The sequence below is a fragment of the Paraglaciecola sp. 25GB23A genome (genome assembly GCF_040012495.1).
Lineage (GTDB): Bacteria > Pseudomonadota > Gammaproteobacteria > Enterobacterales > Alteromonadaceae > Paraglaciecola.
Map to the genome: position 1 here is coordinate 1 of NZ_JBDYKM010000009.1, position 115,343 is coordinate 115,343.

The window sequence follows — 115,343 nt, forward strand, 5'->3', positions numbered from 1 at the left end:
GAGCCCGTATATAAGCAAGCATCTAACTTAGTTTAATTAAAACAACGATTGACAGTATTGAGGGAGTCCATATAAGGACACAGAGTGCACGGAGGTAAAGCTAATTGTTAAGAATAAAAGATAAAACATTTGAACCATAGGGGGCACAGAGAAATAAGAAATTAAGATTAAAAGATAATTTGAACCACAGAGGTCACGGAGGGCACGGAGGGCACGGAGGAAAGATAAAGCAGGAGTTTTGGTAAGATTAAATCAATTTCAGGTAATTGCAGTTAGACAGAATTGCAAATCAGCGAGCTTTTAACAGATTTTGTGTAACTTTGTGGTGAATATATTCGCCGCATAGCCCGGTGGCGAATTATGCTTTTCTGTACTAGATAATCTAGGATTAAATATTAGTTTTAAAAGCAAATGGGTATTAGATCATGGATGAAAACAACTTAACTCAAACCATTATTGGACTCGCGATTAATGTACATAAAGAACTTGGGCCAGGCCTATTGGAATCGAGCTATGAAGCATGCCTAATATACGAACTACTAGAACACGGCATTGCAGCAGAGCAACAATCTGTGCTTCCAATCAATTACAAAGGTAAGCAAATAGACAACGGCTATCGGGTCGATATATTAATACCAACAAAGTTAATTATTGAGCTTAAAGCCGTCGATAAAATATTGCCTATACATATTGCTCAAACCCTCACCTACATGAAATTAAGTAACATACAAACAGGCTTAATTATCAATTTCAATGCATCAAGACTTACCAATGGCATAAAACGATTAAGGCTTTAACACTGAAGGTTAAGAATAAAAGATAAAGCCCTTGAACCACAGAGGTCACTGAGAAATAAGAAGTTAAGATTGAAAGATAATTTGAACCACAGAGGGCACCGGGTGCCGCGCACAGAGGACACAGAGGAAAGAAAAAGCAGGGATTTTGGTTAAGACTTAAGTTATTTCAGTTTATAGGTAATTATAGTTGAACAGAATTCCAAACTAGCATTTGTTGTTTTTTAACATCTGATATTTGTTGCTGTCCTCTGTGAGCGTAGCGCTCTGTGACCTCTGTGGTGAAATGCTTTGGGTTTTGCTTTAGCTTTCAAAAGATAAAGAGTTTGAACCACGGAGGGCACAGTGAAATAAGAAGTTGAGATTAAAAGATAATTTGAACCACAGAGGGCACAGAGGTCACGGAGGAAAGAAAAAGCAGGGATTTTGGTTAAGACTAAAGCGATTGCAGACCAGCATTTATTGTTTTTAACAACTAATGTTTTTTGCTGTCCTCTGTGAGCGTAGCACTCTGTGACCTCTGTGGTTCAATTGCTTTGGCTTTGGTTTTGGTTTTGGTTTTGGCTTTATGTTCGGCCCTAAAGGACCTCCTACACAAGAAACCTCTGTGAGCGGAGCGCTCTGAGAACTCTGTGGTTCAGATGTTTTGGCTTTGGCTTTCAAAACATAAAAAGGCTGAACCACAGAGTACCCATATCAGAAGCTGAATTAGGCGTTTTTCTTAAATCTGCGTGATACTAAGCCTAGTAAACCTAATGCAAAAATAGCTAGGGCAGATGGTTCTGGCACTGGCTGGGCGCCATTAGCATCAACATAACTAATAGAAACAATCACTTCATCATTATCGTTAAAGGCGTTTACCGCATCACTAAAATTGACCCCTATCGACAACATTCCATCGGCTAATAACGACAACAACGACGCACCATCAATTGCTATATCTAAAGAAAAATCACACTCAATACCACCTGTGTTGCCAGGAATATTAGTTACTCCTGCGCCTGAGTTACATCCAAATCTTCCCAAATTTGTAGTTTCAAAGATAACATCAAAGAATTCGTTAGCAGCATCTAAGTCCAGACCACTGAAGCTAGGATTAGTGGCGGTTCCTGAAGCAATTGTTAATACACCGTCAGTGCCATCTGATAAACCTAAGCCGTTGAAATCGAAGATAAAGTTTTGGCCATCGGAAACGAGTATTTGTGTCTGGGTAATAAGTGTGGCGGATGCTGGAAGCACACAGCCCAATGTTAGTGCTAAAGCCACTGAATATTTAGTAAGACTACTTCTGATTGCTTTCATTTTTGTTATTCTCAGTTTAATTTAATTTAACTAAATCTTTTTAATGCGTAAACTATGCCAACAAATTAAAAACTATAATTATCAGATACTTAAAAAATAATGAGCCGAATTAAATTATTTTTTTAGAAAGAACGTAAACAAACCTGACAGTGAGATGGTTAATAGTAAGATAAAAAACTTACCACAGAGGGCACAGTGAAATAAGAAGTTAAGATTAAAAGATAATTTGAACCACAGAGGACACCGGGTGCCGCGCACAGAGGGCACGGAGGAAAGAAAAAGCAGGGATTTTGGTTAAGACTTAAGTGATTGCATATAATCGGTAATTGCAGTTACACAGAATCTGTTACAGGCTCAATTGCAAACCAGCATTTGTTTTTTTTAACATCTGATATTTGTTGCTGTCCTCTGTGAGCGCAGCGCTCTGTGAACTCTGTGGTTCAGATGCTTTGGCTTTGGCTTTGGATTTCAAAAGATAAAGAGTTTGAACCACGGAGGGCACAGTGAAATAAGAAGTTAAGATTAAAAGATAATTTGAACCACAGAGGTCACAGAGGACACGGAGGAAAGAAAAAGCAGGGATTTTGGTTAAGAGTAAAGCGATTGCAGATACACAGAATTGCAAACCAGCACTTGTTGTTTTTTTACATCTAAAATTTGTTGCAGTCCTCTGTGAGCGGAGCGCTCTGTGAACTCTGTGGTTCAGATGCTGTTGCTTTGGCTTTGGCTTTATGTTCGGCCCTAAAGGACCTCCTACAAAAGAAACCTCTGTGAGCGGAGCGCTCTGTGACCTCTGTGGTTCAAATGCTTTAGCTTTGGCATTAGGTGTTGGATTTTTTAAAGCCCACCAAGTGTTTTACTTGGTGGGCTTTTTGGTCGGTGTTGATTTATGACTCTTTGGGGTCTACGCCGTAGTAGCCTTCTTGGTAGTAGTGTTCGCCGTAGTAGCTCATTTTTTGGGGTGAGGCTTGGGTTAGTACTACGCCGGTTATGTTGGCGTTGACTTTGCGTAGGCGGGCTACGGTTTCTTTGGCCATGTTGATTTTGGTGCCTTCGGCTTTAACCGCGATGATGGTGGCATCGGCCAGTTTAGATAGCACGGCAGCGTCGCTCACCGGTAAGGTGGGTGGGCTGTCTATTACTATGTGGGCAAAGCGTTCTTTTAAGCTGTCGAGCAGCTTGGCGAAGCGTTTAGACGACAATAGCTCCATGGGGTTGGGCGGGATCGTACCGCAGGTGATCACGCTTAAGTTGGGTGCGCCTTCTATTTGGCTGACCATGCTGCTGTCTATTTGGGCTCCGGCTAGTATGTCGCTTAAACCTACTTTACCGGTTAAACCTAAATCTTTGGCGATGGCAGGTTTGCGCAAATCAAGCTCAATTAACAAGGTTTTGTCGAGTTGGCTAAAGGCCACGGCTAAGTTGATGGCTAAGGTGGTTTTACCTTCTGAGCCCACGGTAGAGGTAATTAATACGGTTTTGGGTGGGTTATCAATATCGCTGAATAACAAACCGGTACGAATGGTATTAATCGCCTCGGCAAAAGTAGAGCGTTGGTCGGCAATATACTGTTTTTCGGGTGCCACTGACTTTTTGCTGTTTTTCACCAAGGGGGTAATACCTAATGATGGTATTTGCAACTCGCTTTCAATTTGGTCAGGGGTATTAAATACATTGCCCAAAGCCTCACGTAAAAAGGCTAATACCACACCAAAAAACAAACCGGCCATCAAGGCGGCGACAACAATTAAAGCAACTTGCGGTTTAATGGGGAAGATTGGTACGGTGGCACGGTCAATAATACGTACGTTAGAGGCATCGTAATCGCCACTTACATCGGCCTCCATCAAACGACCTAAAAATGATTCGTAAACCCGGCGGTTGTTTTCAACTTCTCGTTCTAGGCGGGTAATTTCGAAACTGCTGCCTTGATAGCTTTGCAATTCGGCTTTGGTTTTATTAGTGAGTTCTTTTACGTTTTCAAGTTGCACTTGGGCCAAGCGGTATTCTTTGGCGATATTCTCGACTATTTTGTCTACTTCGCGGTTTAGATTGCTTTTGGCACCAGCTAGGTCAGAGCGGGCGGCAATGAGTTTGGGGTGTTTTTCGCCATAACGTTCGGCGAGTTCTTCAACCGCTCGGCTTTGGTTCGACTCTTCGCGCACTAAATCACGTATGGTTTGGTTTTGTAATACTGGCCCGAGGGATAAATAGTCGCCCTTACTACGGTCAAGCTTTTGCACTTGGGTATACATTTCTTGCGCTTGCGATAATAAGGTTTGCGCGCGCACTAATTCGTTGTTGAGGTTAGACAATTGGGTATTGGCAATGCGGGCTTGCTGCTCGCTGTCCATTAAGCCTGACTGAGTGCGCACCGCAGCTAACTTATCTTCAGATGCTTGTAAGGTGGCTTTTAAGTCGTCGAGTTGGTCACCCAACCATTTAGCAGTATCTTTTAGGGTACTCAAACGGGCTTCTAGGCCAAATTCAATATAGGCATCGGCCACCGCGTTAATGACTTCCGCGGCTTCTACTGGGTCGTCAGACTGATAAGCAATATTAATAATTTGGCTTTGGGTACCGCCCTCAACACTCAACATGGCTTGAATGCCATAGGCCAACATAATGCGCAGTTGTTCGTCGCTTAGTGGTACAGCATCTTGCTCGGGCTCATCACTGGCAAACCAGCCTTTGACTTGCTTTTTAAGGTCGCTTAATACATTGCTGTCGTCACCTAATAACTTGGCTGCAGCTTGTTCTTGCTTGTAGCGTTCAACAAGTCCAAGTTTATCCACCACGGTTTCAGCTATTTTGCGTGATTGAATAATTTCGTATTGAGTTTCGTAAAACAAAAACACCATGGAATTCATGATGTATTGATCGCTAGCGGTGGCATTAGGCTGAATTGGGTCGGCTTGTATCTTTGCCGTAGCCTGATAAATAGGTGTTGACTTAATCGCGACAAAAAGCCCCAGCACTAAAAACAACAAGGCAACTAATGCGATGCTCCATTTACGGCGTTTTAGTATGCGCCAATATTGGCCTAAGTCGATAGTGTCATCGTCTTGTTGGTTGGCAAGTGAATTACTGAGTTCCGTGTTGGCCATATTGGTCCCTTGTTAAAAAAAGCTTTCTTCAACGGTGATAACATCACCCGGTAAGACTGGAGTATTTAAGTCGACATTAATCACATTATTAGGGTTATTTTCACGCATTAGCCTTATTTTACTGCGCGAGGCTCGCTCGGTAAAACCGCCAGCTAAGGATATAGCCCGTTGTATGGTCATGCCGTCGCGGTAACTGTAGCCACCGGGTTTGTCGACTTCGCCATTCACATAAAACTGGCGGTACTCAACAATAGCCACCGATACATCGGGTTTTTTAAGGTAATCGCCCAGATATAACTTGGTTATTTTAAGTTCGACCTCGTCAATGGTTAAACCCTTAACCACTACCTGCCCAATGAGTGGCATAGAGATGGTGCCATTGGCGGCCACCCGGGTTTTGGCTAGGCTTAAATCAGGCTCGTTAAATACGTTAACGGATATTTCGTCATCAGCCCCTAGGCGGTATTGGTTTAACTCTTGCGCTTGGCTGGCAAACGCCATGCTTAACAAGACTAAACTTAGCACTAACAAAAAGCTGTAGCTTATTACCTTGTACATGCTTTGCTCACTTAATTTATGGTGAAGGTACATGGGCTCTCCTAATTAAAACTAAGCTTAGCAGTAAGATTAATGCTATTGGCCTTGTAATCGGCTGCGTCCTGAGTTGAGTCACGTTTTTCGTAGCTGTAATTGGCCCCCACTTCAACCCAAGTCAACAAGCTATAAGTTATACCCAGCTTACCCCCAGTACGTTTATCTTGACGATTTGAGCTAAAGACCAACTCATCTTTAGCATAAGTAAGCTCTGCTTCTAATTTGGTTAACTGGGTTAAGCTATGTTCAACTCCTGCACCATAGCTGGTGCGCAAAAATCCACCGGCTGTTTCGAGGGACGAATCAATACTTTCACGCCTTGCGGCTAAATTGATAGTGGTGTAAGTATTGGGGGTGAAATCAATGCTGGCTTCATAGGCTAGGCCATTAATGTCACGCAATGTATCAAGGCTATAGTTACGGTCTTGATAACCCACTTTAACTGTACCTTCTAATTGATTAGTAAAAGCCCACTCTATTCCTGCCTGATACACTTTATATTTATTATCTAGGTCTAAAAAGCCCACTTCTGGGTTGTAGTTAAAATCTTGATAAACCAACTCAGCCAATAAACGAGTGCGCGGTGCTATGCGGTAATAAAAGGCGAATGAGGCTAAATCACGTTCATTACTACGAAATTCCTGATTATTGTTATCATAATCGCGTTTATTATGCGCTAAACGCAGTACTAATTGGCCAAAGCTGTCTTGTCTGCCGTAAATTAGCCGCCCTGTCAGACCTTTGTCGGTAAAATGGTTAAATTCATTTAAGTTAACAAAAATCGTATTTAAATCACCAAAATCTTCGTGTTTGTCTTGGTACTGCACATCAAAGCGTGAGGTAAGGCGGTTTGAGTGGTCAAAATCAGCTCGCAGGCGAATATCATGGTCGGTGTAATTAACATCACTAAAGTCAAAATAGTTGGCGTATTCGCCTTTGTAGACTGCTGAAAAACGTTGTTTACCAAGAATGCCGGCAATGGTGAGTTCTGGTGCTACCACCACACTGGTATCGCTATCGGCATTGGCATCTGATTCACGGAGAATGTTGTCTTCGTAACTTAAACGTGAATCAACTACGGCAAAAAAACCGGCTTCTTGGGCCATTATTTGGCTGCTTGCAAAACTTGCCAATAGAGTGAGTGCAATTCTTGTAAGCTTATTATTTTTATTTAATTTTCTCATTTCCATAACCCTTTAAACCAATCCCAAATTCCAAAAGAAAAATCTTTAAATATATTAATGCCTAGTGCTGATTTAATTAAATACAACACTAATAAACCAAGCAAAACTGAAAAGGTAATAAACAACGCCGTAAACAACGCGATGCTAAAAGCAGATACCAACTGCTCTTTGCGTGACAGTTCGCGAAAGTTGCGCCCCATCAAAAATACGTAATAAATGCGTGTGCGCACGAAGGGCAAGGGAAAGGTGCCTCTAAAGTCGATTTTGTGCTTTCCCCATTCCCGTGAACCAATCGCTGACTTTAAGTGCACTAATTGTTTGTCTGTAAAGGTATTAGCCACATCAGTGGGCATACGGTTTAACAGATTTTTAATCGCTATTTCGTCTTTGATATTGGTGTTTTTAGATTCCAACTTATTCACCTTTTTTATCAGTCACTGTTATTTGTTTTAGTTAATTTAAAGACTGATGTATTTCTAGACGTAATTTGTGCGTTTTATAGTACATGACATTTACAGAGTCGAAAACGACTTTAAATTAAAAAAATGACAACTTAGTGATGTTTTTTGTATGAAACGGTGAAAAGTGGATAGATGTGAGTGGATAGCAACAGCAAAAGCAAGAGCGATTTTACCACAGAGGGCACAGAGGACATGGAGGTTAAGAAAAGGGCAACAGCAAGAGCGTTTGAACCACAGAGATCACAGAGGTTTCTGTTGTAGGAGCTGCTTTAGCTGCGAAAGCGATGTATAAGTAGATAGCAAGAGCCAAAGACACAAGCAAAAGCATTTAAACCACAGAGGTCACAGAGGGCACGGAGGTTAAGAAAAGGGCAACTGCAAGAGCCAAAGACACAAGCAAAAGCATTTGAACCACAGAGGTCACAGAGGGCACTGAGGTTAAGAAAAAGCAACGGCAAGAGCAAGAGCGATCTCACCACAGAGCCTGTCGGGAACCGAGCACAGAGGTTTTTGTAGGAGCTGCCGGTGACCGGCTCAGTTCAGCTGCGAAGGCGATGTAAAAGTAGATAGCAAAGATAAATCAACAGCAAAAGCATTTGAACCACAGAGGGCACAGAGGGCACAGAGGGCACGGAGGTTAAGAAAAGGGCAACTGCAAGAGCAAAAGCGATCTCACCACAGAGCTTGGCGGGAACCGAGCACAGAGGTTTCTTTTTTGTAGGAGCTGCTTTAGCTGCGAAGGCGATGGCAATTGTAAATTAGATAGATGCTAGTAAATAGTAGATAGCAAGAGCCAAAGACACAAGCAAAAGCATTTAAACCACAGAGGTCACAGAGGTTAAGAAAAAGCAACGGCAAGAGCAAGAGTGATCTCACCACAGAGCTTGGCGGGAACCGAGCACAGAGGGTTGTTTTGGACCAGACTGATAGGCATTTTCGAGCAAATTTTAGTCATTTTGTGATTCTTCGGGCATAAATCCATGTAATTGCATACACAACCTTTGTGCGTATAATAATTTAGACATTATGAGGAGGGCTCATGCAAACACCAAAAGATAATGTAAAAAAACGTACTAACCTTTCGATTCAATTGCATTTGATCTCGGAAGCAAAAGAGTTGGGCATTAACCTATCAGCGTCTGCAGAACATGGTATAGCACAAGCCATCGCGAGTGAGAAAAAGAGACGCTGGTTACAGGAAAATAACTCAGCACTTTCGAGCTCAAATTTGTACGTAGAAGAAAATGGCTTACCACTTTCCAAATATAGATTATTTTGATGGCTCGATTTTCTGTATATAAAAACAACGACAGTTTGGGGTACTTACTTGACGTGCAGTCAGACATACTCAGCGGATTGAACACAAGAACTGTAGTGCCACTAGAACGCATCGATGATTCACCAAAACCAGCGGCCTATCTTAACCCTATATTTGTAATTGAAAATGAGTCTTACGTAATGTTAACGCAATTTATTGCCGCAATACCTGAGAGCGAACTAAACAAACGCGTTACCAATCTTACAGAGTTTCATTCTGAAATTATGACCGCGCTAGACATGTTAATCACAGGTTTCTAGATCTCACCACAGAGGTCACAGAGGTTTCTTTTTGTAGGAGCTGCTTCAGCTGCGAATGCTATGACGATGACGATGACGATGGCAAAGTAGATAGTTGCTAGTAGATAGCAAGAGCAACGGCAAAGACAAATCAACAGCAAAAGCATTTCACCACAGAGATCACAGAGGGCACGGAGGTTAAGAAAAGGACAAGAGCAAAAGCGATTTCAACATAGAGGGCACCGGGTGCCGCGCACAGAGGTTTCTTTTGTAGGATGTCCCGGTAACCGGTGTTGCCCCAACGGTGTTGCCCCAACGGAGTTGTTTAGGGGTGAATGATAAGTAGATAGAAAAAGCTACAGGAAAAGCGAGCGAATTACTGAGGTTAGCAGTTTTTTGTCAGAATATTTTACATTTGGATTATTTTCATTTTCAATAAAACACTCAAGATATTGATATTTATAGTTAATATAAATTGGCCCAATTAATGCTTAATACAATTTGAATGACAAACAACAACAATACTCTCCTTTCTTTGATGAAAGCAGTACAAGGAAAATATGATGAATATAAAAATGTTGAAAATGGCTTTTGCCGGTGTGGTTTTATCTGTTACTGGTTTTGCTAATGCTGGTGTAATTTCAACACTGTATGGCGCTAATAATGGCGGCAGTTTCGGTGGTGCTGTTTACTTTGACCTAATGGTTGGCAGTCAGGATTTGTCGATTACCGGATTTGATTTAAATACTAATGAGCAAGATGCGTTTAGCGATTTTCAGGTGTGGCTGTTAAATGGTACAACGTCAGAAACAAACCAAACTTCTTCAAGTTGGTTGCAAGCTGCTACTGGCAGCGGAACAGGTGCAGGTCTAAATAATGTGACCATGGTCACTCTTTCCAATAATTTTTCATTAAATTCAAACACACTTTATGGTTTTGCATTAGTTGCTGGTTCGACTTTTGGTCATGATTATACTAATGGGGATGGGAGCAACCAAAACTTCTCGAATACAGACCTTAGCTTAACACTTGGTACTGCAACAAACAGCCCGTTCACCGGTTCGGTTTTTAATCCTCGTATTTGGAACGGTACAATTCGATATGATGTGGTGACGTCTGATGTTCCAGCACCTACTAGTATTGCACTACTTGCTCTTGGCTTAGTTGGTCTTGGTTTATCTCGGAAAAAGAAAACTGCATAAGCATATTTCAACGCAATGTGTAGAGGCCTCGATATATATCGGGGCTTTTTTTTATTACTTTTTCACATAGATACAAATGCTAAAAGATAGAAAATGCAAGAGCAAGAGCAAAGACACAAGCAAAAGCGTTTGAACCACAGAGGTCACCGGGTGCCGCGCACAGAGGGCGCGGAGGTTAAGAAAAGGGCAAGAGCAAGAGCATTTGAACTACAGTGATCACAAAGGGCACGGAGGTTAAGAAAAAGGCAACTGCAAGAGCGATTTCAACATAGATGGCACCGGGGCCGAACACAGAGGTTTCTTTTGTAGGAGGTCCCGGTAACCGGCGTTGCCCCAATGGAGTTGTTTAGGGGCGAATGAAAAGTGAATAGTTGCTAGTAAATAGCAGATAGCAAGGGCAAAGACAACAGCAAAAGCGTTTGAACCACAGAGTTCACCGGGTGCCGCGCACAGAGGGCACTGAGGTTAAGAGTAAGGCTACAGCAAAAGCGAGCAAACCACAGAAAAAGCACTTCACCACAGAGAACCTATCGATGGGCATGTCATCTGTTATTGACCGAGTGGTTCTGTTGCATTATCGGGGTATATTAAAAGGCGCCGTAGAGCATTAATGTGGTCATACGTGTGCCGTTGGCTTGTTCGGCACTATAGGCGCTGCCTGAGTATTCGGTATGATTGAGCTGAAACTGCAAGTTGTCGAGCAGAGAATAGGTGCCTCCTATCATCCAAGCGTCATCTCGGTAATTGTTGATTTGGCCATTCTCACCATGCCGATAGCTCATCAACACGGTCACTTTGCTTGGTATTACTCCCAGTTGCCCAAGTATGGCTGCAGCTTTTCGATCATGTGGATTTTTGTTGAACAAATTTTGCTGTATCGACCCCGCTGGTGTTCCAGCAGATTCTGCATAGCTCAGGTACAATCCCAATGGCATGTCCATAAAGAGCCCTTGCGCCTGTGCGTCAAATGCCCACGCATCGGTATCAACTAACCGTTGTAAAACTGGCTCGGTGGCACTGCCACTCCACGACTGAATGCCTAAGCCGACATCCCATCCGCTAATCTGTGGGGTTGCAGCCAAACGCACATAAGTTGCCGAAAGAGAGCCTGAATTATCGCCAGTTGTGCTTGGCGACCATTTGCTGATGTTGGCAAAGTACTGGTTATTGCTGGCAACAGCAGCGATGCCTTGTGCCTTGGTTGCCGTGCCAACATACTGTTGAGCCGACACAGCACTGCGATCTTCTGCAACACGAGAAAATCGCACTGCCCCTGTATTTAACAGTTCAAATCCATAGGCTGCGCCCTGTGATGAGGTGCTAAACGGAATGCCGCCAATGGCATGGCCACTGACATTGTATATGATTGGCAGCTTGAACCCACTCATTAGAGGATCACCATCATTTAAGTTAAGTTCTATCACAGCGCCAATGTTGTTGCTGATGCGCGTCGCAATGTGCAACAAAAGTTCGTCTGGAAACTGGAATTCGCCATCGTTGGTTTGGCTTGGGCCAGCGCCATTAGATTGCTGATAACGTATCTTGGTTACAATGCCTGCGTTCAGTGAGTCCTTTAAGGATAGTACTGAGTCTTGGCTACCAAATGGAGCTACGCTAATAGCATAACCATTGGCCTTAAACACACGTCCAAACTGATTCAGTGCTGGATAGGTTTGCGCGTGGCAAGCTGCGCAGGGCAAGCCAGTTTGTCGAGCAAACGTGGTCACAGCCAAGGCCTGCATTGAAGTAGTGATCATCAACAAGGCAGTCAATGCAACAAAATACCTAACAATAGTTGGATTCATAGGAGGTTCCTTAGACAAGAACAGGAATGGGGTGCAACAAGGGTTAGGTTTATAATGCATTCTATGTGCCCCAAGAGTCTGTTCGATAGCGCACTTAGCTTGGGATATTATGAACTCACTCCTAAAACTGCATCTGCTCTTCTCACCAAACGGCAGACTGGTAAAGAAAGCAACGGCAACGGCAAAAGAAAGAGCGTTTGATCCACAGAGGGCACAGAGGTTTTATTGTAGGAGGTCCCGGTAACCGGTGTGGCCCCAACGGAGTTGTTTAGGGGCGAAGAATAAGTTGATAGCAGCTAGTAAATAGCAAGAGCAAAGACAACAGCGACAGTAGCTACGATAACGGGTAGTAAGCATTTGTATTACGCCGAAAACGTATATTCATTGCAGCCACCACTCCCTCTTGTTTTTATAGTATCTAGTTGATTTAGTGTAGTTTTTTATACATTTCGGGGAATCAGCGGTTTTGACAGCGCAGATTGGAAAAGAGCTCGTTGAAATAGGTATTTTTACTTATTGCGTAGATGTTAATAAATATTAGTCTTCTAAATCAGTGTTTCCTATCTAGCAAATAGAAGGCATTTTAAAGAGTGCTTTGTCCCACCTGTAAATTTATGAGTTAAAGATCTACAAAGAGTAGCTAAATGCGAGAACTGGGGTGATCCGGCGATAGGTTGGGCGTCAGTTCTTTACGTACATTAATAAAAGGCTGTTATATGCTCAATAATAAAAAATCCCTAACTAAATCAAGTTATAACCTTACTACAATATCAATTTTGACCACGCTTATGCTTGGTTGTGGAGGAAGTAATGATCCTCAAACTCCAGTATCCGAAGAACCTCAACTAGAAGTAAGCGTATCAGAAGCGAGCAAAGTGAGAACCGCTATAGAGGGCTTAAATTTAGTCGGCGACCCCTCGTTAGGTCGCACGTTGCCCGATATAAACTCACCCAAAGCGCAGCTAGGCATGAAGTTATTTTTTACTAAGGGCTTAGGGGGTGATTTTGATTCCGCCTGTGTCACTTGTCATCATCCGGTTCTAGGTGGTGGTGACGATTTATCTTTATCAGTCGGCGTTGATGCCGATACCCCAGATTTACTTGGTCCAGGCCGTCTTCATAATACCAGTGGCACTCATTTTGATGGTGGACCAACTGTGCCTAGAAATGCGCCAAGCACATTCAATCTTGCCATGTGGGACAAGTATTTATTTCATGATGGTCGCGTAGAAAGTTTAGGCGCAACCGCCGGACGCTCAGGCGATGACGGGTTAGGCATAAGAACCCCTGATAGTCCATTTGGCCAAGCAGATCCGAATGCTGGAACAACACTGGCGATTGCTCAGGCAAGGTTTCCGGTGACATCACCAGAAGAAATGAAGAGTTTCACCAATTTTAATGGGCTAAATAACACTCAAGTTCGCAGTAATTTAGAACAACGTATTGGTGATTATGGCAACCCCTTAGGTGGTTTATTACCCCTCAATCGATGGTTAGCTGAATTTCAAATAGGTTTTGATAATGCTCAAGGTTCTGCGGAAGAGCTTGTTACTTTTGCTAACATTACTGACGCGATTGCTGATTACGAAAACTCTCAAGTTTTTGTTAATACGCCTTGGAAAGCCTTTGTTGAAGGTGATGATGAAGCCTTATCACTGGAAGCTAAACGCGGTGCCCAACTGTTTTATAATTCAGTAGAAAAGGGCGGGGCTAATTGTGCTTCGTGTCACAGTGGCGACTTTTTTACTGACGAAGACTTCCACGTTGTTGCTATACCTCAAATAGGCAGAGGTAAAGGTAATGGTCCTTCGGGAAATGATGATTTTGGACGATTTAGAGAAACAGGGTTGGATATTGATAAATATGCCTTTAGGACCCCTACTCTTTTAAATACTGCGGCTACCGGGCCATGGGGCCATGATGGTGCTTATACTTCTTTGATTGAGGTAATTAAGCATCACTTAAATCCGCAGCAAGCAGTAGATAACTACGACTATTCACAAATTGCCCCGAATGTGCAAGCGTTTGATATGTTGAAAAACACTCAACTTGCCCTAGACCAATTAGCCGCGAATAGAACAGCCGGTATTGTTAGCCTTGAAGAGGTATCGTTAAGCGAAACTCAAATTAATGATTTAGCCGAATTTTTAAAGGCTTTGACTGACCCTTGTGTTGAAAATAGAGCATGCCTCGGTAAATGGATCCCCGATGCCAGCGACTCTAACCCTGATACTATGCGAGTTAATGCCATTGATGAGAACGGCAACTTCCTATAATTAGCCTCACAAAGCACAAGCAAAGCAGCTTGTGCTTTTTTATGTAATGTTAAAACGATGTTTTTTGTCGAGCCCCTAAAAAAGCGCAGCTCTCTGCGCTTTTCATAATTCAATTTATTGATCAAGTATCCCACCTCAGCAAAACCGCTTAGATTGCTCATTCCGCACATTAAGCGAGTATTTATCAATTGATGGCTAAATTATCTTGGCGACTGCAGGTAGATAGTTGCTAGTAAATGGCAAGAGCAAAGACAACAGCAACAGCAAAAGCAAAAGCATTTTAACCACAGAGTACACCGGGTGCCGCGCACAGAGGGCATGGAGGTTAAGAATAAGGCTACAGCAAAAGCGATTTCACCACAGAGCCTGACGGGAACCGAACACGGAGGTTTCTGTTGTAGGAGCTGCTTTAGCTGCGAAAAATCAACCTCGTTGATTAACGGGTAATCGATGTCAAATCAACATTTTTTGTTGATTGGTTCGTCCCTAAAGGAACTCCTACAAGGGGCGGCTGGTGACCGGCGCGGCGGTAAGGGATGTTATTAGCTGCGAACTGCGGTGGTAAATCAACCTCGGTGATTAATGGGTAATCGATGTCAAATCAACATTTTTTGTTGATTGGTTCGTCCCTAAAGGAACTCCTACAAGGGGGCGGCTGCGTAACGGATGTTTTTAGCTGCGAAAAATCAACTTGGTTGATAAATGGAAATTGTCGGTGAAATCAACATTTTTTGTTGATTGATCTCTTGTAGGATCTGCTTTAGCTGCGAACAATCGACCTCGTTGATTAACGGGTAATCGATGTCAAATCAACATTTTTTGTTGATATGTTCGTCCCTAAAGGAACTCCTACAAGGGGCGGCTGGTGACCGGCGCGGCCGTAAGGGATGTTATTAGCTGTGAACCGTGGTGGTAAATCAACCTCGGTGATTAATGGGTAATCGATGAGGAATCAACATTTGTGGTTGATATGTTCGTCCCTGAAGGAACTCCTACAAGGGGCTGCTAGGTAACGGATGTTATTAGCTGCGAACAATCAATCTCGGTGATGTATGGACATTGGTTGTGGAATTAACATCTTTTGTTGTTTTGTTCGTCCCTGAACAACTCCGTTGGGGCAACACCGGTTACCGGGAACTCCTACAAGGGTATTTGGTATTTGTAGGGGTTGACGGTTGCTGGGGATTGATACAAAAAATGGGGTGGGAAAGATAGGGCCGACTTGATGTCGGCCCTATTGCTTTACTTGTGACTCGCTGCTGGGAGCTTGGGGCTCGTGGCTGGCTTGTCTATTCTTCGTCTTCGACCAAGGTCATCAGGGAGGTGTTGCCGCCTGATGCGGTGGTGTCGGTGCTGACGCTTTTTTCTGTTACTAGGCGTTGGATTAGGTTGTCGTTATACTCGGCACTGATGACGGGTAGTATGGCGCCTTCTCTTTGGGCTAGCTTTTGCGTGATGAATGCGCTTCTTTCACTTTTACTGTCGATAACTACACCGGCGAGTTTGGGTTCGGCGAGTAGTGACTCTAGTTGGTTCAATTTCGCTACTTGCAATACACCTTCTGGTGAACCGGTGGCGATAAATTGATTGCGAAAGGCGATCGCTTCATCGTAAAACACTTCTGATACCACTGAGATAACCACGTTGCCGGTTGCTAGGGCTGTGACGATGGATAAGGCCCAGTATTCGAAGGTAACGTTTTTATCAGCAAAACAGACCAAAATGCCGCGAGGCTCTAAAAACAGGAGGTTTGATTCGCCCGTTGGCCCTGGCAATACCTTGGGTTTACGTAGGCGTTTTTCGATACTGATTAACTGACTGCGCGCCGTGGACAATGTACGGTTTAAATCTTCTGCTAGCTCTTCGACGATATCTAATCCGGCGAGTTTGGCTAGTAGTTGTCTAACCGCAGAGATACGGGTGTTAAGCACTGTCATGCGCCATTGATTTTCTGCTGCTACCGCATTTTGCATAATAATCTGTGCTTGTTTACGCCCGGCATCATCACTTAACAAGGCTAAATCTTGTTCAGGCTCATAGTCGCTATCGCTTAACTTGGGTGTGGCTTTTTCGATCATTAAGCGGCTAAGGTAGTGTGGACCGCCCGCTTTAGGGCCGGTGCCTGATAGGCCTCGTCCACCAAAGGGTTGCACACCTACAATGGCACCAATCATATTGCGGTTAATATAAACATTACCTGCTCTTGATAAGCGTGCTAGCTCGAGGGCACGTTCTTCAATGCGCGAGTGAACGCCCATGGTTAAACCGAAACCGGTTGAGTTAATTTGCTCAATCACCTGGGGCAACTCTTTTGCCTTAAAGCGAATGATATGCACACAAGGGCCAAACACTTCGCGTTGTAATACATTAATGTTATCGAGCTGATACAAACGCGGTGCAAAAAATGTTGCGTCTGCGGGCACGTTTTCAACTTTGCATTCATACAGCAACTTGGCTTTACCTTGCATGTCTTCAACGTGTTTATTTAGGGTTTTAAGGGCTTTTTGGTCAATAACTGGGCCGATATCAGTAGATAATAATGCCGGATCGCCTATGTGTAATTCGCTTAGGGCGCCAATCAGCATTTCAGTGATATCGTCAGCAACATCTTCTTGCAAGAATAAGATACGTAAGGCTGAACAACGTTGACCCGCGCTTTGGAAGCCAGAGGCAATGACGTCATCAATCACTTGCTCTGGCAAGGCAGTTGAGTCAACAATCATGCAATTTTGACCACCGGTTTCGGCAATTAAGGGCACTTGATCACCACCACGGCTGGCCAGAATTTGCGAAATTAAGGTACCGGTTTGCGTTGAGCCAGTAAACATAACCGCTTTGATTCGCTCATCAGGTAAAAGTACTTCACCTACTTGCGCACCGGGGCTTATAACTAATTGTAGAATATCTTCTGGCATGCCCACTGAGTGCATTAACTCTAAGGTACGCACCGCAATTAAGCTGGTTTGCTCGGCAGGTTTAGCCAATACGGTATTACCCGTTACCAAGGCTGCTGCTACCTGACCTAGGAAGATTGCTAAAGGGAAGTTCCACGGACTGATACACACTACAACACCACGAGATGCTAAACGTTCATCAGTATCAAGTTCTTGAGCTCGTGCGGCATAATAGCGGCAAAAATCCACAGCTTCGCGTACTTCATCGATGCCATCTTGGGTGGTCTTACCGGCTTCTTTAATACAGATACCGATGAGTTCATCCATATGACGCTCAAGAATGTCACTGGTGCGCAATAATAAATTAGCGCGCTCGGTGATGGATGTTTGCGACCAAGAGGCAAAGGCAGTGTGAGCTTTGTCTAACTTAGCCAACATGGCATCTTTGTCGTCGTAGTGATGAAAACCGATGATTTCGCTGGGTTTAGCTGGGTTTCGCACTGCGTGAGCACCAGCAGGTACTTGCTCTTCAGTTAGGCTGACTTTATTAAACCAACGTTCAAGATTATTTTTTAGAGGCTCAACGATATTAATATCATTAATGTCCATGCCTTTAGAGTTGAAACGCTCTGTACCATATAGATTAATCGGTTTAGAAATTTGCTCGTTGTACTTGTGTTTTAGACGTTGGGTTTTTTCAACCGGATCTTCTAACAAGGCTTCAACTGGACGACTTTCATCAACAATAGCGTTAACAAACGATGAGTTTGCGCCGTTTTCTAATAAACGTCTTACCAGGTAGGCCAACAAGTCTTCATGCACCCCAACTGGGGCGTAAACGCGGCACTGGATCTTATCGGTGAGTACGATTTGGTCGTACAATGTGTCGCCCATGCCGTGCAAACATTGAAATTCAAAGCCTTCTTTGTCATTACCCGCTAACTCAATAATAACCGACGCGGTATAAGCATTGTGCGTGGCAAATTGCGGGTAGATAGTATCGCGATAGTCTAATAATCGATTGGCGCAAGCATGATAAGACACATCAGTGGATGACTTACGGGTAAACACCGGAAAATGCGACAAACCGTCTTTTTGTGCATTTTTGATTTCGGTATCCCAATACGCACCTTTTACCAAACGCACCATCATTTTACGGCCCACACGTTGGGTTAAATCGCGTAACCAATCAATCACAAATAACGCACGTTTTTGATAGGCTTGCACGGCTAGACCAAAACCTGTCCAACCCTCAAGGTCGGGATCACTGAATACTATTTCAATAATATCTAAGGAAATATCTAAACGTTCTGATTCTTCGGCATCAACGGTTAAGCCAATGTCATATTTTTTGGCAAGTAAACACAGCTCTTTTAATTTAGCCGGGATTTCTTTGAGTACCCGCTCGCGATGGGTGAATTCGTAACGCGGATGGATAGCTGATAGTTTAACTGATATACCTGGGCTCAAACGCGGCCCACGGCCTGCTCCAGCCTTACCAATCACTTCGATTGCTTTGGCGTAAGAGTCATAATAACGCTGCGCATCTTTACTGGTACGTGCCCCCTCGCCTAGCATGTCGTAGGAATACACGTAGCCATTTTTTTCTTTTTCTTGGGCGCGTTTAACCGCATCTTTGATATTTTCGCCCATAACAAACTGTTTGCCCATGATTTTCATGGCGATGTTCATGGCACGGCGAATAACTGGCTCACCCAAACGGCCGACCAGTTTTTTCAAAGTACCAAAATTTTCTTTTTGTCTATGATCGGCGTAATTGACCATGCTGCCGGTCATCAACAAACCCCAAGATGAGGCATTAACAAATAAAGAATCACTGGCGCCTAAATGAGGCGTCCACTGACCTTTGGATAATTTATCGCGGATCAATTCGTCTTGTGTGTCTTTGTCTGGAACCCGCAGTAAGGCTTCAGCCAAACACATTAATATTACGCCTTCGGCGGTGGACAAGGAATATTCACTTAATAAGGCATCGATACCACCGTGGCCTTCTTGTTCTTTTCTGATACGGGTTACGGTTGTGCGCGCACGCTCCCAGGCACGACTGCGCGCCAACATACTGATTTCAGCATCAGGCAAAATATGGTCGACGGCGAGGTTTTCTTCAATTCGATAAAAGTCTCTGATTTTTTGACGAAGGGGACTTGCGGTAATCAATGTACCGTTAAATAGCATAGCTGACCTCAGAAAATAAGTTTGAAAAAGCGCAGAAGTGCACCTATCCGTAGAATACTGCTAGGTTAACATAAGGCCTATTAGCACACAAAGGGCAGTCGCTGATCCCACGTAAACAGAAGTTGACTGCGGTCTAGCTTAAAGGAGTTGATGCTTGATACCAGCGCTCGCCCAGCCTTATATCAATCTAAAGGGCCAAACGAGCAACAGGTTGAGAACGGTTTTACACTCGGTTATTTGGTGATGCCGTGTGCCACTAGGGTAAAGGCCATTTCTTGTGCACTGTCTTCTAAGCGGCCATAACGCCCACTGTTAGCAAAGTGCCCTGCCCCCATATTAATGCGCATTGCTAATAAGTTTGTATCGGTTTTAGTGGCGCGCATTTTAGCCGTCCACTTGGCTGGCTCCCAATAGGTTACACGAGGGTCGTTGAGTCCACCGGTGACTAACATTGGCGGATATTCGCGCGCCTCTATATTGTCGTACGGCGAGTAAGATTGCAGTAATTCGAACACTGTCTTACTCTCAAGTGGATTGCCCCACTCACTCCATTCTGGTGGTGTTAAGGGCAGTTCGGCATCTAACATGGTGTTTAATACATCAACAAAGGGCACGCCTAAGATTGCCGAGCGCCACAGTTCAGGGGCTTGGATAACGGCAGCGCCAACAAGCTCACCACCGGCACTGCGCCCGCTGATAGAGATATTCCCTTTGCTGGTATAGTTTTGTTGAATTAAAAATTGCGCCACGTCGATAAAATCATTAAAAGTATTAGGGCGTTTTTCGAGTTTTCCATCTAAATACCACTGTTGACCAAGTTCATCTCCGCCTCTGACATGGGCTAATGCAAAAACAAAACCTCTGTCGAGTAAACTCAAACGAGAGCTCGAGAAATAAGGCGACATACCCATGCCGTAGGCACCATAACCATATAAGTACAGCGGTGCTAAGCCATTTTGTTTAGTGCCTTTTTTGTAGACTAGGGTGACCGGAACTTGCAGACCATCGCGCGATGGGGCCATGAGCCGCTTTGTTTCATATTGCGCAGCATCGTAACCTGAAGGAATTTGTTTGACCTTGCGCAACAGCAACGTATTGGTGTTGAGGTCATAGTCATAGACACTGCTTGGGGTAATCATTGAGCCATAATTGATGCGCACAAATGATTGCGCAAATTCTGTACTCGCCCCCAAACTGACTGATGCAACATCTTCAGGCAGGCTGATTAGGTAGGGCTCTCCCTCGTTAGGTAGGATCTGAATAGACTCTAATCCGTTAACATTTTGATTAATCGCAATGAAGTCTTTAAAGGTTTGAAAATCGATAAAATAACGTTGTTCACTGCCGGCATAAACCGTTTGCCAATTGGCATACTGTGGTGCGCTATCGGCGACTTTGGCTAAGCGAAAATTAACGTGCGTATCGTTGGCCAAGATGTAGAAATTGTCATTCGCATGGTCAAACTTAGCGAGCAGACCTTGTTGTTTGTCGACGATAGGAAGTGCCTTACCCCTTAGGTCTGCCATAAGCAAAGCACTTGCTTGTGTCACCTTAGAGTTTTCACTGGTAATGATTAAAAACTTGTCACTGCTGGTCACTTCAAAGCCCAGAGAATATTCATCATCGGCTTCTTGGGCGAGTAAAATATCCTGTTGTTGGCTTTGCCCCAATGTATGCAAATTGACACTGACTGTGCGCCACTTTTCTGGGTCTAGTTTATTGTAAATTAACGAAAGACTGTCTGCGGCGAACACTAATTGCCCATCGGCATCAGAGAGTATGTCGTCTAGATAGGTATTAGTTTGCAAGTCTTTAATTTTTATTTGTGTGCGCTCACTACCATCGATATCCACTGAATAAGCTAGATAGCGATTGTCTGGGCTGATATCCCAGTCGCTTAGATCAAAGTATTCAGATTGCTCTGCCAGTTGCGCTTCATCTAAAAACACCTCTTCTTGTTGGCTATCGAGTTTACGCCTTACCCAAGTTCGGTATTCTTCACCCGCGCGGAAAAACCAACGATATTCATAACCATGATGTTGCCAAGGTACGCTGCTGTCTGAGTCATCTTCTCTCGCTTTAAATTCAGCAAAGAGGGTTTTAACTAGCGTTTCATGGGGCGTCAAAAATTGCTCAAAATAGTCGTTTTCTTGCTCGAGATAGGTCAAGATTTGCGGGTCACTCACCTCGGGATAACTAGCATCTTTGAGCCAATGATAATTGTCTTCTAAGGTTAGGCCGTGATATTGCGCGGTGTATTTTTTTTGTGGTGCTAAGGGTGCGGGGCTATCGAGTTGTTGAAGGCGCGGAAAAACCGTGACTTCTGGTTTGCTACAAGCACTTAAAAACGACAATATAAAAATTCCTGTGATTGACACGAGACACAATTTAATGCGCACGGTGATATCCTTTAAGTTGAAAAAACGACAATACACGCGGTATTTACGGTAAGGTCGTTTGACTGAAATGTTGACTAATAGCACGGAACATTGCCAAGTGCTTGGCGGGCCACTGCTGACTTTTATCAGTATACCTTGAGTTAGCAGAGTTCTTCACGATGACAAGATCATTACTCGGATCAATATAAATAAACTGACCATATATGCCTTGGGCCATAAACTCATCTTCGGCGCCAAGCGGGATCCACCACTGATAACCATAACCATAGGACGAACCTGATTGGGGATTGTTTTCACCTGGCATAAGGTGAGGTGCATCTGGCGTTACCGAATCAATAACCCATTGTTGTGGCACTATTTGTAACAACTGCCCTCGTTGATTTAGCCACTGCCCTTGGTGTAAATACAGCCAAGCAAATTTAGCGTAATCGCGTAAGGTGATATTTAAGCCACCTAGTGCGAGTTCCATACCATTGCCATCAATCATCCAATAAGCTGGATCTTGCATGCCCATGGGTTGCCAAATTTTTTGACCGAGATATTCACTTAAACTCATGCCGGTGGCGCGCACTAAAATCATGCCCAAGACTTGGGTATCAATGCTGACATAGTGATGATAAGTGCCGGGTTCACGTTCGCGCTGAAGAGATGCGGTAAAATTATCTAAGGACGTGCCAAAGGCGATGGCCCGTGAGAATCGATTAATATCAGAATTAAAATCGGCATAATCTTCGTTAAATTTCACACCTGATGACATTTGTAAGACATCTTTAATGCGCACCCCGTCATAACCACTGCCCACTAGCTCTGGCACATAGTCAGTGACCGATTGTTCAATACTTTGGATATGACCTTCAGCAATGGCAATACCAAATAAGGCAGAAACAAAAGACTTGGCGACCGAAAATGAAATATGTTGTTTGTCTTGGCTGTCGTCTAAGAAGTATTGCTCGTAGACTATTTCACCCTCTTTGATCACCATCATGCCGTGGGTGGCACTTTGGGATAAAAAATCTGGGATGGCGATAGTTTCATCGTTAAGGGTAAAGTCATCAGGCAGGGCTTGATAATCAACTGGGAAGTAATAAGCAGTGGTGCTTGCGTCAATTTTGCTGACATCAAACATCTTGTACATGTTTAAAAAATTGTGTGAGATTTTATCAGCGTCATACAGCGTAATCGCTTGGTATAAACGCCAAACATTGTTTTGAAAAACGGCCAACAAAGCCAACAATGTCAGTAAAAAACCTATACCTACCCCTTTATAACTTAAATTTTTTATCATGCACGCCTATATCTTTAGTTTCTGCAAGGTAAGACAACATAATTCAGAGTGCAGAAAAAGGCCAGCAGATAGTTAAGTAGCGAAGGTGATCTGTGTTTTGAGTGGGGGGGAATACAAAAGGTAAATCAACAATATGCGATTAATCAGCATGGTTGATTTTTCGCAGCTGAACTGAGCCGGTAACCGGCGTTGCCACAACGGAGTTGTTTAGGGACGAACCAATCTACCGCAGGTGTTGATTTACCAACAATATCCATTCATTAACAAGGATGATTTTTCGCAGCTAATAACATCCGTTACGGCCGCGCCGGTCACCGGCAGCTCCTACAAATGCAAGAATCGTCCCCTTGTAGGAGTTCCTTTAGGGACGAACCAATTAACCACAGATGTTGGATTTACAACTAATGGCCATTTATCAATGTATGGTTGATTTTTCTAATTAAAAGCTTCGCAGCTAAAGCAGCTCCTACGAGAATAAAATCGTGCTCCCTTGTAGGAGTTCCCGGTAACCGGCGTTGCCCCAACGGAGTTGTTTAGGGACGAAAAAATCAACCACAGGTGTCGAATTTATAACCAATGGCCATTCATTAACAAGGATGATTTTTCGCAGCTGATAACATCCGTTACGGAGCAGCTCCTACAAATGCAAGAATCGTCCCCTTGTAGGAGTTCCTTTAGGGACGAACAAATCTACCGCAGGTGTTGAATTTATAACCAATGGCCATTTATTAATGTATGGTTGATTTTTCTAATTAAAAGCTTCGCAGCTAAAGCAGCTCCTACAAGAGCTTTCCTTGTAGGAGTTCCTTTAGGGACGAAAAAATCAACCACAAATGACAATTTCACAACCAATACAATTCATCAACAAGGATGAATTTTCGCATCTAATAACATCCGTTACGGAGCAGCTCCTACAAGGGTTTCCTCCTAGGGCGGGGGGCTTTGTGTTTTGAACTCTAGTGTTTTTGCCTGTGGCTGGTTTCTCTTGTATACGCAACTTCTACATTTGTTCCTGTAATAATTGCACTTGAATTTGCGAGCCTGCTATTTAGATCTTCAGCGAAAAATTAAAATACCTATAAATATCATGTATTTAATTAATAAAAATCATTTGGCACAAAAAGCGCATTAGTAAATTCGAAATCAATAATGTAACAACGAAAAGGAGTGCACATCATGTTGGGTTGGGCGTTAACTTTCTTAATCATCGCTATTGTTGCCGCAGTTTTTGGATTTGGTGGCATCGCTGGCGCAGCGGCAGGTATCGCGAAAATTATATTTTTCATTTTTATCGTTTTGTTGGTGATTTCATTGATTGCCAGCGCATTACGCGGTAAAGCACCTAGAATGTAAACCACTGATTTTTATCATATAACGGAGAAACACCATGAAAAACTTTAAATATTTAAGCATCTTGACGATCTTACTTGCTTCAATGACTTTGCTAGCCGGTTGCGGCGATGACAAGGCAGAAGAAACGGGCAAAAAAATTGATGAAATGGTCACTGACGCTGGTAATGCTATTGAAGATGCCTGTGAAGATGTGAAAGAAGGTGTAAAAGCTGAAGATACTGATTGTTAATCATCGTCTGTTTAAAGAATGGGGGCTTGGCCCCCTTTTTTTTATGTTCAGGCTTAAAACGTTTCACTGGGTTAACATATTAGGAGTAAAGCGATGAAATTTTCAATGTTGAACATTGTAATAGTCATTACTGTTAGCTTTGTGTTTTCATTCATGAATACTGAAAACCTCGGGTTTTTAGTTCAGTTTTTAGTTGCACTCGGACTGTTTGTGCTTATCGGTTTATTTGCTACTGTAGCCTTAATGAAAAAAACCAAGCTGAAAAAGTAAAATACCTCACTGTGGTTTGTCACCTACTGTAATTGCAAAGCTGGCAGCTACTCTTTTTATGCATTTGCTTTGAGAATAAAAGATGAACAACAGAATCCTGAGCCTGATTGAAACTTTTCGCACCAGCTTTTGGTTTATCCCGTCGACAATGGTGGCAAGTTCTTCGGTATTGGCTAGCTTATTTTTGGCTTATGACCGTTCTTATCAAGACTTCACTCCTGATTTTTTCCAGTTTATTTATCAAGCTTCGCCAGAATCAATTCGCTCTTTGTTGACGACTATCGCGGGATCGATGATAACGGTTACCAGTATCGCCTTTTCAATTACCGTGGTGGCCTTGAGTCTTGCATCATCGCAGTTTGGCCCCCGTTTAATTCGCAATTTTATGTCTGACAAAGGTACTCAGTCTGTATTGGGTGTATTTGTTGCGATTTTTACCTATTGTTTGTTGGTGCTACAGGCCACAACATCGGTAGAGACACACCATTTCATTCCTGGTTTGGCCACCTATTTTGCGCTAATTTTAGCTTTTGCGGGTGTGGGTGTATTAATTTATTTTATTCACCACGTTGCTCATTCTATTCAGGCCGATAATGTAATAGATAAGGTTTATTGCCAACTTAAGTTAGATATTGAGCGTTTATTTCCGACTCAAAAAGCGCAAATTAAGGACGTTGACAATGGGCCTCTTAGTTACAGTGAAACACACTATAGTCAGTCGCTTAAGAGCCAACAAGATGGCTATATACAGGCCATTGATATTAAAAAATTGACTCAGTTAGCCGCCGAGAATGAAATCAAAGTAAAAGTCTTAGTTAAGGCTGGCGATGCAGTTGTAACTGGTTTTACTTTGATGAAATTGGGGGTCGACGATGCGAACCAACGGCCCGACGAAAAAACCTTATTGGCGTGTATTATGGTGGGGGCTAAACGCACCCCTATTCAAGATCCAGAATTTGCCATAAACCAGTTAGTTGAAATTGCAGTAAGAGCCTTATCGCCGGGTATTAATGACCCTTTTACGGCCATCACCTGCACCGATAAACTGTGTGCCATCTTATGTACCTTAACTCAACGTACATTTCCCCCCAGCAAACACAAAGATCAACAGGGCACCGTTAGGGTAAACACCCATGCGTTTCAATTTTCACAATTAGCCCATGCCGCTTTTAATCAGATTAGACAGCATGCCGAAGGCAGCGTCGCGGTGACCATCAGGTTACTCGAAAGCTTGCAACTGATTGCTGACCTTGTTAGCGACCAAGACCAACGGGAATTTGTTGAACAACAGCGCGATATGATTGCACAGGCCTGCGAGCATCAATCATTGTGTAGGCAAGATAAACAAGATATCGAGCAACGATTACAGCAAATTAGTGAGCGTTTGTAGGAGCTGCCGGTGACGGGCGCGGGCGTAACGGATTTTATCAGCTGCGAACAATCAACCTTGTTGATGAATTTGCATTGGTTGTGAAATTATCATTTGTGGTTGATTTTTCGTCCCAGAACCATGCCGGTTACCGGGAACTCCTACAAGGGAGGCTGCACTTGTAGGAGTTCCTTTAGGGACGAAAAAATCAACCACAGGTGTCGAATTTATAACCAATGGCCATTTATTAATGTATGGTTGATTTTTCTAATTAAAAGCTTCGCAGCTAAAGCAGCTCCTACAAGAGCTTTCCTCCCTTGTAGGAGTTCCTTTAGGGACGAACAACTCCGTTGTGGCCATGCCGGTTACCGGGAACTCCTACATGGGGGGCATATTACACAGGATGTTTAACGAACTGGGTTGGATGTGTATTTGCAATTCTTTGGCTTGGGCATTTTCACCGTCTATGACGTAGTGAAGGGGGCTGTCGGCGCGGATTTTTATTTTTCTGGCCTTGGTGTATTCGACATTTTGCGACTTGAAGTCTTGCATTAAGCCGCTTATGGCTAATTCTGTCATGGTGACTAGTTGGTCGTTGGCGCTTTCTTGTTTGGGCATCCACGTGATGTCGAGTAAGCCGTCTTGGTAGTCTGGGTTGCCTCCGCCTTGTGCTAATACGGTGGCAAAAGGGGCGGCGTTGGCGACAATAAAACTGCTTGCGTCGATCGTTATTTCGTCTTTGTCATCAAAGGTAACGTGCAATTGTTGACTCTCATTTAACTGCACCGCGTCCCACAGCGCTTTGACATAGGCTAATTGACCACCTTCATTTTTTTGTGTGCGGTCGGCATTTTTAATCATTTTTTGTTCAAAACCCAGACCTATAACCAATAGCACTAGATTTTCATTACACATAGCGGTATCAATAGTTTGTATTTGGCGTTCGATAATATGTTCACAGGCCGTTTCAATGGGAATGAGTTTGCTTTTAGCGCCAAATAGGACATGGGCTAAGGTATTGGCCGTGCCGAGGGGAATAATTCCCATAGTGCAATCGGTACCAACAATTTGTGCTGCGACTTCTGACAATGTGCCATCACCACCACAAGCAATTATAGTCTTAGCACCCTGTTTTAGCGCTTTTTTGGTTAAACTTGCTGCACTTATTTGCTCGGTAGTTTCAGCAATATGCAGTTGAAAATGAGCAGCTAAACTTTGCTCAATTTGGCTTTTGTATTCTTGCCATTTACCGCCGCCTGAAACAGGATTGGCAATAATCCACACTGGGCGACTTAACTTTAGAATGCCTGCGGCATGATATTTTTTTAGGGCCTTAAGCTGACTAGGATTTAAGGCGGCCGTTTGCCTAATATCATTAATGGCGCTTAACGCTTGCTCGACACTCCAATCTTGATTTTTTGCTAACAAATAGGCTGCCACTACCAGAACAGAACGCCCACGCCCTAGAGCACAGTGCACGGTGACTGCGCGCTGGGCAATAATTTGATTGTGGATCCAATGGATAGCGTGGACAAGTTCATCTTGTTGCGGGCTTTGATGATCGAGCACGGGCACATTGAGATAAGCGAGGTCTTGATTTTGTGCCGACCAATCTAAGCCACCAAATTCGGCGGTAACATCTAATATGGCTTTTACACCCCGACTTTGGAGGTCGAGCACATCATCTGAAAACAATCGACAAGCCAAAAACAGATTCTCTTCGACTTTCTGAATGGCCGGTACTCTATCGTTTTTTCTGGCCCACACATTGTAGAGCTGCACGCCGAATAAAAAGGGAACAAAAATCCATCGAATATACAGTGGGATCGAGCCATTTTGTTTTTTACGAAAAACATTTGGTTTTTGAAAAATATAGGCCGAACTGACCAAGGTCATCGACAACGCAACCCAGCCAAACAATAGTTTAGCGATTAAATAAGGACTTATGATGGCTAACAGCAATGCTAGTAAAGCACCTGCTATATAATATTTGATGATAAACATAATTCCGTCAGCTCTTGGCAAAATTCTACTGTTATTAACCCATAAAAAAGACCTGGCATAAACTGTTAATTAGCTCTATGTCAGGCCAAAGCTTACCAGCAGGGGTAAATCGTTTATTACATTGGCCTTAACTTTAACTAGCTTGCACACGCATTTCATGTTGATAGGCGTCTGCTAGATTGGTATTTTGCTTGGCGCTGAGAACTTTGCGCGCTTGTTGAAAAAACTCACGCTCTTCTTCAGCTAAATGATGCAGCACTTTGTGTTGGAGGTTTTTCATGTGTGCCATCCAGGCAGATGAGCTCATATCAGCTTGTTCTACCTTGTCGATCAATTCGTCGATTTCGTGATGCTCTGCTACGGCGTGGCGCGACGTTTCGATCGTGTCATCAAATTCCATCAAAGGTGCGTAAAAGTGGCGTTCTTCGGCTAATGCGTGATTAGCGAGCTCTGTTTTTAATTCAGCAAAGTAACTAACTCTACTTTGGCTGCTACCAGAGGTCTTTGTTAATATATTCATTAATAGACGTTGTTTTTCATGATCTTGGCGCAGTGCTTCAAAAATTTTCATATTGGCTCCTCAGTATTATTATAAGAATACTTTAGCGAAGACTGTGCCAATACCAAAAAACAGAATTAAGCCATTGTTTTTTATAAGTTAATTTTAGTAAAATTTAATTAACTGGGGGTTTTTAATAGATAGTTTGAGAAAAAGTTACACAGCAATTGAAACAATTACGGCCTAACTTGTGGTGAGATTTAGCGGCTTAAAGCCTTAAAATTTAATCTAACAGCGATTTTAAACTGGCTAAGTTGAGGGGCTTTAATAAGCTTTTGTGGATATTAACGGCAGCAAGTTGGGCAACATCGACTTGGGCTCCGCTGACTAAAACAAGCTCAATGTTAGGTTTTATGATGTGGATTTGTGCAGCAAGACTTAATCCATCAGTATCAGGTAGATTGAGGTCGAGTAATATAATGTCAAATGACGTATTTGATTGCAGGGCGGCCCAACATTCCCGACCGCTAAGGGCCAATTGCACCTTTGCGCCCAAACTTTCTAGCAGCAACTGACTCACTTGAGCAGCATCTGGGTCGTCTTCAACGATTAATATGCTTTGCTGCCGGGGCTTCTTGTGGGGCGGCGCTAGGTTGGTTTGTTTAGGTAAATAAACACTTAAACTTTGATATAAAGCCACTTTATTGATGGGTTTGTGCAGTACCTCAGAAAAACCAATTTCAATCAGAGACTGTTTCACCCCTTTTAATGCTGCTGCCGTTAGGGCGATAACCGGTGATAAAAAATCTGCTTGACGTATTTCTGTAATGGCTTGTCGACCACCCAGTACCGGCATATGAATGTCCATCAAAACTAAATCAAAAGGCGAGGAGTCTGCCAAGGACTGACTACACATTTCCACCGCCTGTAAGCCATTTTCAGCGGTCACCACCTCTAAACCAAAGCTTTGACAAATTTGTTGCACCAACTTGCGAATGTCAGGCGCATCATCCACCACCAGCACTTTACCGGTCAGTGGTACAAACACCTGATCAGCTTGGTTATCATCCATTTTTTTAAAACGTAACTTCGTGCGCGTGATAGCGCTGATATCTCCCGGATCAATGGAAAACTGAAAACGGGTGCCCTTGCCTAATTCTGACTCAACGCTTATTGTGCCGCCCATGCGTTTAACTAGTTCAGTGCAAATGGCGAGGCCTAGACCCGCACCACTTTCTTTGCGTGTGACAATATCTTCGATTTGTTCAAAGGGTTTAAATATGGATGACAGACGTTCGGCGGGTATGCCCATGCCGCTGTCGGCCACTTCAAAATGGAGTAACTCTTTGTTGTGCACAAATTGAGTCCACAACTGGATAGAAACTCGACCATGTTGAGTGAACTTAATTGCGTTATGGCTGAGATTAATCAGTATTTGTCGCAGACGTGTACCGTCGGCATAAATAGTAAGAGGCAAGGGGCTACGGGCCTTGATCTGTAAATTAAGGCCTTTATCGTGGGCGTTTATTTGTAGTAAAAAAAATACATCAGCAATAAAACTATCGAGCTCAATAGCGGCGGAATTTATTTCAAGTTTGTCGGCGGCGATTTTAGATAGGTCGAGCACATCATTCAGCAGGCTCAATAAATGTTTGCCATTACTTAAAATAATATTCAGCTCTGAGCGTGATTGAGCTGACTTATCACTGTTTAACAATAGCTCTGCATAACCCAAAATAGAGGTGAGAGGAGTACGTAATTCGTGACTCAAGTGGGCTAAAAATCGATCTTTTGAGCGGTTTTGGGTTTCCGCTTTTAGTCGCTCTAAGCGTTCTGTTGTGACTTCGTTACGGGCCAATGCATAGCGAATAGCACGGGCAAATCGCGGTGTAGTAATTTCTTCTTTATTTAAATAATCTACCGCTCCGGCGTCTTGTGCCAGCTTATCTAGGCTATCGTCAGTTTGCCCCGTGAGCATGATAATAGGCGTCATACAGCCGAGTAAGGCAGCTTGTTTCAAGACATCAAGACCACTTTGTCCACCCAGTTGGTAATCTAATAGACAAATGTCAAAGTCTTCTGCCATCAATTTTTCAAGGGCACTTTGGGGGTTAGTCACCCAGTGAATTTCAAAATGATAAGAGTCGAGTTGAGTCAAGGACTCACTGGTCAGAATGTAATCATCTTCATCATCTTCAACCAATAACAAGCGGGCTACTTTACTCATGGAATAACCTTAGACGTCATTTTCACTCGTTGTCAGTATTGGGTAGTTCAACAAACTCAACCCAGTAATTGCCTATGGCTCTCATTAGCTCAACCAAACCAGCAAAATCGACCGGTTTGGTAATGAAAGAGGCGGCCCCTAAGCCGTAGCCCTTGACCATATCTTCTTCTTGTTTGGAGGTGGTCAGAATGACTACCGGAATACTGCGTAATTCTGGATCTTGTTTTAATTGTTGCAGCGCCTCAAGTCCATCCATGCGTGGCATATTGAGATCCAGCAAAATAAGACCGGGCCACGGATAGCGCTCTTTATCAGTATACTGACCTTCTCTGCGCAAATATTGCAGCAAGGCGACGCCGTCTTCAACACAGAACATGCGATTAAGGACTTTGCTTTCTTTGAGTGCATCTTGAGTTAGCAAACGATCATCTGCGTCGTCGTCTGCCATTAAAATGGTAATACTGCGAGCTTTGCTAAAGTGCATTACGTTGGTCTCTATCTAAGGTTAATGGACTAAGTTGCTCGGGCAAGCGAATACTAAATTGAGCTCCTAGGCCTTCAGCACTTTGCGCACTTATTTGACCGTGATGACGTTCTACAATGCGACGACATACCGCTAAACCAATGCCGGTACCTTTATATTCATCACGAGAATGCAAACGCTGAAAGGGAGAAAAAATCTTATCTGCATATTCTTGGGCAAAGCCGATTCCGTTATCAGTGATGGTAATCAAGTGCCACTTTTCACTGATATGATGTTGCCCTGCAGTCGCATCAACAAGTTGATAACTAAAGCTAATTTGTACCGCACCACCCGCTTTTTTAAATTTAACGGCATTAGAAATTAAGTTGAGCAACAGTTGATACATTTGACTGGGATCGGCATCAATGATGGGCAGCGTGCACAGCGAAATTTGTGCGTCAGATTCTTTAATGGCAATTTCTAGATCATCAATGATGGTGGCCACTGTGTCATTCAGGTCAACTTTGACAAAGTCTTTACCCCGCGTATTAATACGGGAAAACTCTAATAGGTCGTTGATCAAATCAGACATACGTTCGGCCGCATTGTGCATGCGATTGATGTAGTCGTCGCCCTTTTCATCAAGCCTTTGTGCATAGTTTGAACGCAGACGGTCACCAAATGCACGGATTTTGCGCAGGGGTTCTTGTAAGTCGTGGGAAGCGACAAAGGCAAAGTCTTCTAACTCTCGATTACTGCGTTTAAGTTCTTCAGAGTATAATTTCAACTCAGTGGTGCGGGCCTGAACTTTATCCGCCAATACTTCATTTTGGTATTCGAGTCTTTCGCGGTTTTGCCGCTCAATGCGGATATTAATAATGGCTAAAAAGACCATGCCTACCAACAGTAATGAACTGGTGATGGCAGATATAATAAAGGTTACCCGCGCTTCACTCTGTGCACTGGCAAGATTAGCAAACAAGCTTAAGCTAAAAAGCTCCTCTGCTTTTTGTATGGCTGCGAATTGTTGATCAATGCTTTGATAAATGTTGTGACCGCGGCCGGTCAGCATTCGTTTAAGTGCCTGTTTTTCTTCATCATCGAGAGCTAAATCGACAGTAGCGGTCAAGTCTTGCATTTTTTCACGGGTGAGATTCAACAAGGTATCGATACGCGCCTTTTGCGCTGGCAATTCAGACTTGATACGGGCAACGGTGTCTAGTTGTTCAGACAAGTCATCTAGCGCTTCGGTATAGGGAGCGAGATACTGCACATCTTCAGTTAGCAGGTAACCCCGTTGTCCGGTTTCTGCTGATAAAATCAAAACATGTAAATTATTTAATGCATTAAGTACGTTACCAGCATTCAGTAAACTATTTTGAGTGGCAGATAATTTATTAATGATATTACTGGCTAAAACCGCATTACCGACGATCACACTGAAGGTGATCACTGAAATCAACACCCACGTTATAGTGGTATTTTCTAACCATTTAATCCGTTGCATTGCGCTTACGTTACCTTTTGGCTGACTTAATTACACACAGCTCAGTGTTTATTTTGTTTCAGCTATTTGTTGCAGATGCTGACTGCATACTTGGCAATCTTGAATAATTTTATCCAAGGCTGCTAAGGCTTTTTCTCGCGGCAGATCATTTTCGATAACTAACTTAACTAATTCAGCGTTCATGGATATTTTGTTTAATGGCCCACGCACATCATGAATTAACTGCTTTAAGTCGCTCTCTTGCTCAGCCATCAAACTCACCATAGGCGTGTAAACGGTTATACAAGGTTTTGGTACTAATACCGAGCATTTCAGCGGCCATTGTTTTGTTGCCATCGACCTTATCCAAAGTAGCGCTGATCAATAATCGCTCTACATCTTCAATGGTTTGTCCGGCTTTGATCCCCGCAGACTTCGACTCTTGACGAGCAAATGGCGACTCAAAACGTGCAGGTAATTCTACCTTTTTGCCCTGCATATCAGACATAATAAAAGCGCGGTGCACTGCATGGCGTAATTCACGCACATTGCCTGGCCACGAATATTCAGACAGCCTGATTAGCTGCTCTGGAGCCCAAGCTAAGTTAGCGTCATATTCTTCATTCAGCTCGCTTAAAAATACCTCTGCAAGCGAGGGAATATCTTCGCTACGCTCACGCAAGGGTGGGATTTCCATAGGAAAAACCGCTAATCTAAAATAAATATCTTCGCGCAATGCTTTACTCTGCGCCAAATCAGCTAGGTTACGATTGGTCGCTGATACAACGCGGCAATTAACATTAATTTCAGTAGTACCGCCGACCCGAACCACTTTCTTAGTTTCTAATACACGCAATAAAGACGCCTGCATGTCGAGTGGCATTTCAGTTATCTCGTCTAAAAACAAACTGCCATTTTCGGCTCGTTCAAACACACCTATTTTGCGCCCTACTGCACCAGTAAACGAACCTTTCTCGTGGCCAAATAACTCGCTACCGATTAATTCTTTGGTGATTGCGCCACAGTTTGTTGCCACTAAAGGCCCACTGACTTTACTCGCCTGGTGAATTGCTTTGGCCACCAGTTCTTTACCCACGCCACTTTCGCCCATCAACATCACATTAGCCGATGTATTGGCGACGCGTTCAATCATGCTGTACAAGGCCTGCATAGTCTTCGACTCACCAATTAAACAGCCAAAATGTAAGGTAGGCCCTTTGGTTACTGGGGGTTTCTTTTTCAATGATTTGCGTGACAACGCAGATTCTAAATCTTCGCGTTGCAAAGGTTTAAGTAGATAATCAACCTTAGGTCCGCAGAGTCCAGCCAACATGGTTTTGACCGATGGATGACCCGTGATCATTGTAATATAAGGTGTAGTATTGAGCTTTTTAATATGATCGATTAAATGTAAACCACTGCCGTCTGGCAACATAAAATCAAGAAAAATATGATCGAAAACAGTAAATTCGAGCACCTGATAAGCTTCAGCCAAATTTTGCACAGAGGTAACATCGTGCCCTAAAAACTCAATTATTTGACTGGCAACATCAGTAAAGTCCTTATCATCATCAACCAATAACACATTTAGCACACGGTCTCCCTACACATCTATTATTACGCAAAGTAGAAGATACCAAATTTCAAGCGAACTTGCCCAGTAATGATTACGTGATCGTTCAGTAAACCCCAAATAGAGGCAGGTCCCCCCCCTTGTAGGAGTTCCTTCAGGGACGAACAAAACAACAACAAATGATGATTTCACAAACAATGCCAATTCATCACCGGTGGTTGATTTTTCGCAGCTAAAGCAGCTCCTACAATAGCCCTCCTTGTAGGAGTTCCTTTAGGGACGAACAAAACAACAACAGATGATAATTTCACAAACAATACCAATTCATCAAACAGGTTGATTGTTCGCAGCTAATAACATCCGTTACGGCAACTCCTACAAAAGCCCTCCTTGTAGGAGTTCCCGGTAACCGGCATGGTTCAGGGACGAACCAATCAACATCAAATGATAATTTCACAAACAATGCCAATTCATCAAACAGGTTGATTGTTCGCAGCTAAAGCAGCTCCTACAAGAGCCACCCTAGTTCCAACGATTTATTACTTTTCCTCTGTGCGCTCTGTGGTATGAACTTTTTTGTCTTTATCTGTATTTCGTATATCTCGCATCTGCATTTTTTTCCCTTAGCGTGCCGTTTGGAAAGCGACAATGACGGGCACTCTTGCTGCGCGCCAGGCGGGGAAGAAGCCGCTGATAAAGCCGATAATGAGTGCCATGCTAATGCCTTTGATAAACAGATCTGGGCTTAGCTGGAAGCTAAATACCACTTGGGTAAAACTGCCGCCTAAAGTTGAAGCGCTGAGCCCGTCAAAAAAGATAAAAGCAGCCAGGGAGCCAACGATACTGCCTATGGCAGCCAAGGTCATGGCCTCGGCCATGGTGCCGATAAAGGCCGAGAAGTGGCTAAAACCGATGGCTCTTAAGGTGGCGATTTCCATTGCTCTGTCGGATACCGAGGTATACATGGTATTTAAAGCGCCAGCCAATGCGCCGAGAGCCATGATTGAGCTGATGACCCAACCAAACATAGCCATATAACCTAGGCTTTTTCCTTGCTCGGCAAAATAGCTTGATTCGGCTTGTACTTCATGGGTTAAACGCGGTTCATTTTTTAAGTATTCAGCGATGAGTGGCAAACTGTCGGGTGAAGTCATCCGGGCCCGAATGGACTGATAAGAACTACCTCGATTATACAAATTTTGAATAACCTTGGCATCGGCCCACAATTCACTTTCAAACACGTTACCCCCGGTAGAAAACACGCCAACGACTTTCCATTTGTATTTGCCAAAACGAATTTCTTGGCCTAATTCAAAGCCGTCAAACTCGCGTAAAATGCCCGCACCAACAATTAATTCGTCGGTACCTGGGTTAAACATACGCCCTGCGACTAAGGTGAAACCTTTGCGCATTGCAACGCCTCGTTGGTCAAGTCCTCTAAGGGGGATATTAGCTTCATTTTGAGTGGATTTTTTAACGCCATCAACGATGACATATAACTCAGGCGATACCATTGGCCCTTGCTCATCGCGAGCAATACCTGGGGCATTTTCAATTAAATTAACTTGCTCTCTTGATGCTGAGCTATTTAGTTCAGCCGCTGAGCCGGTACGCATGAAAAAGGCAATATCCTCTGAGCCGGCACTTTTCATGGTGGCATCAAAGCCTTTGGCCATGGCTAAAAAGGCTAAGAGTATGGCGACCACCACCGCACTGGCAAACACCATGGCCAACGACATCCATAAACGTCGGGGCAAACTTTGTATATTCATTTTTATAACGGCGGCACTTTGTGACATTAAGGTACTCATGTTTATCCCCTGCTAAATGCGGTAACAATATTTAAACGTAAGGCACTGATGGCAGGTGCAATACCGGTAATTAAACCCAGCACTAGCATATAAGCCAGCGCTTGTAACAATACGTCTGAGCCAAGTACTAAGTTAGGTAAAAAGCGCGCCATTTGTTCTGAAGCCCCTTTGATAATGATGAAAGCGCCACCGATACCTAAGAGGCCGCCTAAAAAGGCTAATAGACACGACTCAACCAGCACCATTTTAAAGATTCGGGACGATGCAAAACCTAGGGTTTTAAGCACAGCAATTTCATTAGTACGCTCTCGAATGGCCAGTACCATAGTATTGCCGACCACGATTAATATGGTAAAAAAGGCCATAAACACCACGCCAAAAATAATCAAACCAATATTACCAATTTGATCGATAAAGGCTTTGTTAAAGGCTTGTTCGGTGCTGGTATCGGTTTCGTTGTTGGAGTTGGCAAACTCGCTATCAATGACCTTGGCGACTTGCTCATTTAAGCTCGCATCCAGTGTGGTTAAAATGAGCCAGCCTATGCTGTCTCCGCCCCAAGATTGGGTCTCATTAAAATATTTGTAATGAATAAGAACATAGCTGGTATCAATTTTTTCTTCATTACCTTTGAAGATGCCATCAATTTCAAATTCCCAGGTTTGCCCTCCGGTTTTTTGTGAGAAGATATTAGATGAGAGCGGAATACGGTCACCCACCTTCCAGTTATTGGCGATGGCAATGCGCTCACCCACCAATATGCCTGTTTGATTTTTATACCAACGACTTAACTGTTCTGGCTCAACCACCAGCTCGGGATAAACGGTCATATAGCTTTGAGGATCAACCGCAAAACTGACAACCTGATTACGCGGTTCTTTATAATAACCGCCAAACCAATTGGCATGCGTCACATCTTTGACGCCTTCTATCGCTTTAACTTTATTGACATAAGCATAGGGCAAAGGATTGGTAAAACTGGTTTTATGCACGACCACCAAGCGATTATCTGCCGACATTTCAACGCCTGCATTGAGTGCACTGCGTAAAGACATGATCGCGCCAAAGATCAAAAAGGCGATAAAAATGGCAAAGGTGGTTAAAAACAAGCGCATTTTTTTGCGGGTGAGATTTTTATAGATCAGATAGAAATCTTTCATAGCAAGAGTTCCTCTGCTTTAACAAATTTACCTTTGTTCAGATGCACGGTATGGGTGGCAAATTTAGCGGCTGAGGGGTCATGAGTCACCATGACGATGGTTTTACCAAATTCTTTGTTCAGCAGTTGCAGCATCTCAAGAATTTCATCGGCGGTTTGACGGTCTAAATCGCCGGTGGGCTCATCACATAATAAAAACTTGGGATCAGATACGATCGCGCGCGCAATGGCGACCCTCTGCTGTTGACCACCGGACATTTCGCTTGGCATATGTTTGGCTCTGTCACTTAAACCAACGAGTTTAAGAGCTGTTTCTACTTGGGCTTTACGCTGACTGCTACTTAAATTAGTTAATAACAGGGGTAATTCAACATTTTTTGCCGCGTTTAACATGGGCATTAAATTATAAAATTGGAATATAAACCCGATGTTGTTAGCTCGCCATTTGGCCAGTTGGCTTTCACTCAAATTATCGATACGTTGACCGTCAAAGGTAATTTCACCGGTGGTCGGCTGGTCGACACCACCGAGCAGATTTAATAAGGTGGTTTTACCTGAACCTGATGGCCCCATAATGGCCATAAAATCACCTGTTTTAATGTGCATATTTAAGTCTTCAAATATGCTTATGGTCTCTTTTCCTTTGGTGAACCGCTTAGCTACATTGTTCAGTTCAAATAGATTTTCGCTTGTCATCATCATTTCCTTGTTGAGGCGTCGTTGCACGCCGTTATTCTTTTAAAAACCCGACTTTGACGCCCATGTCGGGCAGAATACGGGGATCGCTTGACTCAATTTTTATTCTTACTTGTACAGTTGCTTTAGCTCGGTCTGCAGTGGGTATAGTGGCAATCACTGAGGCCGGTATAAGCCAATCGGGATAGGCATCTAAGGTTGCTTCTACTTTTTGTCCGGGATACACCCGGCCAATAAATGCTTCATTTACATCCACTTCAATTTCTAAAGAACTCATATCAACAATGGTGCAAATACCGGTGCGGGTAAATCCGCCGCCCGCTGAAGACGGTGCGACGATCTCGCCGGGTTGGGCATTTTTCTGCGTTACCACCCCACTAAAAGGAGCTCGAATAGTGTGGTCATCTAAACGCTCTTGTTGACGACGTACTTCGATTTTGGCTAATAGCAGATCAGCATCAGCGCTTTCTAAATTGGCGAGTAAACTTTGTTGTGTGGCAAAAGCGCGAGTGCGCTCGGCATCACTTGAATAGGTATTTTTTAGTACACGTTGATAAGCCGATTTTGCTTCATCTAAATTGGCTATAGTGCTTTTGCGCCTTGCCTCTAATACAGCAATTTGCGCGACTGCATAATCAAAATTCACCTGAGCAATGGCGTCATCTAAACGAGCCAGTATTTGACCTTGTTCAACATTCATGCCCTCTTCAACGTTGACCTCTGTGATCAAACCCATGACTTCAGATGAAACAGTCGCCATGCGTCTGGCGGTAATATAACCGGAGGAATTCAGGATACTTTTGTTTTCAAGTACTTTAGCAGGCTGGTTGGCTTGCTCAACATTTGCGGGGTTTTGATTGACAGAAGTCGATGCGACGACCCCGCTACTAGCGGTGACTGAATTGCTTGGTACCAAAAACTCCAGAGTTAACCAGATGGCTAAGGCTACACAAACAATCACTGCCAAAATTAGCTGCCAAATTTTAATACCAGTGGATTCTGGGGGTGAATTTCTATCAATTTTAAGCTGCTGCAATAACTCACTTTTGTCGTTCACAATGATCCCTTAGATGACGGTTTTTTGCCTAAATTTTACACATCCTAATCATGGCACAAAAGAACGATGAACAAATAGGTCAAAAGTCACAACTTTGTTATGACAATTGTCACAATAAGCAAAATAGCGGAGATAAGATTTTAGGTAGTAGTTATTAGATTGGAGATGCCCCCCTTGTAGGAGTTCCCGGTAACCGGTGTTGCCCCAACGGAGTTGTTTAGGGACGAACCAAACAACCGAAAATGTCGATTTTTTCGCAGCTAATAACATCCGTTACGGAGCAGCTCCTACAACAGATCTCCCCCCTTGTAGGAGTTCCTTCAGGGACGAACCAATCAACAACAAATTTTGATTTAACAACCAATGCCAATTCATCAAAGAGGTTGATTTTTCGCAGCTAAAGCAGCTCCTACAACAGATCTCTCCCCTTGTAGGAGTTCCTTCAGGGACGAACCAATCAACAACAAATGTTGATTTAACAACCAATGCCAATTCATCAACAAGGTTGATTTTTCGCAGCTGAAGCAGCTCCTACAACCCCCCTCCCTTGTAGGAGTTCCTTCAGGGACGAACAAATCAACATCAAATGTTGATATGCTGGGAATGTGTATTTATCAACTTTTAATAAAAAAAAACCGCGTTGCCGGTGGGCGAACGCGGTGAAAACACACATTTAGGATTGGAGAATTTACGCAGCTTTGTTTTGTTTACCTGGTACCGTTTGGCGAATGAGGTAATCAAATGCGCCTAGCGCGGCATTGGCACCATCGCCCATGGCGATGATGATTTGTTTATAGGGAGATGTGGTCACATCACCTGCGGCAAATACACCGGGAATAGAGGTTTCGCCTTTATTGTTTACCACCACTTCACCCCTTGGGGTTAATTCTATATCGCCTTTTAACCATTCTGAGTTGGGCACTAAACCAATTTGTACAAAGATACCGGCTATCTCAACTTTTTTAGTACTGCCATCGGTTCTGTCGGTATAACTTAAGCTGTTTACCCGCTCACCATCACCATGCACTTCTGTGGTTTGTGCATTTAAGATAACGCTGATGTTACCCATAGAGATGGCTTTATCTTGTAATACTTTGTCGGCGCGTAATTTACTGTCAAATTCTAATACCGTGACATGTTCAACGATATTGGCTAAATCAATCGCAGCTTCGATACCTGAATTACCTCCGCCAATAACGGCGACCCGTTTGCCTTTAAACAGTGGGCCATCACAATGTGGGCAATAAGCGACGCCTTTACTGCGATATTCTTTTTCTCCCGGTACATTCATTTCACGCCATCTGGCGCCAGTAGCAAGGATAACCGCTTGACTGCTTAAGGTGGCGCCATTGGCTAATTCAACATGAATGACGTTACCTAACTCACTGGTCACACGGCTTAATTTAACCGCTTGATTATCCGCCATGATGTCAACCGGATAGTCGCGTACATGTTCTTCTAAACCTGAAACTAATTTTGGACCTTCGGTAGCTTTGACAGAAATAAAGTTTTCAATGCCTACCGTTTCTGCCACTTGGCCACCAAACTTGTCAGCCACAATACCTGTGCGCAGGCCTTTGCGTGCGGTATAAATTGCTGCAGCAGCACCTGCTGGCCCGCCACCAATTATCAGCATCTCAAAGGGGGCTTTTTGTTGTAGTTGTGCCGCTTGTTTTTTGCCGGCACTTGGGTCGATTTTTTTCAATACCTGCTCAATGGTCACACCGCCTTGACTGAAGGCCTCGCCATTAAGGAAAACACTGGGCACAGCCATAATGTTGCGTTTGGTCACTTCGTCTTGAAACAAGCTACCGTCTATCATGGTGTGTTGAATATTAGGATTAAGTGCGGCCATCATGTTGAGGGCTTGCACTACACCAGGACAGGTTTGACAACTGAGCGAAACAAAGGTCTCAAACTCAAATGTTCCTTCCAGACCTTGAATAAATTCAATTTGCTCTGGTAATAATTTTAATGGATGGCCACCACTGTGCAGCAGCGCTAGCACTAGAGAAGTAAATTCGTGTCCTAGCGGAACCCCAGCAAAGGTTATGCTGGTATTTTTGCTTGGAGATACCACTTGCATTGAAGGCACGCGTACGCTGCTATCTTGTTGTTGAACAACCTTAACTAAATCAGAAAGCTGCGCAATTTCATTAGCCAATTCACTGATTTCATTTGATTTCTTTGGATGCGCCGTGGCATCAAGGGCAATATGTAATTGCACTTCTGTTTTTAAATTCTGTAAATAGGCTTTGAGTTGCGTACTTAATTTAGCATCTAACACCTTGGATCTCCTTTGCTTAGGTTTGCTGTCAATCTAAGTGCGAACCCGATGACTCAAGCGCCATCGAATTCGACTTGAGGCTAGCGGTTTAGATTTTACCGACTAGATCTAGTGACGGTGCTAATGTGGCTTCACCTGGCTGCCATTTAGCTGGACATACTTCACCATCGTGGCTCGCTACGTATTGAGCAGCTTGCACTTTACGCAATAACTCAGAAGCAGAGCGACCAATGCCTAAGTCATGAATTTCAGCGATTTTGATTACGCCTTCAGGATTGATAACGAAAGTTCCACGCAACGCTAAACCATCTTCTTCAATCATTACACCAAAGTTGCGAGTAATTTTACCAGTTGGATCGCCAATCATTGGAAACGTGATCTTACCAATAGTCTCAGAGGTGTCGTGCCACGCTTTGTGAGTAAAGTGAGTATCAGTAGACACTGAATAAACCTCAACGCCCATCTCTTGCAATTTAGCGTAATAATCAGCCAAGTCGCCTAACTCTGTGGGGCAAACAAAGGTAAAGTCGGCAGGATAAAACATGAAAATAGCCCACTTGCCTAATACATCTTTTTCAGTGACTTCAACAAACTCACCGTTTTTAAAGGCAGTCGCTTTGAAAGGTAATATGCTGGTATTGATAATGGTTTGATACATGATAATTCCTTGTTGAAAAGTGTGTTTGGAGTAAATCTCAGACAGGATAGTAAGTGTTAGTGCCACACTATTAAAATTGATGTAATAGATTGATTTAATCGATTTATTGAATGAGACATTAAAGGCAAATTTAGCCCTTATTAAACACGCCTGTTGCCAAACAAATCCCAATGTTATGTACCTCGCCGGACTACAGTGTCATTTTAACCAAGCAAGTGGTTAAATTAGCCAAATTTTAGCCAGCACAATGCAACTTCTTTTTTTTTACTGATAAACCTACTCTTCTTAACGCTGCAAAAACACATAAAACACTGATTTAATTGATAATTTTAAACATGGCATTGTCGTTGCTATATCTGGTTCAGGTAACACCAAAAACACAACATCTACTTTAAAAAGGAAATATCATGAAAAACTTAACTCAATCTATCGCTATCATCGCTCTTACTGTTGGTTCAATTGGCTTGGCTAATGCTCAGAGTGACTTTGTTGCAGGCAACAATAGTGCTGACACTGAAATATGTATCACTGCTGCCGAAGGCAATCGTTTAAAACTGTTAAAAACCTTGCAAGACACAGGCATGAGCAAACGTTATGTGGCTGAAAAAATTCAGTGTAATGAATTAAGCTTTGTTGACTTTGTTGAACAATACGGCAAAAACGTTGATAAAATTAATAACTTCATTACCAACGGTAAATACAGTGAAAATATTATTGTAGCCAATGTGGCAGCACGATAAATCGAACGGTATTTATGTTGAAGCGCAAATCTGCTACCCCATTATTGTGTAGACTTGCGCTCCACTTTGGCTTCAATCTTATTTAACAATGTCTTGGTTTAAGGCGCTGGCAGCTTGTTCTAAGCTACCCAAGTTAATCACCTTGGTATAACCCGCCTCGTTTAGCAAAGCCATTGCCTTACCAGCCCGATTACCACTGCGACAAAATACCGCGATGGTTTGGTCTTTATCTAAATTTAATTTATCCGTTTCAAGCACAATGGTTTCCCATGGGATCAGCTTTACGTCAGGCAAATGCCCAGCTTGCCACTCTTCATTGGTTCTGACATCAATAATCACCGCTTCTGATAAACCAGCAATAGGCTCTTGGGCCTGCCCACAGCCACTTAATAAAAAGAAACTCAATATGAGTGCAAATATCTGTCTCAACATATATAACCTCGTGAAATAAAAATTAATGAATATTGCGATTCAAGCCTGCGCGAAGTTTAGATAAGCATAAAGCCCGCGGCAACAGCAGTCATGCCAATGACTAACCAACGGTAGTAGCGCTCAGGTATGCGTTTTACCACACCAATACCCGCCCATGCCCCTACCGCAATAGCGGGCAAACATAGCAGGTTAAGTAGAAATGAATCAACACTTATGCTCTGCCAACTAACAATATGGAAAGGTACTTTAAACAGGTTAATTGCTAAGAAAAACCACGCCGAAGTGCCAATATACTCATTTTTCGGCAAGCGCATACTGAGTAAATACAAGGCCATCACAGAGCCAGCCAGGTTGCCGATCATGGTGGTGATACCACCTAAGGTACCCATTAAAATCGCAAACCATAAGTAATCAGGAATGTGCTCTTTATTGGCTTTTTCCATCCACAACATAATACCTAGGCTGATAAAGATAATCACACTCATAACAGTGCGAAAAACGTCATCATCTATAACGTTGCCCAACCAAGTACCGATGACAACGCCCACTGCCGCAGAAGGAAAAAGTTTGAGCAAATAATTCCAGTTTGCATGGCGATGGTAATATTTAACCGCAAATAAGTCGGCCATGATGAGCATGGGTAACATCAAACCTGCTGACATCTTGCCGCCAAAAATAATCGCCAGTAAAGGCACGGCAAACATTGAACTACCATGCACACCGGTTTTTGCCATGCCAATAAAAAAAGCCGCAACAAAAAGCAGGATTAGGGTGGCGTAATCAAGAGAATATCCAAATAGCTCTAACATAAAAATGATTTCTTTAATCGTTGAACATGACGGGAAAAGTGTATTTTGGCTTAACGAATCCAGATAAACTGAAATTTCATAATAAAGCGTATTTGCCTTATACTGACCTATCGCCAAATTTAGTCAAATTAAACGCCGAAGAAGAGCATTCTATTCATGTTTTTTTACCAAACTTCACTTACCTCTGCTGGTTATAAGTTTTCAATACCCTACTTAAACCCACTGATTCGCCCTTTGTTAGTTGTTTTACTGAGCGTGGTTGCAAGCTTTTCATTCAGTAAGACCCCTGGCCTAGTGGTTTATCCAGGCTATGAAAGTGAATATTATTTAAGTGTATTGTTAAGACACACCCTAAGCTATAGCCCAGATATAGATTACGAGGTGCGCGCCTTGGGGGCGGATATACCTAAAGACAGAAACTTTGAGTTATTAGCCAATAATGATGGCTTAGATGTGGTTTTTGCAGGCTCTAATTTAGAACGTGAACAAAAATATCGAGCGGTGCGTTTTCCTTTGTTTAAGGGCTTATATGGTTGGCGTATTCCGCTAGTAAGAGGCACAAACGTGGCGCTTTTTGCCGATATTCACACCTTAGAGCAATTTAAAAAACTCAAACCAGGCCAGTTTCACACTTGGAGTGACAGCCTCGTTTTAGAGTCAAATGGGATTACAGTGGTAAAAGGCAGTGACGTTGAAGGCTTGTTTGGCATGTTAAGCAAAGGGCGTTTTGACTATTTTCCGCGTTCAATTCTCGAACTAGATTATGACTACGACCAACATAAACACTTCAATATTGCCATCGACCCATACATTATTATGCATTACCCAAGCGCCTTCTATTTTTATGTAAGCAAAGAAAACACTGTGTTAGCACAGCAACTATTGCAGGGTTTGGAAATGGCCCATAAAGACGGGTCTATGGACGCGCTTTTTATGCGCTACTATGGCGAACAAGTTAATGCAGTTAAGTCAGCAAAACGACGCTTAATCTCTTTAGACAACCCTTTGCTGCCTAAAGAAACGCCATTGGAACGTAAAGATCTTTGGATAGATTTACTTTAGATTAGTGCCCAAGTAATGTTATTGAAAATCATCACAAAATCTATGCACTGCGTCTTTAGCAAAATTTATTTGCCCTACATCTTGACTGCCTTCTGCTTCAACTAAATTCAGCTTAGCTTGTTGACATTTTATTGGATTAGGCGCTTTTTCTTGCTCTGCTTTACCTTGGCTTGCTTTAGCCGCTTTTGCAACTTCTGCCGCCGTAGGCATTTTTTGTTCGTCAACAGGCACAGCCTGACATGCACTCAATGCCGCGATAAATCCGACAATTATTATCTTTTTAAACATAATTTATAACTCTTAGTAAAGGGGAAAAAAGACTAACAACCACCAGCGGCTGAGATCTATTAGTTTAACTTAAAATACTTTGCAAGCTTCTGCGTAATCTCAGTTTTATCACAATACAAACCTTGCAGAAGTAACCAATCTAGGGCTTCTTGTTGATTATCAAAATATTGCACTATCAAACCCGATGACGGATAAATTTTCATAAATTGAGCCCGAGCAATGGTGCGGATTGAGCTATCACTCACTATCAAGGCAACATGGCTTAAACCTCGTTGACAACTTTTAAGCACCGTTTGCGAAATAAGATGTTCTGCATCCGGGATCAACAAACTTTCGCCTTGCAATATTACTAAATCGCCCCACTGCTTGCCAAATAAAGGACTGACTAACTTAATATATTCACGATTAAATTGGCGAACAGACTCTGCATTCCATGGACCGGTTGCAAGGGTAAACATTATATTACCTGACAAAACCAGATTGAAATTACCATGTATGTCTCTCAATACCGCTCCTAAAATTAGATTAACCTTAGCTGTGAGATTTATTTTATGCTTTTTATGTGCCTAATGTCAGCTATTAAGCTGAGCAAATTGTGCCTTTAGGCATTGTGCTAATTCACTGGCCGCCATTTCTATTTCTAAACCGCGGCGTCCGCCACTAATATAAATGGTTGGATAGTCTTGTGCACTTATGTCGATAACCGTCGGCAAACGTTTTTTTTGCGCCAAGGGACTCACCCCACCTAATACATAGCCTGTACTGCGTTGAACGTCCAATTTATTGGCCATCTCGGCTCTTTTTACGCCCAGCGTTTTAGCTAAGTTTTTCATGCTCAGCATTTGATTTACTGGAAGAATAGCACAGGCCAACTGGCCTGAATCAAGCACAACCACCAGGGTTTTAAAAACACGCGACGGCTCGAGTTGTAACTTCTCTGCCGCCTCTAAACCATAACTTTCATGTTGAGCATCATGACTATACTCATGCACCTGATGCGCTATTTTGGCTTTCTTAAGTAAATTAACCGCTGGCGTCATAATGTTTTAATCTCGTATCTCGTGTTTTTTTGTTTGCAGTTGATAACATCCGTCACGGCCCCCCTCCCTTGTAGGAGTTCCTTTAGGGACGAAAAAATCAACCGCAAATGTTGATTTGATATCACTATGTCCGTTTATCAACAAGGTTGATTTTTCGCAGCTAATAACATCCGTTACGGAGCAGCTCCTACAACACCTTCTCCCTTGTAGGAGTTCCCGGTAACCGGCGTTGCCCCAACGGAGTTGTTTAGGGACGAACAAAACAAGCTTTTCTTAACCAAATCCTTGTCTTATGTTGTTCTCTGAGCTCCCGCAACGGAGTTGGTTGTGGTTAGATGCTTTTGCTTTTAGCCTAAAAACCTTAATTCCTGCGCCATAAACAATACAATTCAATATTCCGTTTTAACTCTCTTAGATCCGATAATTGCCCGGCGGCTACTGATCTATCCAGTTGTTGTTTTGCATCTTCACATTTTTCACTTAGGGGTTTATTACCTTGATCGGCGCGTTCAGATGGGTCGGCCGACACCACTTTGGGTTCTGCACAGGCGGTTAAACCCAAAAGTAGAAGTCCAAGTAGCAGCATTTTGGAGTGCATAGATATCCTTAATAAAACATTAAAACAAGCAGACCAAAAAGATGACTTGTCTATTTAGATTTAGCCAAAGCAGGTAATTCTCCTGCTAAGCCCATGGCGTTTTTGACAAGTAAGCGTTTACTTTGTGAGAAACGATTAACACTGGCTAATCCAGCATCGCGAATAAATTTTTTGGTATTATTGTTGCCGCTAAAAAGGCGCTTAAGCCCTTCCATGGTGGCGATCATTTTTACCGCTTCAGTTTTACGCCAGCGCTCGAAGGGACGTAAGTTTTTTGCTAAGGCAAAATCTTTATCCGCCTTCACTAAATTCTCAATTTGTTCGGCAAGGGCTGCAGCATCCATAATACCTAAATTAGCGCCCTGCCCTGCAAGTGGGTGTATCGTATGGGCTGCATCACCCACAATCACCACACCATCTGCGACCCATTGACGGGCATAACGCATTTTCAGTGGGTATGATTGACGGTCACTGACCAGTTCGGTCAAACCTAATTGATTATCAAACGCTACCGTTAAGGCTTTATTAAAATCTTCCGCTGAGAGTTGCAATAAACGGCTTGCCTCAGCTTCATCTTGAGACCACACAACCGAACAATAGTTTGTTTGCCATAAGGGTAAAAAAGCCAAAGGACCGGTTGGTGTGAATATTTGCCGAGCTATATTGTCATGTGGTGTGACCGTTTTAACCGTTGCCACGATAGCATGTTGATCATAATCCCAGTAGGTTAGCGGAAAATTAGCTTGTTTTCGTACCAATGAGTTAGCCCCATCAGCACCGATCACTAAGCGGGCCGACAACATGCGCTCATCATTTAGGCTAATGAAATTACCTTGCGCTGATAGGGCCAATTTATCTATCTGGCAGGAAGAAAAAAGACTAATGAAATCAGCCTCTACTGCTTGCTGCCACAGACTCGCTTGCACCGCTTGATTTTCGACAATGTAGCCTAAATAAGCTTGTTCGACGTCTCGTGCGTTAAATTCAATATGGCCAAAGCTATCTCGCTCCCATACCGACATACCACAATAGGCAGCACTGCGTTGTTTGCTAATTTGCGCAAAGGCACCTAAGGCGTGTAATACATTTTGCGAAGCGAGTGTGAGCGCACTAACCCTGTGGCGAGGTTCCCCCTCAGGTACTTCTGGGGGTGGCTGACTGTCAATGACTGCTACCTTTAGCCCGCTATTTTTTAAGGCTAAGGCTTGAACGAGGCCAACAATTCCTGCCCCAACCACAATAATATCAAAGGATTGCATGCTGATCTCTGCTCATTGTATTTGTCATTGTATACCATCGCCAGACTGCGCCATTAGGGCTTCAATATCAACAACTTGCTTAGGAGTGGCAGCTGTTAAGTTTTCATAGCCTTGGGCGGTTACCAGTAAGTTATCTTCTATGCGGATACCTATTCCTTGCCAACTAGGATCAACATCAGCGTCGTCAGCAACATATAAGCCGGGCTCAATAGTCAGTACCATACCGGCTTGCAAGGGTCGCTCATGTCCGTCTTGTTGATAATTTCCTACATCATGTACATCGAGTCCTAACCAATGCCCAATACCGTGCATAAAAAAATCACGGTATTGCTGAGTTTGTAGATTAAATGCCAGACTTCCTGACAATAAACCCAGTTCAATTAAACCTGCGGTGAGAACCTCAATAGCGGCATTGGCAACTTGTTTCATGGTATTGCCAGGTTTCACGGTATTAAAAGCGGCTAACTGGGCATCGAGCACCAGTTGGTAAAGCTGCTTTTGCGGCGCGGAAAACCTGCCTGAAACTGGAAAAGTACGCGTGATATCGGCAGCGTAACCTTGTAGTTCACAGCCAGCGTCAATTAAGACCAAATCACCATCTATGAGTTCTTGATCATTTTGAGTGTAATGTAAGATGCAGGCATTGTTACCGCTGCCTACTATCGTGCCATAAGCCGGATGTTTGGCACCGTTGATGGCAAAAATATAATGAAGTTCTGCCTCAAGATGGTATTCGTTTAAACCTGCTTGGCAACGTTGCATAGCTCGAATATGCGCTTGACCGGAAATATCAGCTGCGCGGCGCATAATGTCTATTTCAGCAGCGGACTTAAATAGGCGCATTTCGTCTAGTAAAACCCTTACATCAATCAGACTCTGCGGCGCTTGCATGCTTTGTTTAGGAGCCTCGCGAAGAGCAGTCAGCAAAGAGAAAACCAATTCATCGGCCTGTGCATCATGCCCTTGAGCAAAGTATAGATGGTCATGGCCGTCGATTAAACTTAACAGCTGCTCGTCTAATTCCTCTAAACTGAAGGTTTGGTTAAACTCGAAAAGGGTTTTAGCTTGACGAGGGCCGATTCGCTTACCTTGCCAAATTTCAGTTTCTGGGTCTTTGTCTAAACAAAATAAAACACTTAAGCCCCTTTTAGACCGCGCCGCTGAGCTTGGTCGATTAGATAAAACTAGCCAAGCTTGAGGTTCTGGAAAACCAGTCAAATAGTGAAAATAACTGTCTTGGCGAAAGGCATATTCAGTATCACGACTGCGGGACACTAATTGAGCTGCAGGGATCAAACAAATGCTATTATCTTGCATCAACGCTAATAACTGTTGGCGGTGTGCATAAAACTCAGTCATGGCTAACATTAGGCAATAATTTCTCTACTACAAGATTAACAAAAATACATAAACGCTTAGTGTACTGTTTTAGGCTCGCCCTGCTGCTGCTCAGGTGATTTACCTAACTCATTAAAACATAACATGACAGTGACTCTAACGTATTCCATCACTTCAAATAGAGCTTGCTCTGATTCTTCATCTTCAGACATTTCATCATCCATACGGGCGATTTCAGCAAAATCTTCCAACCCTTCTTTTACATCATCTGAGCACCCAGTAAGGTCGGCTTGGTGCAAACCAAAACCTAACATAAAACCGTGAACCCAGCTTAATAAGGCTTGGCCACGCTCATTAATAGGTGCGGCATCATCGGGTAAACACAAGACTAGGGCAAAATCACTGGCCACTAACTGTTGACAGGTTGTATCAAACAAAGACAGCAATACATCAGTTACTTCTTTACCCAGCGGTTCGCCTTGATTAACAAAATCAGCCAGCGGTTCCAACCAATCTTGACACTCTAGGGGCATTCCACCGCCCAACATGCCACATATCATGCCTTGTATCTCTGCAGCACTGGTTAAGATATTATTACGCTCTAAAATAACACTTACCGATTCATATAGTTGACTGGTTGTATCCAAAATAAACTCCCATGGTATTTTTGCGTCAATCTTAGCATTTTGCATATCTGATGCCCATATCTTGACTGCTTAAGATGAAAATCATCATGGTATATCTGACAAATAACAGTTTATAATGGTAGGGTAGTGGTCGGTTGTATAGAAAACGCTACCTATTATATTTTTCTGCGCCTCCTGGAGTCTTCGCCAGTTTAGTTAGTCCCTGGCCGATGCTTTACCACCTGGGAGTTGATTCCACTGCTATTGTGCAAGCTCGGCTCGTATCGAGAAGCCTACGGCAGTGATGATACTTCCGCCCTGAACTTTCGGTTCACGGGCGATTATTAAACAGCGGGATTTTGGGAGGCACCCTGATTTACGGATGATGTTCACTGGTAGTAAAATGAATAAAGAAGAACAATTGCAGACAGAAGGAAAGGCGGTTATTGATGCCTTAGCACCGCTGATTAAGTGGCAATACAACGATTTTCATCAAGTGATGTTGGCTGAGTTTTCAGTGGACAAACAAGAGCAAGTTGTCGCTGCTCTCCAAAGTGTACTTCCACATCAATGGGATGTGAAATCCATTAAAAAATCCCCAGAAGAAGTAAAACATCTCGCCGGATTTTTTGCCAAATTAGTCAAAAACCAGCAACTATTTAGCAGCGATTATCAAAGCCAACCCAAGGTGATGGTTGCGTGGTGGCCATGGGGACATGGTGCAACCGTTTCAATTCGGTTATTTTTAACTAATACCAGTGAATTCCAACCCAAACAAAGTTTTATTCAACGATTAAGTACTATTTTTTCCTAGACTAGACCAAATAGTCTAGTTTGCGTTATATTTGACGATTGGCTTAAACATGTCGCGCTCAAATTGATATTCAAGATTGACGCTGCAATACACTAATAAAAAGGCGCAATTATATGGCCGTTATAAATTTTGGCTCTATTAACATTGATCATGTTTATCAAGTGGATCATTTTGTTCAGCCTGGCGAGACGCAGGCCTCTAAATCTTATCAACAACTTCTTGGTGGAAAAGGCGCAAATCAATCGATAGCCTTAGCTCGAGCGGGTTCTGATGTATGGCATGTGGGTAAGATAAATCAAGCTGATGCTGGGTTTAAACAAACCATGATCCGCGAAAATATTAACTGCAAGTATGTTAATTGCACCGACACCGCCTCTGGTCACGCTATTATTCAAGTCACACCTTCAGGGGAAAATGCCATCGTGTTGTTTGGCGGTGCTAATCAAGAGTTGAGTGAAAAAGACATATTACAAGCTTTGGATGGGGCTAAATCTAGTGATTGGGTACTCACCCAAAATGAAACAAGCTCGATTGACCAAGTGTTACTGCAAGCAAAAGAGAAAGGCTTGAAGGTCGCCTTTAACCCTGCTCCCATGACGGAATCAGTAAAACATTTACCTTTGCATTGCATTGACTTACTGATTGTTAACCAAGTGGAAGCAGAGGAAATTTCAGGTCACCAAAACCTTGATCAAATAGAAGCGTATTTTCGCAAGGACTGGCCACAAGCAGAAGTATTAATTACGCTCGGTAAAGCAGGCGTAAGAATGTTGAAAAAAGAAAAAACCATCGACGTAGCAGCATTTGAAGTTACCGCCGTTGACACCACCGCAGCGGGCGACACCTTCATCGGCTATTTTTTGTCCGCTTATGCGGCTCACAGCGATTCAAAAACAGCATTAACCCGCGCATGTGCCGCCTCAGCCCTAGCAGTAACTAAATCAGGTGCTGCGCAATCGATCCCGACTAAAGATGAAGTCAATCGATTCTTGGCCAAAAGACAATAATTTAAGGAAGCAAGACAGTTATGAGTCATAAAATTATTTTAGATACTGATCCGGGCATCGATGATGCAATGGCGATTTTCTTTGCATTTCAATCCCCTGAAATTGACGTTCTCGGTTTAACCACCGTTTATGGCAATGTGCCTGTGGAGATGGCAGCACAAAACGCCTTAACGCTTTGTGAGTTGGCAGGCCAAGATATTCCGGTTTGTAAAGGCGTAGGGATGCCTTGGGTAGGCAAAGAGTCAGGCTATGCGCACTTTGTGCATGGCGATGATGGTTTTGGCAACATTAATTTTCCGCCAGCCACTAACAGAAAACTTGATCCGCGCAGCTCAGCACAATTTATTGTGGATATGGCCCGCCAGCATCCAGGAGAAATTACTCTGGTCGCAATTGGTCCATTGGGCAATCTTGCTTTAGCCTTGCGACTCGAGCCTGAATTACCAAAATTGGTGAAAGGCGTGTCTATCATGGGTGGTGCTGCTTTTGTACCGGGTAATGTAACCCCCGTAGCGGAAGCTAATATCTGGAACGATGCCTTTGCTGCTGAAATCGTATTCGCCGCTGATTGGGAAGTGACGATGTTTGGCTTGGATGTCACTATGACTGTGCCTTTTTCACTAGAATTTTTAGACACCTTAAAACGCAATAATCAAAAATGTGGCGGTTTTGTGCATGATGCGGCTCAATTTTATGTGGATTTTTATTCACAAAATAGAGAGCAAAGAGTGTGTTTTTTCCATGATGCGATGCCCATAGCTCACTTAGTGGATCCTAGTTTGTTTGAACTTAAACGTGGTCATGCGCGAGTATCGACCGACCCGTTAAACATTGGGCAAACCTCGATTGCGCCCCCTAACACAACAACCAGTGCTGATTGGTTAAATGCGCGTCAAGTCAATGTTGCGGTTAAAGTCGATAGCAAACGTCTTACTCAACTTTATACTGATACCTACAGCCTAAGTTAAGTTTTAAAAAATATACCCCAGTTACAGTAGCCTAAGGCCGACTTTTCCACTAAAGTCAGTCTTAGGCAACGAATGTTGTCAATCTGCAGTCATTATTGGGTAAATTATGCAATCAGCCGCTTTAACCGCAAACGAGACAGCACGACTCAAAGCACTTTACGACTACAATATTCTTGATACTGAAGCTGAAAAGGTGTTTGATGATTTAGCTCTGTTAGCTTCAGAAATTTGCGGTACGCCGATTGCTTTAATAAGCTTGGTTGATCCAAACCGCCAATGGTTTAAATCTGCAGTTGGACTTGATGCGACAGAAACCTCTCGCGATATTGCTTTTTGTGCCCACGCGATTAATCAAACAGAAATTTTTCAGGTTGAAGACACTCTTAAAGACCAACGCTTTTTTGATAACCCCTTGGTGACCGAAGGCCCAAAGATCCGTTTTTATGCCGGAACCCCTTTGATTACCCCGGAAGGACATGCCATTGGCACCCTGTGTGCAATTGATTCAAAACCCAATAAATTAAGTCAAAAGCAGGCCAACGCACTAGAAATTTTAGGACGCAACGTGATTTCTCAAATGGAATTACGACAAAAAATAAGAACCTTACACGCCATAGATAAAAATAAGACTGACTTCTTGTCTAATATGAGTCATGAATTGCGCACGCCTTTAAACGCTATCATTGGTTTTAGTCGCTTGCTGTTGAGTGACGCCGCCAATTTTAATCCAAAAACGAAGTGTTTAGAATATTTGAAACATATTGATTACAGTGGTAAGCGACTTTTATCAGTGGTCAATGCAATTTTAGATATTAATAAAATTGAAGCTGGCATGATGACGCTTGAATTGGCACCCACCGATTTACGCATGCTCATTCAACAAGTGGCAGGTATGTTAGCGGTCGGTATTGCCGATAAAGATATCGATTTTCAATATCATATCGCACCAGACTTACCTGAAATGCTCATGCTTGATGAAGTTAAATTCAGCCAGATTGTGATTAATTTAGTGAGTAACGGGATTAAATATACGCCCAAAAATGGCAAAGTCAGATTAAATATTAGCGGCAATGAAAACACACTTATTGTAGAGATTAAAGACAACGGTGACGGCATAAGTGTGGCTGATCAAGCCCAGTTATTTACCAAATTTAAGCAACTGGGCAATGCAAAAAATAGCCAAGGTTCTGGGCTTGGTTTAGCCATAACCAAAGGACTAGTTGAATTAATGCAAGGCAGCATAAACCTAAAAAGTGAAGTGCAGATAGGCAGCGTTTTCACTGTGACGATGCCTTTGATATTGCCGCCGAGTTCAGCCATAAATCAAACATCGACTGCCATACCAGAAAAACAATTTAGCCCCAATAATCTCATTTTAGTGGTTGAAGATAACGAAATTAACCAAGCTGTCATAGAAGCCATGTTAGACACCTTTAGTTTGCGAACACTCATGGTGGGCTCAGGCGAAGAAGCACTCATTAAAGTAAGTCAGCATAAGTTTAATTTAGTGTTGATGGACATTCATCTTCCGGGTATTGACGGGATTGAAACTAGTCACCGTTTGCGGCACAACTATCCCGACTTACCCATAGTTGCCTTGTCTGCCGATAGTTTCGAACAAGAAAAAATGAAAAAAGGAGAGTCTGTTTTTAACGATTTTTTAACCAAACCCGTTGAGCTAGATCATTTAAAGAAAACCCTTTCAAACTTCCTGAATTAGCTTAATTATTAATGTCTAACACTGAAATTAAAAGGGCTGAACTGCGCCAAAAATACCGAGAAAAACGTAATAGCATCGGTGCTATTGAGCAACACCATGCCGCTCAGGCATTGCTTGAACAGTGTCTGACTGACCCCGCATTTATAAAGGCTAAAAGCATTGCCTGCTATTTGCCCAATGATGGTGAAGTCGACACTCAAAAAGTGATTGAGTATTGCTGGCAGCGTAATATCAGCATTGTATTGCCCGTAATCGATCCAAACCGTGCTGGCCATTTGCTTTTTTTACAACATCAAGCCCAGTGGCACTTACAACTGAATAAATACGGTATTAGTGAACCCACATTTGCACTAGATAAGATCGTTGCATTACAGGACATAGATATCATTTTCACCCCACTTGTTGCTTTTGATAAACAAGGCAATCGACTTGGCATGGGAGGGGGTTATTACGATCGGACCCTAGCGACCTTGGATGAACTATGCAGGCGCCCTTGCATTATTGGCTTAGCCCACGATTGTCAGCTAAGCGAAGCATTACCCATACAATATTGGGATATTCCCTTACACCGCATCATCACTCCCAGTCAAATTTTTACGCTTTAAGATTTTTTTGCAGCATTGATGAGTTACAATACGGCCTCTATATTTGCAATAATTAAGTCATTCCTATGCTAACTCAAGACCAAAAGAAACAAGCGGTTGCTGAAGCAGCGCTTAAATTTGTAGAAAACGACGCTATTGTTGGTGTCGGTACAGGCTCAACAGTCAACTATTTCATTGACGCCTTAGGCACTATGGCCATTAAAATAAGGGGCGCAGTATCCAGTTCAGAGGCCTCAAGCAAAAAATTGCAAGCACTGGGCATCGAAGTCTTTGATTTAAACTCAGTAGGGTCATTTGATATCTATGTTGATGGTGCAGATGAAGTCACTGAACATAAACATATGATCAAAGGTGGAGGCGCAGCCTTAACCCGTGAAAAAATAGTCGCCGCAGTGGCGAATAAATTTATTTGTATCGTCGATGATTCAAAACAGGTTGGTGTATTAGGTACGTTTCCCCTGCCTATTGAAGTAATCCCCATGGCCCGCTCTTATGTTGCACGAGAACTGGTCAAGCTCGGTGGTGACCCCGTTTATCGTCAAGGTGTTATCACCGACAACGGCAATGTTATTTTAGATGTCTACAATCTTAAAATTCTTAAGCCGATTGAATTAGAGAAACAAATCAACAACATCGTTGGCGTTGTTACTAATGGATTATTTGCCGCCCGTGGTGCTGATGTGGTGTTGGTCGCTGGCGACAAAGGGGTATCAACTCTTTAAGCCAACAATGCTCATACAAACTATTTGCTATTTGCAAATAGTTTGTATGAGCTTAAATGGAGCACCGCAACCTTGCTCATAAGCTGAATTGTCACAAAACTAGCATAAATGTCTTTGCTATCCCTCACCGGGTGCTTTAGGATCGCGGCTTTTAAGTAATACACTGCATTGAGAGCCTGTTGAGCCAACCATCATCAATAACCTTAATTAAAAATGCCACGCTTTTTGCTCCCCAGCCATTAGGGTTAAAACACGTATTAATCGCTGCTGGTAAAATTATCTATATCGGTGATGATCTACCCCACCTGGGTAAAGAATTGGCGGTACAGACCATCGACGTGCAAGGCCAATGGCTTATTCCTGGTTTTATTGATGGGCATACGCATATTACAGGCGGAGGGGGTGAAGCAGGTTTTGCAACACGCGTACCTCCGGTGCCACTAAGCCAATTTACCCGTGCGGGTGTGACCACAGTTTTAGGTTTACTGGGTACGGATGATATTACCCGTAATACTGCGTCTTTAGTTGCACAGGTTTATGCCTTGCGTGAAGAAGGAATATCGGCTTATTGTTACACGGGTGGTTATCATCTGCCTCCTACGACACTGACCGGTTCAGTTAGATCTGATATTGTGTATATCGAACCCATTATTGGTGTGGGTGAACTAGCGATCAGTGATCACCGCTCCAGCCAGCCCACCTTAAATGAACTTTTGAAGATTGCCTCAGAGGCTCATGTTGCAAGATTGATGACTGGTAAAGCGGGTATATTGCATTTACATTTAGGGGATGGTGAACGTGGTTTGGCCTTAGTGCGTGAAGCCCTTGAAACCTCAGAGATTCCGGCACGAACCTTTAACCCAACTCACATAAATCGTCGCAAAGCCCTATTTGAAGAGGCCTGCGAGTTAAGTAAACAAGGTTGTTGGATAGACGTTACGGCCTTTGAAACCGGGGATGTGGGTTATGAGCCGGCTGAAGCCTTGCTGCGTTATATGCAGCAAGATTTACCACAGGATAAACTCACTATTAGCTCTGACGGTGGCGGCTGCTTGCCCTGTTTTGATCACCATGGACATATGACTAAAATGGATTTTGCCAGTTCAACGTCAATGACTGAGGTTTTTTATCAGTTATTGGATGAAGGTGTCGCAATAGAAAAATGTTTGCCCTTTTTTACCAGCAATGTCGCAAGCTTGATGAATTTCAAGCACAAGGGAAAACTTGTCACAGGCGCTGACGCTGATTTAATAGTATTGGATCACAACAAACGTATTAGTCATGTCATGGCATTGGGTCAATGGCATATTTTCGCACAACAAATCATTAAAAAAGGCTCTTTCGAGAATTAATTATGCCCTCTCCAAATATTGCTGGCACTCAGCGCGGTTTTGTCATCCCCATCGGCGGTGCCGAAGAAAAACTCAATAACCCGCTTATACTGCAAAAATTTGTCTCCTTAGCGGGTGACGAAAATGCCGTTATTAGTATCATCCCAACAGCGTCACAATTAGACGATACCGGCCAGCGTTATGCAACGATATTCAAAGATCTTGGTGCTGGTAGTGTGCATATTCTGCCCATTACAGAGCGAGCCGATGCGCAAAAACAACAGTACGTGGATATCTTAGAAAAAAGCACAGCGATTTTTGTTACGGGTGGCAATCAGTTGCGCTTATCTACCATCTTAGGGGGAACGCCTATCGCTAAAGCGATCAGGCAGTTAAATGCTAGAGGTGTGCATTATGCCGGGACGTCTGCCGGTGCAGCAATAGTATCCCAACATATGATCACTGCCGGCAGCACGGGGATTGTTCCTACTGAAGGTGGCGTTAGTCTAGCGCCGGGTTTAGGTTTAATTAATACGGCTGTCATCGACCAGCATTTTAACCAACGTAATCGCTTGGCTCGCTTATTAAGTGCGGTGTCATACAATCCGTTTTTAATTGGTATTGGTTTAGATGAAGATACTGCCGCTTTTATTAATGAAAATAATGAATTTACCGTGGTAGGGAGTGGTGCGATTACGATTATTGACCCTTCCAATATTGAATATTCTTCTATGGCCGAAGCCAATCGTGGCGATGCTCTGACACTGCTTAATTTAAAAGTACATATTTTGGCTGCCGGCAGTCGCTTTGATTTAAATACACTTCAAGCTCATATCAAATAGTATCTTATTCCGGCTAGCCTTAAAGCTTAGACTAAGCCAGATTGCACTCTAAATAGGATGCGAGGTCTTCAATAATAAAGGTAGCTCAAGCTACCTTTTTTTTATACTGTATGGGCAGAAGCTTGTTCATTATGCCGATGCTAGCGCTTATCTTTTCAGAAAGTGTTAGCCTGCTAAATCTGCATGCCAACGTCCGTCTTGCAATAATGGCCCCAAGGGAAGTTTTAACTATGAAGATACTCAGTACCAATGTTTATGTCGGCCCCAATATATATGCAAACTTCCCGGTAATTCGTCATCAAATTGATATTGGTGAATTAGAAAACTGGCCCTCGGTCAAACTCGGACAAGGCTTTATTAATGGCTTGATTGCCGCCCTACCCTCATTACAACAACACGGCTGTTCTTATCGTGAAGAGGGTGGATTTGTGCGCCGTCTAAAAGAAGATGAAGGGACTTGGATTGGTCATATTTGGGAGCATGTTGCCTTAGAATTGCAGGAGCTCGCTGGCTCAGATGTTACCTTTGGTAAAACCCGCAGTAGTGGCAAACTTGGGTGCTACGATGTGGTTTATCAATATCATCAGCGTGATGTAGGCTTAGCCGCTGGCGAATTAGGCATGCGTTTACTGACTCATCTAATGCCCACAGAAGTGCAGCAATTACTCCATTCAAAAATTGATGAAGATTTTAATTTTTCAGAAGAATTACACGACTTTGTGCGTATGGCACAACGTAAAGAATTCGGCCCCAGTACAGGTTCACTGGTCAAAGCCGCCGAAGAGCGCGATATTCCTTGGTTACGTTTAAACAACTATAGCTTGGTGCAATTTGGTCACGGTAAATATCAGCGCCGGATTCAAGCCACTATTACCAGTGAAACCAAACATATTGCGGTAGAAATCTCCTGTGATAAAGAAGATACCCATAATTTACTCAACGATTTGGGCCTACCTGTTCCGCAACAAATAATGATCTATGGCGAGAATCAGGCGGTCAGAGCGGCTAATAAAATCGGCTATCCTGTCGTTATTAAGCCCCTTAATGCCAACCATGGTCGTGGTGTCAGTATTAACTTAGTTGAAGATGAACAGGTGCGCGCGGCATTTAATGAAGCCTTGCAGTTTGGTACGGGCAAAGCCGTGCTAGTTGAGAGTTATCTGACCGGTTTTGACCATCGTATGTTAGTGGTGAATGACGAGCTGGTTGCGGTAGCTAAACGGGTGCCCGGTCACGTGATCGGTGATGGTGTGTCTAATATCGGGCAGTTAATCGATATTGTTAATCTTGATCCTCGTCGTGGTATCGGCCATGAAAAAGTATTAACCCGCTTAGAATTAGACAATCAAGCCGAGCGTTTGCTGGAAGATGCCGGTTACGATGGGAATACCATACTCGACAAAGGACAGATGTTTTATTTACGCTCCACTGCTAATTTATCCACAGGTGGCACCTCTATCGATGTCACTGACAAAGTGCATCCTGATAATCGCAATATGGCGGTTCGCGCCATCAAAGCGATTGGCTTAGATATCGGCGGGGTAGATTTTCTGACCGATGATATTAGCAAGTCCTATAAAGAAATAGGCGGCGGCATCTGTGAATGTAATGCTGCCCCAGGATTTCGTATGCATGTTGCCCCCAGCGAAGGTAAACCACGCGATGTAGCGGGTAAAGTACTGGATATGTTATTTCCCGCAGGCAGTCAGGCCCGTATACCCGTCGCGGCGATTACTGGTACTAACGGCAAAACGACGACCAGTCGCATGCTCGCCAGCATAGTAAAAGGCGCCGGTTACACCACCGGTATGACCTCTACAGATGGCGTATATATTGATGGCCATTTAACGGTAAAGGGTGACATGACCGGCCCCACCTCGGCACAAATTGTATTGCGTGATCCTAGTGTGGATTTTGCCATACTTGAAACAGCGCGCGGCGGCATACTCAAGCGAGGTTTGGGTTACATGGAGTCCAACGTCAGTGCTTGTTTAAATGTCAGCGCTGATCATTTAGGCCAGCGTGGCATCAACACCTTAGAACAATTAGCCCAGATCAAACGGGTTGTGGTGGAGGTAGCTAAGGATTGTGTGGTGCTTAATGCCGACGATATGTTATGTCTGCAAATGGCTGACTTTTGTGAAGCTGAACGTATTTGTTACGTGACCATGGACTCTGGCCATGGTTTGGTGCGTGAACATATTCGCAGCGGTGGCATGGCCGTCGTGCTTGAAAAAGGCATCAATGGTGAGATGATTACTTTTTATGATAGGGGTGCGCACATTCCCTTATTATGGACCCATCTGATTCCGGCTACCATTGAAGGCAAGGCCATTCATAACGTACAAAATGCGATGTTTGCCGCCGCTATTGCCTATAGCTTTGGCATCTCATTGGAAGATATTAGGCAAGGTCTACGTATTTTTAGTACCTCTTTTTATCAGGCTCCTGGTCGTTTAAATATTTACGATGAACATCCCTTTAAGGTCATTCTTGATTACGCGCACAACCCTGCGGCCATTCAGTCTATCACTGATCTTGCCGGTCGTTTAGATGTGAGTGGCAAACGCCGTATTGTGTTAGCCATGCCCGGCGACAGACGTGATGAAGACATCATCGAAGCGGCACAAATCGTGGCCGGTGGATTTGACTATTTTATTTGCAAAGCTGATGACTCTCGGCGAGGTCGGGGTGACGATGAAGTGCCACAGTTGTTGAAAAAAACCTTAATAGCCGCGGGAATTCCAGAAGCATCGATTCAAGTTATACCCTCAGAACAGGATGCCATTGAGCAAGCATTGGAAGATTGTGGCAAAGGTGATTTGTTAATCATACTCGGTGACGACATTACCCGTTGCTGGAAACAAATTGTGCATTTTAATGGTGGCATAGAGGTCAAACCAACTGATGACGCGCCCTCCCATGACTACCCAGATAAATTGTTTGAACCCGTAGAGCACAAATTTGAATTGGCTGAAGGACAACGTTTAGTGCAAGACGAGCGTGGCGTCCGTTTAGTAGTTGAACATGATGAAGAAGCTGATTGATGTGCTTGGATTAACGCGATGATGATAGATTTGCAATTGGACGAAGTTCGCCGCCTGACTGGGCCCAATTTATTATGGGATAAACCCGGTGCCATCATTGATGTCTTGTTTAATGACATCAAACATCAGCGGGTCTTGAATTGCCTGCAAACATGGACAAAGCGCCTCCTAACAGAATTTGACTGGGAGACTGAGTCCTACATTTATCGAGTGCATGCTTATGGGATCAATTTTGCCATCAGCGCTCCCTTGGATTCACTCTACAGTGCGTGTGACTTACTCGAACTAGCTTGGCATTGTTGTGTTAGCGAGCTGCAAAATACAGCGCCTATTCACTGGCAAAAACAGTTACTTGACATAAAAACCGCACTAAAAGACGAACAAAACCCTGCCTTATTGGCTTTGATAGCAATGGCTGAGCAGCGTCAAGTTTGCTGTTTAGTTGATGATGACGAAGTGAGTCTTGGCATGGGTGCAACAACCCACACTTGGCCTGTGCGCGAATTACCCGCTCTGCAGAGTATAAACTGGCAAAGCTTTGCAACTATACCCTGTGCATTAATCACTGGTACCAATGGAAAATCCACCAGTGTTAGGCTGGCCGCACAAATTGCCAAAGCGGCCGGTATTAGCGCTGGGGTGACCTCCACTGATTTTATTCGTGTAGGTGATGACATCATCGATCATGGTGATTATTCTGGTCCGGGTGGTGCACGCATGTTGGTGCGTGATAAACGTTGCCAAATGGCCTTTTTAGAGGTTGCCCGTGGTGGAATTTTACGCCGTGGCTTGCCGGTAAAAAAAGTCAACGCAGCGCTTATTACTAATATTGCCAGCGATCATTTAGGTCAATATGGTATCAATACCGTAGCTGAATTGGCTCAGACAAAATTTGTGGTAGTCAAAGCACTGCAGCGTGATGGAGTGCTAGTTCTTAACGCTGATGACCCACTCATCGTCGAATGTGCTAGCTCAATATTGCTGCCAATTTGCTGGTTTAGTCGTGATGAGTTTCATCCTTTAATTCAGGCGCAAATTCAACTGACAGAGCGGGCTGTTTTTGTGCGCAATAATCACATCATTTATCACTACAAGGGGCAATTTGAAGACTTAGGTGACATTAGCACCATGCCGATGACATTTGGGGGGGCGGCCGTGCATAACGTGCAAAATGCTCTGGGAGTGGTGGGTTTAAGCAAGGCATTGAATTTGACAAACAGGGCCATAATTCAAGGTTTGAACGAGTTTGGGCGTAATAGTCAGGACAATCCTGGCCGAGGTAATATTTATCACGTTAAAGGCTGTCAGGTCATTGTTGACTTTGCTCATAATGAACATGGCATGCAGGCTATGATCAACTTAGCTTTACAGCTCAATGGCAACGACTACATTGCCATGTTCAGCCATGCGGGTGATCGCAGTGACGACGATATTGCTAAATCAACTCAGGCAGTGTCGCAACTAAATGCCAAGTTGTATATTGCGGCCGAAACCCAAAAGTACTTGCGCGGGCGTCTTCCCCATGAAGTCACCCATTTATCTAAAAAATATTTAGTCGACTGCGGTGTCGACCCCTCTCTTATTCAGATTAGCGACTCACCGCTGCAAGGTGCTAAGTTAGCTCTACACATGGCGAGCCCGGGCGATGTTATTTTGTTATTTGTACATGACCAGCGTGAGCAGGTACATCAGTATTTAGTGCACGAAAGTGAATAATTAAAACAGTGAGCGATGTTATTGCTCACTGGCGTTTATATCATTTTAAAGTTGGCTTAGTCGGGCAAGTGCTGCAGTAAAAAGTCACGCATGTTGTCGCCCATGACTAAACTAATATCCTGCTCTGACACGCCAAGATCAAGCAAGGACTGAGTAAGCTCAATTAATTTACTAGTATCAAAAGCAACTTCTGTCGCCCCATCAAAGTCAGATCCTAAGGCTATATGGTGTGCGCCAACCAGCTCAATGCCGTATTTAATCGCCGCAGCAATATTACGAGGCGAAATATCACACACTGCACCATCCCAATATCCCAATGCAATTAAGCCGCCGGCTGCGGCGATTTGCTGCATAAGCTCGTCACTAATATTACGGGGTGACTGACAGTGTCCATACAAACCCGTATGACTGATCACTAAGGGCTTTTGGCTGATAGCCAGTACATCGCGCACCACTTGTTGGGATGAGTGTGAGACATCAACAATGATGTCTAGAGCCTGCATGGCTAAGACCGCCTCTTTGCCAAACTCAGTCAAGCCAGCACCACTCGCTCCATGTAAGGAGCCACCCAGTTTATTGTCAAAAAAGTGTTGTAAACTCATCATCCTAAAACCATGATCATATAATATTTTGATGTTGGCTAGGTTTCCATCTAAGGCATGAGAGCCCTCGGTGCCGAGTAAGGCCCCCACTAGTGTGGGTTGTTGTAAGCGCGCGGCAACAAACTGTTGTAAAGACCCTTTCGAGTCGATCAAGCGAAGATCTTGTGGATTTTCATCAATGAAATGTTGGAGTTTTTGCGCTTGATACAATGCGCGTTGAAACAGGCTAGACCAAGTGGCAACAGGCCAACGTTGCACTAGAGCAAGCTTAGTCACATTATCACTGGCATCCGTTTCATTGTGTTCATAGTTGATACCACTTGGCGACTTAGTCACGGTGGTGAACATTTGTAGGGCGACATTACCTGCTTGTAAGCGTGGAAAATCCACATGACCAAAGTCACTTGATTGAGTGAGATCACGATCCCACATTAAGCTATCACTGTGCCAATCCCCAATAAATAGCTGATTATGTAAGAGGATGGCTTGCTGACTTATGGTTATTGGCTCATGCAAGGCAAGTCGATTGAATTGCTTTTCAACATAAGAAGGCGCAAAGCAAAAAACAGCGACTAGGGCAATAATTACTACCAAAAGACTAATAAAAAGGCATTTTTTAAGCATAGTTGAACACGATCTTTATTTGATACTTAGACTCGTTAGATTAAATGTTAAAATGACTTTAACAAGTTAAATTTTAAAGTCCAATGGGGATACTGAGATGAATAAAATCGTCATTATCACTGGTGCAAGTCGCGGTATTGGTGCTGCAACGGCCCTGACCTTAGCGAGCCAAGGATATAAGGTTTGTGTTAATTACCGCATCAATAAATCAGCTGCCAACCAAGTAGTAGATACCATTATACAGCAAGGTGGTCAGGCATTTGCTCATCAGGCTGATGTGTCGCAAGAGCATGAAGTTAGTGAGTTATTTTTAGCGGTTGATCGGCAATTTGGTTGTATTACTCATTTGGTCAACAACGTCGGTATACTATTTCCGCAAAGCAAATTAATTGATATGGATGCCAAGCGTATCAATAAAATCCTCACAACCAACGTCACAAGTTATTTTCTATGCTGTAAAGAGGCCATAAAACGCATGCAAGCCGGTAGCGCCATCGTAAACGTCTCTTCTGGCGCAGCTCGCTCTGGCTCGGCCAATGAGTACATCGATTACGCGGCTTCCAAGGGGGCGGTTGAAACCTTAACAAAAGGACTTTCTATAGAGCTTGCAGCTCAAGGTATACGAGTCAATTGTGTACGACCTGGTTTTATCCATACTGACATTCATAGGGATGGCGGAGAACCCAATAGAGTTGCCCGGCTAACGCCCCATATTCCAATGCAGCGGGGCGGAACTGCGGAGGAAGTAGCCAAGGCTATTGCTTGGCTACTATCCGCAGACGCCTCTTACACAACAGGTACTTTTGTTGATGTAACAGGAGGGAAATAAGCCCTTACCTCAATTAATCTAAGACAATAATCACGGCCGGTTTGGCAAAAAAATGATTTGACGCCAAGCCAGTCAAACGCTCCCCATTTTGCTTATTTAAAACAATATTAGTCGCTTTTTCAGAGCTACTTTCAGCTTTAATCAACAAGGGATTATCACCCACAATAGGATGATTCATCGCAAACTCTAAGCTACGAGAAAAAAGCGAGAGCAATTTGCCCGACTTCATAATGACTTCTTTATCTTCATTAGTAGGATAGATGGTGGTGCCTTCAAACGTTTGGATATTGGGCGCTATGGAGGGCAAAAAATGGTAACCCCTTACATCAATAATAAGACCAGTGGGTTGAGGCTCATTTCTGGCAGAGGCGAGCGCGGGACTTTCTAACAATACATTTGATTCCAGTTTGCTGACACGTTCATCCAAACGCTGCAAATCAGGACTCCAAGGTAGGACATCGTTTGGTGCTGGGAAGTCCTGCGCATGCACACTGGGTATGATGCTATTAAAAAAACGCTGCATAAATAACCAAGCGCTTAACTCTGAATTGACCGTGTTTTGGTAAATACTGTTAGACAGTGGACCTGCAATAAATAGCCCCATTGTTACTTTGCAGGTATCGTCATCTCCCATGTCACGACTGAGTATTTTAGCGCCTTTGACCATACCGTCGACTGCTGTTTTGACCACATCATATTCAGCAGCATAATGCGACACACTTGTACTGACAGTCACTCGCACACCTTGGGTTGCTTCAATAAGATTGCGTTGTGCATCGGTTACCGCTGCGCGACAAGCAAGTAAGCGGCCTACTTCTTTGCGCTTGCCTTCAGGAGCCACACCAAAACCCTCGGCGGTCACCATCCCTGAACTCCAGTTCATATTGCTACTGGTTGATAACCACTCAGTGTAGACCCCTGATTGCTGAGCAAAGGTTTGCGTACTTAGCAACAGTACGAGTAGTGATGCGTATCCTTTCATGTTTAATACCTTACATTGCCTAAGATGGTCATTGCTGATGCGTCTGGTTGCCAGGTATTGCCTGACGTTTGTAGTTCATAAATTGAAGAACTTTGAATATGGAACGGGAAATTATCAATAAATTGAGAATTACTTATCTGCACTCTGGCTTTATCAGAAACCACAAATGCACTGGTATTGCTGCCTTGCAAAATACAGTTTTGCACTTTGACTGCAGCGGTATTAGCCACAACAATGGCGGAATGCAGACTATTAATAATCTGACAATTACTAATTATCGGACTACCTTGCAACACTTCTATGCCGATGCCAGCACCATTAATAACAAAACCATTAAGGTCGACATGCTCCCTGCTGTCTAAGGTTAAAAATACCTGCGCCGTCATGACGCTTGATAGTGGTTTAAATTTAATCGCTTGTTGGGCAAAACTAAATACACTACCGCGCATAACTAGTTGGCCTGCGGAGGTATAACTGAACTCCGTACCAGGCTCAATAAAAAGACTGCTCCCAGGCGCTTGAATTATATTTTGATCGATAACATAAGGTCCAAAATGACGCCGCAAAATTAATTGACCTGTTAGCTCGCTAGGCAGACGAGCTTGCTCAACCACAGTCGCTTCATACATAGTAGCTAAAGGATAGATGGGTATATTGATTGACAAATCAGCGCTTTGATTACCCGCTTTATCAATCGAAACTACGGCTAAGTTAACATTGTCAAATAGGGGGCGCTGATGTTGCCAAACAAATTCATTTAGATAGGTTTCGAATAATAACTGACGAGATTGCCCTGCTGTGTTGAAGACCGCGAAATGTAAGTCTTTTTCACTCGCTTGCCACTGGATAACCGCCCTAGACTGATCAATTTTTGTATGCAGCAATTTTGCTGGGGTAGGCGCAATATTGTCAAAGCTGATTAAGCCCACCGAGCTTATATATTTACTGACCGCTCCTGAGCTATCACGCAGGTTCCCAGTTAACATCAGGTTTTGACCATTCCAGCGGCGATCAACCGCAATGGAAGCCATATAAATACCAGGTTCTTTCTCGACTAATGGAAACGCTTGATTGATACCCTCAATATTAACGCTAGCGAGTTTATTGGCCTCACCTTTTATACCAACCTGCAGAGCATCACCGTACTTCAGGACTTTATTAATGCCATCGTGCAGCACGGTATCGATAAATGAAAGTACCTGCTGTTGGTATTGTTCTGGTTGTGGAAATTCAACCGCAATTTTACGACCTAATTTATCCGCAACTGCCAGTAAATTTTCGTCACTTATATGCATTGCTGTTACCGCAATGTTATATAACATCGATAAAGCATTTAAAGATACACCGCCTTCTCGAGATATCTCTTCAAAATCGTCTTGCCAAAGGATTTCACCTTTGACGTCAACTAAGGTGACACTCACGGAAAATGTTATTTGCGCGTAAACCCCAACATACAACTTGTCATAGCTGGTGATATCGACAAATAGTAAACCGTCTACATCCAATAAATTAGTTAAAAAGCCCGCTTCCTTGCTTTGTAGTTTTTGCTTTGGATCAAGTATGGCCAAACGATTATCAATGTCTTTAATATGCGGAAATCGGTAGTTGCTGCTGGCTAGATGCCCGAATAGAGTGCTGCGTAAAATAGCCGGTGCAGCAGCTTCTGCCGTCAAGTTATTAAAGGGCAAAATCGCAATAGACTTAGGCAAGGCTATGGCTAATTCAGTTTCAGGTTTTTTTTCTGTCCGCTTTGTGACAGGTCTTGTTTCGAGCTCACTATTGTTTTGTAGCTCTGCTGCATTAGGCTGGTTCAATGTTTGAGGGGCAACATCCACATTATTGGTTGCTTTACATCCCACCAATAAAAGGAGGTAGAGCGTAAGCAGATAAACTTTTACACCGCGGGTCATCGTCTCTGTTTCCTTACATTGTTTGATAGATTAATCAAAGCTGGCATAGTGCTGTTTTCGACTTAATACTTTTTTCAAATAGTTTTTTGTTTCTTGTGCGGGTAAATTTTCCATTAAATGCGCATATATTTGCTCAGGCTCTAAACTATTAATTTTCATGACAGCTAAACCCAAGCTTTTTTTCTGGATAAAGGTAAGAGCCAGATTACCTACCCCCGTGTTGTAACTAGCTAACATGCAATATAATTTGCTTTGTTGGTTCTGAATATCTCGCAAATAACGGCTAGATAGAATGTGTAGGTAGGTCGCGCCCAACATCAAATTATTGTTTTGATCAAATAAGTATTCAGGGCTGACAACCTTGCGTTGTCCATACAAATATTCATAGGCATCAATGCCGGCTGTACTGGGCACCAATTGCATTAAACCAAAGGCAGGCACGGGTGATATTGCCATGGGATTAAAAGCCGATTCTGTTTCAATAACAGCTAGGATGAGCGATACATCTATTTGGTATTGATTGGCCAGTTTTTTGACTAGTTCCAATTTATTTTCCAACAGATTTTTCTGATAGGAATTAATAAAAGGAATGGTCAAAACCAGCCGCTTAACCGCCTGTTTAGTTTCTATTTTTAATGAGACTTGTGGCTTTTTGTCTGCTTTTACTGCAGCTACCTCAGGCCTTTGTGTTGAGTCAAACGCAGATGACGCGGCCTGTTGCTGCGGCTTAATGGTTTGTACTTGAGACGGGGGTGTTGTCAGTGAAACAAGGTCTATTTGTGCAATAACCTCAGCTGTATTAGCGGCCAAAATCGCATCAACTTCAACATAAGGTGCAGTAGATGTGTCAGGGTAAACTAAGCCTGCAGCCGGTATCTGACTGTCCAGAAGTTCATATTGTAAGGCTTGTTTGAATACATCCGCTTGTAACAACTCAGATTGACTGCTTTGCGCAATCTGAGTAGCAAATGCTTTTAACATTAATAGACTTTTAGCGACATCTTGTTCAACAATAGTCTCAATTTGATATAGGCCTTGTGCAAAATCAAACTTTGCACGGCTGGCATAAGTATCGTCATAGGTTGTCCAGCTATAAGCAGTGGGCAGTTCGATATCCTGCTGCCAATTGACTGATATTTTTTTGGTCAAACCTTTGTAAGCATTGTCTATTGCTAGTTTTACTTGTAAGAACTGTTTTTCCAACACCTTATCTTGCTGCTCAAACTGAGCCTCTAATTGTCGATCTAAAGCAGAAAACTCGTCATCCAAGTCGTCTCTACTTTGCCCCCATAAGGGCCAAGATAAATAATACATAGCAACAACAGAACAATACAAAACTGTTTTCATCAAAGACCTTAAGGCTGCTGATTTTCAATAAAAGATTGAAGCTGTTGAAGGGTCAAACGATTTTTACAAACAGGCAACTCATTGTTAAGACAAATGGCCATGACAACTTCGACTGAAATACTTTGTTCGCCTTCAGTGATAATTTGTTTGTGCTCGAAGGCACCGGTTAATAATGATTTGACTCTGGTGGCAACAACATCGCTGCTAATTTCATATTCTTCCATTGTTGTGCCCCCCGTTAATCTTACACCCTTGATTTGCTCACTTAGATTTCGTTGAGCATCAACTATAGCGGCACGACGAGCCATCATGGTCGCTTGAGCCTTGATTTTGATTATAGATAAGTCAGTTGTACCAAAGCCACTGGCCGTTATTAAAGCAGACTCATTCGCCTTAGTAGGCAAGACAAAACAACAAATACAAACTAATAAAATTTTTCCTAAACGCCTCATATTAGCTATCCTTTTTGTTTGGTTTTTAACTGGGCAACTAAACGACCCGCAAGGTCTATTCTTACCCCTTCTTCAATTGAACTAACTAATTGATCAATCACATCAAGTTTGAATGCACTATCAAGTAGGTATTTTTTGGCCTGCAATAACTCTTTACGACACGCCATGGGGGCATATTCCATGGCGTCACGAAAACTACTATGAGCCAAAATAATCTGGCCATTATCAAAGACACACGATTCATATTTCTTTTTAATCTGCTGTAACTCGACGCTATTTAAGGTTTGAGCAGTCTGATTCCCTCCATCAGCTAAGGCAACTGTTGACCAGCAAAGTATGGCGGTCAAAATAATTCGATTCATGGTGCACTCTCGGTTGCGGGTAGGTTCAAACTAACAGATTGATAAGTCTCACTTTCAAGTGAGTCTGCATCTTTAGCAATAAGGTAGTAACAGTAGTCATTTCCTCGTTCAACAGTAGTATCGGTATATTCCGTCAATGTTGCGCTTAGTGTGGTTAATTGACTGGCTCGACCACAGCTTTTACCTCGGTAAACAATGTACTGGCTGATATCAGTTTCGTTATTCGCTTGCCATGTTAACTTAGCAACATTCTGTTCTACAGAGGCACGCAAACCAGTAACCGCTTTGGGTAAAGGCTTAGTGGTGGCAGTAATTGGCTGACTTTTAGGGCCTTCTACTTTAAAACGATTGAAGGAAGATATCAGGTATTGATACTCAGAATTGTGCTCTAATTTGCTAAAAAAGCTTCCCTCATCGATATATTCAGATGCTGATAATTTTAACTTTTCTAACTCATCCAGTTTGCCGTTATCTTTTAAACGATAGACAATGTAGCCACCGATATCGCTATCGGCATAAGGCGTCCAACTGAGTGTTACTTTTTTTACTTGGCCACTTTTTACCTGAATATTTTGCGGCGCCTGTGGCAGTGCCTTAGTCACGACTTCGATAGCATTACTTTGACCGATTTGCTGTCCTTGGTGGATAATAGTCAGTTGATAAAAATAGGTTTTTTCATCTATCATATTTTTTTCATCAACATATTCACTGCCGTTGACAGTCGCCATTTCCTGCCAAGTCAAATTATTTTCTGAACGTAATATTTTATACGATCCCACCAGTGGATTAGGCGTCCAGTTTATGACGCTTTTTCTTAATAATCCTTGCTCCGTTGCCGCAAGTTCAGTCACTAGAGGGCTTGTTACTCTGACAATATCGGAGTCGGCACTGCTTAATCCGTCCTCATCAACTAGTTTTATTTTATATTCTGCGCTGGCATAAGGAAGCAATTGGCTATCTTGATACGAATTGCTATTTGCATTGATTTTATCTATTAAGGTCCATTGTTTTTCGTGCTGCCAACGACGATACACTTCAGCCAATTGTAAATCAGACTCAGATCCTGTTTGCCAATTTAAGGTGACCATCGTCGTTTCGGCTTGAGCACTGATTTCAATGGCTGCCCCTGGTAACTTTTTAGTAAAACCCTCAACGCCTGAACTTATTGGGCCGATGGCATCAAATATGTTTCGACTGGCAACAGCATAACGGTATATTTTACCGTGCTCTATTCCATCTTTATCTACCGAATCAGTGAAGCTACTTGTTTGGCTGCTGGGGATCTCTGCCACAAAATTGTAGGCCTCATAATCATCAGATTCGGTAGCGCGGTAGACTAAATAACTTTTGATATCAGGGTCATTCTTGTGCGACCAATTCAATACTAATTCGCGAGGTTTGCCATTAATAATATTGAGTTCCCCGGGTGCAGGGATATCTTTTGTTTTCATGCTTAGCGGTTCAGATTGACTGACTATTTGTCCGGCATAAACAATAGCCAACCTATATTCGTAATAAGTATCGTCAGCTAATTGATTGGTATCATCATAATAATCAATGACGCCGTCTAATTCTGCGATGGTTTGCCATGGCTGGTTCTTTTCACGTCGTAATACTCTGATTTTTTCAGCTACTGGAACGGCTTGCCAAACAAGCTTGTTTTTACGCAATAAACCATCTGCTTGTGGCAACATGACAATATTGTTTAGGGTGTGAATTAATTCTGAGGATACTGGGGCACTGACTAGTGAATCTTCGTCTACCACGCTAACTCTATATTCAACTTCAGCCTGCGGCATGAGCTGTTTATCAATATAAGAAAGAGTGCCACCATCCAAGGTTACCAGAGATTGCCACTGAGTTTGTTGCCAGCGCCGTTCTAATTTGAAACGTATATTGGCAGGAGCTTGCTCACTCTGCGACCAACTCAGGTTAATCTGAGATTGTTGAATATCTAAGATTAAATTGCCTATCGGCAATGGCGCTTCCTTAGTTGTACCTTGTTGAACAGGACTTAAGTCGCCTGATGCACTAAAGCTATTCAAGGCTGCCACGGCATAGTAGTAACTTGTACCGTTTAGTGTCACTGAGTCATCAATATACTGCTGTGCAGTGGGATCAAGCACCTCGGCAACTTTTTCCAAAGTCACTTCGGCTTGCTCAGTAAAAGGAGTACGAAAAATAGCGTAACCTTTGAGCGCTTGATCTTGGTAAGCTTGCCAGCGCAATATGACTTTTTGTGCTAAACCACTCTCAATAGTAAAGTTTTCAGGGGCCCTAAGCGGTCCTCGGCTAGTTAAGGTAATCGCTTGACTGAGTGCAGAAACTGAATATTGATCGAAGACATTAACAGCATATTGAAAACTCTGATTTTCAGCATTGAAGTCCTTATCTATGTAACTTGTTTGCGTTAAGTCATTTATGGTCGAAATTAGCACCCACTCCTTAAGAGCTAACGCATCGCGTCGATACACGTTGTAGCCTTTGCCAGCGACAACGGGCTGCCATTTGACTAAGCTTTGCCTCAGGCCGTATGTCCCAGTATCGAGCAAAGTTGGAGGCTGCACTGGCACATGCCCTATCAAATCTGATGTTTGACCTAGTTCTTGGCCATTAATTGCCCTCACGGCATACTCTACTGGCGCGACAATTGAGCCAGCTTCGGCATCCACTAAGGTATATTGTTTAATATCGGTATTCGCCTCACTTTTTTTATTGCTTGCAGACAACGTGGCGCGTGACACGGTATTGACCACTTTCCATGGTTGACCTTTTTCTCGTCTGACCAATTGATAGCCAATAACTTGCTGAGTGATATTTTGGGCTGAAGGCAAAAAGGTAATTTCTATACCTCTAATTAGTTGGTTGACATCCAAAACCGCTGGAGGCGCTAAGCTTGATACAACTTGCGCTGTCACCTTGATACCGGCAATTTTCTTACTTCTGAGTTCTTCACCAGTCTCTGTTAAGAGTGAAACCTGATAAAAAACATCCCCTGCCATATCACTGATATCGTCAACATATTCGGCATCAAGTACACTCGATAAATAACTAAAGGGACCTTGGTCAGATAAGCCCCTGTAAATATTAAAACCTAGGGCTTGGGGAGCAAATTCGCCTACAGTCCAAACAATCCGGCTTTGCCCTTCAAGCACCTTAGCGTCAATCGAGGACAACCAATTTGACTGACTACCATCTTCACCTAGACCAGAACCTGTAGCGATAAATTGATCAATTTCAGCAGCAATTTTTGAGCCTATTTCATTACTGCGATTTAATACATCTTGCTGATTGATAAAGTTAAAGTTCCAACTAGTAATCATTTGCCTGTTGGCAGAAGATACCAATGCAATTTGGCTCACTATATTGCCATTAACCCGAGATACTTTGCCCATAATGACAAAGTTCACATCTAATGACTGTCCTGCATTAATGGCTTGTTCTAAATCGAAGCCCTGAATAATGCCGTTGCGCATCAACACAACTTCCATTTCGCGTTGATTGAGAAGACTCAATTGACTATTTTTACGCAGTTCATTGCGCACAACATAAGCCACATCATTTTCAATTCCCACCACATCCATGCTCGTTGCAGTAAATTGAAAAATGGCCACACTGTGTTGTTTAGCATCAACAATAGGACTCAAAAACATCACAAAGAGCAGACCATAAAACGCCAAGCGAATGTTTTTGCAGTCAATTAGTCGTCTATTCATCCTTGTTTAATCCACCAAACTAGTTGGTTTCAAAACGATAGCGAGCCAATATTTCATTGATCCGTTTGTTGGCTTCGACTGTCACTGGCGAAGAAGAAACCGACTTTAAGCGCTCGTTGTAAACAGCATAGGTATAGTTTTCAACCGCGATATCATATTCGGCTCGACGCTCTCTATCTTGCCCTTCATTGAAATAGAAGGTTTCTAACTGTTGCAATGGACGCAAGACTTCACCGGCCATATGTTCAACAATTTGCTCTGTCAGCTGTTGCATTATTTCTGTGTCAGTGGGCACCTCCATTGGATCAAATATAATCCCCGCATCCTGCACACCGGCATTCGAACTGTCTTCAAGCTGAACTTTACGCTCAATGGTATCGACACGGGTGTTTTCACCCGTTAGTACATTCACTATCCTAAAAGACAATTGAATAAAACCAACCTTTTTTGTTTGGGTAACATCGTATTCTTTCTCACCAAACTCAGGCACCATTATCTTGGCTAACGGCGCATCTTTAAGCTCTTGTTTGGATGGGCTTGGATTCGCTGCTTTCCAGTTGAGATATTCAATATTATCTTGAATTTTTTCACCTATTTGATAACGAATCGTTTTGGTGCTTTCGGCGGTATTTTCATCTACTTTATATAAAAGAACTGAACCCATTATGGCGTAGTCAATTCCGTATATTCTGCCCATTTCTTTTGCCGTAGTTTCAGACACAACACCAATTTGACCGAGCTTCATTTCTTCTAATATTGAGGACAACTTTTCTCGCTCTAATATTTTGATATCTCTGCTAGCATTATTGAATAATCTGGAAATTAGATTGTTAGCGACAATAACTCCAGCATCTTCGGCGCTTGATGGACTATTGAAGTCAAATACGGCAATAGAGCGACGCGCACGATCATAAATATTATCTTCTATATTTCTGACCTTGGTAAATAAATCGGGATAGGCTGGATTGACTACACTAATGACATTCAACAATACCAAGGCCATTGCGTATTGGCCCTTCTGCTGGTAGCTCGAAGCACTATAATCCGCCTGTTGTGCCAAGGCATTACGCAAACTTTCAAACTTTGCAGATTCCAGAGCATTTAACTCTTTTAATTGTAGAAATTGGTTTTTAGCTTCGACTAAACGGCCTTCACTCATCGATTCCAGCATGGCGCCGGCGATAGAATCGGCTTGTCTTTGCTTAGCAATTATTAGCAACTCACCGCACTCGTTATTCGCAGCTCCATATGCCATGGCGGCTTTACAATTAACAATCACCTGAGCCCAATTTTCTGTTTGCTGAGCGGCCTTGACCTTGGCTAAAAAATATCCTTGATTGTCATTTTGCTGGACTTTTTTTAGTAAACTTGTGGCGATAGGATTGCCCGGAATGATCTCGAGTAAATCACTTAGGTATTGACGTGCAAGGGCAAAATTATCTTGTTTAATTGCCTTGTTGGCCTGGCTTAAATAATACTTATTGGCCTCAGTGACCACTGTCTTGATACGACTCTGAACGTCTTCGTAATTAGCAAAACGAGCACTGATATTTTTTAATAGTTGATTTGCTCCGCGCCAATCTTCTGTGACCATTGCGGTTTTAGCCATTTCATACTGTTGACTTAACTCGGCGTAAAGAACGGTTCGTTGCGCCGCAATTGAAGCGTTGGCGGACTCTGTTTCCTGATTACTAATGCCCACTTTGCTTAGGTCATTAATCAATGATTCCGCTTCATCCAAGCCTTGCTTGGTAATTTCAGCCGCCAGCAATTGATTAACTTTTTTTAGATTAACCGCGGTATAGCGATTTTTTAAATCAGCTAGTTTGGTCACAAACTGCTGATTTTTGGGGTTCTTGCTCACCGCTTGTTCAAGATATGCAATCGCTTCATCAAATTGATTAACACTAGCAAGTTGATTAGCGGTATCAAACTCCTTAGTGCCTTGTGTAGTTGAGCCGCAGCCACTTAGGGCGATTAATACGGCAGACGTAATAAGAGCTTTTTTCATCACATATTCCTAATGCTTGATGCTGAGTGTAATTTCTGAACCATTAAAAAATGACACAGTGAAGGGAATGCTGGGGTCTTTACTCAAGCTATTGAGTTGTTCATAGAGTTGTTCTGCCCATCCCTGATACTTGGTCAAATAAATAACTTTTTCGGCGGATTTTGATTGAATGTCTAAGGAGCTCAAACCCACAACAACATTGTTGAGCGCTGACTCTATTAGCTGGATTTGTTCTGTATTATTTGACATCAGCTTGAGTAAAACGGAATGTGTGTTGTCACCTAGCCACACTTGTTTTGTGTCTAAGTTAATGCGCTGAGATATTCGAAAAGCCAGTTTAGTCACCATCTTTTCAAATTGAGCTAAACTGTTTGCCCCCGCGGCTTGCTTTGATTCTGTCGCATTAGACAATACTTGCCCTGTTTGAGCATTTAATAACTGTGCCGCTACTGAAACTTGATTCGATTTAATCTCTAAACCTTGATATTCATCATTACTAATACGTGTTGTTAAACTTGTACTAACAATAAAAGTAGGTATCAAAGCAGAGCTAGCGTCATCACTAATAACATCAAAACCAATCTTTCTTAAAGACTGTGATAACTCAGTGGTAAAAATCGCCAGGGTATTAGCGGCATGTTCACCGTTGCTATCACGCTGTTGAATAATAATTTTTGGCTGTTTATACCAACTGTATTTTGCTAGTTGTTGTTTAGCTGATGCACTCGCTTTAGCCGAGTCGAGACGCGCAAGAATGGTGACGTAGTATGTCTCTTGGTCTACTTTACCTTCTGCTAATATGTCATAGCCATCGATTTGACCTTTAGCTGTGGAATATATTTTTTCTGAGGCCAACATAAAATTGTTTGTCTCAGTCCGAGCACTGATATAACTGCCCAACATCTGTTCAATGGCAACCCGTTTAGCGTCTTCAAGGGCATTTTTGCGACCGTCTGCCACATTACCATTAACAATCGCACCTAAGCCTTTAGCCTCTGTCGACGTTGCATGGGCATCGACACTGCAAATGAACACAACAATAGTCACAATAACTGTGAAAAATCGATACAACATCATAATCCCTTAATAAGTCGAGTCTCGTAGCAATAAAGATTTGGTAAGCACCGAACAATAAATCAAAAAACACAGTGTTACCATAGAGATACAGTTTTTTTACTTAAAAAGGGAATTTTTTCAGCTAAATGCTGTTTTGAAGAGTAAAAAAACCGCCAAATGGTCAGTTCTGGCAATTCAAACCCAAAAAATGTAACCATTAATAGACACTAAATTAACAACGTTTAGCGATAGTTGCCAACTGGCTTCCAAAAGAGATTGCTGTAAACAGGCCAGCAAAAGATTTGTTTATCCCCAAAAAAATTCAGCATTACATTTTTTTACAACTAGTTTCAAAGCTAGAGGCTATGATAAAATGCCTACTTCAGTATAAAGCTGAACTATTTGAGAAGAGTTAGGAAGCCCAATGAAAATCTCACAAAGTCGCCTGTTTATTGCGATTACTGTTTTATGTTTTAGTTTTACTGTTGACGCACAGCCTTCAGAGCCCTATCAGCTAGTGGAAGATGTAGCGAATAAAACCTTTAACAGTATAAAAAGAGAGCAGGTCAAAATAAAACAAAACCCAGATACCTTGCGCGTCATTATTAACCAAGAACTCATGCCCCATGTGTATTACAAATTCTCTGCATTAAAGGTGCTCAGTAAAAACTTACGGTCAGTACCCAAAGATAGAGTAGACGAATATATCGATGTATTTCGTGAATATTTGGTCACCAGTTTAGCGGTTGCACTGTCCTACTATACTGATCAAGAAGTCGTATTTGAACCAGCTAGGGATGTGGGAAGCGATAAAGATATCAGTATAAAAGCCTTGATCAAAGATCCAGGGGCTCCAGATATTCACTTGGCATTCAAACTGCGCATTGATTCCGAGGTCAATGAGTGGAAAGTCTACGATATTTTGGCAGAAGGAATTAGTTTGCTGTCTAGTAAAGAGAGTGAATTTGCGCCCATTCTGCGTGCAAATGGAATTCAAGCTGTAATTGATAACATGCACACCAGTAACAATGCTCCCATTAAGCTGGCTACTAGTGAAACTGCCAGTAAAAGCAAATAAAACAGCATTTTCAGTGAACAAAATAGTCATTTGAACGTATTGAAATAGTAATTAGAGCGAGGAAACAAATGACTACACTGCCACCACTTGAAGAAGCTGAGATATCCCGTGTGATTGAAATGGCATGGGAAGACCGCACTGCGTTTGAAACCATTGAACGTTTATTTGGCTTGGACGAATCTAAGGTAATTAGTTTAATGCGCCGGCATTTAAAAGCTAAAACTTTTAAAAATTGGCGCCAACGCGTTACTGGTCGAAAAACAAAACACTTGAAACTCCGCTCTCCTGATATTGATAGGGCTTATTGTCCTTCTCAATACAAACCTAAAGGCAGTCGACAATAAGCTTATTGCTTAAATCTGACTAAAGGTTTTGCCTTCTGTTCTGTATAAGGTAAGTTAAGTGCATTGGGTTATGGCTAGATCCACAAAACTAAAATGCGGGTTTATGCTCACTTATATAGGCAGTTAGGGCATTGTTGAATAAGAAGTCAGATGGCTTGTTGCGACTACATCAAAGTGAAACTGAAAAGTTAGAATTAGAACATCAAGCAGCTAAATTATTTATGCGCTGGTATGAACACGATAGCGGTAAGCGCATCCGTCATCTTTGGCACAATAGACCGAGTAAACCCGATGTATCTTGTCGCTTAGAAGGTCAACGTTTAGATTTAGAAATTGCCCACTTATATGGAACTGAGCAAGAAGCAATGCAAATTCTTGGCCGTGAACTGAGCGAGTTAACCCGCCAAGAACTGCGCCAACTAGAACAAAATACCCTACCCGCCCAGCGTTTATTAAAAGCACTTAATCGCATCTTACTCAATAAATCTTATAAACATTATAAAACTAAAAGAGTATGGTTGGTGATCCGCAACGCACATCCAGCTTGGGACACAGAACAAATAAAAGGGCTGCAGCATTGTATTGATGTGCCCACCCGTCACCCCTTTGAGCAAATTTGGTTAGTCGGTGACTGGGCGGGCAAAAGTGGCATTGTGCAATTATATCCCTAATTAGTAGGAGATTGCTGTGGTTCACTCAGCGATTTTTGGGCCTAAATTGCCGCTTCAGTAGTTTTAATAATACTAAAAAGAGAGTCCTTTAATTGCACACGTTGACGTTTTTTACTTTCAAGCACATCGTCTGACGGCGTTTCACTGCCCGTTTCCATCCTATAAATCTCTGTGGTCAATTCTTCATAATTATCGTACAGACGAACAAAATGTTTATCATTCATTTTTAAATGTCGAATAGTGTGATGATGCTCAGGTAACTCTTTCAATAAATCGTGTTTTTCGATACTCATTATAATTCCTCAAGTGACTGTATTAACCTTGAGTTGACTATCGCACTTTACATAGAATTGAAACTTGATCTAAATCATATAATTTGAGTTTATCGGTATTGTATTCAGCCACGAGAAGTTGAAGGAGGTTCAAATAGACAAACTAGGGTTGAAGCAAAAGGAAAAGTTGAGCACTAATAAATGTAGGAACTGTTGCTTGAGTAGGGATGTATATTACGGGTTTATATCAAAAAAAGCCCAGTAACCAGTGTACCCAACTTCAAACGCTGACCTTTGAGCCAGCTAATGACGGCAACCCTTGCAGAAAAATGTGATTGTAAACGCTCAAAAGGGGTTATCTGACCCCCTTTGGGCATTGTGATTCTGTAAGCTTAAGTACCCGACTTAATACCTTCTAGGCTGGCTTTTTCATCCACGCTGCACACCAACCATTTGCATTCACTAATTTACCGGGGAAGATATTACAGCCGAGCCATTCTTCACCTGCGCCTTTAATTTGCATGCAATTGGCACAGACGGCACCTTCGACCGGAGATTTATGAACATATTTCAGAGCCTTAGCCGTGACATCATCCTCACTTAGCTTTTCTTCAGCAAAGGCACGTATACTAACACTGCCAAGCGTAACTCCTACTAATCCACCAGCACTGTATTTTAAAAATCGACGTCTATCTATATTTGACATGGCAACACCTTTATCTTGGTTAAGACTCACAATAGAGCATTGTCTTAAACGGATAAAACAATGCATTGGATCGATTTTTTGCTGAATATAATTCACTGTTTTTGTGCTGTGGTGGGTGGAGTTGCTATATGCCTGTGATAGGTGAATGAGATATCTTTGCTGGCTTTATTCTGCTAAAATTTTGTTCGAGTTATTGATGAAATATCCCAATTCGATGAGCTAATTTGACAACGAAATTTAGTACTTTGAACATAAGTTTTAAAATAATAATATAAGTTCAGACAATCTTTAACTTATGCTTATAGGCCACGGCACAAACCCAAAATAGTTCACTTACATTGTCAATCAATACGTCTTATTTGTAGCTATGGAGATAGCTAAGCGCAAACTAAATCCCCCTCTTCCGCTAGCACATATTATTAGGAGTAGTTTATTATGGCAGACCCCTTGCTTGACTTGATTGAAGAAATCATCGCCGCACCGGAAGAGCCTAATGGGGTGAGTCCAACGGTCACTGCTTTAGTTGCAGCCAAAGATGAAGATGAGCTTGCCTTATTGCTTGAATCATTGCCTCTGCAACAACGTTTAGACGTGTGGCATAGCATTGGCCAACACAAAAAATTAGATGTACTGCTCGCCATGCGTGGCGATCCACGTGAAACCTTAATTAAAGCCACCGATGAGCAAGAATGGGACGAACTTTTTTACGACATCGAAGCTGAAGATTTATTAGAACTTGCCGACTCGCTACCTAGCCAATTAATGGATCAGGCGTTTGCAGCGATGGACAAGTTGCAGAAGCAATACTTTAATCAAGCCAATGAGTACACTGAAGAACAAATCGGTCGCTGGGCTATCCATGATCTACTAATCTTACCGGTTAACGCCAAAGTAAGAGATGCCTATCGACTTATGCGGCGTGAAATCAGTGATCACGTTGATTGCATCTTTTTAGTTAACCGCGCTGGCCAATTTTCAGAAGCAGTAAAACTCACTAAATTATTTGGCTTACCTGAACATATTCCCTTGGTCGATATAGCAGAAGAAACCTTTTATGTGCTGCAAGCAGATGATGATTGCCAACAAGCCGCTTTAGAGGTACAAAAATCTGGCTACGCATCTTTACCTGTGGTTGATGTGCAGAGTAAGTTAGTGGGGCGCTTAGATATTGGTACTGCCAGTGAACTGGTAAACGAGTATTACGAGCATCAAATAATGGCTTCAGCCGGTATGGATGAAGATGAAGATTTATTTTCGCCGGTCAGAAAAAGTGCCAAAAGTCGAGCCTTGTGGTTAGGCATCAATTTATTAACTGCCTTTTTAGCCAGTGCCTTTATTGGCGTATTTGAAGCCACCTTGCAGCAAGTTGTGGCATTAGCGGTATTAATGCCAGTAGTAGCCAGTATGGGAGGTATTGCAGGTAGTCAAACATTGACCTTGATTATTCGCGGTTTAGCTTTGAGACAAATTACTGGAGGTAACTTAAAAGCCTTACTGGCAAAAGAGCTAAAAGTGGGCGGTTTAAATGGCATTATTTGGGCTGTTGTCATAGGGCTGGTGGCGTTTGCTTGGTTTAATGATCCCATTCTTGGCGGAATCATTGCTGTGGCTATTCTACTTAATATACTAGCCGCCGCTTGTGCTGGGGTTTTTGTGCCCGTTTTGCTGGATAAGCTGAAAATTGACCCCGCCTTATCAGGTTCGGTGATCTTAACGACCATCACTGATATCGTCGGTTTTGTCGCCTTTTTAGGCTTAGGCGCTTTATTCTTGGTTTAAGGCTATATACTGCAACAGGATAGGGTATTTTTAAACGAGATCAATACCATATCCTGGTGAGCGTCCAGTAAAATGCCACCAAGGAAATAACGCTTGAGGCCGGAATCACTACCCTACTGCGCCAAATAGCTGTTGCCCTCAACCGCCCCACCAAGATGAATGCCAGCAGAACAACCGCTATCTGAGCGAGTTCCAAACCGATGTTGAAACTAATCAGTGAACCAACAAAACTGTCGGTAGGCAGTCCTAAGTCACGCAATGATTCAGCAAAACCTAGGCCGTGCAGCAAACCAAACATAAAAACGGTGAGAATACGCCAACCTCCAGGCCGTCTGAATAGTATATTTTCTATTGCCACCCATATAATGGAAAAGGCAATCAGTGGTTCGACTATCGCTGGGCTTAACTGAATGGCACCATAACTAGAAAGAGCCAGCGTGACTGAATGTGCCACGGTAAATCCGCTAATAAGCCAGAGTAATTGACCCACACTGCGCATGCCCAGAAACAATCCCAATACAAACAAAACATGATCCCAGCCCATAGGCATTATATGTTTCATTCCCAAATAAACGTAATCAAACCATTGCTGCCATGGCAAGCCTGCACTTGTTAGCGTTTCGGTCTGTGCATTTAATGCAAACAGCGGGCTTTGCTGATTTGGAACTAACCAGCGACTCATTTTGCGACCACTGTGTACTTGCAAAAACGTTAGCGCAATTGGCTCTTCAAATACAAACTCACCACTGAAGCGGGCAAGCAGAAAACCACTGTTTGACTTATCTAGAGGCAACTGAGCCTTTAACTGAATATGTGTCATGGGCCAGACTACGCCACTGTAAAAGTCTTCCATTGGATTGTTCGGTAGCTCGACCGTGTTTATTTGCCAGCTAATTGGCGCATTATCGACCATTAACTGTGTTGCCGAACTCAACTGCGATAATACGGTAACTATGCGCGGCTGCATCATTGGCTGGCTTAGTTGACTTAAGCTGTAATAGTCATCGGAGCTGCCTAGCTCCCGACTGAGATCAAGATTAAAATCGGCCAGTACTGTCCCATCTTGCTGCACCGAAATCTGTACTTTGCTCATATTTAACAAATGGCCATGACTACTAAAAGCACACAGCAAACTGCACCATAACCATGCTCTTAACACTAAACTAGTCGGTATAAAATTTTTCTGCCCCAGTGCAGATTTCAGTAGTTTGAACACAGCAAAACCTACCAGATGACGGGATGAGTCTGACCAGTGGTAACATCCACCAGCCCGGAGGGGTTACCTTTATAGGGTGCTACCAGTTGCCATTTCCAAGGAGCGGCGGTTAAAAAGGCAAAACGCATGCGCTCTGGCAATCCTGGTGCAGCTATCCATTCCATGGCATCTGCAGCCAGATGAAGTTTTTCCATCTCCGCCGCGACCTCTTGCACCGGACGTGCAGTCATTAATCCAGCAATATCTAAACGTACTTTAGCGATCACTTCGCCGCCACTAACTAGCACCCAGCCACCGCCCATTTCAGCAATGGTGTTGGCTGCTAAAGCCATCGCCGCATCATCATTACCAATAGTCCAGATATTATGTAAATCATGAGATTGTGAACTGGCCAACGCTGACCCAAGTGTTCGAGGACCGACATTTTGCCAAAACATTTTTGATACGGCGCCAGTGCCATGATAACGATCCACAACTGCCACTTTGATCAAATTATCTGATGGGTCGGACACTACCCTACCTTGCTCATTTACTGGCAAAGTGAGAGTGATAAATTCAGGCTTAAACCAAAAGGGCTCGAGCACAGCAGCAAAAACAGAATCACGTCCCTCTGGTGCACTGATCACAAAGTCACTGGCGCTTAAGGTGCGGCCCACATTCATGGTATCAGTAGCCCAGCTTGGATAATCAATTTTGGGTATGGATAATTGATATTCTTTACCTATACCAGCTAGTTGCCCATTGGCATACACCCGCTCAATGGCCACGGTATCGGGGTTACTTAGCAATACCACATCGGCATAACGCCCGGGCGCTAATGAACCTACCAAATGATCAATATTAAAATGCCGAGCCGTGTTATAACTGCCAAGCTGATAAGCGATTTCGTTGGGCACACCGGCCTCGATAGCACTGCGGATATTATAATCCATTGAACCTAATTGCATGGTAGCAAACACATCTCGATCATCAGTGGTCACCGAAATATTACTCCAGTCTTTAAGTTTCATTTCTAACAACTTCGGAAATAACACTTCAATAGAGCCTTTTTTTACCTCTAAAAAGACCCCTCTGCGCAGTTTAGCTATACCTTCTTCTGCCATACGAACTTCATGATCTGAGCTTAAACCAGCCGCTACAAAAGCATTAATATCTGAAGCACTGGTTAGGTTCATGCCGTGTCCTTCAACAACCGCTCTTTTGTCATAAGTGGCTTGAATCATTTCCCACAGGCGCTGATGTCCTGGATTGTTGGCATTGATGATAGCGGGCCAGTCCATCACTTCTCCAAGCGCCACCACTTTTGAATCTTGATCGAGAAAATCAACCATTTCCTGATAAGCAAAAAATCCACCACCAGATTCATAAGCCGTTGGCGGCGTTGCCGAACCAATAGCCGGAAATATTTTTAATGGACTACCGGCTTTCTCCGCTTTAAGCCAGAAATCAGCGGTATGGACTCCCACAACATTGGACACTTCATGGGAGCCCTCTACTGTCCATGTATTACCCTGAGGAATAACTAGGGCCGCTTCATATTCTGGCGTCAGATATGAACTTTCAATATGTTTGTGGGATTCACCAAAACCAGGCACAGCCCACAAACCACTGGCATCAAAGGTATCCTGCGCTTGCCCTTTCCAGCCTCCTGCGTCACCAATCCATGCAATGCGTCCTTTAGCAACCACAATATCCTGAGCGCTTTGCCATTCTTGGGTAAAAACATTCAACAGTGTCACATTTTGAATGACAAGGTCAGCTGAAGTTCTTCCTAAAGCAACCTGAGTTAGGGCCTGTCGAGTAAGAATTTCTTGGCTAAATGGCTTTGGCTGACGGATCTCAGTTCGACTAGTGTCAGTTTTAATAGGAGGCGTGCAAGCCACCAATGAGATTATCACTAGCAGAATTGAGGGCAATCGCACCAAATTAGTCCATAAAATATTCATAACCGTCTCCACATTGCGCAAAATTGTGCATTTATTAGTGCCACAGCGGCACTGGGGTTATGAACGCAAATAGAATGCCAATTCCAGACTATTTAGTCAGGTTTTTAAGGGTATGACGTGTTTCTTTATGTCGCACAATTCAAGCAGCTCTTCTTTTAATGATTTTGCAGGGATTGTATTAAATGCAGCTAAAGCCAAAGGTGCCACCTACGCTGATGGGCCTTGTGGCCACAGCACTTAGCTTGGCTGCAGATTTAGATCTTAGCAGCCGGCAACGAGGCAACAAATCCAGCAGTAGGTGGGCCCGCGTAACCTTTTCTTTAAGACTATGCCGGAGTTACGACTGTAGTAGGTGTTTTTTAATTGCATTAAGCAGAAGAGTAAAATCGAAAGGTTTAGCTACATGGGCCGCAAAACCAAGCTTTTCGTATAATTCAATTTCATGTTTCATGGCATTGGCGGTTAATGCGATGAGAGGTAAAGACTGATATTTTTTGTTAGCCCGAATATGACCGATTGCTGTGCAGCCGTCCATAACGGGCATTTGAATATCCATCAACACCATATCAAAATCTTGGCTGGCTAATTTGTCTAGGGCTATTTGGCCATTTTCAGCGCTCACGACTGTGGCGCCAACTGAGCCAAGCAATTGCTCAACGATTACACGATTAATTTCATTATCGTCCGCTAGCAAAATTTGTTTGCCACTTAAATTAACGGGCTTATCTGCACTGGTTGGTTGAAGCTCCTGCTCCCCCAAAGGCAAAGCAAGGTTTACCGCAAAACAACTGCCTTGGCCTAAGTGACTAGTCACTGTAATCTCTCCGGCCATAGTATCAACCAGTCCTTTTACAATGGACAAACCCAGTCCGGTTCCACCGAATTTACGACTAATTGAGCTGTCCAATTGGGTGAATTTAGTAAACAGCAATGGTAGCGCTTCAGTATCCATACCAATGCCGGTATCGCTTATTTTCAAAAGTAAATTGGCGTTACTTTGCTCTACTGCAGCCTCGCACGTCAGCGTTACCTTGCCTTGCTCAGTAAATTTAATACTGTTAGAACACAAATTGATAAGTATTTGTAGTAAACGTACTGGGTCACCTTTTACCCAAAGTGACCTAGGGCCGTCATAACTGACGCTAAATTCGATACCTTTATTTTGCGCAATGTAGAAAAATTGCTCGTTTACATCCGCCAGAACTGTTTTGATATCAAAGGGGATATGTTCTAACTGCATTTGTCCGGCTTCAATTTTAGAGAGGTCTAAAATATCGTTGATAATGTAGAGCAAGGTGTTAGCGGATAGTTTGGCTTTGCTCAGATAATCTAACTGCGTGTTGTCTAGCTTTGTCATTAAACTAAGGTCAATGAGGCCTAGAATGCCGTTGAGTGGGGTACGAATTTCGTGAGACATATTGGCTAAGAAAAGAGATTTAGCTAAGTTCGCTTGATCTGCTAAGGCTTTAGAGTCTCTGAGTTGTTGCTCCATTAACGTTCGTTCAGTCACATTATGATAAGCACACAACACGCCTAGTAACTCTCCATCTTTTGCCCTTAACATCTTACGATAAGTCGCAATAAAAACCGTATTGCCCTGTTTATCGGTATGTTCCTCTAGTTTATTTTCAGAATCCTTAGCGCTAGTAAGCACTTGCTTATCAAGTTCAGTCACTCTTTGAGCAAGATGGCTTGGAAACAGATCTTTGTCCGTTTTACCGATGACTTTAGATACGTCTCTTATCTTAGCATCTTGCAGAAAATATTTATTTGCGCCCAAATAGCGCAGTTGGGTATCTTTCCATAAAATGCCATAAGGTAGGGAATTCACCACAGCTTCCAAAATATTTTCTGAAACGTCAATTTGTTTGGTTTGAGACTTAATAATTTGTGCCTGTGACGATAAAAAGCTATTGAGATATAAGGAAAAACGCTTGATGAGCAACAAACTAATCGTCACTAAGTAGCCATATGTCAGCAGATTATTTAACCACGCCTCAGGTGATAATAAATACTTGTCTAGTGGAATATTAAAACTCAAGCTACCATCCAAAGATAACATTAAACCAATACTCAGTGCGGCAGCCCCACTGACCGCAAAAATAACAGCAAGACGGATACTGACCAATAAACTTGAAATAACACAGGCACCAAATAGTATTAAAGTGCCCGCACCTGCCAAACCAAAAGAAACCAGCCCGCCCAATCCTGCAATAAAAAAGATACTACAAATAAGCAGAGCTCGAATATTCAGCGCAATGATGTTTCTTAGTACATAAAGCAGGACGATGAAGCATGATAAAAGTACATGAACCAGCATAATCGGCTGAAAACCAATAACGTGGTAGCGCAGCAATGAGGCGCATGTGGCAAAAAAAACTAATACGGCAGCACTGCCTATGACGATATTAGTTAAGCCGTTTCTAATATCAGAGCGGCTTAATTCAGCTTTATTCTGTTGCATATAAAACCATGGCAATTAACGCATAATGTTAAAAATACCATCTTACGTGCTACATCAACAGAATATTACAGTTTGCAGTCAGTATTAACATGGCTCGCTATTATTGCGTCTCCAACCTTATGGAAGTATGAGCACAACGGCCGTCAATTAAGCAGTAGGTTATGCCAGATTTTGACCTATATCAAAGAACCCACAAAGATTACTTTTTCCATGGGCGTTGCGACTGGTAGCCTCTGCATTTTAAGTCCAAACTGTTTAACTGGGTTACGAACAAATTATCAGAGGCTATTATGTACCAAAGCAATTTGCCATTAACACCACACAATATAAACAAACGGCCAGCCGATGAGCTAGCTGTTAAGCAATTAAACTGCAGTAATAACTACCCCGAGTGTTACCAATCTGACCACCGCTATATTTGTAAAGATAATTGCTGTTGGAAAAAAGACTGTAAAAAACTGACTGCCACTTGGCTCAGAAAAAATTAAACCCCAATAAAAATGCAGCCCTAAGGCTGCATTTTTAACATCTAACTAGCACACTACAATTAACAAGCATTAGACCCTTGGCAGAATATTGGCCCTTTAATCAATCTGTTCGGTCGCTATTTACCTATTGGTGACAGTAGGTCAAGGTCTTGCACTAGATTTCTTACACCATGGCCATGATTTTCTTTAAAGACATTACCCTTACACCATTCACCTACGCTGGCAACGCTTACCTTAGCAACCTGTGGACGTACGCTCCATGATACTTTTAGAGGTGAGGCTTTTTCATTGTAACCGGGGCCCGTAGTTGAACCGTCATATTGAATAGGAGTACCGGTATCCTTAGGGATATTTTTAGCTTGATAATATCCATCTTCCATTTCAAATTCAGTCAGTTCTTTGAAGTCTAAGGCATCATCATCGTTAACCACTACAAACACTTGGGTTTCTACGCGCAACTGCGGATTCATTATTGACTCACTTAAACACGCGCCTAATGTTGGGCCCGGCGTAACTTGAGCACTAGAATGCACATAGTGCACTTCGATAGTATCGCCAGGATTAACTGCACCATGTTCACTTGGGCACGCTGCAACAGCAGCCGGCTTCAGTTCTGCCGACGTTAGTTTACCTGAATATTGGTAACCAGAATCAAAGCCTTTACCATCACCATTGCCCGCATACTTGGTAAACTCACCGCCTTTATGCTCAGCATTTTTATGGAAATGGATATTACATAAATTCATTTCAGTGTAAGCAGGAGCGCTGTTGAAAGCACGTAGGTTGTTACCAGCAGGCGCGTCTAAATCACGTGGCGACTGGGGACCGAAACCCTTGCCCTGAGTATTAGCGGTCAGTGCGAGATGCTGTTGTGCAACCACGTCATCAGATACCGCTTTGTCACTCATCGCCATTTTTGAGTCTGCCGTTGCACAACCCGTCATCAACATTGCTACCGATGCTGCAATTATTGTTACTCTATTCATTGTTCTTCTCACTGTTATTTTTTATTTAAATTATGACTAATACGTTTTCTTGGTTTAATTGACTCGCTTACTCAGACTGACCTACCCCAAACAGATGCATCAAACTGGTAAATAAATTAAAAATGGCCACAAAAAGACTGACTGTCGCCATAATATAATTGGTCTCCCCACCCTTCATAATATTGTTGGTTTCATACAGTATTAGTCCAGACATCAGTAAGACAAACATTGCCGAGACAGCCAACGACAAGGCACTCGATTCCATAAAAAACGCAATAAGTGCCATAACAAAACCGACAATAATACCCACTACCAGGAAACTGCGTAAGAACGAGAAATCCCGTTTACTGAATATTGCATAGGCTGACAGGCCAATAAATACCGCTGCTGTTGTTACCGCTGCTTTTAATACTATCGCAGGTGCACCTGCCCAATACGCACTCAACAAAGGCCCAAGGGTCAGCCCCATAAAGCCCGTTAAAGCAAACACACTTAACAAACCAGCGGCCGAGTTTTGGGTTTTATGAGTTAAGAACAATAGCCCAAAATATCCCCCTAAGGTCAATAACAAGCCCAGTGGCGGCATATTGAAATACACAGCGAGACTCGCCGTTACACCACTAAATAATAGGGTTAAGGCTAATAACGCATAGGTATTACGCAGTACTTTATTAACACTAGTAAGCTCTACAGCACTGTTCGCTGTTTGAGAAAACTGCATTTGACTAGACATTAGATACTCCAGATTGATCAAAAATAAAATCTAACTCGCCGTGGGATAATTGCCGCACAGAGACATGGTCGACTCTTTGCAGTTTGTTATACCGTCGTTTTAATGTTCGTTTGGCTACGCTTAGTGCATGAGCCAAAGCTTTATGTAAGTTGGCCTGTTTTGATACAACGTTAACCGTTGGCAAACCAAACAATACAAGCTGTACTCGGCACTGTTTATCCTCCCCGCCTTTAGGGCCATTTACATCAGTAAAAATGACCCTAACTTTGCGAATTTTTTGTTGGGTGCGATCAAAAATCCCTTTTATGCGCTGACCGAATTCCTCTTTCAATTGTTCACTGATATTTAGATTTTGTGCATGAATATTTAATTGCATATTAACGCCTCACTTTCAGTTAAATTTAAAATCACATAGAAAAACACTTTTACACAACCACACTACTGCTCTTGCTTTTTACGGCACAGCGAAATAATAAAGGCGCCCAAACAAGCGGAAAATAATGATGCACTTAACACACCTATCTTCACGCTATCTAAGTACTCCGAGCTATAGCCTTCGAAAGCAAGTGAACCGACAAACAAACTCATGGTGAAACCGATACCACACAAGATTGAAACGGCATAAATTTGCAGCCACGTTACCCCCTCTGGTAACTTGGCAAAACCCAGCTTCACCGCCAGCCAGCAGGCGCCAAAAATACCCAACTGCTTGCCGATAAATAGCCCTGCTACCACACCAATAACCACTGGCAACATAATTTGTTCGGCTTGTGCATCAATAAATCGCACGCCCGCATTAGCAAAGGCAAAAACCGGTAGAATTAAAAACGCCACCCATGTGTGTAACCCTTCCTCGAGTTTGAGTAACATGGAGCCTGTAGTAGCACCTGATGAGTCAGTCAATGACTTAAACGGAATAAACCATGCGATGGCAAAGCCTGCTAAAGTGGCATGCACACCGGATTTTAATACTGCGCCCCATACCACAACGCCTACCACTAAATAGGCAGCAGGTTTAGCCACATTAAAACGATTTAATAAAAACAGAATAACTAAGCCAGCTAATGCCACAGTTAAGGACAGTAAGGACATTTCAACTGAATAGAACAAGGCAATAATGATAATGGCGCCAATATCATCAAAAATAGCCACAGACAATAAGAAGAGCTTCAGGGTGATGGGCAAGGCACGCCCAAATAAGCTAAAAACACCTAGGGCAAAGGCAATATCAGTTGCCGCTGGAACTGCCCAGCCTTTGAACGTAACGGCATCTTGATAATTAAACGCGGCATAAAGTAAAGCAGGCACCATAATACCCGCAATTGCGGCTATAGCAGGTAAGGCGACTTTTTGCGGGGAACTTAAGTGGCCGTCCAGCACTTCACGCTTAACTTCTAAGCCAATTAGAAAGAAAAATATGGCCATCAAACCATCGTTAATCCATAACAGCATGGGTTTATCAATACTAAAGCCGCCAATACTGACTGACACTGGCAAGCCAAACACCCACTCATACACTCCATAGGCAGGGGTATTTGCTACGATCAGGGCGAGTAAAGCAGCAGCGACAAGAATCACGCCTCCAGCCGCTTCATGCTTGAATAATGCAGTAATTGACTGCCCCATAAGGTAATATTTCCGGTTAAAGCACATTTAATTGGCGGCTAGCTTGCCATGGCGTTTATATAAGATATAGTCGAATATAACTTATCTATACATCGGAAATACCTGCGAAAAATGGCACAACTTAATTACCATCATCTTTACTATTTTTACATCACCGCCAGAGAAGGTAGCATAGTCAAAGCAGCCGAAATTCTGCATGTCACCCCGCAAACCGTCAGTGGACAAATTAGTACTTTTGAGAATTATTTAGGCACGGTATTATTTGATCGTATTGGTAAACGGCTTTTTCTCAATCCCTTGGGCAAAGTGGCCTATGAATACGCCGAAGAAATTTTTGCCTCTGGTCACGAACTGCTGGATATGCTGCTGCAAAAGCGAGAACAACGAATACGCACTTTCACCATAGGTATTACCGATGCAGTCCCTAAAGTGCTGGCTTTTGATTTAACTCACCCTACTAGCATAAAATTTGAGTCAACTCGGTTTATCTATAAAGAAGGCGAATTTGACAGTTTGTGCGCTGATCTTGCGATCAACAAACTCGATCTAATTATTGCCGACCGCAATTTAATACCTGGTAGCAATATAAAAGCCTATGGTCATTTATTACGTGAATCAGGCTTAAGCTTTTTTGCTAGTCACAAACAAGCAGAGTCATTGCAAAAAGGCTTTCCTCACTCTTTGCAACATACAGGTATGTTGATGTCGGGTGACAAGTCATCGATGAAACACAGCATACTAGCTTGGTTTGAACGCTTAAAGATGAGCCCAAAAATCGTCGCAGAGTTCGATGATAGCGCACTGTTAAAAATGTTTGGCCAAGAAGGCCTGGGGGTGTTCGCAGTTCCTAGCAGTATTGCAAACCATGTTAGCCAACGTTATGAAGTCAGTTGTATTGGCGAAACCTTGGATATTACGGAGCGCTACTATGCCATTTGTTCAGAGCGAACCAGTCAAAGTGATATCGTTCGACACATCCTAGTCAACGCTAGACAGACCTTAACAAAAGCATAAAGGCAGGTATAAAAAAAGCAGCCTAAGCTGCTTTTCTTGAATCTATTGCTTTACTATAAATAAGAATTATCGCCTGAGTTAGCCAATTGGGCTTGCAAACGCTCAGTTGTCGCTTTTTCAGTTTGTACAAACTTAAGCCATTGCTGAGCCATACCTTTGCTGCTATTAAACTTCTCTGCTTCAGCCAGCTCATTCAAGGCCACGTTGTAATCCCCTAAATTGAAGTGCGCCATGCCCAAGACTAAATGCACTGTTCCTTCGTTGCGTAAGCCGCCTTTTTCAAGAGCAGTGATTGATGAATCAATGGCTTGTTGCCACTTTTCCATATTCAAATAGGTTTGTGCAAGTTGAGCATCTAATTCACCATCTTTGGCTAATTTAGCTGCGGCCATCATCACAGGTACAGCTTTTTCGTTTTCTTTGGCAAAACTCCAAGCCTGAGCTAAAAACGTCAAGTTACGCTCGTCTTTAGACAATTTGCCTTGTTTGATACCGCTTTCCATTAATAACGCAGCTTTAAATGGAACTTGATGATAATAATATAGCTGCGACAGATTAAAAATATCTGAACCCGTGGCGATATAATCCATCTGATAAGCGATTTCCATGTAGGCTAGCTGTTGCTTTTCGTCACCGAGTTCACCATACATGCCGGCCAATTGTATCCAATAAGCCGGTTTTTCATATTGCTTAACCAATTTTAATAAGACATCTTTCACTTTTTCAGGTTGTTTAAGTTCGAAATACACTGCGCGCTGCAAGACGTACCAATTTTCATCAACCTGATAGCCTTCTTTACTATTTTCTTGTTGTTTCACCGCTTGATTAATATAAGCAGAAGCCTTGGCATAATCTTGTTTTTGATACATTGCTTGAGCTTTAAGAACCAAATTCTTGGCTGGGATCTCAACACCTGGGGCGATTTCCTTTTGAATCGCTTCCCACTTTTCTATAAATTCAATGGTGCTGTCGTAGTTGCCACGCATCATGTGAAGTTGAGCAAGGCTGAATAAGGTCGCTTGCTCAAACGAAGTAGGAATAGGCTGTTGCTTGACAACTTCTTCAAACGAGGCGATAGCTTGGTCGAATTGCTCTAAATTGTAATGAATAAAACCATAAAAATTATACATCATGGCTTGTTCATAACTATTCATTGAATTGGCTTTGTCCTTAACTTCGTCAAGAATAGCAAATGCTTCTTTGGGTTTACCTGCATCAGCGGCCGTTTGTGCTCTGGACAGTTGGTCGTAGACTTTGGCGCGCAAAGTTGGAACACGCTGAGTTTTGCGCTCACTACTCGCTTCTTGAGCAAGACTTGGTGCTGAGAATCCGGCCACTAGTAATGTGCTGCTAAGCACAAACACTAGCGACAAAGCCTTCACGCTAGTTTTCATATTCGATTTAGTCATTACTATTATCCCCCAATTTCAAAGGTAACGCGCACTTCAACCCCAGACACTTCCATGGCATCACCATTGACAACACGGGGCTTATATTTATATTTCAAGGCAGCATCCATTGCGGCTTGCTCAAAAATGCCTTCTGGTGAGGCGGCAATCACTTTTGGATCGCGCACTGACCCTTGTTTAGTCACAATAAATTCTAGATCCACGTAACCTTCAATTCCACGTTGTAAAGCGCGACGTGGATAAACCGCAGCAACCCGCACGATCGGCAAATATTCGCCGTCCCCTGACTCCAGCGCTAAGCCACCATCAAGAGATAAATCTGAGGTCACATCTGCACCAAAGTCCATACCACTGGTGGCATTATTAGGATTTGCCGCTTCCATTTGCGGTTGCTCCATCTGTGGTGGTGGCGCTTTAGGGGGTGGTGGCTTGCGTGGTTTACGGTCTTTAGTCTCGATCGCATCTTCTTGTTTCAAGCGCACAAAATCGAGCACTGAACCAACCGGGGCGTCGCTTAATTTCTGGTCGCCACTTTTAATCAGAGCTTGCATCAAAAAAAACAAACTCAGGGTGATTAAAGCGGCCAGGAATATGGCTAAAAGCAGTCTTAGCATGTGCCTCTACTCTTGAGCTGCGATAGAAACGTCAAATACACCTGCTGAGCGCGAGGCATCCATGACTTTAATCAAGGTTTCAACGTTAGCTTTTTTATCTGCTTGAATAACCACAGACCCTTGTGGATTTTCAGCTTTTAAACGCTCAATATTAGCTTGCACAGCACGCACATCAACTCTGCGTTTGTTAATCCAAATCTCACCTTTATCACTGATAGCAACAAGGATGTTGGCGCGGTCTTTTTTGACTGCTGTGGCGGCTTCAGGACGATTAACGTCAATACCCGACTCTTTTACAAATGAGGCCGTTACAATAAAGAAGATCAACATGATAAAAACAACGTCCAACATGGGCGTCATATCGATTGCTAAATCTTCTTCTTCTACTAAATTTTGAAAATGTTGTTTCATTGTATTTACCTTACAGCGAGCGCCAAAGTGCTAGCGTTTAATTTCTAATGCGTCTTCTAAATGAATGCGTTCAGTTTTAGCTAAACGCGTTAACCACGTTGAAGCAAATACGCCCGATAACGCCCCTACCATACCCGCCATAGTGGGTACCGTAGCTTGTGAAACACCAGCAGCCATAGAGCGAGCATTACCTCCTCCAGACATTGCCATTACATCAAATACTTGAATCATGCCTGTTACTGTACCCATCAAGCCTAATAAGGGACACAAGGCAACTAAAGCTTGAATAATAGGTAAACTAAAACGCAGCTTCAGACTAATGCGCGAAATCATTGCTATTCTAATTTGCGCCGCATTCCATGAAGCGCGATCAGTACGGCCTTTCCATTGAGCGATGGTTTCACGCTTCAATTTTTTGTGACCAAATGACACATAGAGGATCCTTTCTAATATCAAAATCCACATCACAAAGATAAGGCCACCGATAACCAGCAGCACAGTGCCACCGGTTTCAGTAAAGTCTCGGATTGATTCAAAGATCTCAATAAACATCTTACTAGGCCTTTGTTTTAGACTGTCTTTCGGCACGCTCAGCAATTACACCTGCAGCCTGCTCTTGCAAAATCATCACGATATTTTTGCTTTGGGTGCTCAACAAGGCGTAAAGCAAAGTAGTGGGTATGGCAACAACTAGACCAAGCACCGTGGTGATCAATGCTGAGGAAATGCCACCCGCCATAATTTTAGGATCACCTGTACCAAACAAAGTAATTTGTTGGAAGGTCACAATCATGCCAGTCACTGTGCCTAATAAACCGCCCAATGGTGCTACCACTGAAATCATTTTGACTAAGGTTAAGAAGCGGCCCAACTTAGGTACTTCACCCAAGATGGCTTCAGTTAAGTGCAACTCAAGTACTTCAGTATCAACATCAGGATACTTATCTTTAACTTGCATAACACGGCCCAGCGGGTTGGTGCTTTTGAAGGTATCTGACTTCAACTGACGATTAACTTTAGCGGTAATACTGCTCAGTACGATGAAACGCCAAAAGGCAACAAATATACCCACAGCACCGACTGCTATAATAATATAACCAACAAGTTGTCCCTGATGCACACGCTCTTCAAGACTTGGAGCCTGAACAAGCAGACCAAGAATAGAACCACCTGTAGGGTCTAAACCAAACTCAACCAACTCGCCACTCGACTTTTGTAACGTTGCAGCACTGTCTAGGTAACGATCAGCTGGTTGACGAATTAACTCGTTAACGGTGCCTGTTTCGCCTTCATAATCTAAATACTTACCGTCTGCCACTAGCGCAAAAGGACCAACACGGACGATTTCTTTGTTAACTTTAGCGCCGCCCGCTTCTACTACATCACGAGTAAAACGAGTAACTTTGCCAGATTCGGTCATTTCGCGTTGTATCTCAAACCAAACTCGTTCAATTTCTTCGATCGAAGCCAGTTTAGAGCTGGTGCCCATCGACTGGGCTAGTTTATCTAAAAACTCAGAACGCCCTTCAATTTGAGCCGAAATAACCGAGTTAGAAAACTTGCCTTTGGTATCACCCGCAATTTGCTGAAGTACACCAAACAGTTCCTTTAATGAGCCTAAACGTTTATCTAAAGCACCATTTAAATCAGTTAACTTAAATTCATTTTCTTCAAATGCAGTTTCAAGTTTTTCTGAAGTCTTGAGCGCTGCGTCACGCTTAGCTGCAGCCTCTTTTAACATCTGATCTTGCTCAGCGCGTTTTTGAGTGAACTCTTGTTCACGTTGGGTATTTTGTTTGCTTTGCTGGAATTTACCTTGCTCAAGTTGTTTCAATAAAGCATCTAAATCAAGTGCTTTAGACTCTTGTGCAAAGGCTGTGGACAAGCCTAATACAGAGACAAAACAGAAGGTACATAATTGTTTAAACGTTAGTTTCATGTTCATCATTCTCTTAATCTGTGATGGCAACTGGAAGCATTAACAGGTCGGGGGCCATTTGCTTTTTGGCCATGCGCAAACCTTTGGTCACTTGAGTGCGATAATCAGACGACAAGGCCTCCCATTGGCTAGACTTTTTGTTCCAAATGCCCTGTAAACTGCCGTCACGAGTTTGATAAATTAAGGCAGTACGACCAATGCGCAAAAAATCCACATTGCGTTCTTGACCGTCAACCGTATGCAAACCGGCGTAAGCCTCTAGCGTGCGGCCATAATCCATTTCGACTTGATAGGCTTCCATTACGCGACGAAACTTTTCAGACGGAGCAACATCGGCTCTGTCCATCATATGTTTCAAATCGATAATTCGAGTGCTGCGCTCTTCTTGTAAAAAAGGCACATCTAAGGCAACAAACTGCTCGAGGCCATCTATCATGCGTATCATCAGAGGTGTAATTTGACGCTCAATAACACTGACATCATCAATAGAGGCGTTTAAATCAGCCATTTCCTGTACTTGATTGTCAATCTGTCGACGCAATTGACCGTTGTATACGTCTAAACCTTCAATTTCTTTATTAATGGTTTTGAATTGCTGTAACTTATTGTCTATTTGGTCAGTTAGATTATTAACCTTGACCTGGGAATTAGCCGCAGACTCATTGATTTGAGTGGCTGTTTTAACAGCAGGTTTAAGATCATTATCTTCCTGCGCAAAGCTGGTGCTGACGGTAAAGGCCGAGGCCACGGTTACGGCAATCACAGTTGCACGAAACTTACCGGAGAATTTGCTCACTCGTTTCATTCTTAAAACCCTACATTAATTAAGCAGCATGATGCTGATCCAATAAAACTGTGCGAAGGATAATAGGAATGTGTGACAAAAATATTACAGGTTTGACATAAAAGTAGGATTGGAACTTGAGCAAAACGCTAACAAGAGCTGCATCAGCAGCTCTTGTTAAACATTTATGACAATTAAAACTCGTAGTTATAACTTACACTGAAGGAGGTACCGGCCTCTTTAGCACGCACTACAACATCTGATTGAGTTACTTCTTGGTCTTCACCTAATATATTTCTAACTTTGAACTTAATCGTTGAACTAAAATTAGGATAATAGGTGTAAACCGCATCCAATGAATGGAAAGGTTGCTCATAAGCATCTTGACGACCTGCTACACCAGCGGCCAAAATCCTTTCGCCAAACACGTTATACACTAAGGACCCTGAGTGCTCGCCATTGACAGAGTCATAGTTTAACTGCAGGTTAACTACATACTCAGAATGCCCCGTCATCGGCTTGGTCGAATTAGTTAGGTTACCGGCTAGTGCATCAGCAATTACCGCTTCAGACTTACTCAAGGTCACGTTACCTGAAGTAAAAAAGCCGTTTGCCACGTAACCTAAGTCGTGTAACCACTCCATTTCAACACCATAGACATTAGCAGATTCACCGTTAATAAAGGTGGCTGAATAATCTTCATCACCAATACGTAATACGGTTTCGATGGGAGCAGTAATATCCTTATAAAATGCTGCAACCGAATAGTTATCGCCGTTTGCCAGATAACGTTCATAACGCAAATCGTAGTTTTTAATCGGGCTGCTTTGTAAACCAACTCGACCAAAAGTACGGATATCTGTTAATGGATCATAATAGGATACCGGCACAACTTCACGTAAGTCTGGACGAACTACTGTCTCACCGTAACCAGCGCGGATTTGATAGTCTTCGCCGCCAATATAGGTAAACGATATGGCAGGATAAATATCGTCCGCATTGATACTACCGGCTTCAATTTTGTCAGGTGCGTAATAAATATCTAAGTCATCCTGACCAAAAATCAAACTTGAAGTACCAATAGAGGTTTGTTTGAACTCTTCATAACGCAAACCACCACTAACTCGCCAGGTGCCTTTGTAAAAGACATCAAACATACCATAGCCAGCGCCAATTTTTTGGGCCGCTAAGTAATCATCTGCATCAGGCGCAGTTGGCTCATTGAAGTCAATTAAAATACGCTGACCTTCGATGAAATCGTTAGTTAAGTAGTCGCCATTGCTCAATGGTGAAGTCGAGCCATCGTTAATCACTAACTGAGAGCCTGTTTCATTGTTAACCGCAAAACTAGAGGTATTATACGTACGAGCACGGTCAGAAAAATCATAACCCGCTTTAAACTCTAATTCGAAGTCACCCACTGTTAACGGTAAAGACAAGTTACCGCCGTAGGAATTAACTCTGTCATCCATATCGGTGTAAGAAAACAAGGCACGGTTGTCATCACCGGTAATAGACGAGGAAACCAGCTCACCATTTTCGTAAGCATCTCTAAATTTGAATTCTACATTGGTCGGGATATTAGTACTGGCATGTGAACGGGTATATTGCCAATCGGCCCCTAAGCCGGCATAGTCCAAAAAGGTGTGCTTACCTACAAATTGCGATACTTTGAGTACCCGCTCTTCGTATTTAAACTCGTGACTGCGGTTTGCTCTGCCGTTACCTACAATGCTATATACCGTGCTACCTGCTGGCGCTTGTAAAGAAGATACTTGCGATTCATCTTCGTTATCTGCCAGATATAAATTAGTGTAAGACACTTGATGAGCGCCTAATTTATAACCCACATTAAGAACGCCATTATAACGCTCATTTTCAGTGGTTGAGACAGTATCTTTGACGGTGTCAAAACACGAAGTACTCACATCTTCTAAGGTGTTAAGCTCAGTGGCACAGCCTTCACCCAAATTCTGGGTTAGTACCGCAGTGCGCTTATCAGCCGCATCCCAACTATTGTCATAGGATGCTGATAATAAGAAACCTAAGGTTCCACCTAACCATTCTTCATCAATACTATTACCAATATGAGCTTTGGCATTATAGGCAGGGTCAAGAGACTCATCCTTTAAGGCAAAATTGCGCGGTAAAGATTCCAGTAACTGATTATTAATTGCAAGGGCTTGCTCTGAGCGTGTCGCGGTGGCTGTATCAACTAGATTATTCCTACTGATGATATTACCCACGGTAAAATCGCCACGATACTGCGTAATCGCATCTTGTAACACAAGTGGGATGCTGGCAGATTCACGCGAATAGGTATAACCAGTGCTGGCCGACGAATCAAATCCGGTGCCTATTTCAATACCTGCAGTGAATTCACTGGGTACAGTTTTGGTTCTGATATCAATACTACCACCACCAAAAGCGGCAGGCATTGAAGGCGAATACGCTTTTTGTACCGACAAACTTTCAATAATACTGGCTGGGATAATATCCAAGGGTAATACATTGCGGGTTAAATCAGGGCTCGGGATCGCCGCGCCATTTAATCTAGCACTTGAATATCGTTCACCCAGACCACGCACGTAAATAAACTTTCCATCTACCAAGGTTAAACCAGTGACACGTCGTAAAGCCGACGCGGCATCACTATCTCCAGTGCGAGCAAGTTGCTCAGCACCAAGAATATCGGCAACGAAAGCTTGGTTTTTTCGTTCTTCGATGACTGCAGATGCACTGCCTTGCAAGCGCGAACCAGTGGTAACCACTTCATCGAGTACTTTGTCCTCGTCTGTTTGCGCAACAACATTGGACGTAGCCAAAACTGCCATGCTCACAGCAAGTGCTATTTTTTTGAGACTAGGTTGACTATTCATAATTAAATTCTGCTCTCAAATCAAAAAATAGGCGCCTAAATTGCGCCTATTTATGAGTGGTTAAAATGGCTTAATCTTGTTCAGCAGCAGCTAGCGCTGTCTCAACCCATTTGTACCAGTTAGAGCTTGTATCTTGGTCAGATACTGCACCGATGTAGTTAACAGAATCAAAGAAGCCAGCATCCAAGGTACTTAGGTCATTTGCAGAAATAGTGATATCAGCTGAAGCGGTATCTGTAGCAAAGCCATTGGCTGCCAAAACACTTGCTGTAGACCCTATGCGTATGTTGCTAGTACCATCAAACCAAGCACTTAAAGCTGTACCCGTCAATGAAGCAGGCTCTTTACCGCTATTGAACGTGCCATCAGCATCATCAAATTCTACGTTACAAGCCATAACTGAATTATTGAACATGATTTTATCAGCTTGCTTTTCACCATCAGAAGAGAAGGTCATGCAGTAGGTTTGAGTTGCAGCGGTTTTTACCATCAATACATTGTAAAGATTGGCATTAAATTCATCATCGAATTTAAAGGCTACCGATGGGTCACCGTCACGCACTGACAAACCGTCTGAAGTTACGATGGTTACGTTAGCAATAGTAGGGTTTGAAGGAGGCGCTTCTGCAGTTGATGTGCCTTTAACTCCGTCAGATTCAAAACCGTGGTTACCCATAGAAACTGTTGTACCGTCGCGTGTCACTACCGTGCCGTGTTTAACAAATAAATATTGCATTTTGCCGTGGTAGCCAGCATCAAAATCGAAAGAGTCATCTTGAGTATCGGTAACTACAACGTGTTTAACCGTTGAAGCACCACCAAAGAATTCGATACCATCATCAAAGCCCTGGTGAATATGCAAATAATCGAACTCTGAACCAGAACCTACGGCGTTAAGGGTTAGTGAATTTAAGTCATCACCTTCGCCACCTACTTTTGGACCTGAGCCTGCATACCAAATTTTTGCCCACTTAATGTTACCGCTTGAATCAGTGTTATCATTACCACCGAAGTAACTCGTAATACCTTCCGAAGGAACGTTACAGTTGCCCGCGCCACGCTCTGCATCGGTACACTGGTCGGTTACTGCATTACCATTAATAATGATACCGCCCCAGTCAGCGTATAATGGACCTTTGCCTTCGTCATCAAAACGATCATAAGCAAATGCCGAGGTAAAAGTAATGGGCTTAGCAGCAGTGCCCACTGCTTGAATTTTTGCACCACGAGCGATGCGTATAATGGCTTCACCTGATTTAAACGCTAATACTGCGCCAGGCTTAACGGTCATTGTTGGACCACTAGCAGGGATTACAAAACCAGTCGTTGTATCACCGTCAGCACCAATTTGTAATGCATCTTCAAATACGTGAACACCACTATCAGGCAATTCTTCAAAAGTAATGTTTGAAGTAATAGAAATATTTTTGCTAGAGAAAGAATCATTGTATAAACAATCGATACCATCAAATGTACCTTCAACCGTACCCGCTTCACTTTCGTAACTTGCACAGGTCACATCAGAAGTAGTAGGAGTAGTTGTAGTATTGTTTGAATTATTAACACTGTTGTCAGTTGTAGAGCTGTTATCGTTCACTGTTGGAGTGATATTGATATCACCACCACAGCCAGCTAGTATTAGTGCAGTGGCAATAGCGCTTGCCTTGAATATACGTTTAAATTCCATGGTGCTCTCCAAATGCGAGTCAAATAGTAAGTTATCAAAACGATGCACAGAGTAGCGGAGACAAATGACAGTTTTGTTACATTAGCAAGGCGTCACAAAACTTTAATATTTGAAATTATCCACAAGAAAATAAAGTGCTAGAAACGTTGAGTAAGAGCTAACTTCGTCAAAGAGCAAATGTTAAAGCTGATTTGATTGCAGTCTTACAAAAGCCTTTAAGCCACTGAAATAAATGAATATTTTTTATTTGATAGGTAGAATTTAAACAACAACCTTAGTGTTCAAAAAGCAGATAAGTGCAGCAGATAAATAGAAATCATTGTCATGATAGTGTCACAATGGTTTGCTGGCTATTTGTGTCAGTTCTGCTGAAAACTCACATGAAAAGTCACTGCCAATGCCTACTGCACTGTTTATTTTCAAACTGGAATTATGGTGGGTCAGTACGTGTTTAACAATTGAAAGGCCTAATCCCGACCCCCCTGTTTTGCGTGAGCGTGCTTTATCTACTCGATAGAAACGCTCAGTGATGCGCGCAATGTCTGCTTGTGCAATACCATCACCGTTATCTTTTACGCTGAAACGGGCACAGTTTTGACTCAAATGCCATTTTACCTCTACCACCCCTTTATCAGGTGTATAGTGGATAGCATTAAAAATTAAATTTGAAAAAGCACTACGTAATTCTGACTCAATTCCATATACATACAGTTTCGGTGCAATATCAAAAAACAGCTTGTGGTGTTTATCACGATTAAGTGCCTGTGCTTCCGTTTGGATTTGCCATAGTAATTTCGGCACATTAACCAATTTATCAAAGGTTCTGTCATTACTTGCTTCGATGCGCGAAAGCTGCAGCAGTTCTTCGATTAAATTTTGCATGCGAATTGATTGGGTGCGCATTTCTCCAATGGCTTTATTGACTAACAGTGGAGGAAGGTCTGCCGCATCGGGCAACATTTCTAAGTAGCCGTTGATCACAGTTAAGGGCGTGCGCAATTCATGGGATACATTGGCCACAAAGTCTTTACGCATTTTTTCAATTTGACTCAAGCGAGTAACATCACGGATCAATAACATCATATTGTTATCAACAAAAGGTGCCCCCCTGAATTCTAAAATTTTATGCGCATTAGCCGGAGATGGCATTTCGAGTGGGCTCTCAAAGCGTTTTGCCACTAAAAAGTTTAAAAAATCAGGCTGTTTGAGGGCTTCAACAATATTTAATGTTTGTTTGTCAGGCCAACTCAAACCGAGTTCGATGCGGGCTAATCGGTTACACCAGACAATTTTATAGTCATTATCAATAACAACAACAGCGTCAGGTAAGGCTTCAGAGCCTGCTTTGTATGAGCTAATGATGTGACTCAGTTGTTTACGTTTATTTCGATTCTTTAATTGATTCTGGTGAATACCTTGATAAAGCTGGCCAAAAGGACCAAAAGTAGTCAGTGGCGACATTTTTTTACTGTGCCAAATCCACAAGTTTAATTGGAACAACTGATAAAACTGCCAAACCACAATCAAAAGAGCGAGTATGCCAATGCTTAACCAAAATTCTGAAAAATGCAGCCCAATCGCACCTACTATGGCAAAAAGTGCACATAGTGCAACTAAATTCAATAACCATATAAACGGCTTTTCCATAGAAAAATACAACTCCTTAATTAGTCAGGCTAAGCGACCAAGTTTGCCTAGGTAGGCCAAGTTACACCTACACTTTGGTAGAAAAACGATAACCCGCGCCGCGCACCGTTTGGATCATATTATCATGACCAAATTCTGAAATGGCTTTTCTTAAGCGTCTAATATGTACGTCGACCGTACGGTCTTCAACATAAACGTTGGTTCCCCATACATTATCCAATAGTTGCTCACGACTATAAACACGCTCTGCATGCGTCATAAAAAAGTGTAGCAATTTAAATTCTGTGGGCCCCATGTCTAAGGGGTTTTCGTTAGCCGAAACACGATGAGAAACAGGATCAAGCCTGAGACCTTGAGACTCAATAACATCTTCACTCGATGTGGGCGTGACACGACGGATCACAGCTTTGACTCTGGCAATCAATTCTTTAGGTGAAAAAGGTTTGGTTACGTAGTCATCTGCCCCTGCCTCTAAACCACGGACTTTATCTTCTTCTTCACCGCGGGCAGTAAGCATAATAATCGGAATATCACGAGTATATTCATGTTGTTTGAGTTTTTTGGCTAATTGCACCCCAGAACCACCAGGTAACATCCAGTCCAATAAAATCAAATCGGGATAAGGTTCAACAACGCGTTCCAATGCGACATTATAGTCTTCTGCTTCGATTGTTTCGTAACCCGATTGCTCCAGTACGAATTTCAGCATTTCCCGAATAGGCGCCTCGTCTTCTACCAACAGTATTCTTTTCGCCATAATATTGAGATCCTTTTACTTCAAAGTCGGCAATTATTCAGATTATATGTGACACTTTTATTAAAGACGCCATAATGAGTTTTAATTGTTTGTGTAATGATTCAAACTACAAAGCGATTCTTGCTAAATTCAAACATGCTAAATCCTTGTTAATTTGTCCGATAACGCATATTCTTTGAGCACTATTTTACCATTAGGGAAAGTAATTTATAGATGGCAAATATAAAACAGGGCTTGTCCAAGAGATTGCTCGCCAGAGTGTTATCAGTCTACTTTGTTTTGACACTAGTCGTTACTGTATTCCAAGTTTTTACTGAATACCTTAACGCCAAAAGCCATATTGAAGATGAGCTGCAAACCCTGAAAAACACTTTCAGCACTAGCTTGACGCGTGCGATTTGGGAATTGAACACGCCACAGGCGAAATCTATCGCAACCGGTTTAATGGAGCTTCCCATTGTTGAAGGGGTGCAAATACGCGATGAAAACGGCAACTATATTGCTGATCTAGGCTTAACCAACAAACAGCTTAATGAATCTATCACTAAAGGGGTGGTAAGAGATCATGCCGGAGGAACTTTTGGCTACAGCTTTCCACTAATATTCGAGTTTTCTGGACGTACTTCCTTAGTGGGTGACGTTACCTTATATTCCAGTTCAACCATCATATTTGGACGTATCGAAGTCGGTATATTCTTTTTAATTGGTAACGCCTTGATTAAAACTGCATTTTTAGTGTTCTTATTTATGAATGCCTTTCGCAATATGTTAACCAAGCCCTTGACCGAACTGACCCAGCAAATATCAGAATTTAATTTAGATGATCCAGAATCATCAAAGTTAGATCTCAGTGTGGATGAGGATAACGAACTTACCTTATTGCAAAATTCTTACAATAATCTGATTGATGATCTTGTTAGTTTTCAATTGAAACTGGCGGGGGCTCAAGGAGAGTTGCAGGCAGCTAATCGTCGTCTTGATGATCAAAATATTTCTTTAGAAGAAGAAGTCGCTAAAAAAACGGCGACCCTCAGTAAAATCATGTTGGACTTAGAACAACAAAAAGATGAGTTATTAATTAACCAACGAGAACTGCGCCAAGAAAACGAAAACCGTCAATTTGTTGAAGATGAGTTAAGAAAGCGAAATTCTGAGTTGGCGACATCTATGGACACCCTACAGTTAGCCAAAGATCAACTTGTAGAGTCTGAAAGAATGGCTTCACTCGGCGGCCTAGTCGCTGGCATTGCCCATGATGTGAATACCCCACTGGGTGTCAGTGTTACCGCAACGAGCTTTTTGCAAGAGCGCGTGGTTAATCTGCAAAGTGCCTTTGAAGAAAAGAAACTGACTAGCAGTACGATGAGTTCATTTTTAACCGATGCTCAGCAAACTATTACCTTACTCACTAATAACCTCAATCGAGCGTCAGACTTAATATCGAGTTTTAAACAAGTTGCAGTTGACCAAGCGAGTGAGGCGGAGCGTGAAATTAATGTGCGTCAGTATCTAGGTGAAGTGGTGCACTCATTGGCACCCAATCTGAAAAAGACTCAGCACACTATTGAAATACATTGTCCGGATGATTTAATGATCCTGTGCGCGCCTGGGGTGTTAGCACAAATATTTACCAACATGATAATGAATTCATTAATACATGGCTTTGAAAATAAAATTAAAGGTACCATCAAGATTGATATAAGCCGCATCAAAAACAAACTCATTATCAATTATCAAGATGATGGCAAGGGCTTACCTGAAGATATCTTAGAGCGTCACTTTGATGCATTTTTTACTACTCGAAGAGGGAAAGGCGGTAGCGGATTGGGTACCCATATCATGTACAATTTGGTTACTCAAACCTTAAAAGGCGATATTGAAGCCTTCAGTAAAGTACATCAGGGTTTGCGCTACAAAATCTCAATCCCAGTTTAGCTTTATAAAATTTAAACATCGGCGTGGCGAATAAGGGCAAAGACTGTTAGTCTCATTGCCCTTTTTTTTTGTAATAGCTCTGTGTGCTATTCGACTTTGGAATTTAAGCGGATTAATTATGTGGTTCAAAAATTTAAAACTTTATGCACTAACCCAGACCTTAGATATTGCAGAACAAGATCTCGAAGATAAGCTTGCGGAATTTAGTTTTCGACCTTGCGGTAGCCAAGATTTGGCCACCATGGGATTCTCTTCACCCTTTAATAATGGCAAGACCCTAATACATTCTGCTGCAGGTCGCATTTGGCTCACTCTAAAGAAACAAGAACGTATTTTACCCGCTGCTGTGGTCAACGCAGAACTTGCAGAGAAAGTCGCTCAAATTGAGGCCGAGACGGGCTCATCCGTTGGCAAAAAAGCCCAACAGGATATGAAGCAAGAAATCGTCCATCGCCTACTTCCCATGGCGTTTACCAAGAATAGTTTTACCCATGGTTTTATATCAACCAAGGATAACTTAGTTGTAGTAGATGCCTCAGCCGATGGCAAAGCAGAAGCCTTTTTAGCGATGTTACGCAAAGCCATAGGCTCGCTTCCTGTTGTGCCCTTAGCCCGTCAATCTGTGCAAGAGCAGTTAACTGCTTGGTTACAAAGCCAAGAGGTACCCAATGATGTTGTCATTCTTGAAGAAGCAGAACTCAAAGCCTTAGAAGAAGATGGCGCAATATTGCGTTGCAAAAATCAAGATTTAGGCAGCGAAGAGATCATCAATCATATTGAAGGTGGCAAAGTGGTGCAAAAGCTAGCCATTGAATGGGATGAGACCTTATCAGCCCTTATTCAAGAAGACTTGACGATTAAGCGCCTCAAATTCAGTGATGTTGTGCGTGAACAAAATGACGATATTCCCAAAGACCAACAGTTAGCCAGAATGGATGCTAATTTCGCCTTGATGTCTGGTGAAATTGTTCGTTTTGCGGCACGATTAAAAGTGTTATTTAACTTAAGCAGCGACGAGCAAAAGTAGGTTTTTCGGACAAAAAAAAGCCAAGTCATATTTGACTTGGCTTGTTAAGCTTCTTTTAGAGTGAGTCTAGCCAAATACATGTTTGGCGCTATCGCGATACTCTTTAAATTCATCTGACAATAGCATAGTAACATTGGGTATAATCTTTTTCTCAACCGCTTGTTCAAGTAGTTCAGCATCACCACCATCAAACTTTCCAGAGAGTACGGCGCCTAAACGAATCAAATCTAAGTAAGAGATAGATTCTGTTTGCACAGACAAATCACGCCAGCTTTTCGCCACTTGAATAAACTCTGGCTCAAAACCCCAAGCCTGCATGATGCCTTCACCAATTTTGCCCGATAGTTTTTTAATGGCCACGTCGAGAAAGGTAGGATTAGCAAACACTTCTGCATGTCTCTCCGCTTCAGTCAATACAGGTAATGCACCAATATTAGCAACCAGTGCAGCCAGCATCATTGAATCTAAATTTAAGGCTCTATTTTTGGTCGCTTTGGTATGAACTTGCAACACCGCTATTGAACTGGCCACGATCTCAATAGTGTCTTCCCATACCTTTTCCATGTACGCCTTGACGATAGCGTTTTTAGAAACAAACAATTGCTCCATCGCCAAAGCGGTGGCAATATTTTTTATTTGACGCAAACCAATACGAGTAACGGCTTGGGTAGTTGAAGTGACTTTGACCGTCCGCCCCAAATACGCACTATTCGAAATCTTAATCATGCGTGCACTGAGCGATGGATCTTGCCCAATAACGTCAGCCATGGCATTTAGATTGATATCGGGGTTATCCGCAGCCTTGCGCACCTTTAATGCGACAGCAGGAAGTGTGGGTAATACCAAGGTATCGTTATTGATCTTATCTATCAATATTGTCAGCAACGCATTTTCTGTAGACATTTATTTACCTGTTCAAAATCACAACAAATCAATTATTTGTGCAAAGTTTAATGATGTAATTGAGTGTAACTCGACTCAATTAGGTTTTAAATAACAAAAAGTTAAAAAGATGCTAGCACATTAATTAAAGCTATCAATGCGAGATTAAGGTGATAGCCAATAAAAATTTGATATATTAAGATTTAATTTAAGAACCATAACCACAAACGATAAAAATAAGGTTTAACAATGACAACATTATTAGCACGTACTCCACAAAAAATTTGTTTGGCGCTGTTCACCGCCGGTTTACTTTCTTGCAGTCCAACAGATAAAAACCCCAGTACTGAGTCGGTCAGTCCAATAAGCCAGAATTTTCAGCTTATTCCAGAAAAATCGTCACGCTTAGATATATATAAAAAGGTTAAGCTAAGCAGCGACTTGAGTCTATACACTGACTCTCAGCGAGACATGTTGAAATTATTAATAGAAGCGTCGGTCATTATGGATGATCTATTTTGGCGCCAAGCGTATGGTGACAACAAAGCCGACCTTTTAAGCTCAGTGAATAACCTTAAGGCGCGGGAATTTGCTAGATTAAATTATGGCCCTTGGGATAGATTAGCTGGCGATGCGCCTTTTCTTACTGGCGTAAGTGAAAAACCCCTTGGTGCTCAGTTTTATCCTGTAGATATGAGTAAGGAAGAATTTGAACAAAGTGATTTTGCAGATAAAAATGGTTTGTATTCCATGGTACAACGGGATGCTGATGGTAAATTAGTTGCAATTCCTTATTCACAGGTTTTCAAACCCGAGTTGACCAAAGCGGCAAATTTATTAAATCAAGCCGCAACCTTAGCCAGCGATGCCAGTTTTGCCAACTATCTGCAACTGCGTGCGGCAGCGTTATTGACTAATGACTATCAAGCCTCTGACTTTGCCTGGATGGATATGAAAACCAATCCAATTGAATTAGTCATCGGCCCGATCGAAACTTATGAAGATCAGTTATTTGGCTATCGCGCCGCTTTTGAGGCTTATGTGCTGTTGAAGGACCTGAGCTGGAGTGAAAAGCTCAGTAAATATGCCGCCTATCTGCCCGAGCTACAAAAAGAGCTGCCCGTGGCGGAGCAATACAAGGCGCAAATGCCGGGTACGGATGCGGATCTTAATGCTTATGATGTTATTTATTACGCAGGCCATTCGAATGCCGGCAGCAAAACCATTGCGATAAACCTGCCCAATGACGAAGAAGTACAATTGCAAAAGGGTACACGTCGCTTACAACTTAAAAATGCCATGCAATCCAAGTTTGACCATATTATGCTGCCCATTGCTGACCAGCTAATAGTGCCAGAACAACGTAAACACATTACTTTTAATGCGTTTTTTGCTAACACCATGTTTCATGAAGTTGCTCATGGATTAGGCGTTAAATCGGTACTCAATAGCGAACAAACTGTCAGACAAGCCTTAAAAGAACATGCCTCTGCTTTAGAAGAAGGCAAAGCCGATATTTTAGGGATCTACATGGTTAAACAATTGCTGGCTAAAGGCGTTATTGATCAAGGCACCATGGAAGATTATTACGTCACCTTTATGGCAGGCATCTTTCGTTCAGTGCGTTTTGGTGCTTCAAGCGCACACGGTAAAGCCAATATGATCCGCTTTAACTTTTTTAGTGAACATCAAGCATTTAGTCGTAATGATGAGGGCTATTACCAAATCAATATGGAAAAAATGAGTGACGCCGTTGATGCTTTATCGAATTTAATTCTGACCTTACAAGGGGATGGAGACTATGCAGGTGTAGCCCAACTGGTTGCAGAAAAAGGTATTATCAAGGCACAACTTCAAAATGATTTGCAACGCTTAACTGACGCTGCGATACCGGTCGATATTGACTTTGAACAAGGTATCGACGTACTAGGCCTATAAAACTAAAAAAGCCCTGACGGCTTACACTATCAGGGCTTGCATTGGCATAATGAAAGCAGCAAATTGACTGGGTCAAATGTTAGTTCAACGTCAGTGACCTAAACCTTTAACCTGTCCTGATAAGGTGGCCAGCCTAAAGGCTTACCCGCCAATACATGTAGATGAATGTGGTAAACGGTCTGTCCGCCATGCTCATTACAGTTCATCACTGCTCGATAACCTTGCTCTGCAAAACCCATATCCTTGGCTAGTTTGGCTGCCACCCAATATAGGTGTCCAACCAAACTTTTATCAGCTTCTTCAATGTCATTGACCGTTGCGATTGGCTTTTTTGGGATCACCAAAAAGTGAATTGGCGCTTGTGGATTAATATCACTAAACGCTAGCGCAAGCTCATCTTCATACAGAATGTCTGCCGCTATACTCTTATCAATTATTTTGCTAAAAATTGTTTCAGCCATATTGTTTGTCATCCAATTCTAATTAAGCAAAAGCAAAAACGTATACTAACAAGGCACTACCTAGTATCAAACGATAAATAACAAAAGGTAGCATACCAATACGCGATATCCAGGCTAAAAATATATAAATACACCCGTAAGCACACACAAATGAAAATGCCGCTCCAAGCAACATTTCCAACCATTGCACAGGGCCAGGGCTTTGCACCAAATCAACGGTCGCTAATAAACCAGCGCCTAAAATAACAGGGATAGACAATAAGAAAGAAAAGCGGGCGGCACTTTCTCTATTTAAACCTAACATTAAACCCGCTGTCATGGTGATACCGGAGCGAGATGTACCTGGAATAATAGCAATCGCTTGAGCTAATCCGATAAATAGGGCGTTTTTCCAAGTGATTTGTTCAATAGTTTTTTGCATGCTCGCTTTTTTGTCGGCGTACCATAGCAATAAACCAAAGACGATGGTTGTTGTGGCAATAACCAATGCGCTACGGCCGTAAACTTCAACAAAATCTTTGAGTAAAAAGCCCAAAATAACCGCCGGAATAGTCGCCAATATGACCCACCAGGCTAATTTACTATCAGTATTTTGTTGCTGACTAAAACCATATTTGAACCACGCAGCGACCAGTCTTATGATGTCCTGACGAAAATAAATCATCACCGCTAACAAACTTCCCACATGAACTGCAACATCATAGGCTAGGCCTTGGTTATACCAGCCAAATACAGCGGAAGGTAATATTAAATGTGCGGAGCTCGAAATAGGTAAGAATTCTGTTAAGCCTTGAATTATCGCCAGAATAATAATTTCAAATAAAGTCATGTTTAAAGTGGTCTCCAGGTAAATTCAATCGGCCAAAGTTGCTGTTGTGTTTTATCATATTCCTGCCATAAATCAGCATAGGTTTTTCCTGCAATAGGATGTTTATCTTGTGGGGCTATTTCCGCAAGAGGTTGCAATACAAAGGCATTATATAGAATTTCTGGCCGTGGTAATTCAACGGTATTATGGCTAATCACCGCGTCGTAAAGTAAAAGATCCAAATCAAGGGTACGAGGAGAAAACTTTTGGCTACTGCGCTCCCGCTTGTTGTTGTCTTCAATTAACTTAAGCGTTTGACAGACTTCGTCGATCGTTAGGTCAGTAAAGGCTTTAACCACAAGATTATAAAAGTGGCTGCCTTGAAATCCCACTGAGACACTTTCATACACCCGCGAAAGCACTAATTCACCATAGATTTCAGTCAAGCCCTGCAGGCCAGCTTTGGTATATTTTTCTCTTTCAATATTGCTACCAACGCTGATGTAAATCGTATGTTTTTTTGGCTTAAACTTATTCAATCTGCATTTTCCCGGGTAAGTTCAACGGCAACGTTCACTGCGTTGGTCAATATATCGGGTTTACTTAATTTAAGGGTTATTTTAGCAACTGAGAATTGTGCAAAGATAGCGTTTATCATCGCACTCGCCAAGGCCTCAATGAGTTCAAACTCACTGGTTTTAGCTGCTAATTCGATGCAATTGGCAACCTCTGCGTAGTTAAGTGTATCGTTGACATTGTCAGATTGACCGGCTTTCGATAAATCGGTATACAGGGTGACATCAACCATCAATCGTTGAGTAGCCACTCTCTCCCAGTCATACACGCCTATTAACGAGAATACCTCTAAGCCCTCAATAAAAATTTTATCCATACGAGATCCGCGCTGTTTTTTGCTTAGCTTTGATATATTCTTAGTAAATTGTAACCTTTTTGCGCAAGATAAGTATATGACAGGATTGGCGATTTTAATTATTGCTTGTGCCTACTTAGTAGGTTCGATCTCGAGTGCCGTGATTATATGCCGATTATTTAACTTCGATGATCCACGAACTTTGGGCTCGCGTAATCCTGGGGCAACTAATGTATTAAGAATTGCCGGTAAAATTCCCGCTCTATTAGTATTAATTTTCGATGTACTTAAAGGTACAGTCATGGTGTGGGGGGCCTATTTTTTAGGACTAGAGCCTCTGCAATTAGGCCTGGTTGCGGTGGCTGTTTGTTTAGGTCATAGCTTTCCGTTATTTTTTGGTTTTTCTGGCGGCAAAGCGGTAGCAACTGCTTTTGGTGCCTTACTACCAATCGGTTTAGACCTTTCGGCCATACTCGTGCTGATTTGGCTTTTTGTATTATTTACTAGCCGTTATTCGTCTTTAGCTGCGGTTGTTACCGTGAGTCTAGCCCCCTTTATTACTTGGTTTATTAAGGCCGAATACGCCCTTCCAGTAGCGATGTTATCTGTGCTTATTATTTTTCGACACAAGGATAATTTACAACGACTAATTCAAGGACAAGAACCAAAAATCAAAAAAAAATATTAGGCCCTTTTAGAGGGCTGACAATGAATCTAATGACCAACGCGGTTGAGCTTTAGTCGACAAACCTTCAACGTCTCCTGCTTTCAGACGTTGCATTCCTGCATAGGCAATCATAGCGCCGTTATCAGTACAAAATTCCATACGAGGATAAAATACCTCTCCCTTCATTTTGTTCATCATCTCTTGTAAGGCACTGCGCAATTGACGATTAGCGCTCACACCACCGGCAATAACCAAACGCTTTTGACCCGTTTGTTTAAGTGCACGCCGACACTTGATAATTAAAGTATCCACCACGGCTTCTTGGAAGGCATACGCTATGTTGGCACGCGTTTGAGGATCGTTATCTGCAGCTCTAATCGTATTAGCCGCAAAGGTTTTCAAACCACTAAAACTAAAATCTAGTCCTGGTCGGTCGGTCATCGGACGCGGAAATTTGTAATGTCCTGGCTCTCCGCTATCGGCTAACTTAGCCAACAATGGCCCACCGGGATAATCTAAGCCAAGTAATTTTGCCGTTTTATCAAAGGCTTCACCGGCGGCATCATCCACCGACTCTCCGAGAATTTCATATTGACCAATACCCTGCACATTCACCAACATCGAATGACCGCCAGAGACAAGTAAAGCGATAAAGGGGAAGTCTGGTGCTGGCTCATCCAACATAGGCGCCAGCAAATGCCCTTCCATATGATGCACTCCAACTGCAGGTACCTGCCACGCATAGGCTAAGCTGCGCGCCACTGAAGAGCCTACTAATAAAGCGCCGACCAATCCTGGCCCCTTAGTAAACGCCACACCATTTATATCGCTGGGCTGACATTTGGCCTGTGCCATCGCTTTTTTAATCAATGGCAATAATTTTCTAACATGATCCCGTGATGCAAGTTCGGGTACCACACCACCATAATCTGCATGCAGTTTTACTTGGCTGTATAATTCGTGAGAAAGCAGGCCCAATTTATCATCATAAATCGCGACCCCTGTTTCATCACATGAGGTCTCGATACCCAAAATTCGCATTTTTACACCTACCCAACTCTAATAATTGGGCAGCATTGTACTTATTTGCTATGATTCCACCAAATTTAACTTAACTTTATTGCTTGATATTGAATATTTAAGCTATCAAGCCTTTACATCATCGGCGGATATGATTAGAATTCCGCACCATTTTTAACCGCGCTGGCTAACTTTTGAGCTGGCAAATCAAGTTTTTATTTTGAGGTGAGAGTTTAATGCCAATCGTTAAAGTTAGAGAGAACGAACCTTTTGATGTAGCGTTGCGTCGTTTTAAACGTTCATGTGAAAAAGCAGGTGTACTTTCTGAAGTTCGTCGTCGTGAATTTTTTGAAAAACCTACTTGGGAACGTAAACGTAAGAAAGCAGCTGCTAAAAAGCGTTTATTGAAGAAGTTGTCTCGCGAAAACGCACGTCGTATCAGATTATATTAATCTCTCCCTTGGCGTGTTAGTGATAACGCGCCCAGTGATGTAAGATTTGCTTTGAGTCATACCATGTCTTTGTTAAATACAATAAAAGATGCCCAGAAAGACGCGATGCGCGCCAAGGACAAAATTCGTCTTGGCACTATTCGTATGTTGCTTGCTGGAGTAAAACAGCGTGAAATTGATGAGCGGATTGAGCTTAACGATGCTGACGTGCTTGCTTTACTAACTAAAATGGTAAAACAAAGAAAAGACGCGGCAGCACAGTTTGAACAAGCCAATCGCCAAGATTTAGTTGACGTTGAATTAGCTGAAATAGTCATTTTACAAGACTTCTTGCCCCAAGCATTGACCGAAGAAGAGTTATCTTCTTTGTTAGCTCAGGCTATTAGTGAGACTAATCCTTCCAGCATGCAAGACATGGGGAAAGTGATGGCCTGGTTAAAACCCAAGGTTCAAGGTCGTGCAGATATGGGTCAAGTAAGTAGTAAAATAAAAGCAGCTCTTAACGCTTAATTGTTTTACCAAGAATGAAAGAAGTAGACCGCAACAATAGCTTAAGCGTTATTTTGCGGTTTGTTTGTTTTTAGATGAAACGAATATCATTTTATCTATGGCATGATGAAAAACCAATTCAAGTAATTAAGAGTAGTTAAATGGCTGGTCGTATTCCGCGCGAATTTATCGATGACATGATCGCACGCACCGATATTGTCGAGTTGATAGATAGCCGTGTTCGCTTAAAAAAAGCCGGACGTAATTACCAAGCCTGTTGCCCCTTCCACA

100 protein-coding genes and 1 other RNA gene (1 of these 101 running past the window's edge) are annotated in these 115,343 nt (G+C 42.7%); 36 read left to right on the forward strand and 65 right to left on the reverse strand.

Features of this window, described 5'->3' with window-relative positions; genetic code table 11:
* Positions 1–425 precede the first annotated feature (425 nt).
* Entirely contained in the window at positions 426–797 is a 372-nt protein-coding gene (locus ABKW31_RS13350; RefSeq protein WP_348617035.1) for a GxxExxY protein, read from the forward strand.
* Between the two features lie 705 nt (positions 798–1,502).
* Here ABKW31_RS13350 and ABKW31_RS13355 read toward each other — a convergent pair.
* The 5 genes from ABKW31_RS13355 to ABKW31_RS13375 form a co-directional block, all read right to left on the reverse strand.
* Positions 1,503–2,096, reverse strand: coding sequence for a PEP-CTERM sorting domain-containing protein (locus ABKW31_RS13355; RefSeq protein WP_348617036.1), 594 nt, complete (start codon positions 2,094–2,096; stop codon positions 1,503–1,505).
* Positions 2,097–2,983: 887 nt separating this feature from the next.
* Positions 2,984–5,203 (reverse strand): polysaccharide biosynthesis tyrosine autokinase, encoded by a 2,220-nt coding sequence (locus ABKW31_RS13360; RefSeq protein ID WP_348617038.1) that lies wholly within the window; start codon positions 5,201–5,203, stop codon positions 2,984–2,986.
* 12 nt (positions 5,204–5,215) lie between these two features.
* Positions 5,216–5,794, reverse strand: coding sequence for a polysaccharide biosynthesis/export family protein (locus tag ABKW31_RS13365; protein WP_348617040.1), 579 nt, complete (start codon positions 5,792–5,794; stop codon positions 5,216–5,218).
* An 8-nt stretch (positions 5,795–5,802) separates the two neighbouring features.
* On the reverse strand, positions 5,803–6,981 hold the full coding sequence (locus ABKW31_RS13370) for an outer membrane beta-barrel protein (RefSeq protein ID WP_348617042.1): 1,179 nt from the start codon (positions 6,979–6,981) through the stop codon (positions 5,803–5,805).
* Positions 6,978–7,394, reverse strand: a complete 417-nt coding sequence (locus ABKW31_RS13375) for a 3-phosphoshikimate 1-carboxyvinyltransferase (protein WP_348617043.1) — start codon at positions 7,392–7,394, stop codon at positions 6,978–6,980. Before ABKW31_RS13375 ends, ABKW31_RS13370 begins: the two co-directional genes overlap by 4 nt.
* Before the next feature lie 1,087 nt (positions 7,395–8,481).
* On the opposite strand from ABKW31_RS13375, the gene ABKW31_RS13380 reads away from it, so the two are divergent.
* The 4 genes from ABKW31_RS13380 (at position 8,482) to ABKW31_RS13395 (ending at position 10,812) form a co-directional block, all read left to right on the forward strand.
* Positions 8,482–8,721, forward strand: a complete 240-nt coding sequence (locus ABKW31_RS13380; protein ID WP_348617045.1) for a type II toxin-antitoxin system CcdA family antitoxin — start codon at positions 8,482–8,484, stop codon at positions 8,719–8,721.
* Entirely contained in the window at positions 8,721–9,020 is a 300-nt protein-coding gene (locus ABKW31_RS13385; protein WP_348617046.1) for a CcdB family protein, read from the forward strand. The genes ABKW31_RS13380 and ABKW31_RS13385 overlap by 1 nt, the downstream gene beginning before the upstream one ends.
* A 539-nt stretch (positions 9,021–9,559) precedes the next feature.
* On the forward strand, positions 9,560–10,201 hold the full coding sequence (locus tag ABKW31_RS13390) for a PEP-CTERM sorting domain-containing protein (protein ID WP_348617048.1): 642 nt from the start codon (positions 9,560–9,562) through the stop codon (positions 10,199–10,201).
* 419 nt (positions 10,202–10,620) lie between these two features.
* Positions 10,621–10,812 (forward strand): hypothetical protein, encoded by a 192-nt coding sequence (locus tag ABKW31_RS13395; RefSeq protein ID WP_348617049.1) that lies wholly within the window; start codon positions 10,621–10,623, stop codon positions 10,810–10,812.
* Here the strand turns inward: ABKW31_RS13395 and ABKW31_RS13400 are convergent.
* Entirely contained in the window at positions 10,789–12,006 is a 1,218-nt protein-coding gene (locus ABKW31_RS13400; RefSeq protein WP_348617051.1) for a hypothetical protein, read from the reverse strand. The genes ABKW31_RS13395 and ABKW31_RS13400 overlap by 24 nt on opposite strands.
* 716 nt (positions 12,007–12,722) lie before the next feature.
* Here ABKW31_RS13400 and ABKW31_RS13405 point away from each other — a divergent pair.
* Positions 12,723–14,282: a cytochrome c peroxidase gene (locus ABKW31_RS13405; protein ID WP_348617052.1), complete on the forward strand. Its 1,560-nt coding sequence runs from the start codon at positions 12,723–12,725 to the stop codon at positions 14,280–14,282.
* Between the two features lie 1,289 nt (positions 14,283–15,571).
* On the opposite strand, the gene putA is transcribed toward ABKW31_RS13405, so the two are convergent.
* From putA to ABKW31_RS13420, 3 genes are all read right to left on the reverse strand, one after another.
* Positions 15,572–19,372, reverse strand: coding sequence for a bifunctional proline dehydrogenase/L-glutamate gamma-semialdehyde dehydrogenase PutA (putA, locus tag ABKW31_RS13410; RefSeq protein WP_348617053.1), 3,801 nt, complete (start codon positions 19,370–19,372; stop codon positions 15,572–15,574).
* A 233-nt stretch (positions 19,373–19,605) separates the two neighbouring features.
* Positions 19,606–21,726 carry a S9 family peptidase gene (locus ABKW31_RS13415; protein ID WP_348617054.1) on the reverse strand — a complete coding sequence of 707 codons (2,121 nt, stop codon included), beginning with the start codon at positions 21,724–21,726 and terminating at the stop codon, positions 19,606–19,608.
* 88 nt (positions 21,727–21,814) lie between these two features.
* The gene (locus ABKW31_RS13420) at positions 21,815–23,056 is read right to left on the reverse strand and encodes a serine hydrolase (protein ID WP_348617055.1); all 1,242 of its coding nucleotides are present in this window, start codon (positions 23,054–23,056) and stop codon (positions 21,815–21,817) included.
* A gap of 1,176 nt (positions 23,057–24,232) precedes the next feature.
* Here ABKW31_RS13420 and ABKW31_RS13425 point away from each other — a divergent pair.
* The 4 genes from ABKW31_RS13425 to ABKW31_RS13440 all read left to right on the forward strand — a co-directional run bounded on the left by ABKW31_RS13425 (position 24,233) and on the right by ABKW31_RS13440 (position 26,298).
* The gene (locus tag ABKW31_RS13425) at positions 24,233–24,409 is read left to right on the forward strand and encodes a DUF1328 family protein (protein WP_348617056.1); all 177 of its coding nucleotides are present in this window, start codon (positions 24,233–24,235) and stop codon (positions 24,407–24,409) included.
* Between the two features lie 34 nt (positions 24,410–24,443).
* A complete protein-coding gene (locus ABKW31_RS13430) occupies positions 24,444–24,638 on the forward strand; it encodes a hypothetical protein (protein WP_348617152.1) in 195 nt (64 codons plus the stop codon).
* A 93-nt stretch (positions 24,639–24,731) separates the two neighbouring features.
* Positions 24,732–24,908: a hypothetical protein gene (locus ABKW31_RS13435; protein WP_348617057.1), complete on the forward strand. Its 177-nt coding sequence runs from the start codon at positions 24,732–24,734 to the stop codon at positions 24,906–24,908.
* Positions 24,909–24,990: 82 nt separating this feature from the next.
* Positions 24,991–26,298, forward strand: a complete 1,308-nt coding sequence (locus tag ABKW31_RS13440; RefSeq protein ID WP_348617058.1) for a DUF2254 domain-containing protein — start codon at positions 24,991–24,993, stop codon at positions 26,296–26,298.
* Between the two features lie 357 nt (positions 26,299–26,655).
* On the opposite strand, the gene ABKW31_RS13445 is transcribed toward ABKW31_RS13440, so the two are convergent.
* From ABKW31_RS13445 to ahpC, 13 genes are all read right to left on the reverse strand, one after another.
* Positions 26,656–28,281: a diacylglycerol kinase family protein gene (locus tag ABKW31_RS13445; RefSeq protein ID WP_348617059.1), complete on the reverse strand. Its 1,626-nt coding sequence runs from the start codon at positions 28,279–28,281 to the stop codon at positions 26,656–26,658.
* Between the two features lie 133 nt (positions 28,282–28,414).
* Complete coding sequence (locus ABKW31_RS13450; protein WP_348617060.1) at positions 28,415–28,852, reverse strand: hemerythrin domain-containing protein; 438 nt, start codon at positions 28,850–28,852, stop codon at positions 28,415–28,417.
* 211 nt (positions 28,853–29,063) lie between these two features.
* Entirely contained in the window at positions 29,064–31,007 is a 1,944-nt protein-coding gene (locus ABKW31_RS13455) for a response regulator (protein WP_348617061.1), read from the reverse strand.
* A gap of 22 nt (positions 31,008–31,029) precedes the next feature.
* Positions 31,030–31,491 (reverse strand): response regulator, encoded by a 462-nt coding sequence (locus ABKW31_RS13460; protein WP_348617062.1) that lies wholly within the window; start codon positions 31,489–31,491, stop codon positions 31,030–31,032.
* Entirely contained in the window at positions 31,481–32,977 is a 1,497-nt protein-coding gene (locus ABKW31_RS13465; protein WP_348617063.1) for an ATP-binding protein, read from the reverse strand. Before ABKW31_RS13465 ends, ABKW31_RS13460 begins: the two co-directional genes overlap by 11 nt.
* Before the next feature lie 48 nt (positions 32,978–33,025).
* Complete coding sequence (locus ABKW31_RS13470; RefSeq protein WP_348617064.1) at positions 33,026–33,229, reverse strand: histidine kinase; 204 nt, start codon at positions 33,227–33,229, stop codon at positions 33,026–33,028.
* On the reverse strand, positions 33,222–34,550 hold the full coding sequence (locus tag ABKW31_RS13475) for a sigma-54 dependent transcriptional regulator (RefSeq protein ID WP_348617065.1): 1,329 nt from the start codon (positions 34,548–34,550) through the stop codon (positions 33,222–33,224). The genes ABKW31_RS13470 and ABKW31_RS13475 overlap by 8 nt, the downstream gene beginning before the upstream one ends.
* A gap of 602 nt (positions 34,551–35,152) precedes the next feature.
* Positions 35,153–36,340 (reverse strand): ABC transporter permease, encoded by a 1,188-nt coding sequence (locus tag ABKW31_RS13480; RefSeq protein ID WP_348617066.1) that lies wholly within the window; start codon positions 36,338–36,340, stop codon positions 35,153–35,155.
* A 2-nt stretch (positions 36,341–36,342) separates the two neighbouring features.
* Complete coding sequence (locus tag ABKW31_RS13485) at positions 36,343–37,500, reverse strand: FtsX-like permease family protein (RefSeq protein ID WP_348617067.1); 1,158 nt, start codon at positions 37,498–37,500, stop codon at positions 36,343–36,345.
* On the reverse strand, positions 37,497–38,225 hold the full coding sequence (locus ABKW31_RS13490) for an ABC transporter ATP-binding protein (RefSeq protein ID WP_348617068.1): 729 nt from the start codon (positions 38,223–38,225) through the stop codon (positions 37,497–37,499). Before ABKW31_RS13490 ends, ABKW31_RS13485 begins: the two co-directional genes overlap by 4 nt.
* Positions 38,226–38,229: 4 nt before the next feature.
* On the reverse strand, positions 38,230–39,252 hold the full coding sequence (locus tag ABKW31_RS13495; RefSeq protein ID WP_348617069.1) for an efflux RND transporter periplasmic adaptor subunit: 1,023 nt from the start codon (positions 39,250–39,252) through the stop codon (positions 38,230–38,232).
* Between the two features lie 688 nt (positions 39,253–39,940).
* Complete coding sequence (gene ahpF, locus ABKW31_RS13500) at positions 39,941–41,539, reverse strand: alkyl hydroperoxide reductase subunit F (protein WP_348617070.1); 1,599 nt, start codon at positions 41,537–41,539, stop codon at positions 39,941–39,943.
* Between the two features lie 88 nt (positions 41,540–41,627).
* The gene (gene ahpC, locus ABKW31_RS13505) at positions 41,628–42,197 is read right to left on the reverse strand and encodes an alkyl hydroperoxide reductase subunit C (protein ID WP_348617071.1); all 570 of its coding nucleotides are present in this window, start codon (positions 42,195–42,197) and stop codon (positions 41,628–41,630) included.
* 407 nt (positions 42,198–42,604) lie between these two features.
* Between ahpC and ABKW31_RS13510 the strand changes: the two genes are divergently transcribed.
* The gene (locus tag ABKW31_RS13510; RefSeq protein ID WP_348617072.1) at positions 42,605–42,937 is read left to right on the forward strand and encodes a DUF3718 domain-containing protein; all 333 of its coding nucleotides are present in this window, start codon (positions 42,605–42,607) and stop codon (positions 42,935–42,937) included.
* Between the two features lie 78 nt (positions 42,938–43,015).
* On the opposite strand, the gene ABKW31_RS13515 is transcribed toward ABKW31_RS13510, so the two are convergent.
* Positions 43,016–43,369 carry a rhodanese-like domain-containing protein gene (locus ABKW31_RS13515; RefSeq protein ID WP_348617073.1) on the reverse strand — a complete coding sequence of 118 codons (354 nt, stop codon included), beginning with the start codon at positions 43,367–43,369 and terminating at the stop codon, positions 43,016–43,018.
* Positions 43,370–43,425: 56 nt separating this feature from the next.
* Positions 43,426–44,178, reverse strand: a complete 753-nt coding sequence (locus tag ABKW31_RS13520) for a sulfite exporter TauE/SafE family protein (RefSeq protein WP_348617074.1) — start codon at positions 44,176–44,178, stop codon at positions 43,426–43,428.
* A 156-nt stretch (positions 44,179–44,334) separates the two neighbouring features.
* Between ABKW31_RS13520 and ABKW31_RS13525 the strand changes: the two genes are divergently transcribed.
* Complete coding sequence (locus tag ABKW31_RS13525) at positions 44,335–45,240, forward strand: hypothetical protein (RefSeq protein ID WP_348617075.1); 906 nt, start codon at positions 44,335–44,337, stop codon at positions 45,238–45,240.
* A gap of 18 nt (positions 45,241–45,258) precedes the next feature.
* Here ABKW31_RS13525 and ABKW31_RS13530 read toward each other — a convergent pair whose 3' ends face one another.
* From ABKW31_RS13530 to ABKW31_RS13560, 7 genes are all read right to left on the reverse strand, one after another.
* Positions 45,259–45,528 (reverse strand): hypothetical protein, encoded by a 270-nt coding sequence (locus tag ABKW31_RS13530; RefSeq protein WP_348617076.1) that lies wholly within the window; start codon positions 45,526–45,528, stop codon positions 45,259–45,261.
* 59 nt (positions 45,529–45,587) lie between these two features.
* Positions 45,588–45,986, reverse strand: a complete 399-nt coding sequence (locus ABKW31_RS13535; RefSeq protein ID WP_348617077.1) for a hypothetical protein — start codon at positions 45,984–45,986, stop codon at positions 45,588–45,590.
* Between the two features lie 114 nt (positions 45,987–46,100).
* A complete protein-coding gene (gene ybaK / locus ABKW31_RS13540) occupies positions 46,101–46,568 on the reverse strand; it encodes a Cys-tRNA(Pro) deacylase (protein ID WP_348617078.1) in 468 nt (155 codons plus the stop codon).
* Between the two features lie 361 nt (positions 46,569–46,929).
* Positions 46,930–47,166: a hypothetical protein gene (locus ABKW31_RS13545; RefSeq protein ID WP_348617079.1), complete on the reverse strand. Its 237-nt coding sequence runs from the start codon at positions 47,164–47,166 to the stop codon at positions 46,930–46,932.
* 50 nt (positions 47,167–47,216) lie between these two features.
* Complete coding sequence (locus ABKW31_RS13550; protein WP_348617080.1) at positions 47,217–48,425, reverse strand: FAD-dependent monooxygenase; 1,209 nt, start codon at positions 48,423–48,425, stop codon at positions 47,217–47,219.
* A 24-nt stretch (positions 48,426–48,449) separates the two neighbouring features.
* Positions 48,450–49,793 carry a Xaa-Pro aminopeptidase gene (pepP, locus tag ABKW31_RS13555; protein WP_348617081.1) on the reverse strand — a complete coding sequence of 448 codons (1,344 nt, stop codon included), beginning with the start codon at positions 49,791–49,793 and terminating at the stop codon, positions 48,450–48,452.
* Between the two features lie 47 nt (positions 49,794–49,840).
* A complete protein-coding gene (locus ABKW31_RS13560; protein ID WP_348617149.1) occupies positions 49,841–50,410 on the reverse strand; it encodes a UPF0149 family protein in 570 nt (189 codons plus the stop codon).
* 168 nt (positions 50,411–50,578) lie between these two features.
* Between ABKW31_RS13560 and ssrS the strand changes: the two genes are divergently transcribed.
* The 11 genes from ssrS to ABKW31_RS13615 all read left to right on the forward strand — a co-directional run bounded on the left by ssrS (position 50,579) and on the right by ABKW31_RS13615 (position 63,161).
* Positions 50,579–50,759: non-coding RNA, 6S RNA (gene ssrS, locus ABKW31_RS13565), on the forward strand.
* Between the two features lie 33 nt (positions 50,760–50,792).
* On the forward strand, positions 50,793–51,203 hold the full coding sequence (locus tag ABKW31_RS13570; protein WP_348617082.1) for a hypothetical protein: 411 nt from the start codon (positions 50,793–50,795) through the stop codon (positions 51,201–51,203).
* A 113-nt stretch (positions 51,204–51,316) separates the two neighbouring features.
* Positions 51,317–52,210 carry a ribokinase gene (locus ABKW31_RS13575; protein WP_348617083.1) on the forward strand — a complete coding sequence of 298 codons (894 nt, stop codon included), beginning with the start codon at positions 51,317–51,319 and terminating at the stop codon, positions 52,208–52,210.
* Between the two features lie 20 nt (positions 52,211–52,230).
* On the forward strand, positions 52,231–53,178 hold the full coding sequence (locus ABKW31_RS13580; RefSeq protein ID WP_348617084.1) for a nucleoside hydrolase: 948 nt from the start codon (positions 52,231–52,233) through the stop codon (positions 53,176–53,178).
* A gap of 106 nt (positions 53,179–53,284) precedes the next feature.
* On the forward strand, positions 53,285–54,898 hold the full coding sequence (locus tag ABKW31_RS13585; protein ID WP_348617085.1) for an ATP-binding protein: 1,614 nt from the start codon (positions 53,285–53,287) through the stop codon (positions 54,896–54,898).
* Between the two features lie 11 nt (positions 54,899–54,909).
* Positions 54,910–55,503, forward strand: a complete 594-nt coding sequence (locus tag ABKW31_RS13590) for a 5-formyltetrahydrofolate cyclo-ligase (protein WP_348617086.1) — start codon at positions 54,910–54,912, stop codon at positions 55,501–55,503.
* Positions 55,504–55,568: 65 nt separating this feature from the next.
* Entirely contained in the window at positions 55,569–56,225 is a 657-nt protein-coding gene (gene rpiA / locus ABKW31_RS13595) for a ribose-5-phosphate isomerase RpiA (RefSeq protein ID WP_348617087.1), read from the forward strand.
* A 179-nt stretch (positions 56,226–56,404) separates the two neighbouring features.
* Positions 56,405–57,577, forward strand: coding sequence for a beta-aspartyl-peptidase (iadA, locus tag ABKW31_RS13600; protein ID WP_348617088.1), 1,173 nt, complete (start codon positions 56,405–56,407; stop codon positions 57,575–57,577).
* A 2-nt stretch (positions 57,578–57,579) separates the two neighbouring features.
* Positions 57,580–58,398: a cyanophycinase gene (locus tag ABKW31_RS13605; RefSeq protein WP_348617089.1), complete on the forward strand. Its 819-nt coding sequence runs from the start codon at positions 57,580–57,582 to the stop codon at positions 58,396–58,398.
* A gap of 230 nt (positions 58,399–58,628) precedes the next feature.
* The gene (gene cphA / locus ABKW31_RS13610) at positions 58,629–61,445 is read left to right on the forward strand and encodes a cyanophycin synthetase (RefSeq protein ID WP_348617090.1); all 2,817 of its coding nucleotides are present in this window, start codon (positions 58,629–58,631) and stop codon (positions 61,443–61,445) included.
* Between the two features lie 18 nt (positions 61,446–61,463).
* On the forward strand, positions 61,464–63,161 hold the full coding sequence (locus ABKW31_RS13615; protein WP_348617091.1) for a Mur ligase family protein: 1,698 nt from the start codon (positions 61,464–61,466) through the stop codon (positions 63,159–63,161).
* A gap of 56 nt (positions 63,162–63,217) precedes the next feature.
* Here the strand turns inward: ABKW31_RS13615 and ABKW31_RS13620 are convergent, their stop codons facing one another.
* Positions 63,218–64,387, reverse strand: coding sequence for a dipeptidase (locus tag ABKW31_RS13620; RefSeq protein WP_348617092.1), 1,170 nt, complete (start codon positions 64,385–64,387; stop codon positions 63,218–63,220).
* Between the two features lie 97 nt (positions 64,388–64,484).
* Here ABKW31_RS13620 and ABKW31_RS13625 point away from each other — a divergent pair, with 97 nt between their 5' ends.
* A complete protein-coding gene (locus ABKW31_RS13625) occupies positions 64,485–65,216 on the forward strand; it encodes an SDR family oxidoreductase (protein WP_348617093.1) in 732 nt (243 codons plus the stop codon).
* Between the two features lie 13 nt (positions 65,217–65,229).
* On the opposite strand, the gene ABKW31_RS13630 is transcribed toward ABKW31_RS13625, so the two are convergent.
* The 8 genes from ABKW31_RS13630 to ABKW31_RS13665 are packed head-to-tail and all read right to left on the reverse strand — an operon-like array spanning position 65,230 to position 77,073.
* Positions 65,230–66,198, reverse strand: a complete 969-nt coding sequence (locus ABKW31_RS13630) for a hypothetical protein (protein WP_348617094.1) — start codon at positions 66,196–66,198, stop codon at positions 65,230–65,232.
* 2 nt (positions 66,199–66,200) lie between these two features.
* Positions 66,201–68,108: a right-handed parallel beta-helix repeat-containing protein gene (locus ABKW31_RS13635; RefSeq protein WP_348617095.1), complete on the reverse strand. Its 1,908-nt coding sequence runs from the start codon at positions 68,106–68,108 to the stop codon at positions 66,201–66,203.
* 30 nt (positions 68,109–68,138) lie between these two features.
* Positions 68,139–69,455, reverse strand: coding sequence for a murein transglycosylase domain-containing protein (locus ABKW31_RS13640; RefSeq protein ID WP_348617096.1), 1,317 nt, complete (start codon positions 69,453–69,455; stop codon positions 68,139–68,141).
* Positions 69,456–69,463: 8 nt separating this feature from the next.
* Complete coding sequence (locus ABKW31_RS13645; RefSeq protein ID WP_348617097.1) at positions 69,464–69,907, reverse strand: hypothetical protein; 444 nt, start codon at positions 69,905–69,907, stop codon at positions 69,464–69,466.
* A gap of 5 nt (positions 69,908–69,912) precedes the next feature.
* Complete coding sequence (locus ABKW31_RS13650; RefSeq protein ID WP_348617098.1) at positions 69,913–70,269, reverse strand: hypothetical protein; 357 nt, start codon at positions 70,267–70,269, stop codon at positions 69,913–69,915.
* Positions 70,266–73,985 (reverse strand): hypothetical protein, encoded by a 3,720-nt coding sequence (locus ABKW31_RS13655; protein ID WP_348617099.1) that lies wholly within the window; start codon positions 73,983–73,985, stop codon positions 70,266–70,268. Before ABKW31_RS13655 ends, ABKW31_RS13650 begins: the two co-directional genes overlap by 4 nt.
* 19 nt (positions 73,986–74,004) lie before the next feature.
* Entirely contained in the window at positions 74,005–75,996 is a 1,992-nt protein-coding gene (locus ABKW31_RS13660) for a CsgG/HfaB family protein (RefSeq protein WP_348617100.1), read from the reverse strand.
* Between the two features lie 9 nt (positions 75,997–76,005).
* On the reverse strand, positions 76,006–77,073 hold the full coding sequence (locus tag ABKW31_RS13665) for a hypothetical protein (RefSeq protein ID WP_348617101.1): 1,068 nt from the start codon (positions 77,071–77,073) through the stop codon (positions 76,006–76,008).
* 403 nt (positions 77,074–77,476) lie between these two features.
* On the opposite strand from ABKW31_RS13665, the gene ABKW31_RS13670 reads away from it, so the two are divergent.
* From ABKW31_RS13670 to ABKW31_RS13680, 3 genes are all read left to right on the forward strand, one after another.
* Positions 77,477–78,130, forward strand: coding sequence for an ABC transporter substrate-binding protein (locus ABKW31_RS13670; RefSeq protein ID WP_348617102.1), 654 nt, complete (start codon positions 77,477–77,479; stop codon positions 78,128–78,130).
* 68 nt (positions 78,131–78,198) lie between these two features.
* A complete protein-coding gene (locus tag ABKW31_RS13675; RefSeq protein ID WP_348617103.1) occupies positions 78,199–78,474 on the forward strand; it encodes a TIGR03643 family protein in 276 nt (91 codons plus the stop codon).
* A 155-nt stretch (positions 78,475–78,629) separates the two neighbouring features.
* Complete coding sequence (locus tag ABKW31_RS13680; RefSeq protein WP_348617150.1) at positions 78,630–79,145, forward strand: hypothetical protein; 516 nt, start codon at positions 78,630–78,632, stop codon at positions 79,143–79,145.
* 41 nt (positions 79,146–79,186) lie between these two features.
* Here the strand turns inward: ABKW31_RS13680 and ABKW31_RS13685 are convergent, their stop codons facing one another.
* Together ABKW31_RS13685 and ABKW31_RS13690 are read right to left on the reverse strand one after the other, a co-directional pair.
* Positions 79,187–79,438 carry a DUF465 domain-containing protein gene (locus ABKW31_RS13685; RefSeq protein ID WP_348617104.1) on the reverse strand — a complete coding sequence of 84 codons (252 nt, stop codon included), beginning with the start codon at positions 79,436–79,438 and terminating at the stop codon, positions 79,187–79,189.
* A gap of 394 nt (positions 79,439–79,832) precedes the next feature.
* Positions 79,833–80,123: a high-potential iron-sulfur protein gene (locus ABKW31_RS13690; protein ID WP_348617105.1), complete on the reverse strand. Its 291-nt coding sequence runs from the start codon at positions 80,121–80,123 to the stop codon at positions 79,833–79,835.
* A gap of 435 nt (positions 80,124–80,558) precedes the next feature.
* Between ABKW31_RS13690 and ABKW31_RS13695 the strand changes: the two genes are divergently transcribed.
* Positions 80,559–81,902 (forward strand): magnesium transporter, encoded by a 1,344-nt coding sequence (locus ABKW31_RS13695; protein ID WP_348617106.1) that lies wholly within the window; start codon positions 80,559–80,561, stop codon positions 81,900–81,902.
* Between the two features lie 40 nt (positions 81,903–81,942).
* On the opposite strand, the gene ABKW31_RS13700 is transcribed toward ABKW31_RS13695, so the two are convergent.
* The 7 genes from ABKW31_RS13700 to nhaA form a co-directional block, all read right to left on the reverse strand.
* Positions 81,943–83,118, reverse strand: a complete 1,176-nt coding sequence (locus tag ABKW31_RS13700) for a HupE/UreJ family protein (protein WP_348617108.1) — start codon at positions 83,116–83,118, stop codon at positions 81,943–81,945.
* 8 nt (positions 83,119–83,126) lie between these two features.
* Positions 83,127–85,064, reverse strand: coding sequence for an adenine deaminase C-terminal domain-containing protein (locus tag ABKW31_RS13705; protein WP_348617109.1), 1,938 nt, complete (start codon positions 85,062–85,064; stop codon positions 83,127–83,129).
* A gap of 337 nt (positions 85,065–85,401) precedes the next feature.
* The gene (locus ABKW31_RS13710; protein ID WP_348617110.1) at positions 85,402–87,528 is read right to left on the reverse strand and encodes an ATP-binding protein; all 2,127 of its coding nucleotides are present in this window, start codon (positions 87,526–87,528) and stop codon (positions 85,402–85,404) included.
* Between the two features lie 604 nt (positions 87,529–88,132).
* Positions 88,133–89,002, reverse strand: coding sequence for a delta-class carbonic anhydrase (locus ABKW31_RS13715; protein ID WP_348617111.1), 870 nt, complete (start codon positions 89,000–89,002; stop codon positions 88,133–88,135).
* Between the two features lie 67 nt (positions 89,003–89,069).
* Entirely contained in the window at positions 89,070–89,735 is a 666-nt protein-coding gene (locus tag ABKW31_RS13720) for a Bax inhibitor-1 family protein (RefSeq protein WP_348617112.1), read from the reverse strand.
* Entirely contained in the window at positions 89,728–90,111 is a 384-nt protein-coding gene (locus tag ABKW31_RS13725) for an HPF/RaiA family ribosome-associated protein (protein WP_348617113.1), read from the reverse strand. Before ABKW31_RS13725 ends, ABKW31_RS13720 begins: the two co-directional genes overlap by 8 nt.
* Before the next feature lie 62 nt (positions 90,112–90,173).
* On the reverse strand, positions 90,174–91,361 hold the full coding sequence (gene nhaA, locus ABKW31_RS13730) for a Na+/H+ antiporter NhaA (protein ID WP_348617114.1): 1,188 nt from the start codon (positions 91,359–91,361) through the stop codon (positions 90,174–90,176).
* Positions 91,362–91,472: 111 nt separating this feature from the next.
* Here nhaA and ABKW31_RS13735 point away from each other — a divergent pair, with 111 nt between their 5' ends.
* Positions 91,473–92,375, forward strand: coding sequence for a LysR family transcriptional regulator (locus ABKW31_RS13735; protein WP_348617115.1), 903 nt, complete (start codon positions 91,473–91,475; stop codon positions 92,373–92,375).
* Positions 92,376–92,428: 53 nt separating this feature from the next.
* On the opposite strand, the gene ABKW31_RS13740 is transcribed toward ABKW31_RS13735, so the two are convergent.
* The 10 genes from ABKW31_RS13740 to phoB form a co-directional block, all read right to left on the reverse strand.
* Entirely contained in the window at positions 92,429–93,784 is a 1,356-nt protein-coding gene (locus ABKW31_RS13740) for a hypothetical protein (RefSeq protein ID WP_348617116.1), read from the reverse strand.
* 5 nt (positions 93,785–93,789) lie between these two features.
* Complete coding sequence (locus ABKW31_RS13745; protein WP_348617117.1) at positions 93,790–94,398, reverse strand: energy transducer TonB; 609 nt, start codon at positions 94,396–94,398, stop codon at positions 93,790–93,792.
* Positions 94,399–94,404: 6 nt separating this feature from the next.
* The gene (locus ABKW31_RS13750; RefSeq protein ID WP_348617118.1) at positions 94,405–94,809 is read right to left on the reverse strand and encodes a biopolymer transporter ExbD; all 405 of its coding nucleotides are present in this window, start codon (positions 94,807–94,809) and stop codon (positions 94,405–94,407) included.
* 30 nt (positions 94,810–94,839) lie between these two features.
* The gene (locus tag ABKW31_RS13755) at positions 94,840–95,361 is read right to left on the reverse strand and encodes a MotA/TolQ/ExbB proton channel family protein (protein ID WP_348617120.1); all 522 of its coding nucleotides are present in this window, start codon (positions 95,359–95,361) and stop codon (positions 94,840–94,842) included.
* Positions 95,362–95,365: 4 nt separating this feature from the next.
* Positions 95,366–96,748, reverse strand: coding sequence for a MotA/TolQ/ExbB proton channel family protein (locus tag ABKW31_RS13760; RefSeq protein ID WP_348617122.1), 1,383 nt, complete (start codon positions 96,746–96,748; stop codon positions 95,366–95,368).
* 13 nt (positions 96,749–96,761) lie between these two features.
* The gene (locus ABKW31_RS13765) at positions 96,762–97,553 is read right to left on the reverse strand and encodes a DUF3450 domain-containing protein (RefSeq protein WP_348617123.1); all 792 of its coding nucleotides are present in this window, start codon (positions 97,551–97,553) and stop codon (positions 96,762–96,764) included.
* A gap of 173 nt (positions 97,554–97,726) precedes the next feature.
* The gene (locus tag ABKW31_RS13770) at positions 97,727–100,411 is read right to left on the reverse strand and encodes a TonB-dependent receptor plug domain-containing protein (RefSeq protein WP_348617124.1); all 2,685 of its coding nucleotides are present in this window, start codon (positions 100,409–100,411) and stop codon (positions 97,727–97,729) included.
* 70 nt (positions 100,412–100,481) lie between these two features.
* Positions 100,482–102,098, reverse strand: a complete 1,617-nt coding sequence (locus tag ABKW31_RS13775; protein WP_348617125.1) for a hypothetical protein — start codon at positions 102,096–102,098, stop codon at positions 100,482–100,484.
* Positions 102,099–102,431: 333 nt separating this feature from the next.
* Complete coding sequence (phoR, locus tag ABKW31_RS13780) at positions 102,432–103,745, reverse strand: phosphate regulon sensor histidine kinase PhoR (RefSeq protein ID WP_348617126.1); 1,314 nt, start codon at positions 103,743–103,745, stop codon at positions 102,432–102,434.
* Between the two features lie 67 nt (positions 103,746–103,812).
* Positions 103,813–104,502: a phosphate regulon transcriptional regulator PhoB gene (gene phoB / locus ABKW31_RS13785; RefSeq protein WP_348617127.1), complete on the reverse strand. Its 690-nt coding sequence runs from the start codon at positions 104,500–104,502 to the stop codon at positions 103,813–103,815.
* Between the two features lie 213 nt (positions 104,503–104,715).
* Between phoB and ABKW31_RS13790 the strand changes: the two genes are divergently transcribed.
* Both ABKW31_RS13790 and rdgC read left to right on the forward strand, forming a co-directional pair.
* A complete protein-coding gene (locus ABKW31_RS13790; protein ID WP_348617128.1) occupies positions 104,716–106,437 on the forward strand; it encodes an ATP-binding protein in 1,722 nt (573 codons plus the stop codon).
* A gap of 118 nt (positions 106,438–106,555) precedes the next feature.
* Entirely contained in the window at positions 106,556–107,464 is a 909-nt protein-coding gene (gene rdgC / locus ABKW31_RS13795) for a recombination-associated protein RdgC (protein ID WP_348617129.1), read from the forward strand.
* A gap of 66 nt (positions 107,465–107,530) precedes the next feature.
* Here rdgC and ABKW31_RS13800 read toward each other — a convergent pair whose 3' ends face one another.
* Complete coding sequence (locus ABKW31_RS13800) at positions 107,531–108,367, reverse strand: HDOD domain-containing protein (protein ID WP_348617130.1); 837 nt, start codon at positions 108,365–108,367, stop codon at positions 107,531–107,533.
* A 228-nt stretch (positions 108,368–108,595) separates the two neighbouring features.
* Between ABKW31_RS13800 and ABKW31_RS13805 the strand changes: the two genes are divergently transcribed.
* Complete coding sequence (locus ABKW31_RS13805) at positions 108,596–110,284, forward strand: Zn-dependent hydrolase (protein ID WP_348617131.1); 1,689 nt, start codon at positions 108,596–108,598, stop codon at positions 110,282–110,284.
* 98 nt (positions 110,285–110,382) lie between these two features.
* Here ABKW31_RS13805 and ABKW31_RS13810 read toward each other — a convergent pair whose 3' ends face one another.
* The 4 genes from ABKW31_RS13810 to folB are packed head-to-tail and all read right to left on the reverse strand — an operon-like array spanning position 110,383 to position 112,445.
* Positions 110,383–110,745, reverse strand: coding sequence for a histidine triad nucleotide-binding protein (locus ABKW31_RS13810; RefSeq protein WP_348617132.1), 363 nt, complete (start codon positions 110,743–110,745; stop codon positions 110,383–110,385).
* A 22-nt stretch (positions 110,746–110,767) separates the two neighbouring features.
* On the reverse strand, positions 110,768–111,574 hold the full coding sequence (locus ABKW31_RS13815) for an undecaprenyl-diphosphate phosphatase (RefSeq protein WP_348617133.1): 807 nt from the start codon (positions 111,572–111,574) through the stop codon (positions 110,768–110,770).
* 2 nt (positions 111,575–111,576) lie between these two features.
* Positions 111,577–112,092: a 2-amino-4-hydroxy-6-hydroxymethyldihydropteridine diphosphokinase gene (gene folK, locus ABKW31_RS13820; protein WP_348617134.1), complete on the reverse strand. Its 516-nt coding sequence runs from the start codon at positions 112,090–112,092 to the stop codon at positions 111,577–111,579.
* On the reverse strand, positions 112,089–112,445 hold the full coding sequence (gene folB, locus ABKW31_RS13825) for a dihydroneopterin aldolase (protein ID WP_348617135.1): 357 nt from the start codon (positions 112,443–112,445) through the stop codon (positions 112,089–112,091). The genes folK and folB overlap by 4 nt, the downstream gene beginning before the upstream one ends.
* Before the next feature lie 76 nt (positions 112,446–112,521).
* Here folB and plsY point away from each other — a divergent pair, with 76 nt between their 5' ends.
* Positions 112,522–113,112: a glycerol-3-phosphate 1-O-acyltransferase PlsY gene (gene plsY / locus ABKW31_RS13830; protein WP_348617136.1), complete on the forward strand. Its 591-nt coding sequence runs from the start codon at positions 112,522–112,524 to the stop codon at positions 113,110–113,112.
* 6 nt (positions 113,113–113,118) lie between these two features.
* Here plsY and tsaD read toward each other — a convergent pair whose 3' ends face one another.
* Complete coding sequence (gene tsaD, locus ABKW31_RS13835; RefSeq protein WP_348617137.1) at positions 113,119–114,132, reverse strand: tRNA (adenosine(37)-N6)-threonylcarbamoyltransferase complex transferase subunit TsaD; 1,014 nt, start codon at positions 114,130–114,132, stop codon at positions 113,119–113,121.
* Between the two features lie 215 nt (positions 114,133–114,347).
* Between tsaD and rpsU the strand changes: the two genes are divergently transcribed.
* The 3 genes from rpsU to dnaG all read left to right on the forward strand — a co-directional run.
* On the forward strand, positions 114,348–114,563 hold the full coding sequence (gene rpsU, locus ABKW31_RS13840; protein WP_006991319.1) for a 30S ribosomal protein S21: 216 nt from the start codon (positions 114,348–114,350) through the stop codon (positions 114,561–114,563).
* Positions 114,564–114,626: 63 nt separating this feature from the next.
* Positions 114,627–115,073: a GatB/YqeY domain-containing protein gene (locus ABKW31_RS13845; protein ID WP_348617138.1), complete on the forward strand. Its 447-nt coding sequence runs from the start codon at positions 114,627–114,629 to the stop codon at positions 115,071–115,073.
* 140 nt (positions 115,074–115,213) lie between these two features.
* Positions 115,214–115,343: the 5' portion of a DNA primase gene (dnaG, locus tag ABKW31_RS13850; RefSeq protein WP_348617139.1), read on the forward strand. 1,637 nt of this gene lie beyond the right edge of the window; 130 of the gene's 1,767 nt are visible here — the first part of the coding sequence; the start codon lies at positions 115,214–115,216; its stop codon lies off the right edge, out of view.

Excerpts from the sequence above, each read along its gene's own strand:
- ABKW31_RS13350 (WP_348617035.1), top strand. The coding sequence starts at position 426 with ATGGATGAAAACAACTTAACTCAAACCATTATTGGACTCGCGATTAAT.
- ABKW31_RS13355 (WP_348617036.1), bottom strand. The coding sequence starts at position 2,096 with ATGAAAGCAATCAGAAGTAGTCTTACTAAATATTCAGTGGCTTTAGCA.
- ABKW31_RS13360 (WP_348617038.1), bottom strand. The coding sequence starts at position 5,203 with ATGGCCAACACGGAACTCAGTAATTCACTTGCCAACCAACAAGACGAT.
- ABKW31_RS13365 (WP_348617040.1), bottom strand. The coding sequence starts at position 5,794 with ATGTACCTTCACCATAAATTAAGTGAGCAAAGCATGTACAAGGTAATA.
- ABKW31_RS13370 (WP_348617042.1), bottom strand. The coding sequence starts at position 6,981 with ATGAGAAAATTAAATAAAAATAATAAGCTTACAAGAATTGCACTCACT.
- ABKW31_RS13380 (WP_348617045.1), top strand. The coding sequence starts at position 8,482 with ATGCAAACACCAAAAGATAATGTAAAAAAACGTACTAACCTTTCGATT.
- ABKW31_RS13385 (WP_348617046.1), top strand. The coding sequence starts at position 8,721 with ATGGCTCGATTTTCTGTATATAAAAACAACGACAGTTTGGGGTACTTA.
- ABKW31_RS13390 (WP_348617048.1), top strand. The coding sequence starts at position 9,560 with ATGATGAATATAAAAATGTTGAAAATGGCTTTTGCCGGTGTGGTTTTA.
- ABKW31_RS13400 (WP_348617051.1), bottom strand. The coding sequence starts at position 12,006 with ATGAATCCAACTATTGTTAGGTATTTTGTTGCATTGACTGCCTTGTTG.
- ABKW31_RS13405 (WP_348617052.1), top strand. The coding sequence starts at position 12,723 with ATGCTCAATAATAAAAAATCCCTAACTAAATCAAGTTATAACCTTACT.
- putA (WP_348617053.1), bottom strand. The coding sequence starts at position 19,372 with ATGCTATTTAACGGTACATTGATTACCGCAAGTCCCCTTCGTCAAAAA.
- ABKW31_RS13420 (WP_348617055.1), bottom strand. The coding sequence starts at position 23,056 with ATGATAAAAAATTTAAGTTATAAAGGGGTAGGTATAGGTTTTTTACTG.
- ABKW31_RS13425 (WP_348617056.1), top strand. The coding sequence starts at position 24,233 with ATGTTGGGTTGGGCGTTAACTTTCTTAATCATCGCTATTGTTGCCGCA.
- ABKW31_RS13430 (WP_348617152.1), top strand. The coding sequence starts at position 24,444 with ATGAAAAACTTTAAATATTTAAGCATCTTGACGATCTTACTTGCTTCA.
- ABKW31_RS13435 (WP_348617057.1), top strand. The coding sequence starts at position 24,732 with ATGAAATTTTCAATGTTGAACATTGTAATAGTCATTACTGTTAGCTTT.
- ABKW31_RS13440 (WP_348617058.1), top strand. The coding sequence starts at position 24,991 with ATGAACAACAGAATCCTGAGCCTGATTGAAACTTTTCGCACCAGCTTT.
- ABKW31_RS13445 (WP_348617059.1), bottom strand. The coding sequence starts at position 28,281 with ATGTTTATCATCAAATATTATATAGCAGGTGCTTTACTAGCATTGCTG.
- ABKW31_RS13450 (WP_348617060.1), bottom strand. The coding sequence starts at position 28,852 with ATGAAAATTTTTGAAGCACTGCGCCAAGATCATGAAAAACAACGTCTA.
- ABKW31_RS13455 (WP_348617061.1), bottom strand. The coding sequence starts at position 31,007 with ATGAGTAAAGTAGCCCGCTTGTTATTGGTTGAAGATGATGAAGATGAT.
- ABKW31_RS13460 (WP_348617062.1), bottom strand. The coding sequence starts at position 31,491 with ATGCACTTTAGCAAAGCTCGCAGTATTACCATTTTAATGGCAGACGAC.
- ABKW31_RS13465 (WP_348617063.1), bottom strand. The coding sequence starts at position 32,977 with ATGCAACGGATTAAATGGTTAGAAAATACCACTATAACGTGGGTGTTG.
- ABKW31_RS13470 (WP_348617064.1), bottom strand. The coding sequence starts at position 33,229 with ATGGCTGAGCAAGAGAGCGACTTAAAGCAGTTAATTCATGATGTGCGT.
- ABKW31_RS13480 (WP_348617066.1), bottom strand. The coding sequence starts at position 36,340 with ATGAGTACCTTAATGTCACAAAGTGCCGCCGTTATAAAAATGAATATA.
- ABKW31_RS13485 (WP_348617067.1), bottom strand. The coding sequence starts at position 37,500 with ATGAAAGATTTCTATCTGATCTATAAAAATCTCACCCGCAAAAAAATG.
- ahpC (WP_348617071.1), bottom strand. The coding sequence starts at position 42,197 with ATGTATCAAACCATTATCAATACCAGCATATTACCTTTCAAAGCGACT.
- ABKW31_RS13510 (WP_348617072.1), top strand. The coding sequence starts at position 42,605 with ATGAAAAACTTAACTCAATCTATCGCTATCATCGCTCTTACTGTTGGT.
- ABKW31_RS13515 (WP_348617073.1), bottom strand. The coding sequence starts at position 43,369 with ATGTTGAGACAGATATTTGCACTCATATTGAGTTTCTTTTTATTAAGT.
- ABKW31_RS13520 (WP_348617074.1), bottom strand. The coding sequence starts at position 44,178 with ATGTTAGAGCTATTTGGATATTCTCTTGATTACGCCACCCTAATCCTG.
- ABKW31_RS13525 (WP_348617075.1), top strand. The coding sequence starts at position 44,335 with ATGTTTTTTTACCAAACTTCACTTACCTCTGCTGGTTATAAGTTTTCA.
- ABKW31_RS13530 (WP_348617076.1), bottom strand. The coding sequence starts at position 45,528 with ATGTTTAAAAAGATAATAATTGTCGGATTTATCGCGGCATTGAGTGCA.
- ABKW31_RS13535 (WP_348617077.1), bottom strand. The coding sequence starts at position 45,986 with ATGTTTACCCTTGCAACCGGTCCATGGAATGCAGAGTCTGTTCGCCAA.
- ybaK (WP_348617078.1), bottom strand. The coding sequence starts at position 46,568 with ATGACGCCAGCGGTTAATTTACTTAAGAAAGCCAAAATAGCGCATCAG.
- ABKW31_RS13545 (WP_348617079.1), bottom strand. The coding sequence starts at position 47,166 with ATGCACTCCAAAATGCTGCTACTTGGACTTCTACTTTTGGGTTTAACC.
- ABKW31_RS13550 (WP_348617080.1), bottom strand. The coding sequence starts at position 48,425 with ATGCAATCCTTTGATATTATTGTGGTTGGGGCAGGAATTGTTGGCCTC.
- pepP (WP_348617081.1), bottom strand. The coding sequence starts at position 49,793 with ATGTTAGCCATGACTGAGTTTTATGCACACCGCCAACAGTTATTAGCG.
- ABKW31_RS13570 (WP_348617082.1), top strand. The coding sequence starts at position 50,793 with ATGAATAAAGAAGAACAATTGCAGACAGAAGGAAAGGCGGTTATTGAT.
- ABKW31_RS13575 (WP_348617083.1), top strand. The coding sequence starts at position 51,317 with ATGGCCGTTATAAATTTTGGCTCTATTAACATTGATCATGTTTATCAA.
- ABKW31_RS13580 (WP_348617084.1), top strand. The coding sequence starts at position 52,231 with ATGAGTCATAAAATTATTTTAGATACTGATCCGGGCATCGATGATGCA.
- ABKW31_RS13585 (WP_348617085.1), top strand. The coding sequence starts at position 53,285 with ATGCAATCAGCCGCTTTAACCGCAAACGAGACAGCACGACTCAAAGCA.
- ABKW31_RS13590 (WP_348617086.1), top strand. The coding sequence starts at position 54,910 with ATGTCTAACACTGAAATTAAAAGGGCTGAACTGCGCCAAAAATACCGA.
- rpiA (WP_348617087.1), top strand. The coding sequence starts at position 55,569 with ATGCTAACTCAAGACCAAAAGAAACAAGCGGTTGCTGAAGCAGCGCTT.
- ABKW31_RS13605 (WP_348617089.1), top strand. The coding sequence starts at position 57,580 with ATGCCCTCTCCAAATATTGCTGGCACTCAGCGCGGTTTTGTCATCCCC.
- cphA (WP_348617090.1), top strand. The coding sequence starts at position 58,629 with ATGAAGATACTCAGTACCAATGTTTATGTCGGCCCCAATATATATGCA.
- ABKW31_RS13615 (WP_348617091.1), top strand. The coding sequence starts at position 61,464 with ATGATGATAGATTTGCAATTGGACGAAGTTCGCCGCCTGACTGGGCCC.
- ABKW31_RS13620 (WP_348617092.1), bottom strand. The coding sequence starts at position 64,387 with ATGCTTAAAAAATGCCTTTTTATTAGTCTTTTGGTAGTAATTATTGCC.
- ABKW31_RS13625 (WP_348617093.1), top strand. The coding sequence starts at position 64,485 with ATGAATAAAATCGTCATTATCACTGGTGCAAGTCGCGGTATTGGTGCT.
- ABKW31_RS13630 (WP_348617094.1), bottom strand. The coding sequence starts at position 66,198 with ATGAAAGGATACGCATCACTACTCGTACTGTTGCTAAGTACGCAAACC.
- ABKW31_RS13635 (WP_348617095.1), bottom strand. The coding sequence starts at position 68,108 with ATGACCCGCGGTGTAAAAGTTTATCTGCTTACGCTCTACCTCCTTTTA.
- ABKW31_RS13640 (WP_348617096.1), bottom strand. The coding sequence starts at position 69,455 with ATGAAAACAGTTTTGTATTGTTCTGTTGTTGCTATGTATTATTTATCT.
- ABKW31_RS13645 (WP_348617097.1), bottom strand. The coding sequence starts at position 69,907 with ATGAGGCGTTTAGGAAAAATTTTATTAGTTTGTATTTGTTGTTTTGTC.
- ABKW31_RS13650 (WP_348617098.1), bottom strand. The coding sequence starts at position 70,269 with ATGAATCGAATTATTTTGACCGCCATACTTTGCTGGTCAACAGTTGCC.
- ABKW31_RS13655 (WP_348617099.1), bottom strand. The coding sequence starts at position 73,985 with ATGAATAGACGACTAATTGACTGCAAAAACATTCGCTTGGCGTTTTAT.
- ABKW31_RS13660 (WP_348617100.1), bottom strand. The coding sequence starts at position 75,996 with ATGAAAAAAGCTCTTATTACGTCTGCCGTATTAATCGCCCTAAGTGGC.
- ABKW31_RS13665 (WP_348617101.1), bottom strand. The coding sequence starts at position 77,073 with ATGATGTTGTATCGATTTTTCACAGTTATTGTGACTATTGTTGTGTTC.
- ABKW31_RS13670 (WP_348617102.1), top strand. The coding sequence starts at position 77,477 with ATGAAAATCTCACAAAGTCGCCTGTTTATTGCGATTACTGTTTTATGT.
- ABKW31_RS13675 (WP_348617103.1), top strand. The coding sequence starts at position 78,199 with ATGACTACACTGCCACCACTTGAAGAAGCTGAGATATCCCGTGTGATT.
- ABKW31_RS13685 (WP_348617104.1), bottom strand. The coding sequence starts at position 79,438 with ATGAGTATCGAAAAACACGATTTATTGAAAGAGTTACCTGAGCATCAT.
- ABKW31_RS13690 (WP_348617105.1), bottom strand. The coding sequence starts at position 80,123 with ATGTCAAATATAGATAGACGTCGATTTTTAAAATACAGTGCTGGTGGA.
- ABKW31_RS13695 (WP_348617106.1), top strand. The coding sequence starts at position 80,559 with ATGGCAGACCCCTTGCTTGACTTGATTGAAGAAATCATCGCCGCACCG.
- ABKW31_RS13705 (WP_348617109.1), bottom strand. The coding sequence starts at position 85,064 with ATGAATATTTTATGGACTAATTTGGTGCGATTGCCCTCAATTCTGCTA.
- ABKW31_RS13710 (WP_348617110.1), bottom strand. The coding sequence starts at position 87,528 with ATGCAACAGAATAAAGCTGAATTAAGCCGCTCTGATATTAGAAACGGC.
- ABKW31_RS13715 (WP_348617111.1), bottom strand. The coding sequence starts at position 89,002 with ATGAATAGAGTAACAATAATTGCAGCATCGGTAGCAATGTTGATGACG.
- ABKW31_RS13720 (WP_348617112.1), bottom strand. The coding sequence starts at position 89,735 with ATGTCTAGTCAAATGCAGTTTTCTCAAACAGCGAACAGTGCTGTAGAG.
- ABKW31_RS13725 (WP_348617113.1), bottom strand. The coding sequence starts at position 90,111 with ATGCAATTAAATATTCATGCACAAAATCTAAATATCAGTGAACAATTG.
- nhaA (WP_348617114.1), bottom strand. The coding sequence starts at position 91,361 with ATGGGGCAGTCAATTACTGCATTATTCAAGCATGAAGCGGCTGGAGGC.
- ABKW31_RS13735 (WP_348617115.1), top strand. The coding sequence starts at position 91,473 with ATGGCACAACTTAATTACCATCATCTTTACTATTTTTACATCACCGCC.
- ABKW31_RS13740 (WP_348617116.1), bottom strand. The coding sequence starts at position 93,784 with ATGACTAAATCGAATATGAAAACTAGCGTGAAGGCTTTGTCGCTAGTG.
- ABKW31_RS13745 (WP_348617117.1), bottom strand. The coding sequence starts at position 94,398 with ATGCTAAGACTGCTTTTAGCCATATTCCTGGCCGCTTTAATCACCCTG.
- ABKW31_RS13750 (WP_348617118.1), bottom strand. The coding sequence starts at position 94,809 with ATGAAACAACATTTTCAAAATTTAGTAGAAGAAGAAGATTTAGCAATC.
- ABKW31_RS13755 (WP_348617120.1), bottom strand. The coding sequence starts at position 95,361 with ATGTTTATTGAGATCTTTGAATCAATCCGAGACTTTACTGAAACCGGT.
- ABKW31_RS13760 (WP_348617122.1), bottom strand. The coding sequence starts at position 96,748 with ATGAAACTAACGTTTAAACAATTATGTACCTTCTGTTTTGTCTCTGTA.
- ABKW31_RS13765 (WP_348617123.1), bottom strand. The coding sequence starts at position 97,553 with ATGAAACGAGTGAGCAAATTCTCCGGTAAGTTTCGTGCAACTGTGATT.
- ABKW31_RS13770 (WP_348617124.1), bottom strand. The coding sequence starts at position 100,411 with ATGAATAGTCAACCTAGTCTCAAAAAAATAGCACTTGCTGTGAGCATG.
- ABKW31_RS13775 (WP_348617125.1), bottom strand. The coding sequence starts at position 102,098 with ATGGAATTTAAACGTATATTCAAGGCAAGCGCTATTGCCACTGCACTA.
- phoR (WP_348617126.1), bottom strand. The coding sequence starts at position 103,745 with ATGGAAAAGCCGTTTATATGGTTATTGAATTTAGTTGCACTATGTGCA.
- phoB (WP_348617127.1), bottom strand. The coding sequence starts at position 104,502 with ATGGCGAAAAGAATACTGTTGGTAGAAGACGAGGCGCCTATTCGGGAA.
- ABKW31_RS13790 (WP_348617128.1), top strand. The coding sequence starts at position 104,716 with ATGGCAAATATAAAACAGGGCTTGTCCAAGAGATTGCTCGCCAGAGTG.
- rdgC (WP_348617129.1), top strand. The coding sequence starts at position 106,556 with ATGTGGTTCAAAAATTTAAAACTTTATGCACTAACCCAGACCTTAGAT.
- ABKW31_RS13800 (WP_348617130.1), bottom strand. The coding sequence starts at position 108,367 with ATGTCTACAGAAAATGCGTTGCTGACAATATTGATAGATAAGATCAAT.
- ABKW31_RS13805 (WP_348617131.1), top strand. The coding sequence starts at position 108,596 with ATGACAACATTATTAGCACGTACTCCACAAAAAATTTGTTTGGCGCTG.
- ABKW31_RS13810 (WP_348617132.1), bottom strand. The coding sequence starts at position 110,745 with ATGGCTGAAACAATTTTTAGCAAAATAATTGATAAGAGTATAGCGGCA.
- ABKW31_RS13815 (WP_348617133.1), bottom strand. The coding sequence starts at position 111,574 with ATGACTTTATTTGAAATTATTATTCTGGCGATAATTCAAGGCTTAACA.
- folB (WP_348617135.1), bottom strand. The coding sequence starts at position 112,445 with ATGGATAAAATTTTTATTGAGGGCTTAGAGGTATTCTCGTTAATAGGC.
- plsY (WP_348617136.1), top strand. The coding sequence starts at position 112,522 with ATGACAGGATTGGCGATTTTAATTATTGCTTGTGCCTACTTAGTAGGT.
- tsaD (WP_348617137.1), bottom strand. The coding sequence starts at position 114,132 with ATGCGAATTTTGGGTATCGAGACCTCATGTGATGAAACAGGGGTCGCG.
- rpsU (WP_006991319.1), top strand. The coding sequence starts at position 114,348 with ATGCCAATCGTTAAAGTTAGAGAGAACGAACCTTTTGATGTAGCGTTG.
- ABKW31_RS13845 (WP_348617138.1), top strand. The coding sequence starts at position 114,627 with ATGTCTTTGTTAAATACAATAAAAGATGCCCAGAAAGACGCGATGCGC.